The organism is Streptomyces spinosus, from assembly GCF_020400655.1.
Taxonomy (GTDB): Bacteria; Actinomycetota; Actinomycetes; order Streptomycetales; family Streptomycetaceae; genus Streptomyces; species Streptomyces argyrophylli.
Genome location: NZ_JAINRC010000017.1, coordinates 1 through 115,343 on the forward strand (window position 1 = coordinate 1; position 115,343 = coordinate 115,343).

Consider the following 115,343-nt stretch of genomic DNA (forward strand, 5'->3'; position numbering starts at 1 on the left):
CGCCCCCCCCCCCCCGCCCCCCACGGCCCGGGCCGGCCGGGGAGACGGGTGGCTCCGTCTCCCCGGCCGTTTGGCGTGGTCGGAGCCGGGCTCGCCGGTGAATTCCGGCGGTGAAGTCCTTTCTCTGCGACTTCGGTTGCCAGGGCGCTACACTCGGTCCCGCGTTCGACGGAAACAAGCCGACCGACTGTTTCCGGCGCACGCTGACGGGGGAAGCGGGGCGATCACGGGGAGTGGCCCTTATGCACGGTGACGACGGCCTGCCGTCGACTCGGTGGCAGTATCAGCTCACCCAGGTGGAGTCGCTCTCGGAGCGCGAGAGGCAGGTCTTCTCGTTGCTCGGAGCAGGGTTATCGAATCGCGCGATCGCGGTGAGGCTGCGCGTGACGGAACGTACCGTGAAGGCCCACGTGGCCAGCATCCTGGCGAAACTGAAAGTGGAATCCCGTCTTCAGGTGGGTCTCGTAGCCCAGGCCCACCTTCTCATGTACGAAGGTACAGTGCCAAACCGGCCAGGCGTGACTGATAATTGATCAGTTCTGACTCTCTGATGTTTTCCCTGTGTTCGGGCGCCGCTGATTGCGTCCACCCACGGTTACGTGACCGCCCCGTGGGTCGCGAGGTGGGGGCTTGTGACCGGTTTTTCTGAGTAGGGACGGGAATTTGGTACACATCTCCATATTGGGTCCGCTGCTGATCGGAGATGGTCAAAGAACCATCGGTGTGCGGGCGAAGAAGATTCGCGTGATGCTGACCATGCTCGCGCTGAATCCTGGTCAAGTCGTCGGTTTCGATGAACTGATCGACGAACTCTGGGGCGAGGCCCCGCTGAAGAACACGCGAAACGCACTCCAGGCGAATGTGCGGCGCATGCGGAAGTCGCTGGCCGAACTCGGCCTCCCGGGAGGTGAGGAGGGACTGATCCGCACCGTCGACAACGGTTACATGCTCGACGTGTCCGAGGAGGCCCTCGACGCCTACCGCTTCCTGCGCATGGCCGAGCAGGGCGCCGCCCTGGTCGCCCGGGAGCCGCACGAGTCCATCCGGCTGCTGCGGGAGTCCCTCGCCATGTGGCGCGGGCCCGCCCTGCTCGACGTGAGCGACGGACCGCGCTGCCGGGCCGTGGCCCTGCGGCTGGACGAACAGCGCAAGACCGCACGGGAGGATCTGATCCAGGCGCAACTGCAGGCCGGCGAGGCGGGGGTCGTCGTTGCCGAGCTGAAGCAGCTCCTGGCGCAGTATCCCGAACGCGAGCGGTTCAGCGAGCAGTTGATGATCGCGCTCTACCGGTGCGGACGCCAGTCCGAGGCCGTCGACATCTTCCACCGCACCCGCAAGTGGCTCGACGAGGAACTGGGCCTCAAGCCGAGCCAGCGGCTGCACACCCTGTACCAGGCGATCCTGATGCAGGACCCCTCGCTGCTGTGACCGGCTGAACGGACGGAGCGCCGGCGGCACCCAGGCCGCCGGCGCTCTGCCGTGCCCGCGCTCAGACCTCCCGCAGCGCGCCGTCGGTGAGCGCGCCGATCCGCTCCACCGCCGTACCGCCCAGCATCTCCTCGTGCCCGCACGGGATCTCGTGCACGGTGAGCGGGCCGTCCAGGTGCGGCCGCCAGCGCGCGGCCAGTTCTCCGGTGGGGGCCTGCTGCCCGTGCGCCGCCACGAACAGCGTCAGCGGACCGGCGAACCGTCCCGGGGTGAACTCCCGCGCGATGTCGGTGTGGTGGCGCATCACGGTCGTCAGCCGGTCCAGGTCCCGCTCCGCGATCGTCGTGCCGCGCGCGTGGTGGGCGAGGAACGCCGACCGGATCTCCTCGTCGGTGGGACGGGGATCGCCGGGCGCCGCCGGGAAGGCGTCGAGGACCGCCAGGAACGCCACCCGCTCGCCCGCGGCCTGGAGCAGGACGGCCATCTCGTGCGCGACCAGCCCGCCGAACGACCAGCCCAGCAGGTGGTAGGGCCCGTACGGCCGGATCCGCCGCACCCGTTCCAGATACGTCGCCGCCAGCTCCCGCACGCCCGCCGGCCGGTCCCAGGCGCCCGGCTCCGCCGCGACACCGTCGGACTGGAGCGCGTACACCGGCCGGTCCGGGTCGAGGCGCGCGGCCAGCTCCGCGAACGGCAGGCCGAATCCGACCCCGCCGTGCACGCAGAACAGCGGCGCCGCCGTGCCGTGCGGCCGGATCTCCAGGAGCGGCACGGCGGCCGTCGCCCGGTCCCCGGCCGGGGTCGCCACCGCGGCCAGGGCCGCCACCGTGCGGTGCGCGAAGACATCGGACAGGGCGAGCGTCAGCCCCGCCTTGGCGGCCCGGCCGACCACCTCCACCGACCGCAGACTGTCCCCGCCCAGTGCGAAGAAGTCCCTGTCGGCACCGACCTCGTCCAACCCCAGCACCTCGCAGAACACCTCCGCGAGGGCCCGCTCGGCCGGGGTGCGCGGGGCCCGCCCGGCGACGGCGGGCACCGGGGCGCCGGGCGCGGGCAGGGCCCGGACGTCGAGCTTGCCGTTCGGCGTCAGCGGCAGCGCGGGCAGCGACACCAGCGCGGTGGGCACCATGTGCGCGGGCAGCGACCCGGCGAGGTACGCGGTCAGCACGGGCACGTCGACGGCGGCCACCCCCGGTACGGGCACCACGTACCCGGTCAGCCGGCCGCCGCCGTCCGCCGGGGCCAGCACCACGGCGGCCTGCGCGATCACCGGGTGCCGGGTAAGCGCGGACTCGATCTCGCCCGGCTCGATCCGGAAGCCGCGCAGCTTGATCTGCTGGTCGGCGCGGCCGACGTAGTCCAGCTCGCCGTCCGCCCGCCGGCGCACCAGGTCCCCGGTGCGGTACATGCGGGTGCCGGGCGGCCCGTAGGGGTCGGCGACGAACCGTTCCGCCGTGGTGCCCGCACGGCCCTGATAGCCCTGGGCCAGACCCGCGCCCGCGACGTACAGCTCGCCGGTGATCCCGTCCGGCACCGGGGCGAGGGCCGTGTCCAGGACGTACACCCGGACGTTCGGCAGGGGCCGGCCGATCGGCGGCCGGCCGCCGTCCGGGGCGAGCGGGGCGCTGAGGGTGGCGGCCACCGTGATCTCGGTCGGGCCGTAGGCGTTGCGCAGGGTCACCCGGGCCGCGGTGCGCTCCACGACGGCGGGCGGGCAGGCCTCCCCGCCGACGATCAGACACAGGTCCGCGGGCAGGTCGGCCGGTTCCGGGAAGCGGCCGACGACGGTCGGCGGCAGCAGCGCGTGGGTGATCCGCTGCTCGGTGAGCAGGCCGGCGAGCAGCGGCGCGGACAGCCGGCTCTCGGCGGTGGCCGGCACCAGGGTGCCGCCGGAGAACAGCGAGGCGGCCAGCTCCCACACGGTCGCGTCGAAACTGAACGAGGCGAACTGCAGCACCCGGGTGTCCGGCCCGGTCCCCAGCTCCTCCCGGTGGTGGGCGACCAGGTGGGCCGCGCCCGCGTGCGGCACCGCCACCCCCTTGGGCCGGCCCGTCGACCCGGACGTGTAGATGACGTACGCGGTGTCCCGCGCCGACAGCGGGCGCGTCCGCTCGGCGTCGGTGACGTCGGCGCCGGACAGGCCGGCGACGAGGTCCGTGGTGGCCGGGTCGTCCAGCACCACCCGGGCTGCGCCGTCCGGCAGCCGGCCGGCGGACCCGCCGACGGTGACGACGGCGGCCGGGGCCGCGTCGCCGAGCATGTACGCGATGCGCTCGGCCGGGTAGTCCGGGTCGACGGGCAGATAGGCCGCGCCGGTCTTCAGCACCGCCAGCAGCGCCGTCACGGTCAGCGGGGAGCGGGGCAGGACCAGCGCGACCACGGCACCCGGGCCGGCCCCGTGGCCGAGCAGCAGCCGGGCGAGCCGGTTGGCGTCCGCGTTCAGCCGCCCGTACGACACCTCCGCCCCGCCGGGCACCGCCAGCGCCGCGCGGTCCGGTGCCGCCGCCGCGTGCGCCTCGAACAGCGCCGGGAGCGTCGCCTCCGGGCGGGGCCGGGACGGGCCGTCGCCCGCGGCCAGCGAAGCGCGGCGCTCGTCCGGGGTGAGCAGGGCGAGGGCGCCGATCGGCGCGCCCGGGGTGCGGGCCGCGTCGGCGAGGAGCACCGCCAGGGCACCGGCGAGGCGGTCCGCCGTGGCCTCGGTGAACAGGTCCGTGCTGTACTCCAGGCGGATGTCCAGACCGGCCGGGCCGCCGTCGGCGCTCCGGCGTTCCGTCACCTCGAAGGCCAGGTCGAACTTGGCCGTGCGGGAGGGCACCGGCTCCACGGAGGCCGTCAGCTCCGGCAGCGCGGGCAGCGGGTCGTCGCCCGGGGTGAGGGAGAGCACCACCTGCACCAGCGGGTGCCGGGCCGGCGACCGCTGCGGCTTCAGCTCGTCGACGAGCTGCTCGAACGGCAGCTCGGCGTGCGCGTACGCGGTCAGGTCCGTCTCCCGCACCCGCTCCAGCAGCGCCGCGAACGACGGATCGCCGGAGGTGTCGGTGCGCAGCACCAGCGTGTTGACGAAGCAGCCGACCAGGTCGCGCACCGCCTCGTCGGACCGCCCGGCGACCGGGCTGCCCAGCGGGATGTCGGTGCCCGCGCCGAGCCGGGTCAGGACGGCCGCGAGACCCGCCTGGACGGCCATGAACAGACTGGCGCCGGCGTCCTGGGCGAGCCCCGCCAGCCGGGCGTGGGCGTCGGCGGGCAGCGTACGGGTGACCGCGGCGCCGCGCTGCGAGGACCGGGCCGGCCGGGGGAAGTCGGCCGGCAGCTCCAGCTCCTGCGGCATGCCCGCCAGCACCTCGCTCCAGTGCGCGAGTTCGGCGGACAGCAGGCTGTCCGGGTCGTCCTTGGCGCCGAGCAGCGCGCGCTGCCAGCGGGCGTGGTCGGCGTACCGCACGGGCAGCGGCCGCCAGTCCGGGGCGCGACCGGCCCGGCGGGCCGCGTAGGCGGTGGCGAGGTCACGGGCGAGCGGCCCGAACGACCAGCCGTCGGCGGCTATGTGGTGCAGCGTCAGCGCCAGCACGTGCGTGTCGTCGCCCAGCGCGAACAGGCGTGCTCGCAGCGGGACCCGGGCGGCCAGGTCGAACGGCTCGGCCGCCTCGGCGGCCAGCGCCCCGGCCAGGGCGTCCTCGTCCGGCACCGGTACGACTTCAAGGCGGGCGTCCGCCTCCTCCGGACCGAGCACCAGCGGCGCCGCCCCGGCGTCGGCGGCCACGAACAGCGTGCGCAGCGTCTCGTGCCGGGCGACCACGTCCGCCACCGCCGCGCCCAGCGCCCCGGTGTCGAGCGGGCCGGACAGCCGTACCGCCAGCGGGATGTTGTAGCCGGCCCCCGCGCCCATCCGGTCCAGGAACCACAGGCGCTCCTGCGCGTACGACAGCACGGGCGGGGCTCCCGGGAGTGCCGCCGCGCGCAGCGCGGGGCGCGGCGCCGTGCTCCCCGCGCCCGTCCCGTCCCCGGCCAGGGCGCGCGCCAGCGCCTCGGCCGAACGGGCGTCGAACAGCGTGCGCAGCGGTACCTCCGTGCCCAGCTCGGCGCGCAGCCGGTTGGCGACCCGGATCGCGGACAGCGAGTGGCCGCCGAGCGCGAAGAAGTCGTCGTCGGCCCCCACCCGGTCCAGACCCAGCACCTCCGCGAAGACCGCGCACAGCAGTTCCTCGCGCGCTCCCGACGGCGGCCGGCCCGTGCCCGCCCGCCCCTCGGCCGGGGCGGGCAGCGCCTTGCGGTCGACCTTGCCGTTCGGGGTCAGCGGCAGCTCGTCCAGGAAGACGTACACGGCAGGGACCATGTGCGTGGGCAACACCGCGGACGCGCGCTCCCGCAGCCGGTCGCGGTCGGTCCCTGCCGGTACGACATGGGCGACCAGACGGGTGTCCCCGTTCCGGTCGGTGCGGGCGGTGACGACCGCCCGCTCGACGCCGGGCTGTGCGCCCAGCACGGACTCGATCTCGCCGAGCTCGATGCGGTGCCCGCGGATCTTCACCTGGTGGTCGGTGCGGCCCCCGTACTCCAGCGCCGTGCCGTCCGGCGACCAGCGCACCACGTCACCGGTGCGGTACATGCGGGTGCCGGGCGGCCCGAACGGATCGGCCGTGAACCGCTCGGCGGTCAGGCCGGGACGGCCCAGGTAGCCCCGGGCGAGACCGGCCCCGGCGAGGTACAGCTCGCCGAAGCGGCCGTCGGGCACCGGGCGCAGCGCCGCGTCCAGGACGTAGGCCCGGGTGTTGGCGATGGGGCGGCCGATGGGCGGCGGGCCGGACGGCACCCGCGGCAGGGGCGCCGCCGTCGACCAGATCGTCGTCTCCGTCGGGCCGTACACGTTGGTCACCGACGCGCAGTGCTCGGCCAGCGAGCGGGCCAGGGGGCCGGGCAGCGCCTCACCGCCGACGAGGGCCCGCAGGCCGGCGAGGGCCTGGGCGTGGGAGCCGGCGAGGGCCTGCCACAGGCTCGGCGTGGCCTGGAGCAGGGTGGCACCGCAGTCACCGATCAGCGCGGCCAGGGCGGCCGGGTCGCGGACCGTCTCCCGGTCGGCGACGACCAGTTCGGCGCCCGCCGCGAGCGGCACGAACAGCTCCAGGTTGGCGATGTCGAACCCGAACGTCGTCACCGCGAGGAACCGGTCCGCCGCCGTCACCGCACAGCGCCGCCCCATGTCCGCGACGAGGTTCACCAGCGCGCCGTGCGGAACGACGACACCCTTCGGCCGGCCGGTCGACCCGGAGGTGTGGATGACGTAGGCCGGGTGGTCGGGGTGGGGAGGAGTGGCGGCGGTGGGGCCGGCGGGAGAGGGCGGGGGCGGTGCCGTGGGGCTCGACCGGTCCGGGAAGGCGGGCAGCGGGCCCTCGTCCAGCACCCACAGCGGGCCCGTGAGCGGGGCACCCATCGCCTCCAGCGAGGGACGGATGCGGCGGTGGGTGAGGGTGACCACCGGTGTGGCGTCCGCCAGCATCAGGCGCAGGCGCTCCGCCGGGTGGTCCGGGTCGAGCGGCAGGTAGGCGGCGCCCGCCTTCAGCACGGCCAGCGCCGCCACCACCAGGTCGGCCGACCGGTCCAGGGCGAGCCCCACCAGCCGCTCCGGACCCGCGCCCGCCGCCCGCAGAGCCACCGCCAGCCGGTCCGCCCGCCCGTGCAGCTCCCGGTACGTCAGCCGCTCGGTGCCGCAGCGCAGCGCCGGGGCGTCGGGCGTGCGCGCGGCCCACCGCTCCAGCAGCGGCGCCAGCCACGGCCCCGGCACCGGCTCCTCCGTGCGGTTGCGGTCCGCCAGGACGCGGCCCGCCTCCCCCGCGTCCAGCAGGTCCAGCCGGCCGCACGGCTCGTCCGGCCGGCGCACCGTCTCCTCCAGCAGCCGGACCAGACACCGCCCGACGCCGCGCGCCTCGGCCTCCGGGACGAGCGCCGGCAGATGGTCTACGGCCAGCTCGAACGGCTCGCCGGGGAACACCGTCACGGTCAGCGGGTAGTGGGTGGCGGAGCGGATGTCCACGCCGGTCACCCGGGGGCCCGCCGGGGCCGGTCCCGGCTCGGGACCGCCCATCGGGTAGTTCTGGAACAGCAGCACCGTGTCGAACAGCTCGCCGCGCACCGCCGTCTCCTGCTGGATCTCCGCCAGCGGCAGGTGCTCGTGCGCCAGCAGTTCCGTGCGCGCCCGCTGCACCCGCGCGAACAGCTCCGCCGGGGTCAGCCGGGCGGTCACGTCGGCGCGGACCGGCAGCGTGTTGGCGAACAGGCCCACCATCCGCTCGACGTCCGGCAACTGCGCGGGCCTGCCGGAGGCGACGGTTCCGAACACCACCGTGTCCTGTCCGGTCAGCCGGGACAGCAGCAGCGCCCAGCAGCCCTGCACCACCGCGCCCACGGTCAGCCCCCGGGACCGGGCGAAGCCGGCCAGCGCGGAGGAGAGCCCGGGCGGCACGTCGACGGTGACCCGCCGCGGCAGCCCGGTGCTCCCGCCGGCCCCCGCATCCGTGGCCCCGCCGGTGTCCCCGCCATCCGGCATCAGCCGCGTCGGCTCCGTCACCCCGTCCAGGGCCCGGCGCCACGCCCGCCGGGCCGCCTCCTCGTCCTGCGTGCCCAGCCAGGCGAGGTACGCCTGGTACGGCGGGGCCGCCGGCCGCTCCGCCGGCGTGCCGCCGCCGCGCACCTGCGCGAACGTCTCGGCGAGTTCACGGGTGAGCGTGGCCATCGACCAGCCGTCCACCAGGATGTGGTGCACGGTCCACAGCAGCCGGGCCCGTCCGTCGTCCGCCCGTAGCAGCAGGAAGCGGTGCAGCGGCGGCCGGGCCAGGTCGAAGCGGCGCAGCCGCTCCTCGCCGGTCGCCCGGTCGAACCCGGCGGCGGGCAGCCGCCGCTGCGACCACGGCAGCTCCACCGACCGGGGCAGCACCTGCACGGCCTCGCCGCTCTTGCGGTGCCGGAAGCACGCCGCGAGATTCGGGTACCGGTCGAGCAGCGCACCCGCGGCGCCCCGCAGCGCCTGGGCGTCCGCGTCGGTCACGTCCGCGAGGTCGAGCACCAGTTGCAGCGCGTACACGTCCGTGGCGTCCCGGTCGTACGCGGACAGGAACAGCAGCCCCTGTTGCAGCGGCGACAGCGGGAGGACTTCACTGATGGCGGATTGCCGGTTCAAGCCGTGCTCCTCACGGAAGAGCGGGAGTGGGCGCGGGAACAATTCCGGCCCGCACGATTCCAACCGGACGACGATTTCACGAGCACGCTGACGAACAACTGACCGCGAGCTGACACCTCCCGGCCACGCCGGGCATGGCCGGAAGCCGTCAGCAGACCGTCAGTCCACGGTCAGCGCACGTCGACAGGCTTGCCGGCGAGGCCCATCCGCCGCCGACGGCCAGGAGTGCCAGTGCCGGTCATCACCGCGTCGCACGAATTCGATGTCAGCGACCTCTTCGTGAATCTTCAGCCGCTGTTCGGGCACCGCCTGTTCCTGAAGATCGAGGGATTCAACTTCGCCGGATCCATCAAACTCAAGGCCGCCCGCGAGATGGTCGCCCAGGCGGAGGCCGCGGGCCGGCTCCGCGCGGGGTCCACCCTCGTGGAGTCCTCGTCCGGCAACATGGGCGTCGCACTCGCCCTGCTCGCGGCGAGCCGCGGCTACCGCTTCCTGTGCGTGACCGACACCCGCTGCAACGCGGTGACCCGGCGCACCATGGAGTCCCTCGGCGCCGAGGTTCACGTCGTCACCGAACCGCACGAGACCGAGGGGTTCCTCGGCGCGCGGATCCGCCACGTCAAGGCGCTGCTCGCCGCCGACGACTCCCGGGTGTGGCTGAACCAGTACCTCAGCCCCGGCAACTGGATGGCCCACTACCGCACCACGGCCCCCGCCATCGCCCGCCAGTTCCCCGACCTGAACGTCCTGTTCGTCGGCGCCGGCACCACCGGCACCCTGATGGGCTGCGCCCGCTGGTTCCGGGAACGGCGGCCCTCGGTGCGGGTCGTGGCCGTGGACAGCATCGGCTCCGTCACCTTCGGCGGACCGGCCGGCACCCGGCACATCCCCGGCCTCGGCACCAGCGTGCGGCCGGCACTGCTCGACGACAGCCTGGTCGACGCCGTGGTGCACGTGCCGGAGGCGGCCACCGTGCGGACCTGCCGGACGCTGATGCGGCACGGCTTCCCGGTCGGCGGCTCCACCGGCACCGCCGTGACCGGCGCCCTGCGCTGGCTGGAGGAGCACTACGGCGACGGCGCCGGCGGGGTCCGCGAGCGGATCACCGCGGTCACCATCTCGCCCGACCTGGGCGAGCGCTACATGGAGACCGTCTACCACGACGAGTGGGTGCGCGGCGCCTTCGGCCCCGGCCCGCTGACCGGGCCGGCGGCGGACCGGGCCGGCCGGGCCGGCACGGGCGAGGCGGCACCGGTCGCCGCGACCGCCTCCGCGGACTGAACGGGCCGGGCGGGGCTGACTTCGACAATGACGGAGAGCAAAGCGATGACGACAAACCGAGGCGCCGTCCTCCCGCTCACCGCGGCGCAGGCCGAGATCTGGTTCGACGAGCAGTTCGCCACCGGACCGCTCGGCTACAACATGGCCGACTACATCGACCTGCGCGGCCCGCTCGACACCGGGCTGCTGGAGCGGGCGCTGCACCGCCTGGGGCACGAGGCCGAAGGGCTGCGCGTGCAGTTCGTGGAGGAGGCGGGCGCCCCGGGCCAGATCATCCGGCCGCTCGCCCGGCTCCCGCTCAGGAAGATCGACTTCAGCGACGAGCCCGATCCGCTCGGCGCCGCCGGACGATGGATGCGCGCCGACCACGCCGACCCGCTCCGGATCACCGACTTCCCGCTGTTCCGGGGCGCGCTGCTCACCCTCGGCCCCGAGCACCACCTGCTCTACCTGTGCATGCACCACATCCTGGCCGACGGCTTCAGCCGCGCCCTGCTCTACCCGAAGCTCGCCGCCCTCTACACGCGGCTGGCCGCCGGCGCGGACGACGCGGCCCTGGACGCCGACGCCATCCCCGCCTTCCACCGGCTGCTGGACGGCGAGCGCCGCTACCTGGAGTCCCAGCAGGTCGACCGCGACCGCGCCTACTGGACCGGCCGCCTCACCGGCTCCGGCGACGGCCCGGCGCCCGAACTCGTCTCGCTCTCCGACCGCGACCCCGCCCCCGGCCGCGGCGCCCTGCGCCACACCACCCGGCTCAGCCCCGAGGCCACCGGGGCACTGCGGGACCTGGCCCGGACCGGCAAGGTCACCCTGCCCGTCCTCATGGTCGGTGCCATGGCCGCCTACACCCAGCGGGTCACCGGGGCCGCCGAACCGCTGCTCACCCTCCCGGTCACCGGCCGCATCGGCGCCGTCGCCCGCGAGATCCCCGGCATGCTCGCCAACTACCTGCCGCTCGCCGTGCGCGTCCGCCCCGAACTGACGGCCCCGCAGCTGCTGCGACGGGCCTGGAGCGAGGTCTCCGGCGCCCTGAAGCACCAGCGGTACCGCGGTGACCGCATCCGCCGCGACATCGGCCTGCGCACCGACGACCGGCGTGTCTTCGGCCCCTTCATCAACGTCCTCGACCAGGACCCGGCACTGGCCTTCGGCGACTGCCCGGGGACGGTCGTCAACCTGTCCACCGGCATCGTCAACGACCTCATCGTCACCGTCCTCAACACCGCCGACGGCACGATGGAGATCCACCTCGACGGCAACCCGGAGCTGTACACGGACGACGAACTCGCCGCCCACCTGGCCCGGTTCGAGGCGTTCCTGGCCGACCTCGCCGCGCTCCCGGCCGACCGGCCCCTCGCCCGCGTCGGCCTGCGCGCGCCCGGTGAGCCGGTCGGTCTGCTGGGCACCTGGGACCCGGAGGCCGGGAGCGCCGGGTACGAGGGCCTGGTCGAGCGGGTGCGCGCGGTGGCGGCCCGCACCCCGGACGCGGTCGCCGTCACCGACGGCACGGGCAGCGTCACCTACCGGGAGCTGCTGACCCGGGCCGCCGGTGTCGCCGCCCGGCTGACCACCGCCGGGTTCCGCCCCGGCTCGGTCACGGCGATGCTCGCCGACCCCGGGGTGCCGTTCGTGGCCGGTGTGCTCGGCGTACTCGCCGCCGGCGGGGCGTATCTCCCGCTGGACCCGGCCGCCCCGGCGGCCCGCAACGCGTCCCTGCTCGCCGACAGCGGCGCCCGCCACCTCCTCACCGGCGGCGCGTACGACGCCCCGGACCACCCCGGTCTGACCGCCCTGCCGCTCACCGACCCCTCCGACACCACCCGCACCACCGAACTCCCCGCCCTCGGCGGGGGGCTGGACCTGGCGTACGTGATGTTCACGTCGGGGTCGACGGGTCGTCCGAAGGGGGCGATGGTGCAGCGTTCGGGGATGGTGAACCACCTGTGGGCGAAGGTCGGGGATCTGGAGTTGGTGGCGGGGGAGTCGGTGGTGCAGAACGCGCCGCTGACGTTCGATGTGTCGGTGTGGCAGATGCTGGCTCCGCTGCTGGTGGGCGGGACGGTGCGGGTGGCGGGGGAGCTGGCTGCGGATCCGTCGGGGCTGTTCGGCATGGTCGCTCGGGAGCGGGTGGCGGTGCTGGAGGTGGTGCCGTCGTTGCTGCGGGCGGCGTTGGACGCGTGGGACGTTGAGGGGGCCGCTCCAGGGTTGCCGGAGTTGCGGTGGCTGATGGTGACGGGGGAGGCGTTGCCGGCGGATCTGTGCCGGCGGTGGCACGAGCGGTATCCGCATGTGCCGTTGATGAACGCGTACGGGCCGACCGAGTGCTCGGATGATGTGACGCATGCGGTGATCCGGGCCGGTGATCCGCTGGGGGCCCGGGTGCCGATCGGGTCGGCGGTCCGCAACACGTGTCTGTATGTGCTGTCGGACGAGTTGCAGCCGGTGCCGGTGGGTGTGCCGGGTGAGTTGTACGTCGGCGGGTCCGGCGTCGGCCGGGGATATCTCGATGACCCCGCCCGCACGGCCGGGACCTTCGTGGCCGATCCGTTCGGGCCTGTGGGTGCGCGGATGTACCGCACGGGGGACCGGGTGGTGCAGCGTTCCGACGGTCGGCTGGAGTTCATCGAGCGGCGTGATCATCAGGTCAAGATCCGGGGCCGTCGGGTGGAGACGGGGGAGATCGAGTCGGTCATCCGTTCGCTGGAGGGTGTGACGGACGCGGCGGTGGCCGTGCTGCCCGACGCCTCCGGCAACCCGCGCCTGGTCGGCTACCTCACCGGACCCGGTGTGGACGCGGCCCGGGTCCGTGCCGAGCTGGCCCAGTTGCTTCCCGCCTACATGATCCCGGCCTCGTGGCTGGTGCTGGAGGCGCTGCCGCTGACGGCCAACGGCAAGCTGGACCGCAAGGCGCTGCCCCGGCCGGCTCTGTCCGGGCAGGAGGCCAAGCGCGCCGCGGGCAGCGACCGTGAACGGGTCCTGGCGGAGATCTTCGCCGACGTCCTCGGAGTCGGCGAGGTCGGTGTGGACGAGGACTTCTTCGCGCTCGGCGGCGACAGCATCCGCTCCATCCAGCTCGTCAGCCGGGCCCGCGCCGCCGGCCTCGCCCTGACCACCCGCGACGTCTTCGAGCACAAGTCGGTCACCGCCCTCGCCCGGGCAGCCGGCAGCCTCGAAGCGCGCCCCGGGGCCCGCGAGGACGACGGGGTCGGGCCGTACGAGCTCACCCCGATCATGGCCCAGCTGCACGAGGAGACCGGCACGCTGGCCGGGCCGGTGGTCAAGTACAGCCAGCACGTCGTCGTCGGCGTGCCCGCCGGGCTCGACGCCGGACTGCTCGACGCCGCCCTGCACGCCGTGGTCGACCACCACGACGCCCTGCGCACCCGGGCCACCGAACCGGCCCCCGGACTGTGGCACATGGAGGTCCTCGCCCCCGGAGCCACAGCCGGTGTGCCGCTGGTCGCCGTCGCCGAACCGGACGGCAAGGACGACCCGGCCCGCGCCGAGCGGCAGGCCGCCGCCGCCCGCGCCCGCCTCGAACCGGCCCGCGCGGTCATGATCCAGGCCGTGCTGCTCGCCGCCCCGCCCGGCGCGGACACCGCCCGCCTGGTGCTGTGCGCCCACCACCTCGTCGTGGACGGCGTGTCCTGGCGCGTGCTGCTGCCCGACCTGGAGGCCGCCTACCGCGCCCTCGCCGAGGGCCGCGCCCCGGCGCTCGACCCGGTCGGCACCTCCTACCGCGCCTGGTCCGCGTTCCTCGCCGGGCAGGCCCGCACCCAGGTGCGCGGCACCGAACTCGCCGTCTGGCAGCGGCAGCTGGAGGGACCCGATCCGCTGGTCGGCACCCGCCGCGCGGACCCCGCCCGGGACGTGTACGGCACGATGCGCACCCTGCGGCTGGAGCTGGGCCCCGCGGCGACCGCGCCGCTGCTCACCGAGGTGCCCGCGGCCTTCCACGCCGAGATCAACGACGTCCTGCTCACCGGGCTCGCCCTCGCCGTCGCGGACTGGCGCCGCCGGCACGGCCACGCCCACCACGCGCAGACCCTGATCGAGCTGGAGGGACACGGCCGGGAGCAGCTCCGCGACGACCTGGACCTGTCCCGCACGGTCGGCTGGTTCACCAGCGCCTTCCCGGTCCGCCTGGACGTCGGCACCGTCGACTGGTCCGAGCTGTGGCAGGGCGGCCCCGCGCTGGGCGCCGTCCTGAAGCGGATCAAGGAGCAGCTGCACGCCCTGCCCGACCGGGGCGTCGGCTTCGGCCTGCTGCGCTACCTCAACCCGCACGCCGCCCGCGTCCTCGCCCGCCACCCGCGGCCCCAGATCGGCTTCAACTACATGGGCCGCTTCGACGCCCGCGAGGACCGGCCGTGGCAGCCCGCCGGCGGTGACGGGGTCGTCGGCACCGGCGCCCACCCGGGCATGCCGCTGCCGCACCTGATCGACGTCACCCCGGCGACCGAGGACCGCCCCGACGGACCCCACCTGATCGCCAACTGGGCGTGGGCCGGGAACGCGGTGGCCGAGGACGACGTGCGCGACCTCGCCGGCACCTGGTTCCGGGCGCTGGAACTGCTCGGCCGGCACGCCCCGGCCACCGGCGGCCGCACCCCGTCCGACCTGCCGCTGGTCGACCTGACCCAGCAGGAGATCGAGGCGTACGAGGCCGAACTCGCCGACACCGGCGCCGCCCTGGCCGACGTACTGCCCATCACCCCGCTCCAGCAGGGCATGCTCTTCCACGCCGACTACGACACGGCGACCGCCGACGGCACCGACGTCTACACCCTCCAGATCGTCGCCGAGATCGAGGGCGACCTCGACCCGGCCGCACTGCGCGCCGCCGGCCAGGCCGTCCTGGACCGGCACCCCAATCTGCGCGCGTCCTTCCGGGCCCGTCCCGCCGGCGCCCCCGTGCAGCTGATCCCGGCCCGCGCGGAACTCCCCTGGCAGGAGATCGACCTGCGCGACCTGCCGGAACCCGAGCGCGGCGCCGAACTGGAGCGGATCACCGCCGCCGAACGCGGCCACCGCTTCGACCTGGAGCGCCCGCCGCTGCTGCGGTTCACGCTCGTCACCCACGGCGAGGGCCGGCACCGCTTCCTGTGGACCAGCCACCACATCCTGGTCGACGGCTGGTCGATGCCGCTGCTCGTCCGGGAGCTGTTCACGCTCGGGCGGCCCGGCACCGACGACACCGCGCCGCCCGCCCCCGTCCCCTACCGCTCCTACCTCCAGTGGCTGAACCGGCAGGACCGTGAGGCCGCCCGCGCCGCCTGGCGCGCGGCACTCGCCGGCCTCGACGGGCCGACCCTGCTCGTGGACGCGGGCGCCGACCGGGCCCCGGTGCTCCCCGAGTCGCTGCGCCTCGACCTCCCGCGCGACCTGACCCAGGCCCTCACCGCCTGGGCCCGCGCCCGCGGACTGACCCTCAACACCGTACTCCAGGGCTGCTGGGCGCTGCTGCTCGGCCGGCTCACCGGCCGCCAGGACGTCGTCTTCGGCGCCGTCACCTCCGGGCGGCCCGCCGAGGTCCCCGACGTCGAGTCGATGGTCGGCATGTTCCTCACCACCGTGCCCGTGCGGGCCCGGCTGCACCCCGGCACCCGTCTCGCCGAGCTGCTGCGCACCATCCAGCGGCAGCAGACCGCGCTGCTGCCGCACGAGCACCTGGGCCTCGCCGAGATCCACAAGGCGGCGGGCCTGTCCGGCGAGGTCTTCGACACCGTCGTCCTCTTCGAGAACTTCCCGCTCGACGCGGCCGGACCGGCAACCGGCGGCGACGGCCCCCGCGTGGTGCGCACCGAGGCCCTGGACGCCCGCCACCACCCGCTCAGCATGGCGGTGTTCCCCGGCGACACCCTGACCCTGCGCTTCGACTACGCGCCCGACCTGTTCACCGGCGCCGACGTCGACCGCATCGCCGTCATGGTCCGGCACCTGCTGCACACCGTGGCCGCCGGCGGCGACCTGCCGCTCGCGCGCATCGACATCACCGCCCCGGCCACCCTGGGCGGACCCGGGCAGCCCGGCGAACTCGGCGGACTGCTCGGCTCCTGGGACCCCGGCCTGCCCGAGGAGAGCCTCGGCGTCGTGGAACGCGTCCGGGCCGTCGCGGCCCGGGTGCCCGACGCCGTCGCCGTGGCCGACGGCACGGACGGCGTCGGCTACGGCGACCTCGTGGAGCGCGCCGGCGGCCTGTCGGCGCTGCTGACCGAGGCCGGCGCCGGCGTCGGCTCCGTGGTGGCGATGCTCGCCGACCCCGGAGTGCCGTTCGTGACGGGCGTCCTCGGCGTCCTGGGTGCGGGCGGGGCGTATCTGCCGCTGGACCCGGCCGCCCCGGCGGCCCGCAACGCGTCCCTGCTCGCCGACGGCGGCGCCCGCCACCTGCTCACCGGGCGCGCGTACGCGGCACAGGCCCGCGAACTCGCCGGTGACGTCCCCGTCCTGGTCCTGGAGGACTCCCTGGACGACCGCGCCCTGCCGCCCGCGCTGGGCGGTGGGCTGGACCTGGCGTACGTGATGTTCACGTCGGGGTCGACGGGTCGTCCGAAGGGGGCGATGGTGCAGCGTTCGGGGATGGTGAACCACCTGTGGGCGAAGGTCGGGGATCTGGAGTTGGTGGCGGGGGAGTCGGTGGTGCAGAACGCGCCGCTGACGTTCGATGTGTCGGTGTGGCAGATGCTGGCTCCGCTGCTGGTGGGCGGGACGGTGCGGGTGGCGGGGGAGTTGGCTGCGGATCCGTCGGGGCTGTTCGGCTTGGTTGCTCGGGAGCGGGTGGCGGTGCTGGAGGTGGTGCCGTCGTTGCTGCGGGCGGCGTTGGACGCGTGGGACGTCGAGGGGGCCGCTCCAGGGTTGCCGGAGTTGCGGTGGCTGATGGTGACGGGGGAGGCGTTGCCGGCGGATCTGTGCCGGCGGTGGCACGAGCGGTATCCGCATGTGCCGTTGATGAACGCGTACGGGCCGACCGAGTGCTCGGATGATGTGACGCATGCGGTGATCCGGGCCGGTGATCCGCTGGGGGCCCGGGTGCCGATCGGGTCGGCGGTCCGCAACACGTGTCTGTATGTGCTGTCGGACGAGTTGCAGCCGGTGCCGGTGGGTGTGCCGGGTGAGTTGTACGTCGGCGGGTCCGGCGTCGGCCGGGGGTACCTGGACGACCCGGCGCGTACGGCGGGGACGTTCGTGGCGGACCCGTTCGGCGCGGCCGGGACACGGATGTACCGCACGGGGGACCGGGTGGTGCAGCGGGCGGACGGTCAGCTGGAGTTCATCGAGCGGCGTGATCATCAGGTCAAGATCCGGGGCCGTCGGGTGGAGACGGGGGAGATCGAGTCGGTCATCCGTTCGCTGGAGGGTGTGACGGACGCGGCGGTGGCCGTGCTGCCCGACGCCTCCGGCAACCCGCGCCTGGTCGGCTACCTCACCGGACCCGGCGTCGACCCCGGTGAAGTGCGCTCGGAACTCGTCCGGCTGCTCCCCTCGTACATGATCCCGGCCTCATGGCTGGTGCTGGAGGCGCTGCCGCTGACGGCCAACGGCAAGCTGGACCGCAAGGCGCTGCCCCGGCCGGCCCTGCCCGGGCAGGAGGCCAAGCGGGCCGCGGGCAGCGACCGTGAACGGGTCCTGGCGGAGATCTTCGCCGACGTCCTCGGGGTCGGTGAGGTCGGTGTGGACGAGGACTTCTTCGCGCTCGGCGGCGACAGCATCCGCTCCATCCAGCTCGTCAGCCGGGCCCGCGCCGCCGGACTCGCCCTGACCACCCGCGACGTCTTCGAACGGCGCACGGTCGCCGACCTCGCCCGGGCCGCCACCGAGACGCCCGCCGAAGACAGCCCCGCGCCGGAGCCCGCCGACGCGCTCATCACCCTGTCCGCCGAAGAACTCGCCGATCTCGAACTCGAGTTGAGTGAGGACCTGACGTGACCGAATCCAGCACCCGGTCGAAGATCAGCGCAGTGCTTCCGCTCTCGCCGCTGCAACAGGGGCTGCTCTTCCTGTCCTCGTACGACAGCGCGGCGACCGACCACTACGTCCTCCAGTTCACCGCGGACATCGAGGGCGACGGCACCGACCTGGAACGCCGGCTGCGGGCCGCCTCGGCCGCGCTGCTGCGCCGGCACCCGAACCTGCGGGCCTGCTTCCGGAACCGCAGGAACGGCGAGCCGGTGCAGATCGTGCTCCGCGAGGACGACGTGACGCCCGAGTGGGCCGTGCACGACCTCACCCGGCTGCCCGCCGGGGAGCGGTCCGCCGCGGCGGACCGGCTGGCGCGGGAGGACCGCGGACGCCGGATCGACCCGGCCCGCCCGCCGCTCATGCGGTTCGGCCTCATCCGGCTCGGCGAGCACAGCCACCGGCTGGTGTGGACGGTGCACCACATCCTGGTCGACGGCTGGTCACTGCCCCTGGCGGTACGCGAACTGGCCCTGCTGGCCGGCCGCTCCGGGGAACCGCCGGCGCCCGCGCCGTTCAGCTCCTACCTCGCCTGGCTCGGCACCCGCGACCGGGACGCGGCGCGCGGCGCCTGGGCCGACCTGCTGCGCGGGCTCGACGGCCCCGTCCGGGTCGCCCCCGACGCCACCGACGCAGGGGAACCGCCCGTCGAGGCCGAGGCGGTGCTGCCGCGCGAGCACACCGGCGCGCTGCTGGCATGGAGCCGGGCGCAGGGGATCACCCTCAACTCCGTGGTGCAGGGCTGCTGGGCGCTGCTGCTCGGCCGGCTCACCGGACGGGACGACGTCGTCTTCGGCGCCGTCACCTCCGGGCGGCCCGCCGAGGTCCCGGACGTCGAGTCGATGATCGGACTGTTCGCCAACACCCTGCCCGTGCGGGCCGACGTACGGCCCGGGCGGCCGGCCGGCGAACTCTTCCGGGACCTGGCCCGGCAGCAGGTCGCGATGATGCCGCACGAGCACCTGCCGCTGGCCGAGGTGCAGGCCGCCTGCGGCGTCCAGGGGGAACTCTTCGACACCGTCCTCGCCTTCCAGAACTATCCGCTGGACGAGGAGGAACTGCACCGCGGCACCGGCGGCACGGTCTCCGCCGCGCGGGTGCACGCGGCCACGCACTACCCCCTCCACCTGACCGTGCTGCCCGGCGAGAGCCTCGGGCTGCGGCTGTCGTACCGGGCGTCGGCGCTGGGGGAGGGCACCGAGGCCGCGCGGCGGCTGCTGGACCGGCTGGTCCGCACCCTCGCCGAGGCGGCCGCCACCCCCGACGCCCCCCTCGCCCGCCTCGGCGCCCTGGACCCGGCGGAACACCACCGCATCCTCACGCAGTGGAGCACCACGCGGACCCCCGCCGGACCGGCGGCCACCACCACACCGGCGCCCGGTTCGCCTGCCGCCGCCGGGCCCGTCGGGACCGTCGCGAGCGGCGTCCCCGGGACGACCCTTCCCGCCCGGTTCGCCGTCCAGGCCGCCCGCACACCCGACGCCGTGGCCGTCACCGATCACACCGGTGAGCGGCTCACCTACCGTGAGCTGGACGAGCGGTCGAGCCGGCTGGCCCACCTGATCGCGGCGCGCGGGGCCGGCCCGGAGGACTTCGTCGCCGTCGCCCTGCCGCGCGGTGCGGAGCTGATCGTGGCCGTGCTCGCCGTGCTCAAGGCGGGCGCCGCCTATCTGCCGCTCGAACCCGCGCACCCGGCCGAGCGCATCGCCCACACCCTGCGGGACGCCCGCCCCGCACTGCTGCTGACCACCACCGGGACCGCGCTGCCCGCCCCGGCGGACACGCCCGGCCCGGTCCGTGTCGACCTCGACACGGACGCCACCGCCGCCGAGACCGCCGCCCACCCGGCCACCGCACCCGAGCCCGCCGCCCTCACCCCGGACCACCCCGCCTACGTCATCTACACCTCCGGCTCCACCGGCCGCCCCAAGGGCGTGGTCGTACCCCACCGGAACGTGCTCCGGCTGCTGGACACCACCGACGGGTGGTTCGGCTTCGGCCCGGACGACGTGTGGACCCTCTTCCACTCCATCGCCTTCGACTTCACCGTCTGGGAACTGTGGGGCGCGCTGCTGTACGGCGGGCGCCTGGTCGTCGTCCCCCACGACGTGGCCCGTTCGCCCGACGCCTTCCTGGACCTCCTCGCGGCCGAGCGGGTCACCGTCCTCAACCAGACGCCGTCCGCCTTCTACCAGCTGATGCGTGCCGACGCCGACCGGCCGCGCCAACTCGCGCTGCGGCACGTGGTGTTCGGCGGCGAGGCACTCGACCTCGGCCGGCTCACCGACTGGTACGCCCGGCACCCGGACACCCCGCGCCTGGTCAACATGTACGGCATCACCGAGACCACCGTGCACGTGTCGTACCAGGAGCTGGACCGGGACCTCGCGGCGGCCGGCCGGGGCAGCGTCATCGGGCGGGGCATCCCCGACCTGCGGGTGTACGTCCTGGACAGCGCGCTGCGGCCGGTGCCGGCCGGTGTGCCCGGCGAGCTGTACGTGGCCGGGCCCGGGCTGGCCCGCGGTTACCTCGGCCGGCCCGCGCTGACCGCCGGACGGTTCGTGGCCTGCCCGTACGGCGAGCCCGGCGCCCGCATGTACCGCACCGGCGACCTCGGCCGCTGGCGGTCCGACGGCACCCTCGAGTACCTGGGCCGCACCGACGACCAGGTCCAGCTGCGCGGCTTCCGCATCGAACTCGGCGAGATCGCCACCGTCCTGGGCCGGCACCCCCGGCTGGCCGAGGTGGCCGTCGTGGCCCGCGAGGACCGGCCCGGCGACCCGCGCCTGGTCGCCTACGCCGTCCCGCACGACCCGGACGGCGGCCCCTCGGACCGCGAACTGACGGCGGAACTCCGGGCGTTCGCCGCCGAGCGGCTGCCCGACCACATGGTGCCCGCGGCCGTCGTACGGCTGCCCGCGCTGCCGCTGACCGCCAACGGCAAGCTCGACCGGCGGGCCCTGCCCGCGCCCGTCTACACCACCTCCGACCGCGCCCCGCGCACCCGCGAGGAGGCCGTCCTGTGCTCGGTCTTCGCCGCGGTCCTCGGGCTCGGACGCGTCGGCGTGGACGACGACTTCTTCGCCCTCGGCGGCCACTCGCTGCTCGCCACCCGCGTCGTCAACCGGGTCCGCGCCGAACTCGACGCGCGACTGGAGCTGCGGGACCTGTTCGAGGCCCCGAGCCCCGCCGCGCTCGCCGCCCGGCTGAACGGCGCGGCGCCCGGCCGGCCCGCCCTGACCCCCCGGCCGCGGCCGGCGGTCGTCCCCCTGTCCCACGCCCAGCAGCGGCTGTGGTTCATCGAGCGGCTCGGCGCGCCCGGCGGGCTCTACGCCATCCCGCTCGCCGTCCGGCTCACCGGCCCGCTCGACGTCCCCGCGCTCCACGCGGCGCTGCGCGACCTCGTCGCCCGCCACGAGGCGCTGCGGACCGTGTTCCCCGCGCGCACCGCCCCCGGTGCCGCCACCGACCCCGGTGCCGGGCTCCCCCCCGTTCCCGGCACCGGTCCGGCGGACGACGTCGGCCCGGCCGAGCAGCGGGTGCTCGCGCCGGCCGACGCCTCCGTGCCACTGCCCACCAGCACCGTCGACGAGGCCGGGCTGCCCGCCGCGCTGGCCGCCGAGGCCGCCCGCGGCTTCGACCTGGAGACCGAGATCCCGCTGCGCGCCCGGCTGTTCACGCTCGGCCCCGACGAGCACGTCCTGCTGCTCGTCCTGCACCACATCGCCGGCGACCGCTGGTCCCTCACCCCGCTGCTGCGGGACCTGACCGCCGCCTACGCGGCACGCGGCGCCGGGCACGCGCCCGAACTGCCGCCGCTGCCGGTGACGTACACCGACTTCACGCTGTGGCAGCGCGATCTGCTCGGCGACGCGGACCGGCCGGACAGCGAACTCGCCCGCCAGCTCGGCCACTGGACGACGGCCCTCGCCGGGCTGCCCGCGGAGCTGCCGCTGCCCCGCGACTTCCCGCGCGGCGCCCGCGCCGGCCACCGGGGCGGCACCGAGCGCGCCACCCTGCCCGCGGAACCGGCCGCACGGCTGCGGGAGCGGGCGGCCGAGTGGAACGCCAGCCCGTTCATGGTGCTCCAGGCGGCCCTCGCCGGCCTGCTCACCCGGCTCGGCGCGGGCACCGACATCCCGCTCGGCACCCCCGTGGCGGGCCGCGCCGACGAACGGCTCGACGACCTGGTCGGCATGTTCGTCAACACGCTGGTGCTGCGCACCGACACCGCCGGCGACCCCGGGCTGCGGGCGCTCGTCGAACGGGTGCGCGCGTGGGACCTGGCGGCCTTCCAGCACCAGGACGTGCCGTTCGAGAAGCTGGTGGAGGTCATCGGCCCCGACCGGTCGCCGGCCCGGCACCCGCTGTTCCAGGTGATGTTCGCCTTCCAGCAGGAGCCCTTCGGACAGCGGCACGTCCAGCCGCCGGAGAGGGCCACGGGCCCGGCCGGGCTCGCGGTGCGGGCCGAGGAGGTGCCGGCCGCCACCGCCAAGTGGGACCTGTTCTTCCAGTTCACCGAGGCGGGGCCCGCCATCGAGCTGGCCTTGGAGTACAGCGCCGACCTGTTCGCACCCGGCACCGCCCGGAGCATCGCCGACGCCTGCGTCCGGCTGCTCGGTGCCGCGCTGGCCGACCCGGACCGCCCGCTGTCCCGGCTCGACCTCCTGGGCGCCGGGGAACGCGCCGCGCTGCTGGCCCACGGCACGCGCCGCACCGGCACGCCCGCGACCACCCTCACCGAACTGGTCGCCCGCCGGGCCGCCGCCACCCCGGACGCGGTCGCCCTCGTCCACCGGGACCAGGCCGGCCGGATCGTCCACACCGGCTACGGCGAGCTGTGGGACGCCGCCGGCCGCCTGGCCCGGCTGCTGACCGCCCGGGGCGTCGGCCGCGGCGACCTGGTGGCGCTCTGCCTGGAACGCGGCCCGGCCGCGGTCACCGCGCTCCTCGGCATCGCCCGCTCCGGCGCCGCCTACCTGCCGCTCGACCCCGCCTACCCGGCCGACCGGATACGCGGCATGCTCACCGACGCCGGTGCCCGCCTGCTGCTGACCGAGCAGTCCCTCGCCGACCACTGCCGGGGGGCGGCCGCCCCCGTCACCGAGCAGCCCACGGCCGGCCGGGGGGCGCGGGCCGCCGCACCCGGCGTCGGGGAGTCCGGGGCCGAGGTCGTCGTCCTGGACGCCGCCGCCACCCAGGAGGACCTGGCCGGGCTGAGCGGTGACGGGCCCGACGTGCCCGCGCCGCACCCCGACGACCTGCTGTACGTCATCTACACCTCGGGCTCCACCGGCCGTCCCAAGGGTGTGGCCGTCTCCCACCGGTCCGCCGCACGCCTCGTACACGGGCTGCCCGAGCTGCGGTTCACCGCCGACGACACGTTTCTGTACTTCGCGCCGGTCGCCTTCGACGCCTCCACGTTCGAGATCTGGGCCCCGCTCGTGCACGGCGCCCGGCTCGCGGTCTGCCCGCCGGGACCCGCGGACCCCGAGGCGCTCGGCACGTTCCTGCGGCAGGCCGGGGTGACCGTCGCCTTCCTCACCACCCAGTTCGTCAACGCCGTCGCCGACACCCGGCCGCGCGCCCTCGCCCCGCTGCGCGCCCTGCTCACCGGTGGCGAGGCCCACTCCCGGGACCACCTGGACCGGCTGCGGGCCGCGCTCCCGGACACCGCGGTGTACAACGTGTACGGCCCGACCGAGACCACCACGTTCGCCACCCTCCAGGACACCGCGGACGCGGTGGACGCCCCGGCCGGCGTGCCCATCGGCCTGCCGATCGGGGACACCGGCGCCTACGTCCTGGACGAGGCGCTGCGCCCGGTGCCGCGCGGAGTGGTCGGCGAGCTCTACCTGGCCGGGCCCGGACTGGCCCGCGGTTACCTCGGCCGGTCCGCGCTGACCGCCGGACGGTTCGTGGCCTGCCCGTACGGCGAGCCCGGCGCCCGCATGTACCGCACCGGCGACCTGGTGCGCTGGGACGCCCGCGGCCGGATCGACTACGTGGGCCGCGCCGACCACCAGGTCAAGATCCGCGGCTACCGCATCGAACCCGGCGAGATCGAACGCCGGCTGACGGCGCATCCGGCCGTCGCCCGCGCCGCCGTCCTCGCCCCCGCCGACCCCCTGGGACGCCGGCAGCTGGTCGCCTACGTCGTGCCCGTCCCCGGCGGACCCGCGCCCGAGCCGGACGACCTGCGCCGGCACCTGGCCCGCACGCTGCCCGACTACATGGTGCCGGGCGCCTGTGTGCCGCTGCCGGAGCTGCCGATGACCGTCAACGGCAAGCTCGACGTCGCTGCCCTGCCGCCCGCCCCGGCCCGCCCCGCCGGCTCCGGCGCCGTGCGCCCGCCGCGCACCGACGCCGAGCGGCGGCTGTGCGCGGCCGTCACGGAGGTGCTGGGGGTGCCGGCCGGCCCCGAGGACTCCTTCTTCACACTCGGCGGCGACAGCCTGAAGGCGATCCGGCTGGTCAACACCGCCACCGCGGCCGGGCTGCGCGTCACGCTGGCGTCCGTCTTCGAACACCGCACCCTGGAGGCGCTGGCGGCGAGCGCCGTGCCCGCCGGCCGGTACGGCACCCCGGAGACCGCCGCCACCGTCATCGACCCGGGCACCGTCGACCTGCTCGGGCCCGTGCTGCCCATCCGCTCCGCCGGCACCCTGCCACCGCTGTTCTGCGTGCACGGCGGACTCGGCTTCGGCATCCCGTTCGCCGCGCTCGCCGAACACCTCCACCCCGAACGGCCCGTGTACGCCCTCCAGGCCCGCGGTCTCGCGGACGACGGCCCGCTGCCCGGCAGCGTCGGCGAGGTCGCGGCCGACTACCTGGCGCGGATCAGGGCCGTACAGCCGCACGGCCCGTACCACCTGCTCGGCTGGTCCTACGGCGGCATCGTCGCCCACGAGATCGCCGCCCTGCTGCACGCGTCCGGCGAGGAGGTCGCCCACCTCGCCAACCTGGACGCCTACCCCGACGACGGGCGCGGCGTCCACCCCACCGACGCGGAGTTCCTCGCCGACTTCCTCGCCGAGGCCGGCGTCGACACCACAGGCCTCGACCGGCTCGACCCGGCCGCCGTCGCCGCCCACCTGTCCCGCACCGGCGGCCCGCTCGCCGGGCTCGGCCGGGCCACCCTGGAACGGCTGCTCGCGGTCATGCGCAACCATCTCGAACTGGTCCAGCGGCACACCCCGACCCGCTTCGACGGCTGCCCCGTGACGCTGTTCCGGGCCGCCGACGGGCTCACCGAGCAGGAACGCGCGCTGAAGACCAAGAGCTGGGAGCCGTACCTGGGCCGGTCCCCCGAGGCGCACGACGTGCCCTGCGGCCACCAGCAGATGCTGCGGCCCGCACCGGCGGCGCTCATCGGCGCCGCCGTGGAGCGCCGGCTGGGCGCCGTCGCCGCCGCCCGCTGACCCGGACTCACACCACCCACCGACCGTCCACCACCGTCCGAGAACTGGAGACCCGCCATGGCCAATCCCTTCGACAACGAAGACGGCACCTTCCTCGTCCTCGTCAACGACGAGGGACAGCACTCCCTGTGGCCGTCCTTCGCCGCCGTGCCCGACGGGTGGCGCGTGGCCCTCGACGCCACCGACCGCGCCTCCGCCGTCGCCTACGTGGAGAGCAACTGGACCGACCTGCGCCCGCTGAGCCTCCAGCGGCAGGCGGGCTGACCGTGGCCGCGTCCGACACGGCGATCCTCGCCGAGGGGCTGGGCAAGAGCTACCGCTCCCACACCGCGCTGCACGGCATCGACCTGGCGGTGCCGGCCGGCACCGTCCTCGGGGTCCTCGGCCCCAACGGCGCCGGCAAGACCACCACCGTGCGCATCCTCGCCACCCTGGTGCGGCCGACCGGCGGCCGGGCCACCGTCGCCGGGTACGACGTGGTCCGCGAGGGCCGGGAGGTGCGCCGGCGGATCGGCCTGGCCGGGCAGTACGCCGCCGTGGACGAACTCCTCACCGGGCGCGAGAACCTGGTCCTGCTGGCCCGGCTGCTCCGGTTCGGCAGGCGCGGCGCCGCCCGCCGGGCCGCCGAGCTGCTGGACCGGTTCGAGCTGACCGAGGCCGCCGACCGGCCCGCCGGCACCTACTCCGGCGGGATGCGCCGTCGGCTCGACCTCGCCACGTGCGTCATCGGCGACCCCGAGGTGCTGTTCCTGGACGAGCCCACCACCGGTCTGGACCCGGCCAGCCGCAACGTGCTGTGGGACGTGGTGCGGGACCTGGCCGCCGGTGGCGTGACCATCCTGCTCACCACCCAGTACCTGGAGGAGGCCGACCGGCTCGCCGACCGCGTCGCCGTCATCGACGCCGGCCGGGTCATCGCCGAGGGCACCCCGGACTCCCTCAAGCGGCAGGTCGGCAGCGACCGGCTGGAGGTGACGGTGGCCGGCCCCGAGGACCTCGCCGACGCGGTCGCCGCGCTGGCCGTGCTCGGCGGTCCGGCCCCCGTCACCGACGAGGCCGCCCGCCGGGTGTCCGTCCAGCTCGGCCCGGACGGCCTGGACGACCTGGCCCGCGCCGCACAGGCCCTGCGCGACAAGGGCGTCCCCACCGTCGACATCGAGCTGCGCAAGCCCACCCTCGACGATGTCTTCTTCGACCTCACGGGCACGAGCGGACGAGCGTCACCGCCCGAGGAGCCGAACCCGGCACCGACGTCCCGCAAGCGCCCGGCGCCGGCCGCCGAAGAGGAGGCCGAGGCCGGGGCCGGGGCTCGGGAGACCCCCCTTGCGGCCCCGGACGACACCTCCCGGACGACCACGGAGGCCGTCACGACCACGGAGAACCACCCCGCGCCGGCCACCGGGCAACCCCCCGCGACGGCCGCCCGGAAGCCCCCCGTGCCCGCGGCCGAAGAGGCCCCCGTGACGGCCGCTCAGAACCCCCCGGTACCTGCCGCCGAAGAGGCCCCCGTGACGGCCTCGCAGAAACGCCCGGCGTCGACCGCTGAAGAAGCCCCCGCGACGGCCCCGCGGAAGGACCCCGCGCCGGCCGCCGGGCAACCCCCCGCGACGGCCGCCCGGAAGCCCTCGGTGTCTGCCGCCGGGGAAGCCCCCCCGACGGCCCCGCAGAACGAGCCCCCCGCGGGCGTGGGGCAGCAGTCCCTGACGGTGATCAGAGAGGAGTCCCGGTGACGGCCACGGCCACCCCTGCCACCCCTCCGGCCGCCCCGCCCCGGCCGGCGGCCGGATCCGTGCGGGGGCACCTCGGTGACACGCTCGCCCTGGCCGGCCGTCACCTGACGCATCTGCGGCGCTCACCGGGCCGGCTGGTGCTGGTCACCATGAACCCGCTGGTGATGCTGATCGCCGTCGGCTACCTGTTCCGCGGCTCCATGCACATCCCGGGCGGCGTGGCCTACGAGGACTTCATCATGGCCGGCATCGCCATCCAGGTCGGTCTGACCGGCGTCGGCCCCACCGCCATAGGCGTCGCCCTGGACCTGCGGCACGGACTGGTCGACCGGTTCCGCTCGCTGCCGGTCTCCCCGTCCTCCGTGCTGCTCGGCCGCACCCTGTCCGACCTGGCCGTCGGCGCGGTCAGCCTGGCCGCGGTCAGCCTCGTCGGCCTGGGCGTCGGCTGGCGCCCGCACGAGGGCCCGCTGCGCACCGCCGCCGGCTTCGGGGTGCTGCTCGCCTTCGTCTACGTGATGACCTGGGTCGGCATCCTGCTCGGCACCACCCAGCGCAACGTCGAGGCCATCGACGGCACCGGCGCTCTGGTGCTGGTCATCCTCAGCTTCCTGTCCAACGCCTACGTCCCCGTCAGCGGCCTGCCCGGCTGGCTGCGCCCGGTCGCCGAGTGGAACCCCGTCACGTCGGTCGTCACGACCTGCCGGCGGCTGTGGGGCAACGACCCGGGCGTGGCGGCCTCCGGCGGCTTCCCCGCCCACCACCCGGGTCTGGTGACCGCCGTGACGCTCACGGCACTGCTGCTCGCCGCCGTGTGGGGCGGCGTCCGCGGGTTCCGGCGCGCGGGCGGCCACTGAACGCCGTCAGCGGTCCGTCAGTTGCCGGTCACTGGACAGTCATCGCCGCTGACTAGGTTTTTGCCGAGCCTCATCGCTGCCGATTTCCCGCAGCTTTCCCGCTCTTTTCGCATTCTCCTCGCAGGCCTTCCGCGACACCACCCACCGGCCATCCGAAAACGGAGGAACGAGCCATGACGACGGCCGCTCCCGAGCGCCTCACCCGTATCCGGGAAATCATCGCCGAGAACATCGACGTGGACCTGGAGCGCCTTTCCGACACGGCGCTCTTCATCGACGAACTGGGCGCGGACTCACTGAAGCTGATCGATGTCCTCAGCGCGCTGGAAATGGAGTACTCCATCGTCATCGACATGAACGAGCTGCCGAAGATGGTCAACGTGGAGGCCACCTACCGGGTGGCCGCCACGGCCGCCGGCTGGTGACGCCCATGACCACCACGGCATCCACCGACCGGGCCGGGCAGCGACGGGTCGTCGTCACCGGCTTCGGGGTGATCTCCAGCATCGGCACCGGCGTCGAGGAGTACACCGAGGGCCTGAAGGCGGGCCGCTCCGGCGCCCGGCCGATCACCCGCTTCGACACCGAGGGCTTCGGGCAGAACACCGCCTGCGAGGTTCCCGACTTCGAACCGGAGCGCTGGATCCGCAACCTGCCGTCCGGGCACGTGGGCCGTGCCGGCCAGTTCGCCGTCGCCGCGGCCCGCATGGCCGTCGAGGACGCCGGACTGAGCGAGGACGACCTCGCCGACCGGCCCGCCGTCATCACCGTCGGCACCACCGACGGCGAGTCGCACGACATCGCCGTCCTGCTGGAGCAGGAGCTGGCCGCCGGGGACCCGGAGGGGATGGACCCGGTGCTCGCCCGCCGGATCTACGCCGGCCGGCTCTCCACCGCCATCGCCCGCGAACTGCGCATGCCGAACGTGGAGGCGACCACCGTCACCACGGCCTGCGCGGCCGGGAACTACTCGATCGGCTACGGCCTGGACGCCATCCGCTCCGGCGAGGTCGACCTGGCCCTGTGCGGCGGCGCCGACGCCGTCTGCCGCAAGGCGTTCGCCCTGTTCAAGCGGTTCGGCGCGCTCAGCCCGGACGTGGTGCGCCCCTTCGACAAGGACCGGGGCGGCATCCTGACCGGCGAGGGCGCCGGCATCCTCGTCCTGGAGAGCCTGGAGTCGGCCCTGGCCCGCGGCGCGCGCATCCACGCCGAGGTCCTCGGCTACGGCCTCAGTTGCGACGCCGCCCACCCCACCGCCCCCAACCGGGACGGCATCGCCCGCGGCATCCGGCTTGCCCTCGACGACGCCGGTGTCAAGCGGCAGGAGGTCGACTTCATCTCCGCGCACGGCACCGGCACCAAGGCCAACGACAGCACGGAGACGGCCGCCATCCTCGACGTGTACGGGGACGCGCCGCCGCGCACGGTCGCCGTGAAGTCGATGCTGGGCCACTCGATGGGCGCGGCCAGCGCGCTCGGCGCCATCGCCTGCGGTCTCGCCATCGAGCACGGGTTCATCCCGCCCACCATCAACCACCGCGAGACCGACCCGGACTGCCCGCTCGACGTCGTACCCAACGAGGCCGTCACGGCGGACGTCCGGATCGTGCAGAACAACTCCAGCGCCTTCGCCGGCAACAACGCCGTGCTGATCCTGGGCACCTACGGGGAGAAGGTCCGAGCATGAGCAACGCAACTGCCGTCCCGCGGGCCGCGCTGCCCCCGGACACGCCCGTCATCACCGGCTGGTCGGCGGTGTCGCCGTACGGCATCGGACGCGAGGCGTTCGCCGCGGGTGTGCGCGCCGGCGCGAAGACGGCCGTGATGGCGGACGCCGCTCACGGCACCCTGCCGTCGCCGGAGGTGTGCACCGTGCCCGGCTTCGACGTCCAGGAGCTGCTCGGCAAGCGGGGCACCGCGAAGATGGACCGGCTCACCGCGCTCACCCTGGTCGCCTCCGACGGGCTGCTGCGCGACGCCGACGGCGAGCCGGCGGTCACCACCGACGACCTGACCGGTGTCGTCCTCGGCATCACCATGGGCAGCCTGGAGAACGTCACCGACTTCCTGCGCCAGTCCTACACCAACGAGCGCCCCTTCTACGTCGACGCCGGCCGCATCCCGTTCGGCAGCCTCAACCACGCGGCCGGTGCGACCGCCATCCGGCACGGCCTGAAAGGCCCCAACACCACGGTCGCCGGCGGCCGGGCCGCCGGGCTGCTCGCCCTGAACTACGCGCGCCGGCTGCTGGGACAGGGCCGGGCGACCAGGTACGTGGCCGGTTCGGCCGAGGAGTTCTCCGCCGCGCACGCCTGGTACGAGGCCACCGCCGCCCGGCCGGGCGAGCCCGCGCCGCTGCTCGGCGAGGGCTGCGGACTGTTCCTGCTGGAGCCCGCGGGGACGGCCGAACGCCCGCCGCTGGCCGCCGTGCTCGGCATCGAGACCCGCGTCGACATCGACGACGACCCGTTCGCGACGGCCGGTGCCTGCGCCCGCCGCGCCCTGGAGCGCGCCGGGGTCGGTGCCGACGAGGTCTGGGCGGCCGTGCCCTGCGCGGCCCCGAGCGACGCGGGCCGCGCCGAGTACGAGGCGCTCGCCGCGCTGGTGCCGGCCGAGGCGCTGCGCCGGGTGCCGTCGATGGAGCTGCTCGGTGACACCAGTGCCGCCGCCGCGTCCTTCCAGATCGCCGCGGTGCTCTCCGTCGCCGCGGCCGATCCGGACTCCCGGGGCCGGGCCGCGCTGGTGACCGCCGTCGACCGCGACGGCGCCGTCGCCGCGGCCGTGCTGCGACTGCTCGGGGAGGACGCGTGATCGCGCTGGTCAGCGGCGGTTCCCGGGGCATCGGCCGGGCCGTCGTGCAGCGGCTCGCACGGGACGGCTTCGACGTGTCGTTCTGTTACCGCTCGAACCAGGACGCCGCCGAGGAACTCGCCAAGGAGGCCGCCGGGCACGGCACCCGGGTGCTCGCCGTCCGCTGCGACGTCGCCGACCCGGAGGACGTGCGGGACTGGTACGCGCGCACCGAACGCGAACTCGGCCCCGTGGACGCGGTGGTCACCTCGGCGGGCATCACCCGCGACCGGCCGCTGGTGCTGATGGGCCAGGACGACTGGGACGGGGTGCTGCGCACCAACCTGGACGGCGTCTACCACGTGTGCCGGGCCGCCGCGTTCACCATGAGCAAGCGCCGCAGCGGCGTCATCGTCAACCTGTCCTCCGTGGCGGGCCTCTACGGAAACACCGGCCAGGCCAACTACGCCGCCGCCAAGGCCGGGATCATCGGCTTCACCAAGTCCCTCGCCAGGGAGCTGGGCCCGCGGGGCGTGCGCGCCAACGTCGTCGCACCCGGGCTGATCGAGACCGACATGGTCGGCGGCATGCCGGCCGCGGCCCTGGAACGCCAGCTCAAGGGCGTGCCGATGGGCCGGCTGGGCCGCGCCGGGGAAGTGGCCGCCCTGGTGGCGTTCCTGGTGTCCGACCAGGCCGCGTACATCACCGGAGCGGTCGTGGAGATCCACGGGGGCGGCGTCTTCTGATGGGGGGCCAGATGCAGGGTGCGGGGGAGCGGTACGACGCGATCGTGGTCGGCAGCGGTGTCGGCGGCCTGGTGACGGCCGGCTATCTCGCCGCGGACGGCCGCCGGGTCCTCGTCCTGGAACAGCACGACGTCGCCGGCGGCAACGCCCATGTCTTCCGGCGCCGGCGCAAGTACGAGTTCGACGTCGGCACCCACTACCTCGGCGACTGCGGCCCGGACGGACTGCTGCCCGCCGTCCTGTCCGGGCTGGGTGTCGCCGACCGGGTGCGGTTCCGGCCGATGGACAACGACGGCGGCTTCGACCGGATCATCACGCCCACCGCGCAGGTCGACGTACCGGCCGGCTGGGATCGCTACCGCGACCGCCTGAAGGCGGCCCTGCCCGCCGAGGCCGGCGCCGTGGACCGCTTCCTCGACCTGGCCACGGCCGTCGCCGGGGCCGGCCGGGCCAGTCTGCTCGGCACCCCGATGGTGGAGCTGTTCCGCCGGTCGCCCGAGACCATGCGCTGGAACCGGCGCACCCTCGGCCAGGCCCTGGACCACTGCGGGCTGTCCGCCAAGGGCCGCACCCTGCTCGCCGCGCAGGCCGGCAACTACGGCGCCCTGCCCGCCGACGTCGGCTTCGCCGAGCACGTGACGATGATGGACCACTACCTGCGCGGCGCCTACTACCCGGAGGGTGGTGGCCAGGCCCTGGTCGCCGCCTTCGTGGAGGCCCTGGAGGCGTACGGCGGCGAGCTGCGCACCCGGTGCGAGGTGCGCCGCATCCTGGTCGAGCGGGGCCGCGCCACCGGCGTCGAACTCGCCGACGGCGCCCGGATCTCCGCCCCGCTGGTCGTCTCCAACGCCGACTACCGCCGTACCGTCCTGGACCTGTGCGGCGGCGAGGAGACCTTCCCCGCCGACCTGGTCGCCCGCACCCGTGCGGCCAGGATGCGGGACGCGGTGGTCGCGGTGTACGTCGCCCTCGACACCGAACTGCCCGGCCTGCCCAACGCCAACATCTGGTGGCACGACAGCGACGACATGGAGGGCGCGCAGACGGGGATGCTGGAGCGCTGGGCCCGCACCGGCACCCTGGACCGGATACCGCAGCTCGCCTTCTCCTTCGCCTCCGTGAAGGACGCCGGGTCCCCGGCCGTGTGCCCGCCGGGCCACAGCAACTTCCAGCTGCTGACGATCCTGCCGCCCGGCCACGCGTTCTGGGGCGCGGACGGCGGCCCGCTCACGGGCGTGCCGTACCGCCGCAGGCCCGCGTACCTGGCCCGCAAGCGGGAGGTCACCGAGCTGGCCCTGGACACCGCCGAGCGGGTCCTCGGACCGTTCCGGGACCGGATCACCCATGTGGAGGCAGCCACCCCGCTCACCCACGAGCGCTACATCCGCGCCAGCGGCGGCACCCCCTACGGCATGGCCGGCTGGGGTCCGCGCGGGCAGCGGCCCGACGTGCGCACCGACGTCGAGGGGCTGTACGTGGTCGGGCAGAACACCCGGCACGGCAGCGGCATGGCCGGGGTCGCCGCCGGCGGCATGGCCGCGGTCTCCCGCATCCTGGGGCGCCCCCTGCTGCCCGAGGTCATGTCCGGCACGGTGCTCGGCGACCCCGCCCGGCTGCCCCGGCGCGCGGCCGGCTGGGACCCGTTGCAGGTGTCGCGCGGACGCGCCCGGCGGCACGCCAAGGGCCTGGCCCGCATCGGCTGACCGGCGCACCGGCCCGCCCCCTACGCCAAACGAACTCCCTGGAGCAGTGTTCCCATGACCTCACAGGTGTCCCAGGTCCCGTCCTTCTCCGTGATCTCCGGTGCCCAGGTGCACCAGGTGCTCGCCGGTGCCGAGGACGAGGTCGTCTCGACCGTCGAGGCCGCCTACCGGCTGCACGGCGAGGCGCGGACGGTCAACCCCGACTCGTACTTCCTGCGCTTCCCGGACCGCCCGTCCTCCCGGATCATCGCGCTGCCCGCCTCGGTGGGCGGTGACGTCGACGTGCACGGCATCAAGTGGATCTCCAGCTTCCCGGAGAACGTGGCCGCCGGCCTGCCGCGCGCCTCGGCCGTCCTCGTCCTCAACGACGCGCGGACGGGTTACCCGTTCGCCTGCCTGGAGTCCTCCATCATCAGCGCCGCCCGCACCGCCGCCTCGGCGGCTCTCGCGGCCGGCCGGATCAGCCGGGCGCGGGGCACCCGGCCCACCCGGGTCGGCTTCGTCGGCACCGGTCTGATCGCCCGCTACCTGCACACCTACCTGGCGGCCTGCGGCTTCGCCTTCGACGCCCTCGGCGTGCACGACCTGTCCGCCGAGCACGCCGAGGGCTTCACGGGCTACCTGCGGCGCACGGCCCCGCAGGGCGCGGAGATCACGGTGTACGACAAGCCGGAGGACCTGATCCGCGCCAGCGACCTCGTGGTCTTCGCGACCGTGGCGGGCGAGCCGCACGTGACCGACCCGGAGTGGTTCACGCACAACCCGCTGGTGCTGCACGTGTCGCTGCGCGACCTGTCCCCGCAGATCATCCTCTCCGCCTGGAACGCGGTCGACGACGTCGACCACTGCCTCAAGGCCGGCACCTCGCCCCATCTGGCCGAACAGCTCACCGGCAACCGGGACTTCGTCGCCGGCACCCTCTACGACGTGCTGACCGGCGCGATCACCCCGCCCGCCGACCGGCCGGTGGTCTTCTCGCCGTTCGGCCTGGGCGTGCTCGACCTGGCGGTCGCGAAGTACGTGTACGACCGCGTCCGCGACGCCGACCAGCTGCACACCGTGCCCGGCTTCTTCCACGAGCTGAAGCGGTACGGCTGACCCCGGGCGCGCCGCGGCCGGCCCGGCCCGGCGCGCCCGCTGACGAACGGATGACGGCTCGCTGACCGAACGGCCGTGTGGCGGGCGACCGCCTTGTCCGGCCGTTCGGCAGCCGCACAGAATCGACGACATGAGATCTTTCGCCAGTCTGGACGAGTTCTCCGCCGCCGTCGGCGAACACCTGGGCCACAGCGAGTGGGTGCGGGTGACGCAGGAGCAGGTGGACCAGTTCGCGGGGGCGACCGGCGACCTGCAGTGGATCCACACCGATCCGGAGCGGGCCGCGACCGGCCCCTTCGGCGGCACCATCCTGCACGGCTACATGACCCTGGCCCTGCTGCCCGCCATGATGCGGGCCATCTTCGACATCGAGAAGGTGGAGCTGGGCGTCAACTTCGGCCTGGACAAGGTGCGTTTTCCGCGCCCGGTACCGGTCGGCTCCCGGGTGCGCGGCGGGGCGAAGCTCACCGGTGTGCGCGAGACGCCCGCCGGCCACCTGGCCGCGGTCCGCATGACGGTGGAGGTCGAGGGAGAGCCCCGGGCCGCCTGCGTGGCCGACACGCTCTCGCTGTTCGTCGCCCCCTGACGGGAGTTGGCCGAGAAGGGCCGCAAGAGGGGGGTTTTTACCACCGATTTCCCGGCCCCTCCGCCACCACAATGAGTGCGGGCCCCCTCGGACCACGACAGACGTACGGCACCGGCGCCGCGCACGGCGGAGCAAGGCCAGGAAGGAGCGTGTCGCATGGACGACCGCACGATGCAGCTCGGCGGGATCCGCCCGCCGGCGTCGATCAGGGGATTCTCGGTGTCGGCCGGACTGACGGGGCTGCGCCGGGTGGTGACCCTGTGCTGGATGTCGATGGCGGCTTTCGGCCGTTCGCTCGCCGTCTCCGGCGCGATCAGCCTGGTCGGCCCCGGCCTCGGCATGGTGCCGCGCGCCATGGAGGGCGTGCGCGGCCTGGCCGCGCAGCAGCGCGAACTCGCCCGGCGCTGGGCGGGCGTGGAGATCCCCGGCCCGCCCGGACCGCTGCCGCCCGCGCCCGCCGGGGCCTCCGGTGCCGTCGCACGCTACCGCTGGATCATGAGCGACCCGCAGACCCGGCGCGAGTACGTCTGGGTGCTCACCGACCCGATCGCCGGCGGCTTCCTCGCCTTCTTCCCGCTGGCCCTGATCCTCAGCGGTCTCTGGGGCGTCTTCCTCGCCTTCTTCGGGGTGCCGCTGTCCACCGAGTGGGACGGGCTGTGGTACCAGTTCATCCCGATCGAGGGGCAGGCCACCGCGGTGCTCGCCGGCGTCCTCGGACTGCTGCAGCTGCCGCTGGCCCTGTGGGCGGCCCCGCGCGCGGTGCGCCGGCACGCCCTCTACACCAGGGCGATGCTGGCGCCGAGCGAGAGCGAGATGATGGCCAGCCGGATCCAGCACCTGGCCGCCACCCGCTCCGACGCCGTCGACACGCAGATGGCCGAGATCCGCCGGATCGAACGCGATCTGCACGACGGCGCCCAGGCCCGTCTGGTCGCCATGGGCATGACCCTGGACGCGGCCGAGCACCTGCTGGAGACCAACCCGGAGGCCGTCCGCGCCCTGCTCATCGAGGCGCGGCAGTCGTCCTCGGCGGCGCTGGAGGAACTGCGCAACCTGGTCCGCGGCATCCACCCGCCGGTCCTCGCCGACCGCGGACTCGCCGACGCCGTACGGGCGCTGGCGATGACCTGCCCGGTGCGCACCGAGGTCCAGGTCGACCTGCCCGGCCGCCCCGAGATGCCCGTCGAGTCCGCCGCGTACTTCGCCATCTCGGAGATCCTCACCAACGTCGCGAAGCACGCGGGTGCCGCCCGCGCCTGGATCGACCTTCGTTACGATCGCGGGATGCTGCACATCACCGTGACCGACGACGGCCACGGCGGCGCCGACGCCTCCCGCGGCACCGGCCTGCGCGGCATCGAGCGCCGGCTCGCCACCTTCGACGGCGTGGTGGCCGTGAGCAGTCCCGTGGGCGGGCCGACGATGGTGACGATGGAGATCCCGTGCGTATTGTCCTCGCCGAAGACCACTTCCTCCTGAGGGACGGGCTGATCCGCCTGCTCGCGGCCTACGGCCACGACGTGGTGGCCGCCGTGGACAACGGCACCGACCTGCTCGAAGCGCTGGAGCGGGAACAGCCGGACGTCGCGGTCGTCGACGTCCGGCTGCCGCCGAACTTCACCGACGAGGGCCTGCGCGCCGTCCTCGCCGCCCGCCGGCGGAACCCGGACCTGCCGGTGCTCCTGCTCTCCCAGTACGTCGAACCGCTCTACGCCCGCGAACTGCTCACCAGCGGCGGCCGGGGCGTCGGCTACATGCTCAAGGACCGCGTCACCAACGGCGGCCAGTTCCTGGACTCCATCCAGCGGGTGGCCGCGGGCGGCACCGCCATGGACCCCGAGGTCATCTCCCAGCTGCTGGTGCGCAAGGAGCGCGACGAATCCGTCGGCAGCCTCTCCGAACGCGAACGCGAGGTCCTCGAACTCGTCGCCCAGGGCCGCTCCAACGCGGGCATCGCCCAGGCCCTGTTCGTCACGGAGAAGGCCGTCGCCAAGCACATCAGCAACATCTTCACCAAGCTCGGCCTGCTCCCGACCGACGGCGACAACCGCCGCGTCCTGGCCGTCCTCGCCTACCTGGACCAGTGAGCGGCCGCGCCGGTGCGCCCGGCGCGCCGCCGGGAACGACACCGGGCCGCACCCCGTCCGGACGGACGGAACGCGGCCCTGGTGTGTCGGACGCGGCGCGGCTCAGTACTGCGGACGGTTGAACCAGGAGCCGCCGGCCTTGTTGGCGCAGAACACGATGATGAGGATGCTCAGCACCAGGCTGATCAGGGCGAGGAAGTTGCCGCCCAGCAGGGTCACCAGGCTGATCAGGGTGACGACCGAGCCGTAGACGATCGCCGAGACGCGGACGCCGCCGCGTCCGCCCGCGAACTTGACGGCGGTGAAGATCGCCCAGAAGGCGAAGGCCAGGACGATGACGCCGAAGACGATCATCACGCCCACACCGATGCTGGCGGCCTTGTCGGCGTCCGTCGACGAGACGCTGCTGTCCGACGAGATGGCGTCACGGATCCGGTCGGCGAACATGGCGCTGCCCAGGACCAGCAGCAGACCGGCGAGCGCCTGGCAGACGCCCAGGATCCAGAGGAACACGCGCGCGGCCTTCACCCCGCCCGGCATCTGGGCGGGCCCGGCCGGGTAGCCGTAGCCGGGCTGCTGGTACCCGGGGGCCGCCGGGTAGCCGTAACCGGGCTGCTGCTGCGGGTAGCCGTAGCCGGGCTGCTGGCCCTGCTGGCCCTGCGGCGGGCCGTAGGGGTTGTTGGGGTCGCCAAAGCTCATGGCGGTCTTCCTCCGTTTGCTCAAGTGCGGGGACGACGCGCGGCACGGTTCGGAGGAAGTTCTACAGATGCGGTCCGTCCCCCCGGTACTGCCCGCGGCACTGTCCGGTCATCGTTCTTTAACAGGCTCTTACTTGTCCAGCCGGAGGCGTCAGGTGTTGTGCAAGTGCAACATCACTGATCATGCCGTGACACCCTGATTGGAACCGGGGCCGGGTCATCCGCGAGGATGGGACCATGACCGCCCAGATTCTCGATGGCAAGGCCACCGCAGCCGAGATCAAGTCCGATCTGACCGCCCGCGTGGCGGCGCTGAAGGAGAAGGGCGTCACGCCCGGCCTCGGCACGATCCTGGTCGGGGACGACCCCGGCAGCCAGAAGTACGTCGCGGGCAAGCACCGCGACTGCGCCCAGGTGGGCATCGCCTCCATCCAGCGCGAACTGCCCGCCACCGCCACCCAGGAGGAGATCGAGGCGGTCGTCCGCGAACTGAACGAGGACCCGGCCTGCACCGGCTACATCGTCCAGCTGCCGCTGCCCAAGGGCATCGACGAGAACCGCGTCCTGGAGCTGATGGACCCGGCCAAGGACGCCGACGGCCTGCACCCGATGAACCTCGGCCGCCTCGTCCTGAACGAGCCGGCCCCGCTGCCCTGCACCCCCAACGGCATCCTCACCCTGCTCCGCCGCCACGGCGTGGAGATCAAGGGCGCCGAGGTCGTGGTCGTCGGCCGCGGTGTCACCATCGGCCGCCCGATGCCGCTGCTGCTCACCCGGCGCAGCGAGAACGCCACCGTCACCCAGTGCCACACCGGCACCCGTGACCTCTCCGCGCACCTGAAGCGGGCCGACATCATCATCGCCGCGGCCGGCTCCCCGCACCTGATCCGCGCCGAGGACGTCAAGCCGGGCGCGGCCGTCCTGGACGTCGGCGTCTCCCGCAACGCCGAGGGCAGGATCGTCGGCGACGTCCACCCGGACGTGACCGAGGTGGCCGGCTGGATCTCCCCGAACCCCGGCGGCGTCGGCCCGATGACCCGGGCCCTGCTGCTGGTCAACGTGGTCGAGGCGGCGGAGCGCAGTGCCGGCTGAGGACACCCGCGGGCCCGCGGAGCCGACCGTGCGCGACGCGATCAGCGCCCCCGACGCCGAGGGGCGCCCGCGCCGCGTCACCCGCCGCTTCCCGCTGTTCACCAGGGACACCGCCCGCCCCGAGGGCGGCGGCCGGGCCGCGCCCGGCGACGCCCCGGCGCCCGCCCGGCAGTGGCCCCTGCTCGTCGTGCTGTCGGCGGTGGCGCTCGGCCTGCTGCTGACCGCGCTCGACGTGTTCCGCTACGGCACCCTGCTGATCGGCGCCGGCCTGCTGGCCGGGGCCGTCATGCGCTGGATGCTGCCCGGCGTCGGCATGCTCGCCGTCCGCTCCCGCTTCACGGACATCGCCACCTACGGCGTGCTCGGCCTGGCCATCGTGCTGCTCGCGTTGATGGCCCAGCCCCACCCGTTGCTGCAGATCCCGTTCCTGAAGGACATCCTGCACTTCACGCTCGACAAGTAGCGCGCACGGTACGGCGGTGGCCCGCGTCTCCCCCGGGGACGCGGGCCACCGCCGTCTTCCCCCGGCCCGACGCTACGGCCGTCCGCCGCACACCGCCTCCGCCTCCGGGCCGAACCGCCGTACCGCCCATGGGGGTACGACGGCCGGGAGCTGCAACTTCCGCGGTACCGCGCGTGGTTGACTCCCGGGTCCGGCCGTGCGGGTTACCCTGCGGCGATGCGCCCGAGGACCCCCCGCCCGCTCGTCGTGGACACGTTGATCGCGGTGGCCATGGCCGTGGTGGCCGTCCTGGTCGGGCAGGAGTCCCGGTCGCAGGGATGGCTGGAACTCGACGCCCGCGCCTACGCCCTCGTCGCCCTCGCCCACCTCCCGGTCGCCCTGCGCGGCCGTCACCCCCTCGCCGTCTTCGCGGTCGTCGAGACCGCCGCGACCTGCTACATCAGCCTCGGCTACTGGCCGGTGGTGTGCACCTTCGGCGCCATGCTCGCCCTGTACACCGTGGCCTCCGTCCGCCCGCCGTGCACCGCCCTGGCCTGCGCCGCCTGCGCCTCCGCGATCTGGGTGTACGCCGGCCTGGTCAGCCACAGCCCCTCCATGCCGTCCGTGGTCGGCCAGGCCCTGCTCTACAGCTCGGTGCTCGTCTGGTTCGGGTACCTGGCCCGCCGCAGCGCCGAACTCACCCTGCGGCTGCGCGCCGAACAGGCCGAGCGGGCCCGCCGCGCGGTCGCCGAGGAACGCGGCCGGATAGCCCGCGAACTGCACGACGTCGTCGCCCACCACATGTCCGTCATCTCCGTGCAGGCCGGCCTCGCCCGGTTCGTCTTCGACTCCGACCCCGCCAAGGCGCGCGGCGCGCTCGGCACCATAGCCGACACCAGCCGCGAGGCCCTGGACGAGCTGCGCCGCATGCTCCAGGTGCTACGCGAGGAGGACCCCGAGGCTCCGCAGCGGGCCCCCATGCCCACCCTGGCCCGGCTCGGCGAGCTCGTGGACCGGGTCCGGGCCGGCGGCCTGCCCGTGGACCTCCGGGTCGAGGGCACCGCCCGCCCGCTGCCGCCCGGTGTCGAACTGTGCGCCTACCGCGTCGTCCAGGAAGCCCTCACCAACGCCCTCAAACACGCCGGTCCCGCACACGCGCGCGTGGAACTCCGGTACGGAGCCCACGAGCTGACCGTCCGCGTCACCGACGACGGCGAGGGGGCAGAACCGGACAGAATGCCCACAGGTGGTGGTCACGGCTTGATTGGCATGCGGGAGCGGGCCACGCTCTACGGCGGGACGATCAGTGTCGGCCCACGCACCGAGGGCGGCTACGAGGTCCGGCTGACCCTGCCGACCTCGGCCGCCGAACGCGACCGCGGGGGCGCGCGGGAAGCGGAGCGTTAAGGGACGGGACACGGCCGGGGGGACGACGGTACGGAATGATCAGAGTGCTCGTCGTGGACGACCAGTTCCTCATCCGGGCCGGACTCGTCGGCCTGCTCGACGCCGCGCCCGGCTTCGAGGTCGTGGGCGAGGCGGGGGACGGCGAGCAGGCCGTACGGCTCGCCGCCGAGACCCGGCCCGACGTCGTCCTCATGGACATCCGGATGCCCGGCGTCAACGGGATCGAGGCCACCGAACGGATCCTCGCCGAGGCCGCCGAACGGCCGCCCCGGGTCCTGGTGCTGACCACCTTCGACCTGGACGAGTACGTGTACGGCGCGCTGCGCGCCGGTGCCTCCGGTTTCCTGCTGAAGGACTCCGGTCCCGAGCGGCTGCTGGCGGCGGTCACGGCGGTCGACGGCGGCGACGCCCTGTTCGCCCCCAGCGTCACCCGGCGCCTGGTGGAGGCCTTCGCCCGCCAGCAGGCCCCCGCCGACACCGCGCCGCCTCCCGACCTGGACGTGCTCACCTCCCGCGAGGTGGAGGTCCTCAGACTCACCGCCCGGGGCCTGTCCAACCTGGAGATCGCCGACCGCCTCTTCATCAGCGAGGCCACCGTCAAGACCCACCTCAACCGCACCATGACCAAGCTCGATCTCGGCAGCCGGGCGCAGGCGGTGGTGCTGGCGTACGAGACGGGACTGGTCACCCCTGGCGGTTGACCGCCGCCCTGGCATCCTTTTGGTCAGCGCGTACCGTGCGACCTGCAAGGATGACCGGGGGAAGAGGGGAAGAGGGGGTAGGCGATGCCTCGGTGGAAAGCCCTGCCGGAGGATCTGGACCCGCAGATGAGGGAGTTCACCGTCCGGTTGCGGCAACTGGCCGACCGCGGTGGCCTGAACACGGCGGCCCTGGCCGACCGCACGGGCTACGGCAAGACGTCCTGGGAGCGCTATCTGGACGGCCGGCTCCTCGCCCCGAAGGGCGCGGTCATCGCCCTCGCCGAGGCCACGGGCACCGACCCCGGCCCGCTGACCACCCTGTGGGAACGGGCCGAACGGTCCTGGACCCGGGCGGAGTCGAACGACGACCACACGTTCCAGGCCATCGACATCACCGACTCCCGAGCGGCCCTCGGCGACCTGGCCGGGACGGGGAAGACGGCACGCGTCCCCGGAACGAAGCCGGCGGGCCCGACCGGCGGCACCGGGGGGCGTGACGGAGCGACCGTCCGTCGGGCCGGGGGGCCGGCTGACGGCACGGCCGGGGCCGTGTCCGCGGGATCGGCCGGCGTCGCTGGGGGGAAGTCCGCGGGTGCGACCGTGAAGCGGGCCGCGGGGGCCGCCGGTGCCGCCGCCACGGGTACGTCCCCGCGCGCGTCCGGGGGGCCGGACGGCCGGAAGGACGCCGGCACGGGTGAGGGCGGTGGTCTCGCGGCCGCACGGGCAATCGCCGGTCCCGCCGGTGTCCCGCCGAGGATCCCGGCCCAGCCGGCCGCCTCACAGGCCGACGGCATCCGCGACGGCGTGCCGGACGGTACGGCGACCGGCGGCGACGGGGGCGGCGGTGACGGCTCGGCCACGGCGGGGGAGAGCGGCCGGGGTACGGCGCCGGGCGCCGGCCCGGACGCCGCGGACAGCGCCGGTACCGCGTCCTCCGCTGACGCCCGTACCGCGTCCGGCGATGCCGAGCCGCCCGTCCGTAACTCGTGGGGGGTGGCCGGTTACCGGGGTCCGTCGAAGGCGAGCGTCCGCCCGGGCACCCGGCCCGGCCCGGCGCGGACCCCGTCCTCCTCGCCCCTGAGCCCGGACACGCCCGCCCGGTCCCCGGGCCTCCCGGCCGGGACCCCGGGGGTGCCGGCTCGGTTCCCGGACGCCGCGGGCGGAGGCCCGAACACCTCCGCCTGGCCCCCGGGCCTCACCGTCGGAACCCCGGCCGTGCCTCCCCGCACCCCGGGCCTCACCGCCGGAACCCCGACCACCGCCCTGCGTACCCCGGCCGTCCCCGCCGCAGCCCCGGCCGGCCCCGCCCGTACCCCGGGCGGCGCCGGCGGAGCCGCCGGAGGCCGGCGGTGGTCCGTGCACCGGCAGCAGGTGGCGATGTTCTTCGCGGGACTCGTCGGGGTGGGCGTGCTCATCGCCGGTTTCCTCTTCGTCACCCGGCAAGGCGGGGACGGGCGGGACGCGGGTGCCCGTACGCCGGCCTCCCCGTCCGCCCCCGCACGGCCGAGCCCGCCCCCCGGCGTGAAGTGCGTCGGCGCCTCCTGCACCGGCAAGGACGCCGAGGCCATGGGGTGCAGCGGTGACCTGGTGAGCACCGCGAAGACCGCCACCGTCGGCACCACCACCCTGGAGGTCCGCTACAGCAAGACGTGCGGAACCGCCTGGGGCCGGATCACCGGCGGCGCACCGGGCGACACCGTACGGGTGACCGTGGGCAAGGTCCGCCAGACGGGCGACATCACCGCCGTGGGGGACACCATCGGCTACACCCCGATGGTCGCCGTGCACGGCCCGGCACAGGCCAGGGCCTGCGCCACGCTCGCCTCGGGCGAGACCGGCTGCACCGACTAACCGACCAGGTGCGCTGTCCGGGGGCGGCGGGGCGGAAGAAACGGAAGGGGAATTTCCGGAGGCGACGCATACCCGGCCGGATCCTGGGCACGGGACGGGTGTTCCCCCCACGGGAGTCCGGCACGCCGGCACCCCCACCGGCGGCCGTCTCCGTCCCCCCCTCTCCCGGACGGACGGCCGCCGCTTCGTACCCCCGCGCACCGCTCCCGGCAGGTGATACGTCCCCCTGATCCCCTTGTGGGGTGAGCCACACAGCCCCGGACATCTCACCTGCCGGATGCGCGATAGCCTGACCGCTGGATCTCTCTTGACGCCAAGAGATCGATCATCCGCCCGGGGCAGGGACGCCCCACCGCCAGCTGTCATACGGAGAACGCCATGACCCGCACTCCCGTGAACGTCACCGTCACCGGCGCGGCCGGCCAGATCGGTTACGCCCTGCTCTTCCGCATCGCCTCGGGCCAGCTGCTCGGCGCGGACGTGCCGGTCCGCCTGCGCCTCCTGGAGATCACCCCGGCCCTGAAGGCGGCCGAGGGCACGGCGATGGAGCTGGACGACTGCGCCTTCCCGCTGCTCCAGGGCATCGACATCACCGACGACCCGAACGTCGCGTTCGACGGCGCCAACGTGGCCCTGCTGGTGGGCGCCCGTCCGCGCACCAAGGGCATGGAGCGCGGTGACCTGCTGGAGGCCAACGGCGGCATCTTCAAGCCGCAGGGCAAGGCCATCAACGACCACGCGGCGGACGACATCAAGGTCCTCGTCGTCGGCAACCCGGCCAACACCAACGCGCTCATCGCGCAGGCCGCCGCGCCGGACGTCCCGGCCGAGCGCTTCACCGCGATGACCCGTCTGGACCACAACCGCGCCCTGACCCAGCTGGCGAAGAAGACGGGCAGCAGCGTCTCCGACATCAAGCGGCTCACCATCTGGGGCAACCACTCCGCCACCCAGTACCCGGACATCTTCCACGCCACGGTCGCCGGCAAGAACGCCGCCGAGGTCGTGGGCGACGAGAAGTGGCTGGCGGAGGAGTTCATCCCGACCGTCGCCAAGCGCGGTGCGGCGATCATCGAGGCCCGTGGCGCGTCCTCCGCCGCCTCCGCCGCCAACGCCGCGATCGACCACGTCCACACCTGGGTGAACGGCACCGCCGAGGGCGACTGGACCTCCATGGGCATCCCGTCGGACGGTTCCTACGGCGTTCCGGAGGGCCTGATCTCCTCCTTCCCGGTCACCTGCAAGGACGGCAAGTACGAGATCGTCCAGGGCCTGGACGTCAACGAGTTCTCCCGTGCCCGCATCGACGCCTCCGTCAAGGAGCTCGAGGAGGAGCGCGAGGCGGTCCGCGGCCTCGGCCTCATCTGATCCGACGTGGTGCGGCCCGGCGCCGGTGCGCTATAGTTGATCACGCACCGGCCGCCGGAAAACCCGGCACCAGGTGATGCGTTGGTGGTCCAAGGAAAGACGCCCCGCTTCCTGCGGGGAGATGCAGGTGCAAGGCCTGCCCGGCGCTCCACGTACGAGGTCCCCTTCCGCGATGGCGGAGGGGGACCTCGTTCGTTGTGCGCCTGCGCGTTCTCCCGCGCGACCGCGCACGGGAACTGACGCCCCGTCGGTCAGGTGTGCTCCAGTTCGCGCTGGAGTGCGGAGATGTCCACGGACTGCGCCGGGGCCGGGGTGGCGGACGGGACCGGCTCGTCGTAGCCCGTGAAGGTCAGGTCCTGGTCGGTGCCGGCGCCCCGGTGCGTGGCCCGGACCAGGCGGTGCGGGCCGGCCGAGGTGACGTAGAGGGTGATCCTCCTCCCGCGCTCGGTGCCGGTCAGCGGGATCACCTTCGTGCCGTCGATCCTCGTCTCCCCGCCCTTGGTCAGCGCGGTGTGCGGGGAGGACTCGGCGGCGGCCTCCTTCTGGAAGACGGTCAGGTCGCAGGTGCCGGACATGCCCCGCAGCGCGCCCTGGTTCGTCGAACCGTGCAGATAGCGGTTCCTCAGGCGCGCGGCCACGGCATCGCCCCGGTGGTCCGGCAGCTGAGCCTTCCAGAACGCGGTGTCCGGCTTCATCCACACCTGGTCACCCCGCTTGACCAGGGCGACGCTGCCGCCGTCGTCGCCCATGACCAGCTTGCCCACGCAGTTGCCGCCGCGGTCGAGCGTCAGCTCCAGCGAGGCCGGGGCGCTGCGGTCGTCGCGGGCACGGTGATCCGTGAACACGACGTGCACCGAGTGCGCCGCCAGCAGGCGGCCGCGCGCCTCGTCCGCCAGGGCGCGCGCACTCGGGCCGTTGGTGGCGGGGGAGTCCGGGAGGCCGGAACCGGAACGTGCCGTGGCCGGCGGAGCGGCCGCCGCGGCGGCCGGAGCGTGAGCCGTGGCGGGCGCGGCGGGGGCCGTACCCGGCGGCACGAGCGGGGCCAGCAGGGCCGCGGTGATGCTTGCCCCCGCACAGAGTCGCGCTCCATGAGCCATGGCGCCCCCTTCCGACGCCCCTCCTCACCCTACGTTTGTCGCTTTTCAGCCGCATTTTCAGTGACGCAGCACACTTTCGGCCACCGATTGCGCATGCGACGCACCGGCCCCGGGCAGGCGGCGACGGTCCCCAGCCGAGACGGCCCCGTCACGCAGGGGAACGGATCGAGAACGGAAGGCAGCACCGATCATGGCGGACAGAACGGAACGAGACACCCGCGCCACCATCCACGCCGGCGGCGAGTGGCTGGCGGCGATCTCCGGCGCGACCCGGGAGATCCTCGACCCCGCGGACGCCCGGCCGTTCGCCGTGGTCGCCGAGGGCGACGAGAAGGACACCGAACGCGCGGTGGCCGCCGCCCGGCACGCCTTCGACCGGGGGCCCTGGCCGCGCACCCCGGTCGCCGAGCGCGCCGCCCTGCTGCGCCGCGTCGCCGACCTGCTGGTGCGCGACCGCGAGGAACTCGGCCTGCTGGAGAGCCGGGACGCGGGCAAGACCGTCGAGGAGGGCCGCGTCGACATCGACTGCGTCGCCGACGCCTTCCGCTACTTCGCCGACCTGGTCGCCGCCGAGGCCCCGGGCCGGGTCGTCGACGCGGGCTCGCCCGACATCCACAGCGTGGTCGTCCACGAACCGGTCGGCGTCTGCGCGCTGATCACCCCCTGGAACTACCCGCTCCTCCAGGCCAGCTGGAAGGTCGCCCCGGCGCTCGCGGCCGGCAACACCTTCGTGATCAAGCCCAGCGAGATCACCCCGATGACCACCATCGCGCTGATCGAGCTGCTGGCCGAGGCCGGCCTGCCCGCGGGCGTGGCCAACCTCGTCACCGGCCCCGGCCACACGGTCGGCGCCCGGCTCGCCGAGCACCCCGACGTCGACCTGGTCTCCTTCACCGGCGGTCTGGCCAGCGGCACCAAGGTCGCCCAGGCCGCCGCGCCCACCGTCAAGAAGGTCGCCCTGGAACTCGGCGGCAAGAACCCCAACGTGGTCTTCGCCGACGCCTGCGCCACCGAGGAGGGCTTCGACACCGCCGTCGACCAGGCCCTCAACGCGGCCTTCATCCACAGCGGCCAGGTCTGCTCGGCCGGCGCCCGCCTCATCGTCGAGGAGCCGGTCCGCGAGCGCTTCGTCGCCGAACTCGCCCGCCGCGCCGCGAAGATCCGCCTGGGCCGGGGCACCGAGGAGGGCGTCGAGTGCGGACCGCTCGTCTCCGAGCAGCAGCGCGCCAAGGTCGAGGCGTACGTCGCCTCCGCGCTCGAAGAGGGCGCCGTACTGCGCTGCGGCGGCAAGCGGCCGGAGCCGTCGCCGCAGCGCCCCGAGGCCGGTTACTTCTACGAGCCGACCGTCCTCGACGCCTGCCACCGCGAGATGCGGGTCGTCCGGGAGGAGGTCTTCGGCCCGGTCCTCACCGTCGAGACCTTCCGCACCGAGGAAGAGGCCGTCCGCCTCGCCAACGACACCGAGTACGGCCTCGCGGGCGCCGTCTGGACCTCCGACGCCGGCCGGGCCCGCAGGGTCGCCGCCCGGCTGCGCCACGGCACCGTCTGGATCAACGACTTCCACCCCTACCTGCCGCAGGCGGAGTGGGGCGGCTTCGGCAGGAGCGGCACCGGCCGCGAGCTGGGGCCCGCCGGCCTCGCCGAGTACCGCGAGACCAAGCACGTCTACCAGAACCTCGCGCCCAAGCCGGTGCGCTGGTTCGCCGGCTGAGCCCCGTCCCGCCAGCAGTACGTCCCCCTCTGGAGCAGCACCCCCATGTCCCACACCACCCACGTCTACGACTACGTCGTCATCGGCGGCGGCACGGCGGGCTCCGTCATCGCCTCCCGCCTCACCGAGGACCCCGACGTCACCGTCGCCGTCATCGAGGGCGGCCCGAGCGACGTCGGCCGCGACGACGTCCTCACCCTGCGCCGCTGGATGGGCCTGCTCGGCGGCGAACTCGACTACGACTACCCGACGGTGGAACAGCCCCGCGGCAACTCCCACATCCGGCACAGCCGCGCCCGCGTCCTCGGCGGCTGCTCCTCGCACAACACCCTCATCTCGTTCAAGCCCCTGCCCTCCGACTGGGACGAGTGGGAGGAGGCCGGCGCCAAGGGCTGGGGCGCCGTCCCCATGGAGGCCTACTTCGCCCGCCTCAAGAACAACATCGTCTCCGTCGACGAGAAGGACCGGAACGCCATCGCCCGCGACTTCGTCGACGCGGCCCGGTCGGCGCTCGGGGTACCCCGTGTCGAGGGCTTCAACCGCGAGCCGTTCACCGACGGGGTCGGCTTCTTCGACCTCGCCTACCACCCCGAGACCAACAAGCGCTCCTCGGCGTCGGTGGCGTACCTGCACCCGGTGATGGACGAGCGCCCCAACCTCCGCATCTTCCTGGAGACCTGGGCGTACCGGCTGGAGCTGGACGGCACCCGCGCCGAGGGCGTCCACGTGCGCACCAAGGACGGCGAGGAACTGCTGGTCCGCGCCCGCGAGGAGGTCGTCCTGTGCGCGGGCGCCGTCGACTCCCCGCGCCTGCTGCTCCACTCGGGCATCGGCCCCGCCGAGGACCTCCGGGCGCTGGGCATCCCCGTCGTCCACGACCTGCCGGGCGTCGGCGAGAACCTGCTCGACCACCCCGAGTCGGTCATCGTCTGGGAGACCCACGGCCCGATCCCGGAGAACTCCGCGATGGACTCCGACGCGGGCCTGTTCGTCCGCCGCGACCCCGCGCACCCGGGCCCGGACCTGATGTTCCACTTCTACCAGATCCCGTTCACCGACAACCCGGAGCGCCTCGGCTACGAACGCCCGCGCCACGGCGTGTCGATGACCCCGAACATCCCCAAGCCGAAGAGCCGCGGACGCCTCTACCTGACCAGCGCCGACCCCGCCGTCAAGCCGGCGCTCGACTTCCGCTACTTCACCGACGAGGACGACTACGACGCGCGGACCCTCGTCGACGGCATCCGCATCGCCCGTGAGATCGCCAGGACCGAGCCGCTGGCCGGCTGGCTCAAGCGCGAGGTCTGCCCCGGCCCCGAGATCCTCGGCGACGCCGAGCTGAGCGAGTACGCCCGCAAGGTCGCGCACACCGTCTACCACCCGGCCGGCACCTGCAGGATGGGCGCCGCCGACGACGAACTCGCCGTCGTGGACCCCGGGCTGAGGATCCGGGGCCTCGAAGGCATTCGCATCGCCGACGCGTCCGTCTTCCCGACCATGACCGCCGTGAACCCGATGATCGGGGTGCTCATGGTCGGGGAGAAGGCCGTCGACCTGATCGGAGGTGACCGATGAGTCTCACCGTCCCCACCCGCAAGCCGCCCACCACCACCGAGTCCGTCTTCTCGGTGTCCGGACTGTGGAAGGTGTTCGGCCCCAGGCCCGAGCGCGTCCCCGAGGACCCCGCTCTCGCCACGCTGACCCCCGCCGAACTCCGCTCCCGCACCGGCTGCACGGCCGCCGTGAGGGACGTCTCCTTCGACGTCCGCAAGGGCGAGGTCTTCGTCGTGATGGGCCTGTCCGGCTCCGGCAAGTCCACCCTCGTCCGCTGTCTGACCCGCCTGATCGAGCCGACGGCGGGCACGATCGCCATCGACGGCGAGGACGTCCGCGCGATGGACAAGGCCCGGCTGCGCGAGCTGCGCCGGCACCGGGCCGCGATGGTCTTCCAGCACTTCGGCCTCCTCCCGCACCGCACGGTCCTCGACAACGTCGCCTACGGCCTGGAGATCCAGGGCGTCGGCAAGTCCGAACGCCGCGAGCGCGCCGCCGAGTTCGTCGCCAAGGTCGGCCTCGAAGGCATGGAGAAGCGCCGCCCCGGCCAGCTCTCCGGCGGCCAGCGCCAGCGGGTGGGCCTCGCCAGGGCGCTGGCGGTGGACCCCGAGGTGCTGCTCTTCGACGAGCCGTTCAGCGCCCTGGACCCCCTCATCCGGCGTGACATGCAGGACGAGGTGACCCGCCTGCACCGCGAGGAGGGCCGCACGATGGTCTTCATCACCCACGACCTCACCGAGGCCCTCAAACTCGGCGACCGCATCGCCCTCATGCGCGACGGCCAGGTGGTCCAGCTGGGCACCCCCGAGGAGATCGTCGGCGACCCGGCCGACGACTACGTCCGCGAGTTCGTCCGGGACGTGCCGCGCGAACAGGTGATGACGGCCCGCCGGGCCATGCGGCCGCTCTCCTCGGACGACACGGAGACCGGCCCGGCGATCCGCCCGGAGGCCACGGTCGCGGAGGCCATCGAGGCGGTGGCCCGGGCCGGCGAACCGGCCCGTGTGATGGACAAGGGCCGCTGCCTCGGCGTAGTGGACCCCGAGCAGCTGCTCGGCGTGGTGGCGGGCGTGGACGCGCCCGCGGCAGGCGAGGCGGCCGCCGGCACCCGTGCCGCCAGGACGGCGCCCGTACCGCGGAAGGCGGCATCCCGCCGGCGCGGACGAGCGCCCCAGCCCCCGGCCGGCACCGCCCCGGAGGCCGTCTGATGGCAACACTCACCGTCCCGACCCCCGGCACCGGCAAACCCCGCGTCCTCAGAAGCCGGGCCGCGGGCAAGCTCCTCCTGCTCGCCCTCCTCACCGCGGTCCTCCTGCCGCTCCTCGACCGCTGGGGCAACGGCTCCTGGCCGCACGCGCTGACCGTCCACCTGGACAGACCCCTCACCACCGCCAGCGACTGGGTCATCGACAACCGGGACAGCCACCCCCTGTTCCTGTACTTCTTCGGCTACGTCAGCAACGCCGTCATCTGGGCCGTACGAGCCGTCTACCTCACCCTCCTCGCGGCCGGCTGGGCAGGCGTGACGGCCTTCGCCGCGCTGCTGGCCTGGCGCGTGGCCGGTGTCCGCCTGGCCGCCGGAACGGCCGTGGCCTTCCTCGCCTGCGGCGTCCTCGGCATGTGGGTCCCGACCATGCAGACCCTCGCGCTGATGGCCGTGGCGGTCCTCGCCTCCGTCGTCGTCGGCGCGCTCCTCGGTCTCGCCGCCGGCCTCTCCGACCGCCTGGACCGCGCCCTGCGCCCGGTCCTGGACACCATGCAGGTGCTCCCGGCCTTCGCCTACCTCCTCCCCGTCGTCCTGGTCTTCGGCATCGGCGTCCCCGCGGCCGTCCTCGCCACCGTCGTCTACGCCGCCCCGCCGATGGCCCGCCTCACCGCGCTCGGCCTGCGCGGTGCCGACCCCGAGGTCCTGGAGGCCGTGGAGTCGCTCGGCGCGACCCGGCGCCAGCGGCTGCTGACCGCCCGCATCCCGCTGGCCCGCAAGGAACTCCTCCTCGGCCTCAACCAGACGATCATGATGGCGCTGTCCATGGCCGTGATCGCCGCCGTCATCGGCGCCGGCGGCCTCGGCGACCGCGTCTACCAGGCCCTCGCCTCGGTCGACGTCGGCGCCGCCCTCGCGGCCGGCATCCCGATCGTGCTGCTCGCGGTGGTCCTGGACCGCGTGACCGCCGCCGCCGGCGACGGCACGACCCGCCCCCGCACGATCGGCTGGCCGTACGCCCTCGCCGTCACCGTGGCCGTCGCCCTCGCCACCCGCCTCCTCGGCGCGTCGGACTGGCCCGGCGGCTGGACCCTCGGTATCGCCGAGCCGGTCAACCGGGCCGTCGACTGGATGACCGCCCACCTGTACTCCGGTGTCCCGGTCGTCGGCGGCACCGCCGACTGGGCGGGCCACTTCACCACCTGGGTCCTGGACCCCGTACGGGACGGCCTGCAGTGGCTGCCCTGGTGGTCGGTGCTGCTCGTCGTCGCCGCCCTGGCCTGGCTGATCGGCACCTGGCGCACCGCGCTGACCGCCGTCCTCGCCATGGCCGCGATCGGTGTGCTCGGCGTGTGGGAACCGTCGCTCGACACCCTCTCCCAGGTGCTGGCCGCCGTCGCCGTCACCCTCGTCCTGGGCTTCGCGACCGGCATCGCCGCCGCCCGCAGCGACCGCGTCGAACGCGCCCTGCGCCCGGTCCTGGACGTCTTCCAGACCATGCCGCAGTTCGTGTACCTGATCCCGGTCGTCGCGCTGTTCGGCGTGGGCCGCGCCCCCGCCGTCGCCGCGGCCGTCGTCTACGCCCTGCCCGCCGTCGTGCGGATCACCGCGCAGGGCCTGCGCCAGGTCGACCAGGCCGCGCTGGAGTCGGCGCGCTCGCTGGGCGCGACCGGCCGCCAGCAGCTGTGGCAGGTCCAGCTCCCGCTGGCCCGGCGCGCGCTGTTGCTCGCCGTCAACCAGGGCGTGGTGCTGGTCCTCGCCGTCGTGATCATCGGCGGCCTGGTCGGCGGCGGCGCCCTCGGCTACGACGTCGCCTTCGGCCTCGCCCAGGGCGACCTGGCGACCGGTCTGGTCGCCGGTGCCGCCATCGTCTGCCTGGGCCTGATGCTGGACCGGGTGACCCAGCCGACCGAGCGGCGCGCGAAGAAGGGAGCCTGACATGCGACGTCGTACGACCGCCCTGGTGGGCTCGCTGGTGCTGCTGACCGCGACCGGCTGCGGCGCCGCCGACATGACCAAGCAGGCCTCGCCCTTCGCGAACGCCGGGGGCGCGAAGTCGGTCACCCTGTCCGTGCAGTCCTGGGTGGGCGCGCAGTCCAACGTGGCCGTCGCCCAGTACATCCTCCAGCACGAGCTCGGCTACCGCGTGGACACCGTCCAGGTCGACGAGGTGCCCGCCTGGGACGCGCTCAGCCAGGGCCGGGTCGACGCACTCCTGGAGGACTGGGGCCACCCGGACCAGGAGAAGCGGTACGTCCGGGACAAGAAGACGATCGCGCGCGGCGGCGACCTCGGGGTGACCGGGCACATCGGCTGGTTCGTGCCGACGTACCTCGCCAAGGAGCACCCGGACATCACGGACTGGCGGAACCTGAACAAGTACGCCTCGCTCTTCCGCACCGCGGAGAGCGGCGGCAAGGGCCAGCTGATGGACGGCTCCCCGTCCTACGTCACCAACGACAAGGCGCTGGTGAGGAACCTGAAGCTGGACTACCAGGTGGTCTTCGCCGGTTCCGAGGCGGCCCAGATCACCCAGATGAAGCAGTTCGCCAAGGAGAAGAAGCCCTTCCTGACCTACTGGTACTCGCCCCAGTGGCTGTTCGAGAAGGTGCCGATGACGGAGGTGAAGCTGCCGCCGTACAAGGAGGGCTGCGACGCGGACGCGGCCAAGGTGGCCTGCTCCTACCCGCACACCCCGCTCCAGAAGTACCTCAACGCCGACTTCGCGAAGTCCGGCGGGAAGGCCGCGGCCTTCCTGAAGAGGTTCCGGTGGACCACGCGGGACCAGAACGAGGTCTCCCTGATGATCGCCGAACAGAAGCTGGACCCGCAGGAGGCGGCGAAGAAGTGGGTGGACAGCCACCCCGCCGTGTGGAAGAAGTGGCTGTCCTGACCGGCGTCAGGCCGGCAGGCCGCCGGCGATCTCCCGCAGCGCGTCGCCGGCCCGCCGCTGGAGGGCCGGCCCGAAGGTGATCCGGGTGGCCCCGAGTCCGCCGAGCACGGCGGGCGCGGGGCCGTCCCCGTCCGGCCCGGCCAGCACGTTCAGCGGGCCCGGGATCCCTGCCCGCAGCAGGGGCAGCACGGCCACGGGGGCGAGGATCGGGTACACGCAGTCCGCGCCCGCCGCGACGTACGACGCGGCCCGCTCGACGGCCCGTCCCACATCGCCGTCACCGTGGACGAAGGTGTCCACGCGGGCGTTCACGAACAGCCGGCCGGCGGCCGCTTCCCGGACCTCGGCGAGATACCCGGCGTGCTCGTGCGGGTCCTTGAGGACGCCCCCCTCGGAGTCCTCCAGGTTGCAGCCGACGGCCCCCGCCTCCAGCAGCCGCTCCACCAGCTCCCGCGCGCCGAGCCCGTACCCTGCCTCGACGTCCGCCGACACCGGCACGTCCACGGCCCGCGTGATCCGCGCGACCGCCGCGAACATCTCGTCGGCCGGGGTGGCGCCGTCCGCGTACCCGAGGGACGCGGCGATCGCGGCGCTCGGTGTGGCCAGCGCCGGGAACCCGGCGGCCTCCAGCACCCGCGCGCTCGCCGCGTCCCACGGCCCGGGCAGCACCAGCGGGTCCCCGGGGGCGCGCTCCCGGTGGAGCGCGCGGAACCGCTCGGCCTTGTCCCGCGCCGGGCCGGGGCTCACCCGTGCTGGCCGGGCTGGTAGTGGCCCGGGGTCATCCGGAAGGTCACGCCGAACCGGTTCCAGGCGTTGATCACCGTGATCGCGGCGACCAGCTGGGCCAGTTCGGCCCCCTCGAAGTGCTCGGCGGCCCGCTCGTACACCTCCTCCGGCACGAAGCCGTCCGTGAGCACGGTGACGGCCTCGGTCAACTCGATCGCGGCCAGCTCCTTCTCGGTGTAGAAGTGCCGGGACTCCTGCCAGGCACTGAGCTGCACGACCCGCTCGACGCTCTCACCGGCGGCGAGGGCGTCCTTGGTGTGCATGTCCAGGCAGAACGCGCAGTGGTTGAGCTGCGAGGCGCGGATCTTCACCAGCTCGTACAGCTTGGGGTCCAGGCCGCGCTTCGCGACGCTGTCCAGGCGCACCATGGCCTTGTAGACGTCGGGGGCGTGCTCGGTCCAGGGCAGGCGCGGGGCTTCTTCGGCGGCGTACGTGACGGTTTCCTGTGCAGTGGTCATGCCTCGACCCTAGGAGTGAGGCAGCCCAGGAGTATGGTCCATTTCCATGGCGGAATCGTGGGCCACTCTGGGCGTCGACCTGCACCTCGAACCGAGCGGTTCGGGCGGCCTGCGCCGGGGGCTGACCGACGCCCTGCGGGACGCGGTCCGCTCCGGCCGGCTCGCCCCCGGCACCCGGCTGCCGTCCTCCCGCTCCCTCGCCGCCGACCTCGGCATCGCCCGCAACACCGTCGCCGAGGCCTACGCCGACCTGGTCGCCGAGGGCTGGCTCACGGCCCGCCAGGGCTCCGGCACCCGAGTGGCACCCGGCACGGCCCCCGGCACCCGCACCCCCACCGCCGCCCCCGCGCGGCCCCCCGGCACCGCCCCGGCGACCTCCCACCGCGCCCCCACCCGGCCGCTCCACGACCTCGTCCCCGGCACCCCCGACCTCGCCGCCTTCCCGCGCACCGAGTGGCTGAAGGCCACCCGCCGGGCCCTGGCCACGGCCCCCTTCCACGCCTTCGGCTACGGCGACCCGCGCGGCCGCCCCGAACTGCGCACCGCCCTGGCCGGCTACCTCGCCCGGGCCCGCGGGGTGCGCACCGACCCCGACGCGATCCTGGTCACCGCGGGCTTCTCGCACGCCCTGACCCTCCTCGGCACGGTGCTGCGGGCCCGCGGGGTGCGCACGGTGGCCGTGGAGTCGTACGGCCTGGACGTCCACTGGGCGCTGCTGCACGGCGCGGGCATGGCCACGCCCGCGCTGCCGTACGACGCCCTGGGCACCGATCCCGTCGTGCCCAGGAGCGCCGGCGCGGTGCTGCTGACCCCGGCGCACCAGTTCCCGATGGGCACCGCGCTGCATCCCGACCGGCGGGCCGCCGTCGTCGCCTGGGCCCGGCGCACCGGCGGGCTGGTCCTGGAGGACGACTACGACGGCGAGTTCCGCTACGACCGCCAGCCCGTCGGCGCCCTCCAGGGGCTCGCCCCCGACCGGGTCGTCTACCTCGGCACGGCCAGCAAGTCCCTCGCGCCCGGGCTGCGGCTGGGCTGGATGGTGCTCCCGCCGGCCCTCGCGGCGGAGGCGGCCCGGGCCAAGGGCCAGGCCGACAGCGTCGGGGTCCTGGAACAGCTCACCCTCGCGGAGTTCCTCACCTCCGGCGCGTACGACCGCCACGTCCGCTCCTGCCGCCTGCGCTACCGGCGCCGCCGCGACGCCCTCGCCACCGCCGTCACCGAGCGGGCACCGGGGGTGGAGGTCACGGGGATCGCGGCCGGCCTGCACGCGGTCCTGCGGCTCCCGGCCGGCACCGAGGAGTCGGTGGTCCAGGCGGCGGCATGGCAGGGCCTGGCCCTGCACGGCCTCTCCTACCACCGCCACCCCGAGGCCGTCACCGAGCCCCTGGACGCCCTGGTCGTGGGCTACGGCACCCCGCCGGACAGCGCGTGGGCGGGAGCGCTGGAGGCGCTGTGCCGGGTGCTGCCTTGAGAAGGACCGGCGGAACAGGGGCGCGGGGAACCGCGCGCTCGGCCCCATGCGCGCCGCACCCGCCGGACGGACCGAACCCCCGCCCCCGTGAGGCGCGCGGCACCTGGTCCGCCGGCGCCGGCGCCCCCGCCCCGTGAAGCGGACAGCACACCCGGGGCCTCTCGTTCGGATCATGCCGGGCTGATCCGAACGACAGACCTAGTCCGCCGGCGCCTCCCCGAACCGGGCCAGCGCCAGCGCTCCCGCCACCGCCACCGCGAAGCCCAGCGCCGCGAGCCACCCCAGCCCCTCCCGCGTGCGGTCCCCGAGCCAGACCACTCCCACCGCGGCCGGCCCGATCGTCTCACCGAGCACCATCCCGGCCGTCGCGGTCGTCACCGAGCCCCGCTGGAGGGCCGAGGTGAGCAGCAGGAACGCGGCGCCGCCGCCGAGCAGCAGCGCGTAGGCGGCGGGATTGCCCAGCAGGGGCCCCGGCCGCAGCGAGTCGATCAGCCGTACCGCGACCTCCACCACCCCGAACCCGAACCCGGCACCGAGCCCCAGCAGCAGCGCCCGGGTCCGGCCGGACAGGCTCCCGCCGACCCCGCCGAGCAGCAGCACGCCCGCCGCCGCCGCGACCATGGCGTACCGCAGCCAGTCCGGCCCGCCCCGGTCGCCCTCGGTGCCCGAGGCCAGCCCCAGCATCGCGAGCCCCGCGCACACCACGCCCACGGCGGCCCACTCCACCCCGCTCAGCCGGACCCGCAGCAGCCGCGCCGCCACCACCGCCGTCACCGCGAGGCTGGCCGCGAGCGCCGCGCCCACCGCGTAGATCGGCACCGAGCGCAGGGCCGCGATCTGGAGCAGGAACCCCATCCCGTCCAGCGCGAGACCGGCGAGGTACCGCCACTGCCGCAGTGCCCGCAGCAGCAGCGCCGCGTCCCCGCCGCCACCCCCCTCGGCACCCGCCGCCCGCGCGGCCACCGCCTGCAACACGGTCGCCGTACCGAAGCAGACCGCCGCACCAAGGGCGCACACCATTCCAAACAGCACGAAGTGACTCTAGGGGAGGGGCAGATGAAAGGCCCGCCGGGGGGAACACTCACACCGATCTCTAGGCTGGCCGCCGAACACGGCATCCGCATCCGACGGGGGAGACACACGATGGACCGCACCCGACGACCACTGCGCTCCGGCACGGTCGTCCTCGGCGGCATGGGCCTGCTGGCCGCCGCGCTCACCGCCTGCTCGTCCGAACCGGACAAGCGCTGCGTCGACCGGGACAGCTACAACCTCGCCAAGGGGTACAAGGTCGTCTCGGACAAGGAGTGCAAGACCACCGGCTCGTCCGGGAAGACGGCGGGCAGGAAGACACCGGGCAGGAAGACGACCGTCAAGAAGAAGACCGACGCCGCCTGGTACTACGAGGGCGACGAGAAGAACGGCTGGGTCGACGGCGGCTCCTTCACCAAGCCCGGCAAGGGCTCGGGCGGCGGCTCGTCCGACGATGACGACGACCACCACGGCTCAGGCGGCGGAGTCCACCGCGGTGGCTTCGGCGGCGGCAAGGGCAGCTCCGGCGGCTGACCGGAACACGCGCATGGAACGCCGAACCACCACCCCCCGCCCCGGCTGGCAGCAGACCGTGGAGGCGCAGGGCCTGGTCTACCCGCTCACCCGGCACCCCGACGGCTCGCTGCGCCCCTACTGGGACGAGAGCGCCTACTACGTCTTCACCCTGGAGGAGGTGGAGGCGCTGGAGGAGACCGTCGAGGAGCTGCACCGCATGTGCCTGGCCGCCGCCGGGCACATCGTGTCCGAGAACCGCCTCGCGGACCTCGGCATCACGGACCCGAGGGTGGCCGCCGCGGTCACCGAGGCCTGGCACCGCCGTGCCGAACTCCCCTCCGTCTACGGCCGTTTCGACCTGCGCTACGACGGCACGGGACCGGCCAAGCTGCTGGAGTACAACGCCGACACCCCGACCTCACTGGTGGAGGCCGCCTCCCCGCAGTGGTTCTGGATGGAGGACCGTTTCCCCGGCGCCGACCAGTGGAACTCCCTGCACGAACGCCTGGTCGACGCCTGGCGCGCCCAGTCCGCGCTGCTGCCTCCGGGCAGCCCGCTGCACTTCGCGCACTCCTCGGCCGACGAACTCGGCGAGGACCTGATGACGGTCGCCTACCTCAAGGAGACCGCCGAGCAGGCCGGCCTCGCCACCGACTGGCTGGCCATGGAGGAGATCGGCTGGGACAGCCTCTCCGGCCGTTTCGTCGACAACCGGCTCCGCTTCATCCGCGGCATCTTCAAGCTCTACCCCTGGGAGTGGCTCACCACCGACGCCTTCGGCGGACACGTCCTGGACACCCTGGACAACGGCGGCGGCACCGGCAGCACCCTGTGGATCGAACCGGCCTGGAAGATGCTCCTGAGCAACAAGGCGCTCCTGGCGATCCTCTGGGAGCTGTACCCCGGCCACCCGAACCTGCTCCCCGCCTACCTGGACGGCCCGCGCGAGCTGACCCGCACGTCCGGCTACGTGGCCAAGCCCCTCCTCGGCCGGGAGGGCGAGGGCGTCACGGTGCACGAGCCGGGGTCGGCGGGCCTCCCGCGTGACGAGGCCTGCTGCTACCAGCAGTTGGCCCCCCTGCCCGCCTTCGACGGCAACCACGTGGTCCTGGGCGCCTGGGTGGTCCGGGACGAACCCGCGGGCCTCGGCATCCGCGAGTCCGCCGGTCTGATCACCGACGAGTACGCCCGCTTCCTGCCCCATGTGATCCTCTAGGGGCCGTCCGGCGCTGCGCGTCCGCCGCGCGTCGCCCTGCGGGCTCGGCTCCCCACTGCCTCCGCGGCGTGGGGGGCCCGCTCGCCGCACCCGACGCCGCGCGGCCCGCCCTCCGGACGGGCGACGCCAAGGCCGGACAGACCCGGGGGCCTCTTACACGGATCATGCCGGGCTCGCGGGGGCGCACCCGAGCAGCGTCTCCACCGCCGCCCGCGCGTGCCGCGCCGGCGCCGGGTCGCCGGTGACGGCCGCGGTGACGATGGCTCCCTCGGCGAGCAGGAAGACCGGTTCGGCCACCGGCGCGCCGGTGGCGCCGACCCAGGCCGCCAGCTGGTCGTGGAAGGCCCGCTTGTGGGCGCGGACCTCCGCCAGGACGGGCTCGGACGACGAGCCGAGTTCGCCGTGGACGTTGATCCAGGCGCAGCCGCGGAAGCCGGGTTCGGCGAACCACGCGGCGAGCCAGTCGAAGACCGCGAGCACCCGTGCGCGGGGGTCCCGGACGCTCTCCACGTGGGCGGTGAGGTCCGCGCGCCAGCGCCGGTCGCGGTGCCTGAGCATGGCGACGACCAGGTCCTCCTTGGTCGCGAAGAGCCGGTAGATCCGCTTCAGGGGCAGTCCTGAGGCCTCGCGGACCCGGTCCATGCCGACCGCCTGGATGCCGTGCGCGTAGAAGAGCGTCTCCGCCGCGTCCAGGAGCGCCGCGCGGTCCAGGCGGTTTCGTTCCTCGGTGACGGCGGCGGGCATCGTGGCTCCTTGACGTTGAGAACGGACGTTCTCTATCGTAGCCGCATCGATGGAGAACGGTCGTTCTCGATATGCGCCGGCATCGCCCCGCGCCGCCCCCGGCGTCGTTCTCCCCGCACACCGGCCCCAGGAGGTCACCGTGTCCGAAGACCGCCCGCCCTACCCGCCGTTCACCCTGGAGACCGCACGCCGGAAGGTGCAGGCGGCCGAGGACGCATGGAACACCCGCGACCCCCACCGGGTGGCCCTGGCCTACACCCCCGACTCCGTCTGGCGGAACCGGGACCGGTTCGTCACCGGCCGCGACGAGATCGTCGCCTTCCTCACCGAGAAGTGGGAGCGCGAGCGGGACTACGCGCTGCGCAAGGGCCTGTGGAGCTTCCACGAGAACCGCATCGCCGTCCGCTTCCAGTACGAGTGCCGCGACGCCGGCGGCCAGTGGTGGCGCTCCTACGGCAACGAGCTGTGGGAGTTCGACGAGCACGGCCTGATGCTCCGCCGCGAGGCCAGCATCAACGACGTGGCCATCGAGGAGTCCGACCGGCGGATCTTCGGCCCCCGGCCCGCCGGTGAGCACGGCGCCGACTTCCCGCTCCACTGACCGGACCCCGTCCCCGATCAGCCCCCGGCCAGCACCGCCCGGAGCTGCTCCACCCCCCAGTCCAGGTCCTCCTCGCCGATCACCAGCGGCGGCGCGATCCGGACGGTCGGCCCGTGGGTGTCCTTGACCAGGACCCCGCGGGCCAGCAGCCGCTCGCAGACCTCCCGCCCCGTGCCCACCGCCGGGGACACGTCCACCCCGGCCCACAGCCCCCGTCCCCGCACCGCCGTCACCCCGCCCGCGGCGAGCAGCTCTCCCAGCCGGCCGTGCAGCCGCTCGCCCAGCCGCGCCGCCCGCTCCTGGTACTCCCCGGTCCGCAGCATCGCGATCACCTCCAGCGCCACCGCGCAGGCCAGCGCGTTCCCGCCGAACGTCGACCCGTGCTCGCCCGGCCGGTACACCCCGAGCACCGTCGCGCTCGACACCACGGCCGACACCGGCACGATCCCGCCGCCCAGCGCCTTGCCGAGCAGGTACACGTCCGGCACCACCCCCTCGTGCTCGCACGCGAAGGTCCGCCCGGTGCGCCCGAGACCCGACTGGATCTCGTCGGCGACGAAGAGGACGTTCCGCTCACGGGTCAGCTCCCGCACCCCGGCCAGATAACCGGCCGGCGGCACGATCACCCCCGACTCGCCCTGGACCGGCTCCAGCAGCACCGCCACCGTGTTCTCCGTCAGCGCCGACCGCATCGCGGTCAGGTCCCCGTACGGCACGATCTCGAAGCCCGGGGTGTACGGCCCGAAGTCCGCACGGGCCTGCGGATCGGTGGAGAAGCTGATGACCGTCGTCGTACGCCCGTGGAAGTTGCCGCCCGCCACGACGATCTTCGCCATCTCCGCGGGCACCCCCTTCACCCGGTACCCCCACTTCCGGGCCGTCTTCACCGCGCTCTCCACCGCCTCCGCCCCCGTGTTCATGGGCAGCACCATCTCCATCCCGCACAGCTCGGCGAGCTGTGCGCAGAAGGCGGCGAACCGGTCGTGGTGGAAGGCGCGGGAGGTCAGCGTCACCCGGTCCAGCTGCCGCCGGGCCGCCTCGGCCAGCCGCCGGTTGCCGTGCCCGAAGTTCAGCGCCGAGTAGCCGGCCAGCAGATCCAGATAACGCCGTCCCGCCACGTCCGTCAGCCACGCCCCCTCGCCCGTGGCGATCACCACCGGCAGCGGGTCGTAGGTGGGCGCGCAGTGCGCGCCGGCGGCGGCGATGAGGTCCTTCGCAGCGGTCACGGCCTCTCCCTTCAGAGGACTCGGACACGACGGTGACCTCCTTCTTATCCTCGCTCGCATGGTGGACGCGGGACCTGCCCCGCGCGGCGCGCCCGGTAGGCTGACGAGCGGGCCGTGACTGGCGCGCTGGGATGGGACGGACCATCAGGGAGCGGCCCGAGCGGGAAGAGTGCCGTGCGCCTGGGCCGAACGTGAACGCTGTACGCACACCGTCCGGAGGTCCCCGATGCCCGAGAATTCCGTCTCTCCCTCCACCGAGTCGACCGCCTTCCGTGCCGCCCTCGACGTGATCCGCGCCGTCGAGCCGCGCGTCGCCGACGCCATCGGCCAGGAGGTCGCCGACCAGCGCGAGATGCTCAAGCTGATCGCCTCGGAGAACTACGCCTCCCCGGCGACCCTGCTCGCGATGGGTAACTGGTTCAGCGACAAGTACGCCGAGGGCACCGTCGGCCGCCGCTTCTACGCCGGCTGCCGCAACGTCGACACCGTCGAGTCCCTCGCCGCCGAACACGCACGCGAACTCTTCGGCGCCCGCCACGCCTACGTCCAGCCGCACTCCGGCATCGACGCCAACCTGGTCGCCTTCTGGGCCGTCCTCGCCGACCGCGTCGAGGCGCCGTTCCTGGAGAAGGCCGGCGCCCGCCAGGTCAACGACCTGACCGAGGCCGACTGGGCCGAGCTCCGCCAGGCCTTCGGCAACCAGCGCATGCTCGGCATGTCCCTGGACGCCGGCGGTCACTTGACCCACGGCTTCCGCCCGAACATCTCCGGCAAGATGTTCGACCAGCGCTCCTACGGCACCGACCCGGCCACCGGCCTCATCGACTACGAGGCGCTGCGCGCCCAGGCCCGCGAGTTCAAGCCGCTGATCATCGTCGCCGGCTACTCCGCGTACCCCCGCCTGGTGAACTTCCGGATCATGCGCGAGATCGCCGACGAGGTCGGCGCCACCCTCATGGTCGACATGGCGCACTTCGCCGGCCTGGTGGCGGGCAAGGTCCTCACCGGCGACTTCGACCCGGTCCCGCACGCCCAGATCGTCACCACGACCACCCACAAGTCGCTGCGCGGCCCGCGCGGCGGCATGGTCCTGTGCGACGACTCCCTCAAGGACCAGGTGGACCGCGGCTGCCCGATGGTCCTCGGCGGCCCGCTCCCGCACGTCATGGCCGCCAAGGCCGTCGCCCTGGCCGAGGCCCGGCAGCCCGCCTTCCAGGACTACGCCCAGCGCATCGTGGACAACTCCCGCGCCCTCGCCGAAGGCCTGATGCGCCGCGGCGCCACCCTCGTCACCGGCGGCACCGACAACCACCTGTGCCTGATCGACGTCGCCGGCTCCTACGGCCTCACCGGCCGCCAGGCCGAGGCCGCCCTGCTCGACTCCGGCATCGTCACCAACCGCAACGCCATCCCGGCCGACCCCAACGGCGCCTGGTACACCTCCGGCATCCGCATCGGCACCCCGGCGCTCACCACCCGCGGCCTCGGCACGGCGGAGATGGACGAGGTGGCGGGCCTGATCGACCGCGTCCTCACCACCACCGAGGCGGGCACCACCAAGTCCGGCGCCCCCTCCAAGGCGGCCCACGTCCTGGACGAGAAGGTCGCCCAGGAGATCTCGCAGAGGGCGACGGACCTGGTGGCGGGCTTCCCCCTCTACCCGGAGGTCGACCTCGGCTGAGGCGCCCGGAAGGGGCGCTGGGGACCGCGCGACCGGCCAGGACCGGTCCGCGGTCCCCACGCACCGCGCCACCCCCCACCTCTCGGGCCGACGACACCCCGGCCGATGAGAGAATGGGTCACATGGCTTCCGCTGACCGTCCCCGCGTGCTGTCCGGCATCCAGCCCACCGCCGGCTCGTTCCACCTCGGCAACTACCTCGGCGCCGTCCGCCAGTGGGTGGCACTCCAGGAGTCCCACGACGCGTTCTACATGGTCGTCGACCTGCACGCGATCACGGTCCCGCAGGACCCGCGGGAGCTGCGCGCCAACACCCGGCTCGCCGCCGCCCAGCTGCTGGCCGCCGGGCTGGACCCGGACCGCTGCACGCTCTTCGTGCAGAGCCACGTCCCCGAGCACGCCCAGCTCGCCTGGATCATGAACTGCCTCACCGGCTTCGGCGAGGCCAGCCGCATGACCCAGTTCAAGGACAAGTCCGCCAAGCAGGGCGCGGACCGCGCCTCCGTCGGCCTCTTCACGTACCCGATCCTCCAGGTCGCGGACATCCTGCTGTACCAGGCGAACGAGGTGCCCGTCGGCGAGGACCAGCGCCAGCACATCGAACTGACCCGCGACCTCGCCGAGCGCTTCAACGGCCGCTTCGGCGACACCTTCACGATCCCGAAGCCGTACATCCTCAAGGAGACGGCGAAGATCTACGACCTCCAGGACCCGACGGTCAAGATGAGCAAGTCGGCGTCCACGCCGAAGGGCCTCATCAACCTCCTCGACGAGCCGAAGGCCACGGCCAAGAAGGTCAAGAGCGCCGTCACGGACACCGACACGGTGATCCGCTACGACGCCGAGAACAAGCCCGGCGTCTCCAACCTCCTCACCATCTACTCCACGCTCACCGGCAGGACGGTCGCGGAGCTGGAGCGGGAGTACGAGGGCAAGATGTACGGCGCGCTCAAGACCGACCTCGCCGAGGTCATGGTCGAGTTCGTCACGCCGTTCCGCGAGCGCACCCAGCAGTACCTGGACGACTCCGAGACGCTCGACGCGGTCCTCGCCAAGGGCGCGGAGAAGGCGCGTGCCGTCGCCGCCGAGACCCTCGCGCAGGCGTACGACCGCGTGGGCTTCCTCCCCGCCAAGCACTGAGGCGTACGACCGCACGGGTCCGCCGCGGGCAGAGCGCTGCACATCACTTCCGCCGCGCCTGCCCGAAGGACATCCGTGGCCGTACAGTCGATAGCCGACGGCCGGGACGAGACGGCCGAGAAGACGACAGACGCGACGACAGGAGACGACGTGGGGACCGTAACGATCGGCGTGTCGATCGCGGTCCCGGAGCCTCACGGCAGCCTGCTCCAGGAGCGGCGCGCGGGCTTCGGCGACGCCGCGGCTCACGGCATCCCCACGCACGTCACGCTGCTGCCGCCGACCGAGGTGGACGAGGCCGACCTGCCGGCGGTCGACGCGCACCTCGCCGAGGTCGCCACCTCGGGCCGCCCGTTCCCGATGCGGCTGTCCGGCACCGGCACCTTCCGGCCGCTGTCGCCGGTGGTCTACGTCCGCGTCGTCCGGGGCGCCGACGCGTGCGCCCGGCTCCAGCAGCGCATCCGGGACGCCTCCGGGCCGGTGGCGCGCGAGCTGCAGTTCCCGTACCACCCGCACGTCACCGTCGCGCACGGCATCGACGAGGCGGCCATGGACCGCGCCTTCGAGGACCTGGCGGAGTTCGAGGCCGAGTGGCCGTGCACCGGCTTCGCGCTGTACGAGCAGGGCGCCGACGGCGTCTGGCGCAAGCTGCGCGAGTACGCCTTCGGGGGCCCGGTGGTCCCGCCCCAGCCGGGCCACACGGAAGTGGAACGGGGCACGATCGCCAGCCGCTAGAGATCGGCCTCAAGGCGTCAGGCGATCAGCCGGCGGTACACGACGCGGGGCGCGTGCCGCAGGGCCGCCATCAGCGGGCGGAGCGCGCCCGGCACCCACACCGTCTCCGAGCGGCGGCGCAGGCCCAGTTCGATGGCCGTGGCGACCGCCTCCGGGGTACTGGAGAACGGTGTCGGCATCCCGCCGGCCGGCCTTCCCGTCCGGACCGAGCCGGGGCGTACGACCATGACGTGGACGCCGGTGCCGTGCAGGGCGTCGCCGAGGCCTTGGGCGAAGACGTCGAGGCCGGCCTTGCTCGAGCCGTAGATGAAGTCGGCGCGGCGGGCGCGTTCGGCCGCGGCGGCGGACAGCACGACCAGACAGCCGTGGCCCTGGTTCTGCAGGGCACGCCCGACGACCAGGCCGGCCGAGACGGCCCCGGTGTAGTTGGTCTGGGCGACCCGCACCGCCCGTACCGGATCGCGCTCGTCGTGCGCCTGGTCGCCGAGGATGCCGAAGGCGAGCAGCACCATGTCGACGGGCCCGCCGGCGAACACCTTGCCGAGGACGTCCTCGTGGGACTCGGGATCGAGCGCGTCGAAGGCGACGGTGTGCACGTCCGCGCCGAGCGCGCGCAGGCTCCCGGCGGCGTTCTCCAGGGCCGGGGAGGGGCGGCCCGCCAGCCACACCGTGCGGGTGCGGCGGGCGATCAGCCGGCGCGCGGTGGCCAGCGCGATCTCGGACGTGCCGCCGAGGACGAGCAGGGACTGGGGCAGAGCGGTGGCGTCCTTCATGACAGCTGACCGTATCGCCCGGATATGACCGTTCTGCTGAAGAAACGCGGTGTTCACGCCCCTGGACAACGGGCACAGTCGCACCATGGACTGGCTGAAGAGGCTCCCCGGCATCGGGCCGATCGTCGCCCGGCTGATGCTCACGCACGCCTGGCGCTGCTACGAGCGGCTGGACCGGGTGAAATGGGCCCGGCTCGCCGCCGCCATGACGTTCGTCAGCTTCGTGGCGCTGTTCCCGCTGCTGACCGTGGCCGCCGCCGTCACCGCCGCCACGCTCAGCCCGGCCCGCCAGAGGACCGTGGAGCACCGGATCGCCGACCAGTTCCCGGGCCTCTCCGACCAGTTGGACCTCACCTCCCTGGTGCAGAACGCGGGCACGGTCGGCGTCATCGCGGGCGCGGTCCTGCTGTTCACCGGCATCGGCTGGGTCGGCCAGGTCCGGGACTGCCTGCGCGCGGTGTGGGAGCTGCCGGACCGCGAGGAGAACCCGGTCGTCACCAAGGCCAAGGACGCCGTCATCCTGCTCGGCTTCGGCGGCGCCCTCCTGGTCACCCTCGCCGCGTCCACCCTCGCCTCGGCCGCCGTCGGCCTGGTCTCCCGGCAGATCGGCCTGGACGAGCACAGCTGGGGCAGCGTCCTGTTGCAGATCGCCGCGTTCGCCGTCGCCGTGCTCGCCGACTTCCTCGTCCTGCTCTACGTCCTGACCCTGCTGCCCGGGGTCGAGCCGCCGCGCCGCCGCCTGCTGGTCGCGGCGCTGCTCGGCGCGGTCGGCTTCGAACTGCTGAAGCTGCTCCTCAGCGGCTACGTCCAGGGGGTCGCCGCGAAGAGCATGTACGGCGCGTTCGGCGTCCCCGTGGCACTGCTGCTGTGGATCAACTTCACGGCCAAACTGGTCCTGTTCTGCGCGTCCTGGACGGCGACGCCGAGCAAGGAGGCGGCGGGGCTCAGGGACGCGCCCGACGGCGCATCAGGTCCGGCAGCGGCCATCGGCGGTTGACCAGGAACGCCCCGCCCCCGAGCAGCGCCAGCAGCCCGCCCGCGACGGCCAGGGCGATCCCGACCCCGCCGGAGCCGGATCCGGCGGTCGCGCTCGCCACGGGCTTCGACCCCGCACCGCCGGTTCCGGCCGCCTGTCCCGACCCCTGCGCCGGGTCCTGTGCGGCGGGCGTGCCGGTGCCGGGCCGCGGGGCCGCCGAGGAGGCGCTCCTCGGCGGCACCAGCTCGCCCACCGCGTTGACCTTGCCGACGGCCTGGAAGCCCCAGTCGAACAGCTTCGCCGTCTCCTTGTAGACCTCGTTGTGCTCGCGCTTGGCCGGGTTCATCACCGTGACCAGCAGCACCTTGCCGTTCCGCTCGGCGACCCCGGTGAAGGTGGCGCCCGCGTGCGTGGTGTTGCCGTTCTTCACGCCCGCGATGCCCTGGTAGACGGGGACGTCGGTGTCGCCGCTCAGCAGCCGGTTGGTGTTCCGGATCTCGGTGGAGCCGAACGTCGCGCTCACCGTCGAGCAGTAGTCGCGGAAGTCCTTCTTCTGCAGCCCGGAACGGGCGAACAGCGACAGGTCGTACGCCGACGACACCTGCCCCGGCGCGTCGTAGCCGTCCGGCGAGACCACGGTCGTGTCCAGGGCCTGGAGTTCCCCGGCGTGGTCCTGCATGTCCTGGACGGTCTGCCTGATGCCGCCGTTCATCTGGGACAGCACGTGCACGGCGTCGTTGCCCGAGCGCAGGAAGACCCCGAGCCACAGGTCGCGGACGGAGTAGGTGGCACCCTCCTTTATCCCGACCACGCTGGAGCCGACGCCCACGCCCTTGAGGTCCGACGCCGCCACCTTGTGCTCGGTGCTCCGCGGGAACCGGGGCAGCACCGTGTCCGCGAACAGCATCTTCAGCGTGCTCGCCGGGGGCAGCCGCCAGTGCGCGTTGTGCGCGGCGAGGACCTCCCCGGACTCGGCGTCGGAGACGATCCAGGAACGGGCGGTGAGGTCCTTGGGCAGGACCGGCACGCCGGGCGCGAGGTTGACCTGCGTGCCCGGCATGCCGAGCCGGGCGCCGCCCACGGTGGACATCCGGGCCGGGGGCGTGGCCGTGGGGCTCGTCGAGGGGGTCGGCGCGGCGAGGGCGGCGGGCGCGGTGACGGACAGGGACAGCAGGGTGGCGGAGGTGACCAGCAGGGATCGCCTGACGGTCGTGTTCGGTGCGGGCACGACCGAGAACGTACCCGTACCCGGCGGCGAAGTCCCGCGTCGCCTCCCACCCCCGGCGCGGGACCGGACGCGGGACGGCGATACTGGACCCATGAAGCTCAGCCGCCCGGTGTCCTGGTTCCTGCTCGCCTTCGGGGTGTGGTCCTGGGTCATCTGGGTCACTTTCATCAAGAACCTGGTCAAGGACAGCAGCGGGCTCGCCTTCGACGACGGCCAGCCGACCGCGTACTTCTGGGTGCATCTGCTGCTGGCGGTCGTCTCCTTCGTATTGGGGACGGTCATCGGGGTCCTCGGGTTGCGCGGTCTGCGCGCACTGCGCCGGAATTCATAGCGGGGACCGGTCGGGGTGGTCATCGTCCTCGCGCTCGTCGCCCTGGCCGCCCTGGCCGTCGTGGCGGGCCTGCACTGGTACGTGTGGCGGCGCCTGGTCCGCGACACCACGCGGGGCCCGGGCCCGGCCCGCCGCGCCGGCACCGCGCTGTTCGTCACCGGCCCGGTCCTGACGGTCGGAGCCCTGGTCGCCGAACGCTCGGGCGCCCCCTTCTGGCTCCAGCGCACCCTGGCCTGGCCGGGCTTCCTGTGGATGGCCCTGGCGCTGTACCTGCTCCTGGCGGTCCTGGCGACCGAGGCCCTGCGCCCGCTCGTGAACCGCCTTGGCCGGCGCATCGCGCCCTCATCCCTCGACCACCCGAGCCCGGACCCCGCGGCTTCACCTCTCGGCCGACCGAGTCGGGTGGCGGGTGGGCAGGGTCCGGGGGTTCAGGGGGCGGAGCCCCCTGGGGCGGTCACCGCGGCACCGGCACCGGCACAGACACCCGCACAGGCACCGCGCGCCGAGGAACCCGCGCGGCGCCTCGTCGTCGCCCGCCTCCTCGCCGGCGCGGCCACCACCGCCGCCGTGGCGACAGTCGGCCACGGCACCTACGGCGTCCTGAAGGGCCCCCGGGTCATACACGTCACCGTACCGCTCACCAAACTCCCGCGAGCGGCCCACGGCTTCCGCATAGCCGTCGTCAGCGACATCCACCTCGGCCCCGTCCTCGGCCGGGGCTTCGCGCAGCGGGTCGTCGACACGGTCAACGCCACCCGGCCGGACCTGATCGCGGTCGTCGGCGACCTGGTCGACGGCAGCGTCAAGGACCTGGGCCCGGCCGCCGCCCCCCTCGCCGGGCTCAGCGCCCGCCACGGCGCGTACTTCGTCACGGGCAACCACGAGTACTTCTCCGGGGCCGAGCAGTGGATCGAGGAGGTCCGCGACCTCGGCCTGCACCCGCTGCAGAACGCCCGCACCGAGCTGCCGTACTTCGACCTGGCCGGCGTCAACGACCTCCAGGGCGAGAGCGAGGGCCAGGGCCCGGACTTCGCCAGGGCGCTCGACGACCGGGACCCAGCACGCGCGTGCGTACTGCTCGCCCACCAGCCCGTGCAGATCCACGAGGCCGTACGCCACGGCGTCGACCTCCAGCTCTCCGGCCACACCCACGGCGGCCAGCTCTGGCCCGGCAGCCTCCTCGCCGCCGCGGCCAACCCGACGGTCGCCGGTCTGGACCGCTACGGCGACACGCAGTTGTACGTCAGCAGGGGCGCGGGCGCCTGGGGGCCGCCCACACGCGTGGGGGCGCCGTCGGACGTGACCGTGATCGAACTGGCCGCCACCCGCGCGTAGCCGGCACCCGTGTGACGGGAACCGCTCCCACACCTGTGGAGGAGCTGTGAAACCCGGCGGAAACCACGCCTCGGTAAGTTCTTTCACAACTGGTCAGAAAGCCCTTCCGCGCGGTGAAACCGGTGTGATTAGGTGAGCCGCGCCACTTAGGGGAGTGGCCGATTCAACCTGGCCAGGGGTAGGGCCCTGACGGGCCTGGGGAGGGCACCACCATGCGATCTGTTCGCATGCGGATTCTCGTGACGCTGCTCGTGTTGGCCGTCGTGGGGATCGGCGGCTGGCAGCTGCTGCCGTCGCAGGAGGACAAGGACAAGACCATCACCGTCGGTACGACGGACGCGGTCACCGCACTCGACCCGGCCGGCGCCTACGACGCCGGCTCCTGGGCGCTGTTCAGCAACGTGTTCCAGTCGTTGCTGACGTTCGAGCCCGGCGGGGTCGAGCCGGTCCCGGACGCGGCGCGGAGCTGCGCGTTCGAAGGCAGCGGCCTCAGGACGTACCGGTGCACCCTGCGCTCCGGGATCACCTTCCCGAGCGGGCGCGCCATGACGGCCCAGGACGTGAAGTACTCCTTCGACCGGGTCAAGAAGATCGACTCCGACGTCGGCCCGGCGTCCCTGTTCGACACGCTCGCCTCGGTGACCGCCGACGACGAGCACACCGTCACCTTCCACCTGTCGTCCGCGGACGCCACCTTCCCGCTGAAGGTCGCCACCGGCGCCGGTTCGATCGTGGACAAGGACAAGTACCCGGCCGACGCCCTGCGCGCGGGCACCGCCGTCGACGGCACCGGCCCGTACACGCTGACGGGGTACACCAAGGACCAGAAGGCCGACCTCAAGCCGAACGGGCACTACAAGGGCTACCTGAGCGGCGTCGGCCGACCGGTCCAGCTGCGCTACTACGCCGACTCCACCAAGCTGGACCGGGCCTGGAAGCGCCGGGAGGTCGAGGTGGCCACCCGCACCCTGCCGCCGGGCGTGCTCTCCGGGCTGAACCCGAGCGACCCCAAGCAGCGGGTCACCGAGTCCGACAGCGCCGAGACCCGCAACCTGTACCTCAACACCCGCTCGGGCTCCCCGCTGCACGACGTACGGGTGCGCCGGGCGATGGCCTGGCTGGTCAACCGCGAGCAGCTCGCCACGACGGTGTACGAGGGCACGGTCGACCCGCTGTACTCGCTGATCCCGACGGGCATCACCGGGCACACCACCTCGTTCTTCGACACCTACCCGCGCCAGAGCACCGACAAGGCGCGCCGGCTGCTCACCGAGGCCGGGGTGAGCCTGCCGGTCCGCTTCACCCTCGGCTACGGCATCGGCCGGGGTTCGGGCGCGGAGGAGTCCGCGGAGCTGAAGAAGCAGCTGGAGGCGGGCGGCCTGTTCAAGGTGGACGTCAAGGGCTACGAGTGGACCGACTTCCAGAAGCGCTGGGCCGCCGGGAAGATGGACGCCTGGGGGGTCGGCTGGGTCGCCGACTACCCCGATCCGGACACCTTCGGCGGCCCGCTCGTCGGCACCGGCTCCACCATGAGTACCGGCTACAGCAACAAGCTGGTCGACCACCTCATCCTGGACAGCAGGCAGTACGCCGACCGGACCCGGGCCGCGAAGGACTTCAAGGACATCCAGACGGACGTGGCCGAGGACGTCCCGCTGATCCCGCTCTGGCAGCGCAAGGAGTACGTGGTCAGCACCGAGGACGTGGGCGGCGGACAGTACCTGTCGGACGGCACGGGCGTGTTCCGCCTGTGGCGCCTGACCTGGATCTGATCAGTCGGCCTTCTTCTGCCCGGCCTTGATGATCTGCTCCACGTCGAGCGCCACCTCGGCACCGATCGAGTCGGGCAGCGTCACCGTCTCGCCGGGGGCGTGGACACGGTGGTTCGCGTACTCGCTCCCGGCGGGCTCCGTGAGGACGTGGAGGCGCTGGTGCTTGCGGTCGACCACGAGGTAGACGGGCACCTTGGCCTCGGCGTAGGCGCCGACCTTGGTCTTCAGGTCGTCCCGCCAGTTGCCGGAGGTGACCTCCAGGACGAGGCGGAAGCAGACCGGGTCGTAGGCGTTGTTCTCGATGAAGTGGTCGTCGATGTCGGCGTCCACGACGACCAGGTCGGGGATGCAGTAGTCCTCGGCCCCGGTCGGGAGTTTGATCGCGACGCTCTGGAGCACCTCGGTCTCCGCGCCGTGCAGTCCGGCGGCGAGGAACGGGATCATGAGATCGGTCAGAACGCGGGCGTGGGGGGCATCCGGTGAAGGGGTCACGAGGAGATGGCCTCCGATGATCTCGACGCGGTAGCCCGGATGGCGCTCCATGATCTCGTCGGCGATGGCCGTGAGGGAGAACGGCTCGTCGGCGTCGAAGGGCTGCTCGACGGATGCAGCGGACATCGCGTGCCTCCTAGGGGCTGGTGTCGAGAGCATCATCGTAGGCAGCCGGAACCCCGGGCGTCCTGTTCCCGCGCTTTCACCCGAAAGTGATCACTCGCCCTCCCGGCCGCCCCGACCCGGGTCCGGCAGGACCTTCGTCATCCCCGGCAGGAAGTCCGTGAACAGCTCGTGGATCTCCAGGACCAGGGGCCGCAGCACCCGGAACCGGGCCAGCGAGACACCGCGGGCGGTCAGGCGGGCCCCCCGCCGCGCCAGCCGGTAACTGCGCTCCCGCCCCTGCGTGCGGTCGAAGATCCAGTACAGGACCAGGCCCATCTGGGCCAGCCACATCAGCTCCGGGAGCACGTCCCGCAGCTCGGGGGCGACCTTGGACCTCGAACCGGCCAGCACCTCCCGGTGCACGCTGACGGCCTGCTCGCGCGCGTGCTCGCTCTCCGGTGAGAAGGGGCTGAGCGGGCTGTCGGGGTCGGCGGCGTTCTTGAAGAACTGCACCGCGAACTCGTGGTACGGCCGGGCGATGTCCAGCCACGCGGTCAGCACGCCCGCGAGCCGCGCCTCCAGGTCGGTCTCCCGGTCCAGGACCTCCCGGACCACCGCCTGGTGCTCGGCGGCGATCCGGTCGTAGAAGCCCTGGATCAGGTGTTCCTTGCCCTCGAAGTAGTAGTAGGCGTTGCCGACGGAGACCCCGGCCTCCTTGGCGATGGCCCGCATCGTCGTCTTGTCGTACCCGCGCTCCTGGAACAGCCGCATCGCGGTCTCCAGGATCAGCGCACGGGTCTGCTCGGACTTGCTGCTCTGGGGGCCGGCCGCCTCGGGGCCGTCGTTCTTCGCGGGCACGGGAGGAGCCTAACGAGTGACGGGGGCGCCCCTGAGCAGGACGGCGGCCACGCCGGGCACGAGCAGGACCGCCTCAGGGTCTGCGGCCCAGCGCCGGGCGCTTGGTGTAGTCGGTGAAGCCGAGGATGTTGCCCCAGGGGTCCGCGATCTCCACCGTCCAGCCGGTGGCCACCGGGAAGACCTCGTCCAGGGTCTCGATCCCTGCGGCGGCCAGCTCCCGCGCCGCCGCACGCGCGTCCGGCACCTCCAGCCAGACGCGAGGCGAGGGCCAGGGCGGGGTCCGCCGCCGCAGCTCCTCCTCCGTGCGCAGCAGGATGCCGGGCGTCTCCCCGCCGACCTTCAGCTGTGCGATCCCGCCCTCGTCGAACCGGAAGCCCACGGCGAACCCGGCCCGCTCGTAGAAGGCGACGGCCTCGCCGAGGTCGCCGACGGGGAGCAGCACGTTGTCGAAACCGAGCAGTTCGTACGACTCTTCGTCTGACATGTCGTCACATTAGGAGTCTTACCGCCGGGAAGCGAGGAGCCCCACCGGAGCGGACTCCGCGTCGCCGTTCCGGTGCCCGACCGCAGGCGCCGGAAGAGGTACGGCATCGGCAACGCCCGCTCGCAGGACGCCTCCACCGCGTACGATCCGCTCGGCCGGGTGCGCCGCGTCCGGGAGGGCTCGGCCCCCCACCCCCCGCCCGCGAGTACGGAAAGGTTGCGCAGCGTCATGAACGTCTCCCTCTTCCCTCTTCCAGAGGGAGAGGCCGCCGCCGGATTCGACACGGTCGTCGCACGGTTCCACGACCTCGAGGAGCGGTCCGAGGACGATCCGTCGGCGCCCCTGTGCGACCTGGGGGAGGACGGAGACGTCCTGCGGCAGGTGCTGGAGCGGGCCGACTTCAAAGACCTGGCGGGACTGATGATCTCGGGTGGACGTCCGGTGGGTGACGACGGCGTCGGGACGGTGTGCCTGTCCCTGGCACCGGACGAGGTGACCCGGGTGGACGGCACTCTCTCCGGCATCGACCTGGACGACGTCATGCGCGCGGCGCCGGCGGTGCTGTCGCCGATGTTCCGGGCAGGCGGCATCCCCGAGGGTTACGAGGACGGCCTGCGCGACTGTCTGGAAGAACTGCGCGCCGTCTACCGGCTCGCCGCCGGCCGGGGCCTGGCCGTGGCCCAGGTGTTCCAGGGCTGAGGCGGGAGAGAACGGCGGCGGACCGGCCCGGGCGGCATCCGCGCCCGCGACGACGAGGGCCCCGCTTCCGGTGCGGACCGGAAGCGGGGCCCGAGTGCCTCAGGCGTGTCCGCGGCTCAGTAGCGGCGCGTGATCAGCGCGCGCTTCACTTCCTGGATGGCCTTCGTGACCTCGATGCCGCGCGGGCAGGCGTCCGTGCAGTTGAAGGTCGTGCGGCAGCGCCACACGCCGTCACGGTCGTTGAGGATCTCCAGCCGCTGCTCGCCGGCCTCGTCACGCGAGTCGAAGATGAAGCGGTGGGCGTTCACGATCGCGGCCGGACCGAAGTACTGGCCGTCGTTCCAGAACACCGGGCAGGAGGAGGTGCAGGCCGCGCACAGGATGCACTTCGTGGTGTCGTCGAAGCGCTCGCGGTCCTCCGGGGACTGGTAGCGCTCCCGGGTGGGCTCGTTCGTCTCCTTGACGACCAGGAACGGCATGACGTCCCGGTACGCCTGGAAGAACGGCTCCATGTCCACGACGAGGTCCTTCAGGACCGTCAGGCCCTTGATGGGCTCGATCGTGATCGGCTTCTCGGGGTTGATGTCCTTGATCAGCGTCTTGCAGGCAAGGCGGTTCTTGCCGTTGATCCGCATCGCGTCCGAGCCGCAGATGCCGTGCGCGCACGAGCGGCGGAAGGTGAGGGTGCCGTCGACGTCCCACTTGATCTTGTGGAGGCCGTCGAGGACCCGCTCCTTGGGGTCGATCTCCAGCTGGAAGTCTTCCCAGGTGGCCTCCGCCGCGACCTCCGGGTTGAACCGGCGGACACGGAAGGTGACCGTGATGTAGGGGGAGTCGGCGAAGCCGGGCTCGGGCTGGCCGGCCGCGTCCGCCTTGTCCAGAACAGGGGTAGCCATCAGTACTTACGCTCCATCGGCTGGTAGCGGGTCTGGACGACCGGCTTGTAGTCGAGACGGACGGTTTCCGAGCCGTCGGCGCCGACCTCGCGGTACGCCATGGTGTGGCGCATGAAGTTGACGTCGTCGCGGTTCGGGTAGTCCTCGCGGTAGTGACCACCGCGGGACTCCTTGCGGGCGAGGGCCGACACCGCCATGACCTCGGCCAGGTCGAGCAGGTTGCCCAGCTCGATCGCCTCCAGCAGGTCCGTGTTGAAACGCTTGCCCTTGTCCTGGATCGCCACGTTCCGGTAGCGCTCCTTGAGCTCGGCGATCTTCTCGACCGCCGTCTTGATCGTCTGCTCGGTGCGGAACACCATGACGTTGGCGTCCATGGTCTCCTGCAGCTCGCGGCGGATCGTCGCCACCCGCTCGTTGCCGGTGGAGGTGCGCAGCCGCTCGATCTGCTCGACGACGAAGGACTCCGGGGCGTCCGGCAGCTCGACGTAGTCGGCCTTCGCCGAGTACTCGGCGGCGGCGATGCCCGCGCGGCGGCCGAAGACGTTGATGTCCAGCAGCGAGTTGGTGCCGAGCCGGTTGGCGCCGTGCACGGACACGCAGGCGACCTCGCCGGCCGCGTACAGACCCGGGACGACCGTGGTGTTGTCCGCCAGGACCTCGCCCATCACGTTCGTCGGGATGCCGCCCATCGCGTAGTGCGCGGTCGGCTGGATCGGGATCGGGTCCGTGTACGGCTCGATGCCGAGGTAGGTCCGCGCGAACTCGGTGATGTCCGGCAGCTTGGCGTCCAGCTGCTCCGGCGGCAGGTGGGTCAGGTCCAGGTAGACGTGGTCGCCCTCGGGACCACAGCCGCGGCCCTCGCGGATCTCCGTGTAGATGGAGCGGGAGACGACGTCGCGGGACGCCAGGTCCTTCATGACGGGAGCGTACTTCTCCATGAAGCGCTCGCCGTCCTTGTTGCGCAGGATGCCGCCCTCACCGCGGGCGCCCTCGGTGAGCAGGATGCCCATGCGCCAGATGCCGGTCGGGTGGAACTGGAAGAACTCCATGTCCTCCAGCGGGAGGCCGCGCCGGTAGACCGCCGCCTGACCGTCACCGGTCAGCGTGTGGGCGTTCGACGTCACCTTGAAGAACTTGCCGGTGCCGCCGGAGGCGTAGATGACGGCCTTCGCCTGGAAGACGTGGATCTCACCGGTGGCGAGCTCGTAGGCCACCACACCGGCCGACCGCTTGACGCCGTCGACCTCGGTGATCAGCTGGTCCAGGACGTAGAACTCGTTGAAGAACTCCACGCCCTCCTTGACGCAGTTCTGGTACAGCGTCTGGAGGATCATGTGGCCGGTGCGGTCCGCGGCGTAGCAGGACCGGCGGACCGGGGCCTCGCCGTGGTTGCGGCTGTGACCGCCGAAGCGGCGCTGGTCGATGGTGCCGTTCGGCGTGCGGTTGAACGGCAGGCCCATCTTCTCCAGGTCGAGGACGGCGTCGATGGCCTCCTTCGCCAGGATCTCGGCGGCGTCCTGGTCGACCAGGTAGTCACCGCCCTTGACCGTGTCGAAGGTGTGCCACTCCCAGTTGTCCTCCTCCACGTTGGCCAGCGCGGCGGCCATGCCGCCCTGCGCGGCGCCCGTGTGGGAGCGGGTGGGGTAGAGCTTGGTCAGGACCGCGGTGCGGCTGCGCTTCGTCGCCTCGATGGCGGCACGCATGCCCGCGCCGCCGGCGCCGACGATGACGGTGTCGTACTTGTGGATCTTCATGTTTCTCGCAGCCCCGTGCCTAGCGGATGTTCGGGTCGAAGGTGAAGATCACCAGCGTGCCCAGCAGGATGGTGAACACCGTGGCGGTGTAGAGCAGGCCCTTCAGCCACAGCCGGCTGTTCGGGCGCTCCGCGTAGTCGTTGATGATCGTGCGCAGGCCGTTGGCGCCGTGCAGCATCGCCAGCCACAGCATCAGCAGGTCCCAGACCTGCCAGAACGGGGACGCCCAGCGGCCGGCCACGAAGGCGAAACCGATCTTGGAGACGCCGCCGTCCAGCACGAGCTGGATCAGCAGGTGGCCGAGGACCAGGACGACCAGGACGATGCCGGACAGCCGCATGAACAGCCAGGCCGCCAGCTCGAAGTTGCCCCGGGTCGACTTCGGGGACTTCTTGGTCCGCTTGCGCGGCGCCTCGATCAGCGGGGCCGGGTTGTCGACGGTGTAGACGGGGGCGCCCTCGACGGGGCCGACTCCGGACGCGGTGGTTTCAGTGGTGGACATCGGCGTCAGCTCCCAAAGAGAACACGGGCGGCGTGGCCGAGGACCGGGTAGATCGCCCCGGCCATCAGGACGATCCAGACACCCATCACGGTCCAGAACATCTGCTTCTGGTAGCGCGGGCCCTTCGACCAGAAGTCGACGGCGATGACGCGCAGGCCGTTGAGCGCGTGGAAGAGGATGGCGGCGACGAGGCCGTACTCCAGCAGCGCGACGATCGGCGTCTTGTACGTGGCTACGACCTTGTCGTAGTCCTCGGGGGAGACACGCACGAGAGCGGTGTCCAGCACGTGAACGAACAGGAAGAAGAAGATGAGGACGCCGGTGACTCGGTGAGCCACCCAGGACCACATTCCTTCCCGGCCGCGGTACAGCGTTCCAGCCGGCACGGAAGAACCCTCCGGGAGCGGGGACTAGGGCCGCGCCGGCTTCACTGTCGGTCGGGCCCGGCCGGGTACGGTCCACCGGCCCTCTGCATCGTATCCACGTGCCGCCGTGGTGCTTACGGGGGGCCTACCGGTGTGATCAAAGTGGCACGCTGTTGGGCTAGCGGGGGCCGTCGGAGGGGCCGTTTCGACCCTCATTTGCCGGGTGCGGGGGTGTTTGGGCTGGTCACGGCCACGTGGCGGCGGCCACAAATCGAACACAGCCCCGCGCCGCTGAGCAGCCCCAGCAGCCGTCCCCGTGCGAGGCGGCGGAGCTCGTCCGCCGCCACCACCCGTTCCTCCTCGGGATCGTTCGCCAATCGTGACCGGATCGCTTCGAGGATGTGGTCGATGACCTCGTCCGGCGCGGCGTCGCCCAGGTAGAGGACGAACGCGTGTCCGAATCGGGCCTCGTAGGCGGCGTGCGCGGCACTCAGGGCCATGTGGGCCGCCGAGTAGGTGTCCTCGGGGAGCTCGGGGAGACACTCGCCGGCCAGGGCCTCGGCCAGATCGCGGGGAGAGAGGTCGTACGCCGCCTCGTCCGCTGCGGCCAGCAGGGCGTCCAGGTCGGGGTAGGGGCGGTGGTCGGCGATCCGGCGCGACCAGCGCGGGCTGTGCAGGCAGTGCAGCAGAAGGGCGCGGGCCTCGTCCGCGGGCGCGGTGTTGAAGGCGTCGAGGGGTGTGGGGAGATACGGCTGGCGGTGGGCGGGCAGCGTGGGTCCTCGCGTCACAGGTGGTGTGGCAGGGGATGCTGTGAAAAGTGTGGCCTCAGGTTATCGAGAGTGGTCACGCTGTGTCCGAGGGATGCCTGAAATTCACCCGGACGGGAGAGTTTCGGAACGCTTGGATGACAGCTGGGCGGACGATCGGTCGTACGTTGGCAAGGTGATCCAGCACAGGCACAGGCGCCGGGGCCCGGCGCGGCAGGTGATGCGGAAGCGTGCGGTGGTGGCCGCCGCGTTCGTCGGGACCATCGCCCTCGGCACGGGCGTCGGCGTGTGGGCCGCCTCGGACGGGGGCGGCGGACGGCCGGACGCGGGCGCGCGGCAGTCGTCGTCCGGGCGGGTGCCCGGCGCCGGCTCCGGCGACCCGGGCACACCGTCGGCCACTCCCAGCCCGAGCCGCTCCTATCCGCTGTCGCGGGCGCCGCGCACGATACCCGCGGTGCGCTCCCACACCCCGGCGCGCGGACCCGGCTGGACTCCGCGGCCGGGCGCGCGGGTGGTGGTGAGCGACCCCGAGCTCGCCGACGAGGGGCGGCTCATCGCCGGGGAGCTGGGACTGCGCTACGCGGGGGAGCGGGACGACGTACGGGCGGGCGACGTACGGCTGGCCCTCGGCGGCGGGGGCGGGAACGAGGAGTCGTACACCATGACCGTCCGCGGCGGACGGGTCGACATCAGCGGGCCCGGCGAGGCCGGCGTGTTCTACGGCACCCGCACCCTGAAGCAGGAGGTCCACGGCGGCGGTACGGCGGCCGAGGGCGTCATACGGGACGAGCCCGCCAAGCCGGTGCGCGGGTTCATGCTGGACATCGCGCGCAAGCCGTACAGCGAGACCTGGATCGAGGACCGGATACGCGAGCTGGGCGACCTGAAGTTCAACGAGCTGGGCCTGCACTTCTCCGACGACCAGGCCTTCCGGATCGAGTCCGACAGCCACCCCGAGATCGTCTCCGCGGACCACCTGACCAAGGACCAGGTCAGGAAGATCGTCGCACTGGCGGACAGCCGGCACATCACCGTCGTCCCCGAGATCGACTCGCCGGGGCACCTGGGCGCCGTCATCGCCGCCCACCCCGACCTCCAGCTGCGCAACGCGAGCGGCGTGCCGACGCGGGGCGCCGTCGACATCTCGAAGGACGCCGCCGCGCGGATCGTCGACGACCTGCTCGACGAGTACGCCGGGCTCTTCACCGGCGGCCAGTGGCACCTGGGCGGGGACGAGTACCAGGCACTGACCGTCCGGGACCCGCAGGCCTCCTACCCGCAGCTGGCCGCCGCCGCCCGGCGGTCCCTCGGCACCGGCGCGACCGTAGCCGACCTCGCCACCGGCTGGCTGGGCGACCGCGCCGCCACCGTCCGCGCCCACGACCGCACCGTCCGCGCCTGGAACGACGGCTTCTACCGGAACACCTCCGTACGGCCCGACCCGGACATCGAGGTCGCCTACTGGACCGGCAAGGAGATCGGCGCCCGTCAGCCCGTGGACTACCTGAGCGCGGGACGGAAGGTGCTCAACTACAACGACGAGTTCCTCTACTACGTGCTCGGACAGCCGCAGACCTTCGTCTACCCGACCGGGCAGCGGATCTACGAGCAGTGGAACCCGCGCGTGCTGCGCGGCACGAACGCCGTGCCGGAGCGCTACGACGGGCAGATCCTCGGCGGCTCGTTCGCGGTCTGGTCCGACTTCCCGCACGCGCAGACGCAGGCGCAGGTCGCCGCCGGCATCCGGATGCCGCTGCGGGCCACCGCGCAGAAGCTGTGGGACCCGGGCACGCCCGCGCTGTCCTGGGCGGACTTCAGGAATCTGGCGGACCGGCTGGGCTGAGAACCGGGTGGACGCACGGCGGCGTCCGACCGTATGTTCCGGTGTCCGCTCGCGCGTTCGCCCGCGCTGCGGCAACCGCACTCACGCGCCGGCTCGGGGAGAGCCGGCGCGTCTCGGATCACGTCCTTTCGGGGGAACTCCTTCATGGCCTCACCCATGCCCGCGCCCATGCCCGCGCCGCCGTACGCCGCCCCGCCCGGCGGCGCCTGGCTGCGCTCACCGGCCGCGCTCGCCCGCGCCACCGCCGTACTGCTCGGGCTGGTCATCGCGACCGACCTGTTCGCCTGCTTCGCGGACCTGCTGGAACTCGACGTCACCGGCGACATCGCCGACGGCGCCGCCGGAACGGACGTCGTCGGCCGGGCCGACCGCGCCGACAACCTCTACGCGGCGGCCGGCGTCTCCCAGATCGTCGCGCTGGTCGCCACGGCGGTCGTCTACCTGTGCTGGCTGTGGCGGGTCCGGGTGAACGCCGAGGTGTTCGACGCCTCCCGGCACCGGATGAGGCGCGGCTGGACGATCGGCGGCTGGTTCTGCCCGGTCGTGAACCTCTGGTTCCCGCGCCGGATCGTCGCCGACAGCTGGGACGCCAGCGCCCCCTGGGGCACGCGGTCCGGGCACACGCCGGTCAACGCCTGGTGGACGCTGTGGATCATCAGCCTCCTCGCGGGCCGCTACGCGTACACCACCTCCCGGAACGCCGAGACGGCGACCGAACTGAGCGACGCCGCCCGGGTGACGCTGTTCTCCGACGCGATCGACATCGCGGCGGCCGTCCTCGCCATCGTGGTGGTCGTCCGGCTGACCCGTATGCAGGAGCGCAAGGTCTTCTCGGGCGAACTGCCGGCCCCCGTCTCCGGCTGACGGCCCGCCGCTGCCCCCTTTGGCTGAAAGTCTCTGCTGTGACACTCCCGCGCAGTCGCACGCAGTAAGGGGCAGTGCGGGCTCCGTGCCGGTCGGCGCCCTGGCGAGAGAGGCATTCATGAGCCTGGTGGAACTCATCGCGCGGGCCGACGAACGCGGACTGGCCGCCAGCGGATTGGCTTGTTTGGATCGATGCCTGCCGTTGCTCGGAGGCGACGACGAGCTGCTGCGACCGCTGTGGGCCCGCCTCGCCGACGACTGCGACTGGTCCGCCGGCCTGGCCCGGGCCCGCGCCACGCTCGGCCCCGCGGACCCCGCCGACGACGAGGCCGCGCGGCTCACCCGGCACATGCTGGAGACGGCCCCCGCCGACGGCACCCCCGGCGCGCTACGGCCCTGGGCCGACGCCTGCTCGGTCGCCGCGCTGCGCGCCCACCTGCTGCTCGACCCGGCAGCCGACGGCGACTGGGCCCCGGACGCCCTCGACGCCGGGCGCGCGGGCGATCCGGCGGGCCTGCCGCCGCTCGTCGTCGCCGAACTGCGCCGCCAGGCCGCCGTGCTCGAACTCCTCGCGGGACACGGCCCGCAGGGGCTGCGCCGGGCGCTGGAGATATCGGTGGAGGGGCGCCGGGTGCTGCGCGCGGTGGTCTCGCGCCGGGCGCGCGGCGCCGCGGGGCCGGGGAGTGAGGGGAGCCTGTGATCCTCGTGCGGCGGACGTGGGGTGGTCCTGCGGTGGTTGGCCGAACGTCGGGAGAAACGTTTCCAACGATGGTGACGGAACCCCGCCCCCGCTCGCTCTTCCCTATGTGACAGCCCAAGTGACGACTCAGGTGACAGCTCATGCGACAACCCCGTCCCAGGCGGCACAGCACGGGACCAGGCCGAGCGCCGCGGCCAGGCCCGCGCGGTGGGCGGCGGACGCGGTGGCGACCATGCGGGAGGGCGCGCGCGTACGGCTCGACTACTCGGCACAGAGCCTGTGGCGGGTGGACCGGATGATCGAGGAGATACGGAGGGAGGAGCCGCCGTACGCGGCCGTCGAGAGCGTGCTGCGCGGCTTCGGCGCCTACGCCGGCGAGGTGATCGTCCGTCAGACCGGCGCCGAGTGGTGGACGACCGGCGGCGAGCACTGGGTGCGCACCCCGGACGGCCGGCTGTGGGACCCCATCGACGAGGCCCGCCGCTGCTACGGCGGCCACGGCTCGCTGCGGCTGCTGTGCCGGGACGCGACCGCCCCCGGCTGACCGGCCAGGCCCGGCTGTGACACTTCCGTCGGGGCCGACGCTGATGATCGTGTAGGGCGGACACGGCCGGAGCGTGTCGCACCGTGAGGCAAGCGCCACGCAGTGGCCAGGAACTCGGCACGAACGAGGACGGTCTTGGGCCAGGGAGGGGAACCCCGCCGCCCGCAGCCGCGGGACGGGGAGCTGGGCGCGGCCGTCGCGCGGGCCCAGGACGGCGACGAGACCGCGTTCGCCGTGGCCTACCGGATCGTGCAGCCCGGCCTGCTGGGCTATCTGCGGGGCCTGGTCGGCGAGGACGCCGAGGACGTCGCCTCCGAGGCCTGGCTGGAGATCGCGCGCGACCTCGGCCGGTTCCGGGGCGACGGCGCCGGCTTCCGCGGCTGGACGGCGACCATCGCCCGGCACCGCGCGCTGGACCACCTGCGCCGGCAACGGGTACGGCCCCGGGCCGCGTGGCTGGAGCAGGACGCCCTGGAGCTGCCCGGCCGGCACAGCACCCACGACCAGGCCCTGGAGTCGCTCTCCACGGAACGCGCGCTGGAACTGGTCCGCGCGCTGCCCCGGGACCAGGCCGAGGCGGTGCTGCTGCGGGTGGTCGTCGGCCTCGACGGGCCGGCCGCGGCCCGGGTCCTCGGCAAGCGCCCCGGCGCCGTCCGCACGGCCGCGTACCGGGGCCTGCGCCGCCTGGCCCGCCAACTGGGCGCGGACGGCGCACCGGACACGGACCCGCCGCCGCGGGGCGAGCCGGGGTGAACGCACCGGCGGGTGCGGCACGTATGCAGGGCCGGGACGAACGGCTTCGGGAGCCGGTCGTCGCGGGTGCGGGGCGCTGACGGCCGGCGGGCACGGCCGGGGGGCCGCGGTGGTCGGCGGGTGCGGGTGCCCCGGGGCCCGGCGCGTGGGCGCGGGGCGGGTGTGCGGAGGAGTTCCGGGTGGACCGGGTGAGGGCGGGAACGGGCATGGGTGAACAGCACAGCGGCGGCGGGCCGACCGGTCGTCGGCGCGCGCACCCCGGCGGGGCCCTCGCCACGCCGGACCCGGCCGGTGCCTGCGGACTGGAGACACGGTTCGCCACCGTGCTGCGCGCCGGCCGTGTCGACGGCGAGGCCGAGCGCGGCGCCGTCGCCGCGTTCCGCGCCGCGCGCGACGCGGGAGCGCACGACGCCCGGACCCGTGCCCGTGACGACTGGCGGCCCGGGCGCCCGGCACCCGCCCGCCGCTCGCTGCGGCTCACCCTCTCGCTCGCCCTGACGAGCCTCACGCTGGGCGGGGTCGCCGTCGCGGCCATCGGCTCCGCCGGTTCCGGCGCGCACCACGACGACCGGAGCCGATCGCCACGGTCCACGCCCCCCGTGGCGAGCACCCCGCCCGCCTCACCCGGCGCCCCGGCGGCCGGGCCCTCGGACACCGCGTCCCCGGACCACACCGGCCGGCCGGCCACCGCCCGGGACACCCTCGCCCACTGCCGTGCCTACACGCGGGCCGGGGAACGCGGCGGCGCCCTGGAGGCGACGGCCTGGCAGCGGCTCGTCACGGCGGCGGGGGGACCGGAGAAGGTCGCCGCCTACTGCGCCGCCCGCCTGGAGCGCGGGCAGGGCGAGCACACCGGCCACGCGGGGACTTCCGGCAACAAAGGCAACACCGGGACGTCCGGCAACAACAGCAACGCAGGGACGTCCGGCAACAAACGCAACGGCGGTGACACCGGCAACGGCGGTGACACGGGCCAAGGCAAGAACAAGGGCGGAGACCGGGGGAACGCGACCGTGGGGAACTCGACGGCGGGGAACCCGGCCGGCGGCAGAGCGGCCGGCGGCAACTCCTCCGGCGGAAGGCCGTGAGGCGCCCGTGACCAAGGCGACGGCCGGGGCCGCCACCCCCCACAGGAGAGGCCCCGGCCGTCGCGTGGACGGGCCGCGTGCGGCCCGTACTCCCTTCAGCGCCGTGGGTGCGGTTTCTGTCACACCCCACCACAGCACGGCCACATCGTGACCCCGTCGCGGCCTCACGCTGCGCACATCCGAAACCGGTCACGAGTTAGTTGCATCTTCTACAGACATGGACGGGCAGCGGTTTCACGCCGTAACGTGCCTTTCGCGCCGACCGAAGACAGGCGTAAAGGGAGTGCGGTGCTGGGGGACGACGCGGAGCTGACCACCGCGGTACGTGCGGCACAGGACGGGGACGAGACCGCGTTCCGTACGGTGTACCGCGCGGTGCATCCGCGCCTGCTCGGGTACGTCCGCACCCTGGTCGGCGACCTGGACGCCGAGGACGTCGCGTCCGAGGCGTGGCTCCAGATCGCCCGTGACCTGGACCGCTTCAGCGGTGACGCCGACCGGTTCCGCGGCTGGGCCGCCCGGATCGCCCGCAACCGCGCCCTGGACCACATACGCATGCGGGGCCGGCGTCCCGCCATAGGCGGCGACGAGACCGAGCTGACCGGCCGCGCCGCCGAGTCCGACACGGCCGGCGAGGCCATCGAGGCCCTGGCCACCGACAGCACCCTCTCCCTGATCGCCCGGCTCCCGCAGGACCAGGCCGAGGCGGTCGTCCTGCGCGTGGTCGTGGGCCTGGACGCCAAGACCGCCGCCGAGACCCTCGGCAAACGCGCGGGCGCCGTCCGTACCGCCGCGCACCGCGGTCTGAAACGTCTCGCGGAGCTGATCGGCGACGATCCGGAATCGGCGGGCGCACTGGACGCCCTCCCGCCGCAAAGAGAACCGCGCCGGGGCGCGGTGACGTCCGCGACTGTGACGCATACGCGTGCGCGGACGCAGAAGGACATGTGATGGCCGACGAGCAGTACAAGTGGCTGAACCGGCAGACGGCGGAACGCCTGTTGCGCGGCGAGTCACTGGAAGCCGTCGACCCTTCCGCCCGTGACCAGGCCGAACGTCTCTCCCAGGCGCTCGGCGCGCTGTCCGCGCAGGCGACCGAAGCCCCCGGTGAACTCCCCGGCGAGCAGGCCGCCCTGGCCGCCTTCCGCAAGGCGCGCGAGGCCGCCGAAGCCGAGCGCACCGCGACCGCGCACGCCCCCACCGCTCCCCGCACCCCGGCACGAGGCGCCGACACCGGCCTGGTCCGCATCGGCGCCCCGGCCCGTACCGGAATCCGCGTCCGGCGCCCCCGCTGGGCCCGCCCGGTGCGCCTGGCGCTGGCCGCGGCGGTGGCAGCGGGAACGCTCGGCGGGGTCGCCGTGGCCGCCGGCAGCGGGGTGCTGCCCACGCCGTTCGGCGACGATCACCCCGGCCCGGCCACCTCCGTCTCTCCCGACACGACCACGGAACAGCCGCTCACCTCGCCGTCCCCACCGGGCGGCGGGACGGGCACGGGCGCACCGGGCGGCGGGACGCGGAGCCACCGGGGCGGCACCGATGACGAGGCCACGGGGGCCGGCGACGGCACCGGGGCGCCCTCCGCCACGTCCGGCACCGGGTGGCCCGGCGCCACCGCGGCCTGTCGTGCGCTGCGGGACGGCAAGGAGCTGAACGCCGGCCGCCGGCGCGCGCTGGAGCAGGTGGCGGGCGGCCCCGGCCGCGTGACCGCGTACTGCAAGGTGCTGCTGGGCGCCGGGGACTCCGCGTCCGGCGGCACGGGCGGTGCGAACAGCGGCGGCGGCGAGAACACCACCGGCCAGGGCTCGGACAACGGCAAGGGCGAGGGCAAGGGCGGCGGCAAGGGAAACGGCAAGGGGAACGGCACGGGCAAGGGCGACGACGCCCCTGCCGACCCGGGCGGCGGCATGGGCAACGGGAACGGAAACGGCAAGGGGAACGGGAACGGAAACGGAAACGGCAAAGACGCCGATAAGGGCAGCGGTAGCGGCAACGGCAACGGCAAGAGCAACGGCGGGAACAAGAACAGCGGCAACGGCGGCGGCAAAGGCGGCCTGCACCAGGACGGCGCCGCCCCCGCTCCCTCGGCCTTCGCCCCCGCGCACCGCGGCACACCCGGCAACGGCTCCACGACGCCCCCACCGGCTCCGACGTACACCGCCCTCTGATCGACGCCACCCACTGTGACCTGCGGTTTCGCGGGCACCGAAATTTTTTCGGCGCGAGGTGTGACGTTTCTTGAGCCCGGGACGCAGTAATGAGTGAGCCGACTGGTCATCGGCCGTCGCACGGAGCCGGGGTTCCCCCCGTACCCGCGGCTCGTGCACCTGGCGCGGGCGGGACACGTTCCCCCGGTCCCGCCCGCGCCCCGCAACGCACAGCTCTCGGCTCCGCACTGCCCCCGCAGGGCGTCTCACCAGGACACGACGACCTTGTCGCCGATCCTCACCTGTGCGAAGAGCCGGGCGATCGCCGTCTCGTCGCGGACGTTGACGCATCCGTGGGAACCGCCCGCGTAGCCGCGCGCCGCGAAGTCGTACGAGTAGTGGACCGCCTGGCCACCGCTGAAGAACATCGCGTACGGCATCGGCGAGTGGTAGAGGGTCGACACATGGTGCCGTGACTTCCAGTAGACGGTGAACACCCCTTCGCGGGTCGGGGTGTACTGCGCGCCGAACCGCACCGCCATCGTGGACAGGGTCCGTCCGCCGACCATCCAGCGCAACGTCCGGCTGGTCTTGCTGATGCACAGCACCCGCCCGGTCATACAGCGCGGATCAGCCGCGGCGGCCGGCCGACCAGCCCTCGGGTACAGCTCCCCCCTGCCCGGCGGCCGGGTCATCGCCACCAGCCGCTGCCAGGTGACGGCGTCCGTCGCACCCGTCCGGGGCAGTCCGCGCTTGCCCTGGAAGCCCTTGACGGCCTGCTCGGTGGGGCCGTCGTACGACCCGGTCGGCCCCACGGCCAGCCAGGCCACCTGGCGCAGCCGCGCCTGCAGTTCCCGCACGGCCGGCCCGCTGTCCCCGCGCGCCCACAGCACCCGCGGCGCGGGCACGGAGGGGGTGACGCCCGGTGTGTCCGTCGGCGGGTCGGCCGGCGCCGTCCGGGCGGCGCCGGGCACCGGACTGCTCCAGGTGCTGCCGGGCCCCCGACCGCTCCGGGCGGCGCCGGAAGCCGGACCGCCGGGCGGTTCCACGTGGACCGGCAGACCTTGTTTCCCATCGGCGCCCGCCGGCTGCACGGTGCACCCGCAGAGCGCGGCGAGTGCGGCGGCCGAGGCGAGCAGAGCGGCAGAGCTCCCCGGGATCCTCATGCCCGGGATGCTTCCCCGCGTGACCGCCGCCGAACTACGGGGCATGGTGAGGAGTACCCGTACACCGCGCGGAGGCAGCGATGGCACAGCAGTCGGCACGTCAGTCGGAGTCGGGCCTGCCCATCGAGCCGGTCTACGGGCCGGCCGACCTGACCGGCTGGGACCCGGCCCGGAAACTGGGCGAACCGGGCGCGTACCCGTTCACGCGGGGCGTGTACCCGACGATGTACACCGGCCGGCCGTGGACGATGCGCCAGTACGCGGGCTTCGGCACGGCCGCGGAGTCCAACGCCCGCTACCGGCAGCTGATCGCCCACGGCACCACGGGCCTGTCGGTCGCCTTCGACCTGCCCACCCAGATGGGCCACGACTCCGACGCGCCCCTCGCGCACGGCGAGGTCGGCAAGGTGGGCGTGGCCGTCGACTCGATCGAGGACATGCGGGCGCTGTTCGACGGCATCCCGCTGGACCAGGTCTCGACGTCCATGACGATCAACGCGCCGGCCGCGCTGCTCCTGCTGCTGTACCAGCTGGTGGCGGAGGAGCAGGGGGTGGCGGCGGACCGGCTGACGGGCACGATCCAGAACGACGTGCTCAAGGAGTACATCGCCCGGGGCACGTACATCTTCCCGCCCAAGCCCTCCCTGCGGCTGACGGCGGACATCTTCCGGTACTGCACCGCCGAGATCCCGAAGTGGAACACGATCTCGATCTCCGGCTACCACATGGCCGAGGCGGGCGCGTCCCCGGTGCAGGAGATCGCGTTCACCCTCGCCGACGGCATCGAGTACGTCCGCACGGCGGTGGCGGCCGGCATGGACGTGGACGACTTCGCCCCGCGCCTGTCGTTCTTCTTCGTGGCCCGTACGACGCTGCTGGAGGAGGTCGCCAAGTTCCGCGCGGCGCGCAGGATCTGGGCGCGGGTGATGAGGGAGGAGTTCGGCGCGCGCAACCCCAAGTCGCTGATGCTGCGCTTCCACACGCAGACGGCGGGGGTCCAGCTGACGGCCCAGCAGCCGGAGGTGAACCTGGTCCGGGTCGCCGTCCAGGCCCTGGCGGCGGTCCTCGGCGGCACGCAGTCCCTGCACACCAACTCCTTCGACGAGGCCATCGCGCTGCCCACGGACAAGAGCGCGCGCCTGGCCCTGCGGACGCAGCAGGTGCTGGCACACGAGACGGACGTCCCGGCGACGGTGGACCCGTTCGCCGGTTCCTACGCCGTCGAGCGGATGACGGACGACGTGGAGGAGGCGGCCGTCGACCTGATGCGCAGGGTGGAGGACCTGGGCGGGGCGGTCGCCGCGATCGAGCGGGGCTTCCAGAAGGCCGAGATCGAGCGGAACGCGTACCGCATCGCGCAGGAGACCGACTCCGGTGACCGGGTGGTGGTCGGGGTCAACCGCTTCCGGCTGGACGAAGAGGAACCGTACGAGCCGCTGCGGGTGGACCCGGCGATCGAGGCGCGCCAGGCCGAGCGCCTGGCCCGGCTGCGGGCCGAACGCGACGGTGCCGCGGTGACCGCGGCACTCGGCGCGCTGCGGAAGGCGGCGGAGGGCGAGGACAACGTGCTGTACCCGATGAAGGAGGCGCTGCGGGCGCGTGCGACGGTGGGGGAGGTCTGCGGCGCGCTCCGCGAGGTGTGGGGGAGCCACGTACCGAGCGACACCTTCTGAGCCGCCGGTCCTCCTCCCGGACGGGGAGGGCCGGCTGTCGTACCCGCGTGCGACACTCCCTCCATGTTCGGCGTCATCGACCTCCCCACCTATCTCGCGGGCCTGATCCTGATCGTGCTGCTGCCCGGCCCCAACTCCCTCTACGTCCTGTCCGTGGCCGCTCGCCGCGGTGTGCGGGCCGGTTACACGGCCGCCGCCGGCGTGTGGTGCGGGGACACCGTGCTGATGACGCTGTCCGCCGCCGGGGTCGCCTCGCTGCTCCAGGGCAACGCGCTGCTGTTCGGGATCGTGAAGTACGCCGGCGCCGGATATCTGAGCTGGCTTGCGATCGGCATGCTGCGGGCCGCCCGGCGGATGTGGCGGACCCGGCGGGAGCGGGCCGTCGAGGAGGCCGCGCCCGACCGGGGCACCGACGAGCGGCCCTTCCGCCGCGCCCTCGTCGTCAGCCTCTTCAACCCCAAGGCGATCCTCTTCTTCGTCGCCTTCTTCGTGCAGTTCGTCGACCCGGGCTACGCCTACCCGGCCCTGTCCTTCGTCGTCCTCGGCGCTTTCGCCCAGCTGGCCAGCTTTCTGTACCTCAGCGCCCTGATATTCAGCGGCACGCGGCTCTCCGCGGCTTTCCGCCGCCGCAGGCGGCTGTCCGCGACGGCCACGTCGGCGGCCGGGGTGCTGTTCCTGGGCTTCGCCGTGAAGCTGACGCTGGCCAGCGCGTAGGGCCGGTCGGAAACGTCCGCGTTGTGGGCCCGAATGATCCCGAAGTCGTTTCCGTCGGCCACGGCGTGCCCGGTGGTGTATCCGACGGAACCCGGGTCCGACTTCTTGCGCACGGTGAATCCGTACGCACAGGAAACCGTTCTCGATGGTGTCGCCGCCGTTGACGGCCGACGGCGTTCTCTCGGTCTTCCCGCCTGTGCGGAGCACTCGCTCGACGGTCCACATCGTGCCCGGGGTGCCGAGGGTGTCCGTGGAACCGCGCCCGCCCGCTCGGCCTCGGCCGCCGTCTCTCCGCCGGGGCGGCGGGCGCGGTCGCCGGGAGGCCACCGAAAAGGGAGAGGCCGGCAGAGCCTTCAGGGCGACGGAATATCTCCAGGATACGGGTTTCAAACCTCGATTCCGCTCACCGCTTTCGGTGCGCGGGGCCCGGTCTGAACAGCCGTATGCGGCGCCGGGATGGCGGAAGGATGAACTCCGAGAATTCGCTTCAGTTTGGCTGGGCGCATCATTTCGGCCAGCGTTTCCGGGGCGTCTCCACAGTGTCCGTGGAATCTCTGTCGCGGTTTTGCCCCGGCATGATGATATTACGCCCCCGCGTTCCGGTGCGCCGGACTCCTGAGAGACCGGCCGGGTTCGGCTCGCGTTCACCTTTCCCGAGTCCGGAAACGTGATCGCGAATCAGTTGTCCGAAGGAGAAGATCGTTGCGGCGGGGCAGTGGTTGCCTCCCGGACGAAAGGATTCTTCAGATGCGCAAGAAGTCCTTCGCTGCAGTGGCGACCGGTGTGATGGCGGTCGCCGCCCTGTCGCTGAGCACTGGTTCGGCCTCCGCCGGTGCGAACGACACGTTCTACCCCTGGCAGAACGGAAAGAGCGGGCGCTGCCTCTCCCTGTCGGGCGGAGGCAGCACGTCCAACGGTGTGAACGCCGTCATCTACGACTGCAACGGCGGAGACGAGCAGTACTGGGGCTACTACACCAGCGGTGAGCTGGTCAACCTCAAGAGCGGCAAGTGTCTGTCCACGGCGAGCGGCGGCGGCACCGCCAACGGCACCGAGGTCATCCAGTGGACCTGCAACGGCGGCGCCGAGCAGCAGTGGTACCGCTCCAGCGCCGGCGAGTGGGTGAACGGCAAGAGCGGCAAGTGCATGTCGACGGCGAGCGGCGGCGGCACGGCCAACAACACCAAGGTCATCATCTGGTCGTGCAACGGCGGTGCCGAGCAGTACTGGTACTGATCCTGGCCGCGTCCGGGCGGGCGGTGGATCCCACCGCCCGCCCGGACGCGGCCGCAGGGCCATCTCGTCACCCCGAGTTCACCTGCCCGTCGGACCGACGTTGGAATGCGGCGCCGAGATTTTCCTACCGTCACAGGAACCTGTCCCGGAGAAAGCCCAGGTGTCCGCGTGCCAAGCCTTCCACCCAAACTGTCCGTGATCGTCCCCTGCTTCAACATCGAGGGCTATGTCCCCGACACCGTGACGAGTCTGGTGAACAACGCGAAGGACGAATTCGAGTTCATTTTCGTCGAGGACCGGTCCACCAAGGACCGGACATACGAGGCGTTGCTGCACCTGACGAAACGGCTGAAGAACAGCAGGGTGATCCGGCACGAGCAGAACGGCGGACTGGCCACCGCCCGGAACACGGGCATCGACGCGGCCGAGGGCCGGTACCTCACCTTCCTCGACGGCGACGACTGGCTCGCCCCCGGCTACCTGGCCCGACTGGTCGACACCGTCGAACGCCTCGACGTCGACTTCGTACGCACCGACCACGTCCAGGTCACCGGTGTCGGACGCAGCGTCCACCGGGCCCCGGAGGGCCGCCGGCACACCCCGCTCGACCCGCGCACCTCGATCCTCCCCGTCGACGACACGACGATGGTCGACTACCCCTACGCCTGGGCCGGCATCTACCACCGCCGCCTCCTGGACCGCGGGCTGCTGCGCTTCCACGACGGACTGCGCACCGCCGAGGACCGCCCGTGGATCTGGGCACTGCACCGCCGGGCCGACTCCTATGCCGTGGCGAGCCTGCGCGGCGTCTTCTACCGGCGCGGCGTGGCCAGTTCGCTGACCCAGATCGGCGACGTACGGCAACTGGACTTCTTCCGTTCCTTCGACCTCGTGCTCGGCGAACTCGCCGACGACCCCGAGGCCGGCAGGCTGCGCAAGAAGGCGCTGCGCAACTACTGCGTCGTCATCGCCCACCAGCTCCTGGCCCGGGACCGGTTCGAGCGGAGCGTCGCGGCACGGCTGCGACAGCTGGCCGCCGAGGCGCTGGGCCGGATGACCGAGGAGGAACTGGCCGACGCCCTCGTCGGCATGGGTGAGGAACGCGTACACGTCCTGCGGCGCATACGCGGCGGCATGAAGGGGGTCGCGGCATGAGCGGCACGCACCACACGACCAGGGGTACGACGCAGATCTTCTTCTCGGCCACCCAGTACGCGGCCGCCACCGTCACCGCCGCCCTGCGCGCCGGGCTCTTCGGCCCGCGCGAGGAACACCGCCGCATCCTCGTGGTCAGCAACACCGCCGCCGTGCCCGAGGTCGGCACCCCCCTGGACCGGATGCCGGGCTTCGAGCGGCTGCGCCCCGAGTTCGACGAGGTGCGCTCCTGGAACGAGTTCATCTCCCCGCACCACCCGGCCGGCTGGTCGCCGCGCGGCCAGGACCTGCTGCTGTGGGAGAAGGCCGTACGCCTCGCCTGGAACCTCGGGGACGAGCCGGTCGAGATCGCCTGCGAGTCCATCCAGGCCAACCCCTCCCGTGCCGTCGCCGACATCTTCGCCGACAGCCCGATCCACGTGTACGCGGACGGCCTGATGAGCTACGGCCCCACCCGCAACCGCATCCCGCACGGCATGAGCAGCCGCATCGCGCGCGTGCTCCACCTCGAACTGGTACCCGGGCTGCGGCCGATGCTCCTGTCCGAGTACGGGGTCCGGCCGGAAGCCGTGCCGAACGACGCCATCGTCGACGTCCTCGCCCAGATCGGCGAGGAGGGCGCGGGACTGCTCGCCGAACGCCTGCCCGCCGGGGACCGGCCCACCGCGGTGCTGCTCGGCCAGTACCTCTCGGCCATCGGTCTGATCACCCAGGACGAGGAGGAGGAACTCCACGTCCGCATGCTGCGCGCCGCCGCCCGTGCCGGACACCGTGACGTCCTCTTCAAGCCCCACCCGAGCGCACCCGCCGTCTACGGCGCCTCCCTGGAGGCGGCCGCCGCGGAACTCGGCGTACGGCTGACCGTCCTGAGCGAACCGGTGCTCGCCGAGACGGTCTTCGCCCACCTCAAGCCGGACCTGGTCATCGGCTGCTTCTCCACCGCGCTGATGACCGCCGCCGCCTTCTACGGCATCCCGGTCGCCCGCGTCGGCACGGAACTGCTCCTGGACCGCATCACGCCGTACGAGAACAGCAACCGCGTCCCGCTCACCATCATCGACGCGGCCCTGCCCGACGCGGAGCGCGACGAGATCGGCACCCCGCTCCCCCTCGACTCGCTGAGCGGGGAACTGGGCCCCCTGGTGCGCACCGTCGGCTACTGCATGCAGTCCCGCAAACACCCCGGCCTGCGCGAGGAGACCGTCGCCTGGCTCACCGCGCACCTCGCGGAGCATCCGCAGTACTTCAAGAAGCGTCGTCTGACCGTGCTCCGCCTGCCGGGCGGCAGCGCGGTACGGGCCGAGGCGCTGCGCCGGCACCCCGCCGTCCGCAAGGCCGTGCGGCAGATCCGCGCCCGCCAGCGGTAGGCCCGTCCGTTCACAGCGCGCGATGGCGGGCGGGCGCCCGGAGGGTGCCCGCCCGCAGCCGTCCGGGTGCGGCCGGGGCCCGCTGACCTGGGCGGACCACGAAGAACGCGTCGCTCCCCGGCCTGCGGGGAGCGACGCGCGGGAAGGCGACGGGCTCAAGTCCGGGTCAGCGCCCGCGCCCGGCGGGCGAGGCGGCGCACGGTCGCGTTGCGCGGGATGAACGCCAGTTGCGCGGGCACCGCACCGGGCAGCGCCAGCGACGTCAGCCGGCGGCGCTTGAAGTAGCGCCAGGTGTGCGCGTCGAGGTGCCGGGCCAGATAGCTCTCGGCGGCTTCCCGCAGCTCCGGGTAGATCCTCGGCTGCATCGCGAAGCCCACCGCCTTCAGCAGCCCCTCCAGCTGTGCCACCCGCTCCCGCGAGGGCAACGACCAGCCGGACACGGCCCGCTGGTCGCCGAGGTCGGGCAGCAGCGCGTCGGCGAGGGTCACCGGGACCCGGTTGCTGTTCTGGTAGGGCGCGAGCCGGGCCAGGACGGTGTCGGTGCCGGCCCGGGCGACGGGCAGGCCGTACAGCGCGGCGGCGGTGAACAGGGCGGTGGAGAAGCAGCCGACGACCAGCGCGGGACGCAGCCGCTGGAAGGCCACCTCCGCGAGCACCGGAACGTCCAGCACCTCCAGTTCGGCGCCGAGCCGGGCCGCCTCCTCCTCCAGCAGCCGGGACCAGCGGGCGGGCGCCACCGGGTGCGGCTTGAAGACCAGCCTGCGGTGGCCGAGCGCGACCGCGCCGCGCACCATCCGCAGGTGCAGTTCCTCCTCCTCGGCGGCACCCAGGATGTCCAGTGCGGACAGGTACTGGCCGAGCAGCAGCGCGGGCCCCTCGCCGCCGGTGTCCGGGAACCCGGGCGCCGCCGCGGCCATCTCGTCCAGTACCTTCAGGAACGCCTCGGTGCGGATCAGTTCGGGGCGCACGCCGAACTCGGTGAGCAGCAGCGGAGTCAGCCCGGGGACCAGGTCGAGGTGGAGCAGGCGCTCGACGCGCGTGCCGACCAGCGGATCGACCTTGTCGCGGGTGGGGCCGTAGCTTATGAGGCCGTCCGCGTAGACGTCGACGGGGGCGCCGGTGAACACCTGGCACAGCGCCAGTGCCGGGTTGACGTGCACGGACTCCACGGTGAGCCGGACCCGGTCGTCACCGAGGCCCCACAGCAGCCGCAGGTACCGCTCCCACATGGGGATGTCGTTGGCGCGCGGGCCCCAGCCGCTGGGGTGCAGGGGCGCGATGGTCTCGTTCCAGGACAGCACCCCGTCGAAGCGCTCGCCGATGCCCGCGAACCCGGCCATCCGGTCCAGGGCCGCGGTGGTCTCGGGGTTGGCCGCGTTGTTGGTGACGACCAGCAGCCGGCGGCCGGCCGGTTCGAACAACCCGGCGTCGAGGGCGGCGGCCAGCGTGGCCGCACCGTACAGCGTCGAGGCGCAGAAGATGTGGGTCGTGCCGGTCATCAGGCGGCCACCGTCCGGGCGGTCGTCGGCCGGCGCCTGAGCCGGCGCAGCCGGCCCGCGCGCTGCGGGTCCATCGCGTCGATGGCCTGCTCCAGCAGATCCTGCGGCAGCCTCTTCAGCGCGGCCGCGCCCCGTGCTCGCAGTTGTCTGGCCACGGCGGGTTCGAACCTCTCGATCGATCCGAGGTGGTGGGCCATGATGGCGCAGTACGTGCGCACGGCTTTCGGCAGCAGCGCGCCGGCATCGCGGTCCCGTGCCGTTTCCTCGATCACCTGGTCGAACGCGCGAATGAAGTCCAGTTGGCGCACATCCCCGATCTGGGTGAGCGACGAGGCGACCCCGCGCCGGTAGTACACGCCGAGCAGCCCGACCGCGGCGAAGGAATCCGCCTCCCGGTGCAGTTTCCAGATCCACGGGCGGTCCTCGGCCGTGCGCAGGCCGTGGGTGAAGTGCAGCAGTCCGCGGTCGACCAGCCGGCGGTGGTACACCCCCGCCCACGCGTACGCGTAGTCGACCGAGGTGGACCGTTCGGCCGGCAGGATCGCCCCGCGGGGGTCCAGCACCACCTGGCGCCGCCCCACCGGGACACGGTGGACGGAGCGGGCCCGGCCGGTGCACTGCACATGGTCGGTGCGGACGAAGTCGCAGCCCAGCTCGTCCATGGCGGCGACCAGGAGCGGCAAGTAGCCGGGGGCGAGCCAGTCGTCGCCGTCCAGGAACGTCAGGTACTCGCCGCGCGCCCGGTCGATGCCGGTGTTGCGCGCGGTCGCCAGCCCTTCGTTCCGCTCGTGCCGGACCACGACGGCGCCGGGCAGTTCGCGTTCCGCGCGCGCGAGGATCCGCGGTGTCTCGTCGCTCGAACAATCGTCGACGAGAATGAATTCGAAGTCCTCACGCGCGTTCGCACGCAGGCTCTTCAGCGTGTCTGGCGCGTATTGCTGGACGTTGTAGAAGGGCACGATGACCGAGAGCTTCACCACGCGGACGACCTTAGAGGGGACCCCGGCTCACACCCCGACGGTCTGCTTGAATCCAGGTGAACTGTGCGCGACGAAGTAATGAACCACGTATTTTCCCGCCGCCCCCGCGTCCCGATTCCCCATTCGGCGATGTGCTGTTAACCGTTTGTTGCATTCGGGTTGGGCGGAACCTCTCAATCGCTTCCTAGCGTCTTCGACGTGCCAGCAAGTGCGAAGAAGTCCCTGCGGGTCGCCGTCCTCGCGGACTCCGACACCCGGTGGAAGTGGGGCGCGCTCACCGCGCAGCGCCTCACTCCCGCGGCTGCCGAGGTCCGGCTCGACGGCTACCTCCTGCGGGGACGCGCCACCCCCACCGCCCGCCAGCTCCAGGAAGTCGGCGTCCATGCCGACTCCCTGCGCGAGGTCACCGCGGTCGAGTTCCTGCGCGCGATGAGCGAGGACCCCGACGACCGGTACGACGTCCTCGTGCTCGCGCTGGTCGGCGGCGGAGTGCAGGCGATGCTGCACGGGCTGCGGGCCGCCTGGGGCTCCGGCAGGCGCCCCGTGGTCGTCACCGGCTACGTCGGCGTCGTCTACGAGAAGCTCACCGACGGGCTGCTGCTGCGGCACGGCGCGGACCTCGTCCTCGCCAACTCCCGCCACGACGCGGACCGGTTCCGGGCCGTGTACGAGGGCGTGGGCGCCGACGCCTCCTCGGTCACCGAGGTCGCGCTGCCCTTCCTCGGCGGCGAGCCGTACACCGGCGCGGACGAGCCGTCCCCGGAGCAGGGACGCGGGCCCTACACCGTGGTGTTCGCCGCCCAGCCGTCCGTGCCGGACAACCGCCGGGACCGTACCTACCTGCTGAACCGCCTCGTCGAGCACGCCCGCAGGCACCCCGAGCGGGAGGTGCTGCTCAAACTGCGCTCCAAGCCCGGCGAGCACACCACCCACATCGAGGAGCTGCCGTACCAGAAGCTGGCCCAGGGCCAGGACCTGCCGGCCAACTTCCGCCTGGTGTACGGCCACATGGGCGAGGTGCTGGACCGCACCGACCTGCTGGTCACGGTCAGCTCCACGGCCGCCCTGGAGGCCCTGCACCGCCGCATCCCCACCGCGGTCCTCACCGACCTCGGGGTCCGCGAGGTGCTCGGCAACCACCACTTCACCGGCTCCGGCTGCCTCGCCTCCTGGGACCAGCTCGACGCCGGGCACCGTCCGGTGCCGGACGAGGAGTGGGTGGCCCGGCAGGGCGTCGCCGCCGACGGCACCTACGGCACGGCGTTCGACAGCGCCCGCGAGCGCATCGCCCGCTTGCTCGACCGGCCGGGCGGGCTGCCGCCCCTCGCGCCCTACTACACCCCCGAGACCGCGCCCGGCTACCTGCCCGGCATCCTCGCCCGCCACCACCTCGGCCCCGACGGCGTACCGCTGCCCGGTGCCCCCGCCGCCGACAAGGCGCCCGGCCCCGTACGGCAGATCGTGCGCCGGGCCGCGCGCGGCGCCTACCGGCACGGCGTCCAGCGGGTCGCCCCCGTGATCCGGCGGATGGGCGAGCTGTGACCTCACCCCAAGGAGTAGACCCCATGTCCAACCCGGCAGCGGGCCACGGCGCTTCGATCCGCCGGGTGCTCGCGGTGATCCCCGCGCGCGGCGGCTCCAAGGGCGTGCCCGCGAAGAACCTCGCCCCGGTGGGCGGTGTCCCGCTGGTGGCCCGCGCGGTGCGCGAGTGCCGGGCGAGCCGGCTGGTGACCGACGTCGTCGTCTCCACCGACGACCAGGCCATCGCCACCGCCGCCCGCGAGGCCGGCGCCGAGGTCGTCCTGCGGCCCGCCGCCATCGCCGGGGACACCGCCACCTCCGAGGCAGCCGTCCTGCACGCCATGGACACCCACGAGACGCTGCACGGCTCCCCCGTCGACGTGGTCCTGCTCGTGCAGTGCACCAGCCCGTTCCTCGTCCGCGAGGACATCGACGGCGTCGCCGCCGCGGTCGCCGAGAACGGCGCCGACACCGCCGTCACCGTGGCCCCCTTCCACGGCTTCGTCTGGCGCGAGGCCGACGAGCCCACCGAGGGCGGGCGCGGCGTCAACCACGACAAGTCCTACCGCCCGCGCCGCCAGGACCGGCCCCAGGACTTCCTGGAGACCGGCGCCGCCTACGCGATGGACGCCGCCGGCTTCCGCGAGCACCGCCACCGCTTCTTCGGCCACACCGAGCTGGTCCGCACCGACCCGGCCCGGGTGCTGGAGATCGACGACCCGCACGACCTGGCCCGCGCCCGCGCCCTCGCGCCCCTCTTCGACGCGGACCGCCCCGGTTCGCTGCCGACCGCCGACGACGTCGACGCGGTCGTACTCGACTTCGACGGCACCCAGACCGACGACCGGGTGCTGATCGACTCCGACGGACGGGAGTTCGTCGCCGTGCACCGCGGCGACGGCCTCGGCATCGCGGCCCTCCGCAGGAGCGGCCTGAAGCTGCTGATCCTGTCCACGGAACAGAACCCGGTCGTCGCCGCCCGCGCACGGAAGCTGCAACTGCCCGTGCTGCACGGCATCGACCGGAAAGACCTCGCGCTGAAGCAGTGGTGCGAGGAGCAGGGCATCGCGCCGGAGCGCGTGCTCTACGTCGGCAACGACGTCAACGACCTGCCGTGCTTCGCCCTCGTGGGCTGGCCCGTGGCGGTCGCGAGCGCCCACGACGTCGTTCGCGGCGCCGCACGCGCGGTCACCACCGTCCCCGGCGGTGACGGCGCGATCCGAGAGATCGCCAGCTGGATCCTCGGCCCCTCTCTCGATTCCCTCCCCAAGTAAGGACATCCCCTGATGAGCACCAACTCCCGTCTGCGCACCTTCGGTTCGCGCGAGGTCGGCCCCGGCAAGCCCGTCTACATCTGCGGCGAGATCGGCATCAACCACAACGGTGAGCTGGAGAACGCCTTCAAGCTGATCGACGTCGCCGCCGAGGCCGGCTGCGACGCCGTCAAGTTCCAGAAGCGCACCCCCGAGATCTGCACCCCGCGCGACCAGTGGGACATCGAGCGCGACACCCCCTGGGGCCGGATGACCTACATCGACTACCGCCACCGGGTGGAGTTCGGCGAGGACGAGTACCGCCAGATCGACGAGTACTGCAAGGAGAAGGGGATCGACTGGTTCGCCTCCCCGTGGGACACCGAGGCCGTCGCCTTCCTGGAGAAGTTCGACGTCCCCGCCCACAAGGTGGCCTCCGCCTCCCTGACGGACGACGAGCTGCTGCGCGCGCTGCGCGCCACGGGCCGCTCCGTCATCCTCTCGACGGGCATGTCCACCCCGCGCCAGATCCGCCACGCGGTGGAGGTCCTGGGCTCGGACAACATCCTCCTCTGCCACGCCACCTCCACCTACCCGGCCAAGGCCGAGGAGCTGAACCTCCGCGTGATCAACACGCTGGAGAAGGAGTACCCGAACGTCCCGATCGGCTACTCCGGCCACGAGACGGGCCTGCAGACCACGCTGGCGGCGGTCGCTCTGGGCGCCACCTTCGTCGAGCGCCACATCACCCTGGACCGCGCGATGTGGGGCTCCGACCAGGCCGCCTCGGTCGAGCCGCAGGGCCTCACCCGCCTCGTCCGTGACATCCGCACCATCGAGGCCTCCCTCGGCGACGGCGTCAAGAAGGTCTACGACTCCGAGCTGGGCCCGATGAAGAAGCTGCGCCGCGTCACGGGCGTCGTCGCCGAGGCGGAGATCGCCGCGGCGGCGGGCGAGCCGGTCTCGGTGTGAATCCAGGTCACTGACGACGGGACGGTCGTACGCCGATGAGCCCCCGCGCCGGTCAGGCCGGCCACCCCGCCCGCACGCTCGCCTTCGTGGAGAGCCCGGTACAGCTGCTGAACGTACTGGAGTGGGCCCACCTGCACGGCCTGCACGACACCGGCCCTTCCGGCCCGGCCGTGCCGTCCGGCTCCGGCCGGGCGGGCTCCGGTGTGCCGCTCGGTCCCGGCGGCGGGGATCCGGGTGTGCCGGGCGGCCCCGGCGGCCCGGGGCCGGCGGAGGCTGCCGTGCCGACGCCGGCCCTGCCCGCGCAGCCCGGCCCGGCGCACGCCGGTGCCGCGCACGGCGGCCACGACGGCGTCGGTCCCGGTCCCGGGCACGCCGGCCCGGTACCCGCCGTGCCCGCCCAGGGGCGGCGGCTGCCGGCCGGGGCGGTGGCGGGTGGCGCCGGGGCGGTGGCGGGTGGTGCGGAGCTGACCGTCGTCGTGCTGTCCCCGACCGACCCCATGACCCGGGGCCAGCTGCGCCGCATGGCGGACCTGGCCCGGGACGAGGGGTACCGGGTGCGCTGGGAGGAGGCGCGGGGCGGTACGACCGCGCCCTTCCACACCATCGGCGGCCTGGCCGGCTCCCTGCGCCGGGCCGACCGGATCGTCATGGGAGACCCCTTCTCCCGCTACGTGCAACTGCTGCTGACCATCACCCGCGCCCGCGACCTCGTCGTCGTGGACGACGGCACGGCGACGATGGAGTTCGTCGCCCAGCTCGCCCGCGGTGAGCGCCTGGTCCGCTGGCACCGCAAGGGCGGCCGGCCCGGCGCCCGCGACCTGCTCTTCGCGCCGGTCTCCTCCTCCGCCCGGCGCCGCCTCACCCCGAGCGACCGCCGGCGCGTCGAGGTCTTCTCCTCCATGCCGGTGACCGACGTCCCGGACGGCGTGACCGTCACCGCCAACGACTTCGCCTTCACCCGCGCCCGCTTCGGCCCGCCGCGCATCACCCAGAGCGCCGACCTGGTCGGCACCTCCCTGGTGGAGACGGGTGTCGTGGACGGCGACCGCTATGTGGAGGCCGTCCGGAACCTGGCCAAGGCCCACGGCGCCACCCGCTACTTCGCCCACCGCCGCGAGAGCGCCGAGAAACTGCACCGCCTGGCCGCCGAGACGGGCCTGGAGATAGTCCGCCCGGACCTCCCGCTGGAGCTCATCGCCCGCCGGGGCCCGATCGGCGGGACGATCCTCAGCTTCCCCTCCACCGTCGTGCACACCCTGCCGCTGGCCCTGGCCGGCACCGGCGTACGCGTGGCGGTCTGCGACATCGACCCGACCTGGCTCACCGACGGCGCGTCCCCTCGCGCCCAGGGCTTCCTCTCCGGCGTGACCGGCACGGCCCGCGACGTCCACCGCCTGGCGGCGGTGAGCCCGGCGTAGCCGCCGGCACCGCAGGCCTGAGTACGCGTACTCAGGCGCCCGGTCATCACATCTCGGTAGGCTCCTTCACCTCGTGCACGCGACCCGCACGAGGCGGCGGAGGACCGCTGGAACAGGGGAATCGGGGAATCGGGGAGAACATCACGCATGGCGTGGGACGAGTGGGAGCGACTGAAGGCGGATGCCGCGGCCCGCGGCTCCACGGGGATGCGGCTGAACCACGTTCCGACGGATCCGGGCGGTAGCGGCACCGGTGATCTGAAGTCGGACAGGAAGGCCTGGACCCAGGCCGGCGCGGACACCAAGGGCCTGCAGGACGACATCGCCAAGGCGCTGGGAAAGCTGGACGACGGGCAGTCGGGGCTGGGGGACGCGTCGGGCGTGCAGTCGGCGGCGGCGCAGAAGGAGCTGTACGCGTCCTGGAAGAAGTACGTCGGTGACGTGAAGGGCCGCTGCGGTGAGCTGGGCGGCCTGCTGGAGCGCTCCGGGCACGACCTCGCGATGTCGGACGCCGAGGTGAAGGCCGAGCTGGACAGGATCAGCGCCGAGTACCACGACACCGAGGCCGTCGGCGGCGACCCGAAGGGCCGGTGACGGGCTTCGTGGACATCGCGACGTTGAAGGCCCTGAAGCCCTCCGAGTACGAGGAGGCGGCCGACGGGTACCGGGCCACGAGCGAGATGGCCAGCACCGCAAAGGACACGGTGGAGAACCGCATCTCGGCCGGTATCCGCAACCGGCTGAAGGGCGAGACGGCCGACGCGGCCCTGCGTGAGCTGAAGGAGCTGGGCAAGGACTTCCACTACGTCCAGACCGAGTGCGCGCTGGTGAGCACCGCGCTGAACGGGTTCGCGCACGACATGGCGGCGGCCAAGCGCAAGCTGGAGGCGGCCCTGGCGGACGCCGAGGCGGCGGGCTGCACGGTGGGCGCGGACGGTTCGGTCACCTTCCCGGCCGGCGGCACGGAGGTCGACGGCAAGGTGCCCGAGGGCGGCACCGTGTCGGCCTCGGCCAGCTTGACGGATCCGACGGCCGACGCGATCGAGCAGCAGGCCATCCACCAGCACCCGAACCCGAACTTCGGCAAGGCCATCGGCTTCGCCAACCGCATCGGGGACGCGCTGCAGGAGGCCGCGGCGGCGGACGCCAAGTGGGCGCCGAAGCTGCGCGCACTGAAGGCGGACGACGACCTGGTGGTGTCCGACCGGGACTGGTCCGACGCCAGGTCCGACCAGGACGGGGTGAGCGAGGCCGGCAAGACGTACCTCGACTCCCTGCCCCAGCCGCCCCAGGACGGCAGCCCGCAGGACAACGCGGCCTGGTGGAAGAACCTCAGCGACGAGGAGCGCGCGGCCTGGCTCTCCCTCCGCCCGGACGCCGTGGGCAGCCTCGACGGGCTTCCCTCTACGGTCCGCGACGAGGCCAACCGTGTCGTGTTCGACGAGACCCGGGCACGGCAGCAGATGGAACTCGACTCGATCCCGAAGCCGCCGGCCAACGAATGGACCTGGATCACGGCAGGCGGGTATCCGTCCAAGGTGCACACCGACGAGTGGATGGAGTGGAGCAGGAAGTACGGGGACCGGTACGACTTCCTCACCAAGTCGCTGCACGGCATGCAGGACATCCAGAAGCGCTTCGACGCCACGGGTACGAACGGGCTGCCCGAGGCCTACCTCCTGGGGTTCAGCACCGAAGGGGACGGCCGTGCGATCATCGCCAACGGCAATCCCGACACGGCTGATCACCAGGCTGTGTACGTTCCGGGCACGAAGTCCGACCTGAACAGCATCGGCGGCAACATCGACCGCATGGTCAATCTGTGGGGCGAGGCGCGCAACGAGGCCGACGGAAAGACCGTCTCCACGATCACCTGGCTCGGCTACGACGCACCGGACGACGTGGTCAAGGACGCGCCGTTCGAGCACTACGCGTACGACGGCGCCCCGGCGTTCACCAGATTCCTCGACGGTCTGGAGACGTCCCACACGGGTGACACACCGCCGCACCGCACCGTGATCGGCCATTCGTACGGTACGACCCTGATCGGAGCCGCGGCCCAGAAGGGCACGCTCAACGCGGACGACGTCGTTCTGGCGGGCAGCCCGGGCGTCAAGGTGTCCCATGCCGCCGAGCTGGACGTGCCGCAGGGCCACGTCTGGAACGAGGAGGCCGACGGAGACCCCGTTCCCGACATCGGCCGCTGGGGGCACGGCGGGGACTGGTTCGTTATCCCCAGTGACCCTGAGTTCGGCGCCCATCAGATGACCACGGACACGCAGGGGCACAGCGGGTACTGGAATCCGGGGTCCGACAGCCTGAAGAACCAGGCCTACGTCGTGACCGGGCACGGAGACGACGTGCAGCTGAAGCCGCCGCCCGACTACTGGGCCCACGTGAAGTAGGAGAAGTCCCCCCACATGAAGATGACCGAGCGGGCACTCTTGCTCGCCGTACCCCTGGTACTCACCACCCTGACGGGATGCGGTATGACCGACAACAGCGCTGTCAGCGGCTCCGAGAGCAGTCCCGCCACCGGACCTGGCGACACTTCCGGCGGTATCCGCTCCGCCGGCACCAGCACCTCGCGGGACGCGTCGGACGCGATGGAGGCGGTGTCCAGCGGCATCTACGACCTGATCAAGGTCAAGGGGAAGGCGTCCGACGGTCGCCCGGGGGTGCAGCAGTGCCCAGGCAAGGACAGGGACAAGTACTTCCAGATCTTCCATCCGTGGAGCTTCTACCCCACGTCCCCGGCCGAGCTGGACGCCGCGATGGAGAACCTCAAGGAGGGGCTGCCGCGGCACGGCTGGAAGATCGTCCAGTACGGCCCGGACACCAGCGTGAACAAGAACGTCGTCCTGATCGCCGACAACGACGAGCAGAAGGCCGGCGTCCACATCACCCGGATGAAGAAGAGGAACCCGCCCAAGCTGAGCCTGATGGTGGTCTCCGGCTGCTACCAGGTCCCCGACGGCCAGGAGGTCGAGCACTTCTAGGCCCCGCCGCCCCCGCCCCGCCTCACCCCCGGCGGGCCAGTACGAAGCCCCGTGGCCGTGTCTCCTCGGCGGCCGGCTCCCGCAGCACCGTCGCCACCAGGTCCAGGCCGGCGCCCGTCAGCGCCCCGGCGACCTGCTCCGGGGTGCGCCAGTAGTAGTGGAGGTCGATGTCGTGGCCGAACCGCTCGGTCAGGTGCAGCCGGCCGGGCTCGGGGCCGGACTGGAAGCCGAGCAGGGCGTGCCCGCCGGGGGCCAGGGTGCGGCGGATCTCGGCGCAGGCCGTCGGCAGCTCCTCGTCCGGCAGGTGGATGGTCGAGTACAGGGCGAGGACGCCGCCCAGGGTGGCGTCGGGCAGGTCCAGTGCGGTCATCGAACCGACGTGGAAGCGCAGGCCCGGGTACGCCTGACGGGCCAGCGTCACCATCGCGGGGGAGAGGTCCACCCCGAACACCGGCACCCCCTGCTCGTGCAGCAGCGCGGTGACGTGCCCGGGCCCGCTGCCCAGGTCGGCGACGGGGGCGGAGCCGTTCGCCGTGACCAGCTCGGCGAAGGTCCTGATCAGGGTGCGGTCCAGCGGGTGGAGGTCCCCGGGAGGGAAGCGGGCGCCGTAGTCTCCGGCGATCGTGTCGTAGGAGGTACGGGTCGTCCGGAGGAAGTCCGCGGTCGAGTCGCTCACGTCGGCGGACCCTACCGGGAGGGCACCCGCGGCGGGGTCCGGTTCGTGGACATGGCGCGCGTGACACCCGTGAAGCGTGGTATCCGTGGAGGAGGAAACAGAGGTTTTACCCACCAGAGTTCGCCGCCATGCGTCCGCCGGTCAGATTTTATTCCCCTAACGGGCTGAACTTTTGTTGATCTAGGGGTAGTTGACCAGCAGGGCGTCCTACCCTTCAGAGGGTGAAGCAATTGATGTCCGTAGAGTCCGAGGCCGGCCTCCCGGGGGATGTGCTCCCCGGCGTGCTGAGCGAGTCCCTGCACGCCGAACTCGTCGCCTTCCGGCGCGACTTGCACATGCACCCCGAGCTGGGCAACCAGGAGTTCCGTACGACCGCCGCGATCAAGGAGCGGCTGGAGCAGGCCGGGCTCAAGCCCCGCGTCCTGAGCACGGGCACGGGACTCGTCTGTGACATCGGTCTCGCGGAGGGCGAGCAGCCCTCCGTCCCCCTGCTGGCCCTGCGCGCCGACATCGACGCGCTGCCCATCCCGGACACCAAGAGTGACTGTGCGTACCGGTCGACCGTCCCGGACCGGGCGCACGCGTGCGGTCACGACGTGCACACCACCGTCGTCCTCGGCACCGGGCTGGTCCTCGCCGACCTGCACGCCAAGGGCCTGCTGCCCCGTCCGGTGCGGCTGATCTTCCAGCCCGCCGAGGAGGTGCTGCCCGGCGGCGCGCTGGGCGCCATCGAGGACGGCGCGCTGGCCGGCGTCGGCCGCCTCCTCGCCGTGCACTGCGACCCCAAGGTGGAGGCCGGGAAGGTCGGGCTGCGGCACGGGCCGATCACCAGCGCCTGCGACCGTCTGGAGATCGCCCTCGACGGCCCCGGCGGGCACACCGCCCGCCCCCATCTGACCACCGACCTGGTCACCGCCGCGGCCCGGGTCGCCGTCGACGTCCCCGCGCTGATCGGCCGCCGGGTCGACACCCGCGTCGGTCTCGCCCTCACCTGGGGCCGCATCGAGTCCGGCCACGCCCCGAACGTGATCCCGCAGCACGCCGAGCTGTCCGGGACCGTGCGCTGCCTGGACCTGGAGGCCTGGCGGCAGGCCCCCGACATCGTGCACGCGGCGATCGACGAGGTCGCCACCCTGCACCGGGCCAAGTCGGAGATCACCTACGTGCGCGGGGTGCCGCCGGTCGTCAACGACCGGGAGTCGACCGAACTGCTGCGCCGGGCCATGGTCGCCCGGCGCGGCATGAAGTCCGTGGAGAGCACCGAGCAGAGCCTGGGCGGCGAGGACTTCTCCTGGTACCTGGAGCACGTCCCGGGCGCCATGGCCCGGCTCGGGGTGCGCCGGCCCGGCGAGCGCACGGTACGCGATCTGCACCAGGGCGATTTCGACGCCGACGAGCACGCGATCACGGTGGGTGTGGAGATGTTCACCGCCGCCGCGTTCCTGGACGTCAACGGGGCGCGGAGCTGAGCGGACGGCCCCCGGCCGGTCCCGTCCACGGGCCGGCCGGAGGCCGGTCTCCTGCCCGGCGCAACACGGATGCAAGCCAATCGTGCACTGTGCGCAACAACGGTGTGAGAGGACCAAGACGCCGAGTTCAGGCAGTGTTTGCCTCGAATCGATAACGGCTTCCCTAGAGGGTTTTTTGCGACATCTACGCGCGTTACGATGCCGCGAAGCCGACGCCGCCGGGGCGTCTCGGCCGGAGCACCCCCCTGGTGCTCACATCAAGCGCCGCCAAGGCGCTCAGGTCAGGTGAAGGAGCCTTCCCGTGCGCCGGGTAGCCAAGCTTTCCGCTGCGTGTCTCGCCTCCGCAGCTCTCGCACTGACTGCCACTGCCTGTGGCAGCACCTCCTCCGACAACGACTCCGGTTCGCCCGCCTCGGGCGACGGCAAGGGTGTCAAGGTCGGTCTCGCCTTCGACGTCGGCGGCCGTGGTGACCGCTCGTTCAACGACTCCGCCGCGCGCGGTGCCGACAAGGCGAAGAAGGAGTTCGGCGGCGACATCAAGGAGCTGACCGCGAAGACCTCGGACACCGAGGCCGACCGCGAGCAGCGCCTGTCGGACCTGGCCGACGCGGGCTACAACCCCGTCATCGGTGTCGGCTACGCGTACGCCGCCTCCATGACCAAGGTCGCCGCGAAGTACCCGAAGACCACCTTCGGCATCGTCGACTCGGTGGTGAACGGCAAGAACGTCGACAGCATCACCTTCACCGAGGAGCAGGGCTCCTACCTGGCCGGTGTCGCCGCCGCGCTGAAGACCAAGACGAAGCACGTCGGCTTCATCGGCGGTGTCGACGTCCCGCTGATCAAGAAGTTCGAGGCGGGTTACGTCCAGGGCGTCAAGGACACCAACCCGAAGATCAAGGTCGACACCCAGTACCTGTCCCACGGCTCGGACACCTCCGGCTTCGCCAGCCCCGACAAGGGCAAGGAGGCCGCGCAGGGCATGCTCGACAACGGCGCGGACGTCGTCTACTCGGCGGCCGGCTCCTCCGGCAACGGCGCCATCGAGGCCGTGGCCGGCAAGAAGGGCGCCTGGGCCATCGGCGTGGACTCGGACCAGTACAGCATCCCGGGTCTGGCCAAGTACAAGAACTCGATCCTGACCTCGGTCGTCAAGAACGTCGACGTCGGTGTCTACGACCTGGTCAAGTCCGTCCACGACGGCAAGCCGCTGACCGGCACCAACACCTACTCGCTCGCCAAGGACGGCGTCTCGCTGTCCACCAGCGGTGGCTTCATCGACGACATCAAGGCCAAGCTGGACGCGGCGCAGAAGAAGATCGTCGACGGCTCGATCAAGGTCAAGACCACCCCGTGACCTGACGGGTCCCGTCGGACCCCGGCTCGGCGGAGGCGCCCTCCACAGCCCCCGCCGAGCCATAACAATGTGTCAACTCTACGCGTGTAGCACGGAGTTGCCGCGCTAGCGTCGCCGACGCCTGCCCCCTCCCCGCAGCCCCTTTCCCCGAGGAGAGTGCGCCATCAACGCGTCCAGCCCTCCCGCTGCCGTCGAACTGCGCGGCATCACCAAGCGTTTCCCCGGCGTCGTCGCCAACCGCGACATCGACATCACGGTCCGCACGGGCACCGTCCACGCCCTGTGCGGCGAGAACGGCGCCGGCAAGTCCACCCTCATGAAGATCCTCTACGGCATGCAGCAGCCGGACGAGGGCACCATCACCGTGGGCGGCGAGCAGGTCGTCTTCCACGACCCCGGCGACGCCATCGCCCGCGGCATCGGCATGGTGCACCAGCACTTCATGCTCGCCGACAACCTCACCGTCCTGGAGAACGTCGTCCTCGGCGCGGAGAAGCTGCACGGCATCGGGGGCAAGGCACGCGCCCGGATCAAGGAGATCTCCGACGCCTACGGCCTGGGCGTGCGGCCCGACGCCCTGGTCGAGGAACTCGGCGTCGCCGACCGCCAGCGCGTGGAGATCCTCAAGGTCCTCTACCGCGGCGCCAAGACCCTCATCCTGGACGAGCCCACTGCCGTCCTCGTGCCGCAGGAGGTCGACGCCCTCTTCGACAACCTGCGCGAACTGAAGGCCGAGGGCCTCACCGTCATCTTCATCTCGCACAAGCTGGGCGAGGTGCTCTCCGTCGCCGACGAGATCACCGTCATCCGGCGCGGCACCACCGTCGGCACCGTCGACCCGCGCGGCACCACCCCCAAGCAGCTCGCCGAGCTGATGGTCGGCAGCGAGCTGCCCACCCCGGAGACCCAGGAGTCCACGGTCACCGACGTCCCGATGCTCACGGTGGACGGCCTGCACCTGGCGCAGACCGACCTCGACGGCATCGAGCGGATCATCCTCGACGAGATCTCCTTCACCATCCACAAGGGCGAGGTCCTCGGCATAGCCGGTGTGGAGGGCAACGGCCAGTCCGAGCTGGTCGAGGCCATCATGGGCATGCGCCGCCCGGACGCCGGCGTCGTCACCCTCGACGGCACCGACATCTCCCACGCCCCGACCCGCGACCGCCGCGAGTCCGGCATCGGCTACATCCCCGAGGACCGCCACCGCCACGGCCTGCTGCTGGAAGCGCCGCTGTGGGAGAACCGCATCCTCGGCCACGTCACCGAGAAGCCCAACTCGCGCGGCGGACTGCTCGACCTCAAGGCCGCCCGCGCCGACACCCAGCGCATCGTCGAGGCTTACGACGTCCGCACCCCCGGCATCGACGTCACCGCCGCCTCCCTGTCCGGCGGCAACCAGCAGAAGCTGATCGTCGGCCGGGAGATGAGCCACCAGCCCAAGCTGCTCATCGCCGCCCACCCCACCCGCGGTGTGGACGTCGGCGCGCAGGCGGCCATCTGGGACTACATCCGCGAGGCCCGCCGCGAGGGCCTGGCCGTGCTGCTGATCTCCGCGGACCTGGACGAGCTGATCGGGCTCTCCGACACTCTGCGGGTGATGTACCGCGGCCGTCTGGTCGCCGACGCCGACCCCGCCACGATCACCCCCGAGGAGCTGGGCTCCGCCATGACGGGTGCGGCCACCGGCCACCTGGAGCACACAGAGGACGACGCGCGATGAACAAGCTGACCTCACGGATCGACAAGGAGCGGCTGCTCCTCGGCATCGCCGCGCCCCTGCTCGCGGTCGTCGCCGCGCTCGTCGTCACCACCCTGGTGATCCTCGCGACCGGCAAGAACCCCGGCGACGCCTTCAGCGACATGGTGACCTACGGCTTCGCCAGCGACAGCCAGGTCTACATCCTGAACAAGGCGACGACGTACTACCTCGCGGGTGTCGCGGTGGCCATCGGCTTCCGCATGAACCTCTTCAACATCGGTGTCGACGGCCAGTACCGGCTCGCCGCGTTCATCGCCGCCGTCCTCGGCGGGGCGCTCACCGTGCCCGGCTGGCTCGCCATCCCGCTGATCATCCTCTGCGCCATGGCGACCGGCGCCCTGTGGGCGGCCATCGCGGGCATCCTCAAGGTGACCCGGGGCGTCAGCGAGGTCATCGCGACCATCATGCTGAACTCCATCGCCACCGCGGTCATCGCCTACCTGCTCCAGCCCGGCAAGCTCGGCCAGCTGGACCAGGCCGGCACCCTCGTCTCCACCAAGCCGCTGCCGTCGTCCTCGTACTTCTTCAGCTTCGACACCGGCCCGGCCGGTGAGCTGTGGGGCTTCATCGTCATCGCCGTGCTCGTCGGCGTGGCGTACTGGTTCGTGCTCGGCCGCACCCGGTTCGGTTTCGACCTGCGCACCGTCGGCCAGTCCGAGACCGCCGCCGCCGCGAGCGGTGTCGGCGTGAAGAAGATGATCGCCACCAGCATGATCATCTCGGGTGCGGTGGCCGGTCTGATCGGCATGCCGACCCTGCTGAACGACAGCCACCAGTTCAGCAACGACTTCCCGGCCGGCATCGGCTTCACCGGCATCGCCATCGCCCTGCTCGGCCGCAACCACCCGATCGGCATCGCGCTCGGCGCGCTGCTGTGGGGCTTCCTGGAGCGCACCACCAACCACCTGGAGTTCCAGGGCTACGACAAGGAAATCCTCGGCGTCATCCAGGGCGTCATCGTGCTGTGCGTCGTCATCGCCTACGAGGTCGTACGCCGCTACGGCCTGAAGCGCCAGCAGCAGCGCGTCGGCGCCGAACTCGCCGCCCAGGCCGCCGCCCCGACGAAGAAGCAGGAGGTGGCGTGATGACTGCCACGATGACCGACGCGCCGCCGCCCGCGGCGCCCAAGGCGGCGGACGCGCCGCAGCGCTCCGGCCGCTCCCTCGGCCTCATACTCATGATCGTCGCGGGCGCGCTGCTGCTCGTCGCCGCCGTCCGCGTGATCACCGGCGCCAACCAGCTCGACTCCGCGGGCCAGGTCGCCGCCGCTCTCGGGCTCGCCGTGCCGATCGGCCTCGCCGGACTCGCCGGCCTGTGGTCGGAGCGGGCCGGCGTGGTCAACATCGGCCTCGAAGGCATGATGATCCTCGGCACCTTCGGCGCCGGCTGGATCGGCTGGCAGTCCAGCCCCTGGCTCGGCCTGCTGTGCGGCATCGCCTTCGGCGTCCTCGGCGGCCTGGTGCACGCCGTCGCCACCGTCACCTTCGGCGTCGACCACATCGTCTCCGGTGTCGCCGTCAACCTGCTCGCGCTCGGCGCCACCCAGTACCTGGCCAAGCTGTTCTTCGCCGACGGCAAGGCCGCCGGGGCGGGCGGCAACCCCAAGCAGTCCCCGCCCGCGGACACGCTGCCCGACGTCACCGTCCCCGGCCTGTCGGACGGCCTCGCGTCGATCGAGAAGCACCACTGGTTCCTGGTCTCCGACCTCGCCGGCATCATCGGCGGTCTGATCACCAACCTGTCCGTGGTGACGATCATCGCCGTGCTGCTGTTCGTCGGCAGCTGGTGGCTGCTGTGGCGCACCCCGTTCGGGCTGCGGCTGCGCTCCTGCGGCGAGAACCCGGTCGCCGCCGAGTCCCTCGGCGTCAACGTCTACCAGTACAAGTACGCGGCCGTGGCCGTCTCCGGCGGCCTCGCCGGCCTCGGCGGCGCCTTCCTCGCGCTGGTCACCTCGCACACCTACCTGGAGGGCCAGACCGGCGGCCGCGGCTACATCGGTCTCGCCGCCATGATCTTCGGCAACTGGCGCCCCGGCGGCCTCGCCATGGGCGCGGGCCTGTTCGGCTACTCCGACGCGCTCCAGCTGCGCAACGGCGGCGTGACCGTCCACGCCCTGCTCCTGCTGCTGGTCGTGCTGCTCGCGCTGCTGGCCGGCTGGAAGCTGTACAAGAAGGCCCTGGTGCAGGGCGTGGTCAGCGCCGTCATGGCCGCGCTGGTCCTCGTCTGGTACCTGCTCACCGACGAGGTCCCCAGCGACTTCGTCGGCGCCACCCCGTACGTCGTCACGCTGCTGGTGCTGTCGCTGTCCGCGCAGCGCCTGCGGATGCCGAAGGCGGACGGCATGCGCTACCGGAAGGGACAGGGCAAGTGACCGGACGAGCCGCCGACTTCGACTGGGAGGCCCTGCGCGCCGAGGCGCGCGAGGCCATGACCCACGCCTACGCCCCCTACTCCGGTTACCCGGTCGGCGTGGCGGCCCTGGTCGACGACGGCCGCACGGTCACCGGCTGCAACGTCGAGAACGCCTCCTACGGGCTCGGCCTGTGCGCCGAGTGCGGCCTGGTCTCCCAGCTCCAGCGCACGGGCGGTGGCCGGCTGACGCACTTCACGTGTGTCGACGGCACCGGCGCCCTGCTGGTCCCGTGCGGCCGCTGCCGCCAGCTGCTCTACGAGTTCGGCGGCCCCGGCCTGCTGCTGGACACCCCGGCGGGCGTCCTGCCGCTCTCCGAGATGCTGCCCCAGGCCTTCGGCCCGGACCATCTCAACCAGTAAGGCCGTACGGCCCCCCTGCCCCGTTCGCAGGGGGGCCGCGCACTTCGCACCTCCCGGAAGGAACCACACCCGCCATGGCCATGGACGCCATCTCCGTCATCCGCACCAAGCGGGACCGCGGTGAGCTGACCGACGAGCAGATCGACTGGGTCATCGACGCGTACACCCACGGCGAGGTCGCCGACGAGCAGATGTCCGCGCTCGCCATGGCGATCCTGCTCAACGGCATGAACCGCCGCGAGATCGCCCGCTGGACCGCGGCGATGATCGCCTCCGGCGAGCGCATGGACTTCTCCTCGCTGTCCCGCCCGACGGCCGACAAGCACTCCACGGGCGGCGTCGGCGACAAGATCACCCTGCCGCTGGCCCCGCTCGTCGCCGCCTGCGGCGCGGCCGTCCCCCAGCTCTCCGGCCGGGGCCTCGGCCACACCGGCGGCACCCTGGACAAGCTGGAGTCGGTCCCCGGCTGGCGCGCGCTGCTCTCCAACGAGGAGATGCTGAACGTCCTGGACACCACGGGCGCGGTGATCTGCGCGGCGGGCGACGGCCTGGCCCCTGCCGACAAGAAGCTGTACGCCCTGCGCGACGTCACCGGCACGGTCGAGGCGATCCCCCTGATCGCCTCCTCGATCATGTCGAAGAAGATCGCCGAGGGCACCGGCTCGCTGGTGCTCGACGTGAAGGTGGGCACGGGCGCCTTCATGAAGACCATCGAGGACGCCCGCGAGCTGGCCTCCACGATGGTCGGCCTCGGCACCGACCACGGCGTGAAGACGGTCGCCCTCCTGACCGACATGTCCACCCCGCTCGGCCTGACCGCGGGCAACGCCCTTGAGGTCCGCGAGTCGGTGGAGGTCCTGGCCGGCGGCGGCCCGGCGGACGTCGTGGAACTGACCATCGCCCTGGCTCGCGAGATGCTCGACGCGGCGGGCATCAGGGACGCCGACCCCGCGAAGGCCCTCGCGGACGGCTCGGCGATGGACGTCTGGCGCCGCATGATCGCGGCCCAGGGCGGCGACCCGGACGCGCCGCTGCCCACCGCGAAGGAGCAGCACGTCGTCAAGGCCCCGGCCACCGGCGTCCTGACCCGCCTCGACGCGTACGACATCGGCGTCGGCGCCTGGCGCCTGGGCGCCGGCCGGGCCCGCAAGGAGGACCCGGTGCAGGCGGGCGCGGGCATCGAGCTGCACGCCAAGCCGGGCGACACGGTGACCGAGGGCCAGCCCCTGCTGACCCTGCACACCGACACCCCGGAGCGCTTCGAGTACGCGCTCCAGGCGGTGGCGGGCTCCTACGACATCGCGGCCCCGGGCACGGCCTTCCAGGCCACGCCGGTGGTGCGGGAACGTATCGCCTGACCTGGGCTTTCCTCATTCGGGTGAACGGGACCGGTGGACCGCCGCCGGTCCCGTTCGGCATGCTGGGATCGGTGACGCACCGATAGGAGACCGCCATGAGCGCACTCACCGTCAGCCAGGACTCCGACCAGAACTGGGACGACCTCGTCCGGTACTGGGAGGAGATGGAATGGCCCGAGGGCAGCAAGGTGGAGATCATCGAGGGGATCATCACCGTGTCACCTGCTCCCGCGTTTCGCCACAACGTGATCGCGGCCCGCATCCAGCGTCGCCTCTACTCCGTGATCCCCGAGGACTGGGAAATCTTCCAGACACTGGCCATCGCCGTGCCGTCACGGCTGGGCATGCTCATCCCTGACCTGGTGGTCGCGCCGGTGCCGGAGCATCCCGAGTCGGACTCCCACATCCCCGCCGCCCTCGCCGAACTCGTCGTCGAGGTCACCTCGAAGTCCAACGCCGGCCACGATCGCGTCAGCAAGCCCGCCGCCTACGCCACCGCCGGTATCCCGCTGTACCTCCTGATCGACCGCTGGGCCCCCGGAGGCCCCACCGCGACGCTCTACGGCGAGCCGAAGGGCGACGTCTACCGGGTCCTCAAGGCGGTCAAGTTCGGTGACCTGATCGAGCTGCCGGAGCCGTTCGGCCTCACCCTGGACACCGGCGAGTTCCCGGTCGACTGACCGGCGTCACCCCGACACCGCCGCCCCGACCGGCACCGCGGCCCCGCCACCGCCCCCGATGAGTTCCGCGCGGCCCGGCGGTCTACCGCACGTGGATGCCGAGACCCCCGCCGTGCTGGTGCTGCCCGGACCCGTCCGTCGGGACGACGTGCCGGGGCTGTGCGCCGATGTGCGGGCACTGCTGGAGGCCCGCGGGACCGGGGTGGTCGTGTGCGACGTGGGCGGGCTCGGGCCGCCGGGACTGGCGGCCGTCGACCTGCTGGCCCGGCTGGAGCTGACCGCCCGCCGGGCCGGCGGGCGGATACGGCTGCGGGACCCCGACCCCGCGCTACACGCCCTTCTCGGTCTCGTCGGACTCCGCTTCCAGGTGGAGGGGGAGACCGAAGAGCGGGAACCAGCGCTGGGTGTCGAGGAAGCAGTGGAATCCGGTGATCCGGCCGTCTGAGATCTCCAGCACCTGCACCGCCCACGGACTGAACCCGCCGTTGTCCGGGTCCGGCTTGTAGTGCGCGAAGCCCGGCAGGCCGTTGGCCCGGACCGGCAGCAGCCGGGAACCGGCGCAGGAGGCGCCCAGGGTCGTCATGAAACCGGTGATGTCCGCGGTGCCGCGCAGCCACAGGTCGAACGGCGGCATCGTCATGACGGCGTCCTCGTGCAGCAGCGCCGTCAGCGCCGTCATGTCGTAGCCCTCGAACGCCTTGACGTAACGCTCCAGCAGCTTCCGCTGCTCCTCGTCCAGCGGATCGGACACCGCCCCCTCGGCACCCGCGTCCCCGCGCTCCGCGAGCGTGGCCCGCGCCCGCTGCAAGGCGCTGTTCACCGAGGCGACCGTGGTGTCCAGCAGCTCGGCCACCTCACTCGCCCTCCAGGCCAGCACCTCACGCAGGATCAGCACCGCCCGCTGCTTGGGCGGCAGCTGCTGGAGGGCCGCCATGAAGGCGAGCCGGATCGACTCCTTGGCGACCGCGGCCTCCGCCGGGTCCTCCACGACCGGCAGCACGCGCGCGTCCGGCATCGGCTCCAGCCAGGTGTTGTCCGGGCGCGGGGAGAGCGCCGCCCGCGCGAGCGGAGTGGCCTCCGACAGGTCCATCGGCCGGGCCCGCTTGCTGCCCGCCGCCAGCATGTCCAGGCACACGTTCGTCGCGATGCGGTACAGCCACGAGCGCAGGCTGGAACGGCCCTCGAACTTGTCGTAGCTCCGCCAGGCCCGCACCAGGGTGTCCTGCACCGCGTCCTCGGCCTCGAAGGAGGAACCGAGCATCCGGTAGCAGTATCCGGTCAGCTCGGTCCGGTGCTTCTCCAGTGCGACGTCCAGATCCGCCGTCGCCGTGCTGTTGCCCATCGTCCACCCACCCCTGTGGCCGTCCCTGTAGCGCGCCTTCGCGCCCCAGCACTTGGGAAGCTACCGCAGGGGACTGACAATGGCCCCCGGAGTGGACAAAGGCCCAGCTCAGATTGGTTGCTCGGGGAAGCCGGGCGGCGTGCGCCGGGTCAGTGCGCGCCCACCGGCTCCCGCCGCGCCGCCACGTGGGCCGCCCGCGAGCCCAGGACGGTGATCGTGACGACGCC

92 protein-coding genes, 1 pseudogene and 1 riboswitch (1 of these 94 running past the window's edge) are annotated in these 115,343 nt (G+C 73.1%); of the genes and pseudogenes, 69 read left to right on the forward strand and 24 right to left on the reverse strand.

Going from position 1 to position 115,343, the window contains the following annotated elements:
- Positions 1 to 242 precede the first annotated feature (242 nt).
- The gene (locus LG395_RS29645; protein ID WP_171153530.1) at positions 243 to 533 is read left to right on the forward strand and encodes a helix-turn-helix domain-containing protein; all 291 of its coding nucleotides are present in this window, start codon (positions 243 to 245) and stop codon (positions 531 to 533) included.
- 214 nt (positions 534 to 747) lie between these two features.
- Positions 748 to 1,428, forward strand: a complete 681-nt coding sequence (locus LG395_RS29650; protein WP_225811809.1) for an AfsR/SARP family transcriptional regulator — start codon at positions 748 to 750, stop codon at positions 1,426 to 1,428.
- A 61-nt stretch (positions 1,429 to 1,489) separates the two neighbouring features.
- Here the strand turns inward: LG395_RS29650 and LG395_RS29655 are convergent, their stop codons facing one another.
- A complete protein-coding gene (locus LG395_RS29655) occupies positions 1,490 to 8,596 on the reverse strand; it encodes a non-ribosomal peptide synthetase (RefSeq protein ID WP_225811810.1) in 7,107 nt (2,368 codons plus the stop codon).
- A 231-nt stretch (positions 8,597 to 8,827) separates the two neighbouring features.
- On the opposite strand from LG395_RS29655, the gene sbnA reads away from it, so the two are divergent.
- From sbnA to LG395_RS29730, 15 genes and pseudogenes are all read left to right on the forward strand, one after another.
- A complete protein-coding gene (gene sbnA, locus LG395_RS29660; RefSeq protein ID WP_171153525.1) occupies positions 8,828 to 9,877 on the forward strand; it encodes a 2,3-diaminopropionate biosynthesis protein SbnA in 1,050 nt (349 codons plus the stop codon).
- A 45-nt stretch (positions 9,878 to 9,922) separates the two neighbouring features.
- Positions 9,923 to 17,806 carry a non-ribosomal peptide synthetase gene (locus LG395_RS29665; RefSeq protein WP_225811811.1) on the forward strand — a complete coding sequence of 2,628 codons (7,884 nt, stop codon included), beginning with the start codon at positions 9,923 to 9,925 and terminating at the stop codon, positions 17,804 to 17,806.
- Positions 17,803 to 25,257 carry a non-ribosomal peptide synthetase gene (locus tag LG395_RS29670; protein WP_225811812.1) on the forward strand — a complete coding sequence of 2,485 codons (7,455 nt, stop codon included), beginning with the start codon at positions 17,803 to 17,805 and terminating at the stop codon, positions 25,255 to 25,257. Before LG395_RS29665 ends, LG395_RS29670 begins: the two co-directional genes overlap by 4 nt.
- Positions 25,258 to 25,314: 57 nt before the next feature.
- Positions 25,315 to 25,521: an MbtH family protein gene (locus tag LG395_RS29675; RefSeq protein ID WP_014674493.1), complete on the forward strand. Its 207-nt coding sequence runs from the start codon at positions 25,315 to 25,317 to the stop codon at positions 25,519 to 25,521.
- A 2-nt stretch (positions 25,522 to 25,523) separates the two neighbouring features.
- A pseudogene (locus LG395_RS29680) lies at positions 25,524 to 26,525 on the forward strand (ATP-binding cassette domain-containing protein); the annotation flags it as partial.
- A 458-nt stretch (positions 26,526 to 26,983) separates the two neighbouring features.
- The gene (locus LG395_RS29685; RefSeq protein ID WP_225811813.1) at positions 26,984 to 27,841 is read left to right on the forward strand and encodes an ABC transporter permease; all 858 of its coding nucleotides are present in this window, start codon (positions 26,984 to 26,986) and stop codon (positions 27,839 to 27,841) included.
- Between the two features lie 173 nt (positions 27,842 to 28,014).
- Entirely contained in the window at positions 28,015 to 28,266 is a 252-nt protein-coding gene (locus LG395_RS29690; protein ID WP_171153516.1) for an acyl carrier protein, read from the forward strand.
- 5 nt (positions 28,267 to 28,271) lie between these two features.
- Positions 28,272 to 29,528, forward strand: a complete 1,257-nt coding sequence (locus LG395_RS29695) for a beta-ketoacyl-[acyl-carrier-protein] synthase family protein (protein WP_171153514.1) — start codon at positions 28,272 to 28,274, stop codon at positions 29,526 to 29,528.
- Positions 29,525 to 30,652: a beta-ketoacyl synthase N-terminal-like domain-containing protein gene (locus tag LG395_RS29700; RefSeq protein WP_171153512.1), complete on the forward strand. Its 1,128-nt coding sequence runs from the start codon at positions 29,525 to 29,527 to the stop codon at positions 30,650 to 30,652. Before LG395_RS29695 ends, LG395_RS29700 begins: the two co-directional genes overlap by 4 nt.
- The gene (gene fabG / locus LG395_RS29705; protein WP_171153510.1) at positions 30,649 to 31,377 is read left to right on the forward strand and encodes a 3-oxoacyl-ACP reductase FabG; all 729 of its coding nucleotides are present in this window, start codon (positions 30,649 to 30,651) and stop codon (positions 31,375 to 31,377) included. The genes LG395_RS29700 and fabG overlap by 4 nt, the downstream gene beginning before the upstream one ends.
- 11 nt (positions 31,378 to 31,388) lie before the next feature.
- Positions 31,389 to 33,080 carry a phytoene desaturase family protein gene (locus LG395_RS29710; RefSeq protein WP_225811814.1) on the forward strand — a complete coding sequence of 564 codons (1,692 nt, stop codon included), beginning with the start codon at positions 31,389 to 31,391 and terminating at the stop codon, positions 33,078 to 33,080.
- 54 nt (positions 33,081 to 33,134) lie between these two features.
- Positions 33,135 to 34,178, forward strand: coding sequence for a 2,3-diaminopropionate biosynthesis protein SbnB (sbnB, locus tag LG395_RS29715; protein ID WP_171153506.1), 1,044 nt, complete (start codon positions 33,135 to 33,137; stop codon positions 34,176 to 34,178).
- A gap of 130 nt (positions 34,179 to 34,308) precedes the next feature.
- Complete coding sequence (locus LG395_RS29720; protein WP_103816247.1) at positions 34,309 to 34,764, forward strand: MaoC family dehydratase; 456 nt, start codon at positions 34,309 to 34,311, stop codon at positions 34,762 to 34,764.
- Positions 34,765 to 34,920: 156 nt separating this feature from the next.
- Positions 34,921 to 36,243 carry a sensor histidine kinase gene (locus tag LG395_RS29725; RefSeq protein ID WP_171153504.1) on the forward strand — a complete coding sequence of 441 codons (1,323 nt, stop codon included), beginning with the start codon at positions 34,921 to 34,923 and terminating at the stop codon, positions 36,241 to 36,243.
- On the forward strand, positions 36,207 to 36,851 hold the full coding sequence (locus tag LG395_RS29730) for a LuxR C-terminal-related transcriptional regulator (RefSeq protein ID WP_171153503.1): 645 nt from the start codon (positions 36,207 to 36,209) through the stop codon (positions 36,849 to 36,851). Before LG395_RS29725 ends, LG395_RS29730 begins: the two co-directional genes overlap by 37 nt.
- A 102-nt stretch (positions 36,852 to 36,953) precedes the next feature.
- Here the strand turns inward: LG395_RS29730 and LG395_RS29735 are convergent, their stop codons facing one another.
- The gene (locus LG395_RS29735) at positions 36,954 to 37,550 is read right to left on the reverse strand and encodes a hypothetical protein (protein WP_225811815.1); all 597 of its coding nucleotides are present in this window, start codon (positions 37,548 to 37,550) and stop codon (positions 36,954 to 36,956) included.
- Positions 37,551 to 37,786: 236 nt separating this feature from the next.
- On the opposite strand from LG395_RS29735, the gene LG395_RS29740 reads away from it, so the two are divergent.
- The 6 genes from LG395_RS29740 (at position 37,787) to LG395_RS29765 (ending at position 44,410) form a co-directional block, all read left to right on the forward strand.
- Positions 37,787 to 38,641 carry a bifunctional methylenetetrahydrofolate dehydrogenase/methenyltetrahydrofolate cyclohydrolase gene (locus LG395_RS29740; RefSeq protein WP_171153499.1) on the forward strand — a complete coding sequence of 285 codons (855 nt, stop codon included), beginning with the start codon at positions 37,787 to 37,789 and terminating at the stop codon, positions 38,639 to 38,641.
- Positions 38,631 to 39,104: a DUF3017 domain-containing protein gene (locus LG395_RS29745; RefSeq protein ID WP_225811816.1), complete on the forward strand. Its 474-nt coding sequence runs from the start codon at positions 38,631 to 38,633 to the stop codon at positions 39,102 to 39,104. The genes LG395_RS29740 and LG395_RS29745 overlap by 11 nt, the downstream gene beginning before the upstream one ends.
- A 216-nt stretch (positions 39,105 to 39,320) precedes the next feature.
- Positions 39,321 to 40,490 (forward strand): sensor histidine kinase, encoded by a 1,170-nt coding sequence (locus tag LG395_RS29750; RefSeq protein ID WP_171153495.1) that lies wholly within the window; start codon positions 39,321 to 39,323, stop codon positions 40,488 to 40,490.
- 35 nt (positions 40,491 to 40,525) lie between these two features.
- Positions 40,526 to 41,191, forward strand: coding sequence for a response regulator (locus LG395_RS29755; RefSeq protein WP_171153493.1), 666 nt, complete (start codon positions 40,526 to 40,528; stop codon positions 41,189 to 41,191).
- 84 nt (positions 41,192 to 41,275) lie between these two features.
- Complete coding sequence (locus LG395_RS29760; RefSeq protein ID WP_225811817.1) at positions 41,276 to 43,042, forward strand: helix-turn-helix domain-containing protein; 1,767 nt, start codon at positions 41,276 to 41,278, stop codon at positions 43,040 to 43,042.
- Positions 43,043 to 43,420: 378 nt separating this feature from the next.
- The gene (locus LG395_RS29765; protein ID WP_171153489.1) at positions 43,421 to 44,410 is read left to right on the forward strand and encodes a malate dehydrogenase; all 990 of its coding nucleotides are present in this window, start codon (positions 43,421 to 43,423) and stop codon (positions 44,408 to 44,410) included.
- Positions 44,411 to 44,661: 251 nt separating this feature from the next.
- On the opposite strand, the gene LG395_RS29770 is transcribed toward LG395_RS29765, so the two are convergent.
- Positions 44,662 to 45,507, reverse strand: a complete 846-nt coding sequence (locus LG395_RS29770; RefSeq protein ID WP_225811818.1) for a hypothetical protein — start codon at positions 45,505 to 45,507, stop codon at positions 44,662 to 44,664.
- A gap of 190 nt (positions 45,508 to 45,697) precedes the next feature.
- On the opposite strand from LG395_RS29770, the gene LG395_RS29775 reads away from it, so the two are divergent.
- From LG395_RS29775 to LG395_RS29795, 5 genes are read left to right on the forward strand one after another with little or no spacing between them, the layout of a single operon-like run.
- Entirely contained in the window at positions 45,698 to 47,218 is a 1,521-nt protein-coding gene (locus LG395_RS29775; protein WP_225811819.1) for an aldehyde dehydrogenase family protein, read from the forward strand.
- Positions 47,219 to 47,263: 45 nt separating this feature from the next.
- The gene (locus LG395_RS29780; RefSeq protein WP_225811820.1) at positions 47,264 to 48,793 is read left to right on the forward strand and encodes a GMC family oxidoreductase; all 1,530 of its coding nucleotides are present in this window, start codon (positions 47,264 to 47,266) and stop codon (positions 48,791 to 48,793) included.
- Positions 48,790 to 49,980 (forward strand): quaternary amine ABC transporter ATP-binding protein, encoded by a 1,191-nt coding sequence (locus tag LG395_RS29785; protein ID WP_225811821.1) that lies wholly within the window; start codon positions 48,790 to 48,792, stop codon positions 49,978 to 49,980. The genes LG395_RS29780 and LG395_RS29785 overlap by 4 nt, the downstream gene beginning before the upstream one ends.
- Positions 49,980 to 51,914 carry an ABC transporter permease gene (locus LG395_RS29790; protein ID WP_225811822.1) on the forward strand — a complete coding sequence of 645 codons (1,935 nt, stop codon included), beginning with the start codon at positions 49,980 to 49,982 and terminating at the stop codon, positions 51,912 to 51,914. The genes LG395_RS29785 and LG395_RS29790 overlap by 1 nt, the downstream gene beginning before the upstream one ends.
- A 1-nt stretch (position 51,915) precedes the next feature.
- Positions 51,916 to 52,869 (forward strand): ABC transporter substrate-binding protein, encoded by a 954-nt coding sequence (locus LG395_RS29795; RefSeq protein ID WP_225811823.1) that lies wholly within the window; start codon positions 51,916 to 51,918, stop codon positions 52,867 to 52,869.
- 6 nt (positions 52,870 to 52,875) lie between these two features.
- On the opposite strand, the gene LG395_RS29800 is transcribed toward LG395_RS29795, so the two are convergent.
- Both LG395_RS29800 and LG395_RS29805 read right to left on the reverse strand, forming a co-directional pair.
- A complete protein-coding gene (locus tag LG395_RS29800; RefSeq protein ID WP_225811824.1) occupies positions 52,876 to 53,616 on the reverse strand; it encodes an isocitrate lyase/PEP mutase family protein in 741 nt (246 codons plus the stop codon).
- The gene (locus LG395_RS29805; protein ID WP_171153475.1) at positions 53,613 to 54,113 is read right to left on the reverse strand and encodes a carboxymuconolactone decarboxylase family protein; all 501 of its coding nucleotides are present in this window, start codon (positions 54,111 to 54,113) and stop codon (positions 53,613 to 53,615) included. Before LG395_RS29805 ends, LG395_RS29800 begins: the two co-directional genes overlap by 4 nt.
- Before the next feature lie 46 nt (positions 54,114 to 54,159).
- Between LG395_RS29805 and pdxR the strand changes: the two genes are divergently transcribed.
- The gene (gene pdxR / locus LG395_RS29810; RefSeq protein ID WP_225811825.1) at positions 54,160 to 55,584 is read left to right on the forward strand and encodes a MocR-like pyridoxine biosynthesis transcription factor PdxR; all 1,425 of its coding nucleotides are present in this window, start codon (positions 54,160 to 54,162) and stop codon (positions 55,582 to 55,584) included.
- A gap of 198 nt (positions 55,585 to 55,782) precedes the next feature.
- Here the strand turns inward: pdxR and LG395_RS29815 are convergent, their stop codons facing one another.
- A complete protein-coding gene (locus LG395_RS29815; protein WP_171159784.1) occupies positions 55,783 to 56,604 on the reverse strand; it encodes a hypothetical protein in 822 nt (273 codons plus the stop codon).
- A gap of 123 nt (positions 56,605 to 56,727) precedes the next feature.
- Between LG395_RS29815 and LG395_RS29820 the strand changes: the two genes are divergently transcribed.
- Both LG395_RS29820 and LG395_RS29825 read left to right on the forward strand, forming a co-directional pair.
- Complete coding sequence (locus LG395_RS29820) at positions 56,728 to 57,150, forward strand: hypothetical protein (protein ID WP_171153471.1); 423 nt, start codon at positions 56,728 to 56,730, stop codon at positions 57,148 to 57,150.
- A 13-nt stretch (positions 57,151 to 57,163) separates the two neighbouring features.
- A complete protein-coding gene (locus LG395_RS29825) occupies positions 57,164 to 58,348 on the forward strand; it encodes a glutathionylspermidine synthase family protein (protein ID WP_225811826.1) in 1,185 nt (394 codons plus the stop codon).
- Between the two features lie 162 nt (positions 58,349 to 58,510).
- Here the strand turns inward: LG395_RS29825 and LG395_RS29830 are convergent, their stop codons facing one another.
- Positions 58,511 to 59,092: a TetR/AcrR family transcriptional regulator gene (locus LG395_RS29830; RefSeq protein ID WP_171153467.1), complete on the reverse strand. Its 582-nt coding sequence runs from the start codon at positions 59,090 to 59,092 to the stop codon at positions 58,511 to 58,513.
- A 139-nt stretch (positions 59,093 to 59,231) separates the two neighbouring features.
- Between LG395_RS29830 and LG395_RS29835 the strand changes: the two genes are divergently transcribed.
- A complete protein-coding gene (locus tag LG395_RS29835) occupies positions 59,232 to 59,693 on the forward strand; it encodes a nuclear transport factor 2 family protein (protein WP_171153466.1) in 462 nt (153 codons plus the stop codon).
- Positions 59,694 to 59,710: 17 nt separating this feature from the next.
- On the opposite strand, the gene rocD is transcribed toward LG395_RS29835, so the two are convergent.
- On the reverse strand, positions 59,711 to 60,919 hold the full coding sequence (gene rocD / locus LG395_RS29840; RefSeq protein WP_225811827.1) for an ornithine--oxo-acid transaminase: 1,209 nt from the start codon (positions 60,917 to 60,919) through the stop codon (positions 59,711 to 59,713).
- Positions 60,920 to 61,023: 104 nt separating this feature from the next.
- Positions 61,024 to 61,112: riboswitch (ZMP/ZTP riboswitch) on the forward strand.
- Positions 61,113 to 61,145: 33 nt separating this feature from the next.
- On the opposite strand from rocD, the gene LG395_RS29845 reads away from it, so the two are divergent.
- The 3 genes from LG395_RS29845 (at position 61,146) to LG395_RS29855 (ending at position 64,474) form a co-directional block, all read left to right on the forward strand.
- Positions 61,146 to 62,600: a glycine hydroxymethyltransferase gene (locus LG395_RS29845; RefSeq protein WP_225811828.1), complete on the forward strand. Its 1,455-nt coding sequence runs from the start codon at positions 61,146 to 61,148 to the stop codon at positions 62,598 to 62,600.
- Positions 62,601 to 62,713: 113 nt separating this feature from the next.
- Positions 62,714 to 63,739, forward strand: coding sequence for a tryptophan--tRNA ligase (trpS, locus tag LG395_RS29850; protein ID WP_372463479.1), 1,026 nt, complete (start codon positions 62,714 to 62,716; stop codon positions 63,737 to 63,739).
- A gap of 150 nt (positions 63,740 to 63,889) precedes the next feature.
- Entirely contained in the window at positions 63,890 to 64,474 is a 585-nt protein-coding gene (locus tag LG395_RS29855; protein ID WP_171159782.1) for a 2'-5' RNA ligase family protein, read from the forward strand.
- Between the two features lie 17 nt (positions 64,475 to 64,491).
- Here LG395_RS29855 and dprE2 read toward each other — a convergent pair whose 3' ends face one another.
- Positions 64,492 to 65,247 (reverse strand): decaprenylphospho-beta-D-erythro-pentofuranosid-2-ulose 2-reductase, encoded by a 756-nt coding sequence (gene dprE2 / locus LG395_RS29860; RefSeq protein WP_171153457.1) that lies wholly within the window; start codon positions 65,245 to 65,247, stop codon positions 64,492 to 64,494.
- An 85-nt stretch (positions 65,248 to 65,332) separates the two neighbouring features.
- Here dprE2 and LG395_RS29865 point away from each other — a divergent pair, with 85 nt between their 5' ends.
- Entirely contained in the window at positions 65,333 to 66,244 is a 912-nt protein-coding gene (locus tag LG395_RS29865) for a YihY/virulence factor BrkB family protein (protein WP_171153455.1), read from the forward strand.
- Here LG395_RS29865 and LG395_RS29870 read toward each other — a convergent pair.
- Positions 66,192 to 67,451 carry a D-alanyl-D-alanine carboxypeptidase family protein gene (locus LG395_RS29870; RefSeq protein ID WP_225811830.1) on the reverse strand — a complete coding sequence of 420 codons (1,260 nt, stop codon included), beginning with the start codon at positions 67,449 to 67,451 and terminating at the stop codon, positions 66,192 to 66,194. The two genes, LG395_RS29865 and LG395_RS29870, sit on opposite strands and share 53 nt — an antisense overlap.
- 91 nt (positions 67,452 to 67,542) lie before the next feature.
- Between LG395_RS29870 and LG395_RS29875 the strand changes: the two genes are divergently transcribed.
- The 3 genes from LG395_RS29875 to LG395_RS29885 all read left to right on the forward strand — a co-directional run bounded on the left by LG395_RS29875 (position 67,543) and on the right by LG395_RS29885 (position 70,889).
- Complete coding sequence (locus LG395_RS29875; protein ID WP_225811831.1) at positions 67,543 to 67,782, forward strand: SCO4848 family membrane protein; 240 nt, start codon at positions 67,543 to 67,545, stop codon at positions 67,780 to 67,782.
- A 15-nt stretch (positions 67,783 to 67,797) separates the two neighbouring features.
- A complete protein-coding gene (locus LG395_RS29880; RefSeq protein WP_225811832.1) occupies positions 67,798 to 69,117 on the forward strand; it encodes a metallophosphoesterase in 1,320 nt (439 codons plus the stop codon).
- Between the two features lie 227 nt (positions 69,118 to 69,344).
- Positions 69,345 to 70,889, forward strand: a complete 1,545-nt coding sequence (locus tag LG395_RS29885; protein ID WP_225811833.1) for an ABC transporter substrate-binding protein — start codon at positions 69,345 to 69,347, stop codon at positions 70,887 to 70,889.
- Here the strand turns inward: LG395_RS29885 and LG395_RS29890 are convergent, their stop codons facing one another.
- From LG395_RS29890 to LG395_RS29900, 3 genes are all read right to left on the reverse strand, one after another.
- Positions 70,890 to 71,507 (reverse strand): Uma2 family endonuclease, encoded by a 618-nt coding sequence (locus tag LG395_RS29890; RefSeq protein ID WP_103816277.1) that lies wholly within the window; start codon positions 71,505 to 71,507, stop codon positions 70,890 to 70,892.
- Between the two features lie 90 nt (positions 71,508 to 71,597).
- Entirely contained in the window at positions 71,598 to 72,344 is a 747-nt protein-coding gene (locus LG395_RS29895; protein WP_171153447.1) for a TetR family transcriptional regulator, read from the reverse strand.
- A gap of 73 nt (positions 72,345 to 72,417) precedes the next feature.
- Positions 72,418 to 72,828: a VOC family protein gene (locus LG395_RS29900; protein WP_171153444.1), complete on the reverse strand. Its 411-nt coding sequence runs from the start codon at positions 72,826 to 72,828 to the stop codon at positions 72,418 to 72,420.
- Positions 72,829 to 73,056: 228 nt separating this feature from the next.
- Here LG395_RS29900 and LG395_RS29905 point away from each other — a divergent pair, with 228 nt between their 5' ends.
- Positions 73,057 to 73,527 carry a hypothetical protein gene (locus LG395_RS29905; protein ID WP_225811834.1) on the forward strand — a complete coding sequence of 157 codons (471 nt, stop codon included), beginning with the start codon at positions 73,057 to 73,059 and terminating at the stop codon, positions 73,525 to 73,527.
- A gap of 116 nt (positions 73,528 to 73,643) precedes the next feature.
- Here LG395_RS29905 and LG395_RS29910 read toward each other — a convergent pair whose 3' ends face one another.
- From LG395_RS29910 to LG395_RS29930, 5 genes are all read right to left on the reverse strand, one after another.
- Positions 73,644 to 74,423, reverse strand: a complete 780-nt coding sequence (locus tag LG395_RS29910) for a succinate dehydrogenase iron-sulfur subunit (protein ID WP_171153441.1) — start codon at positions 74,421 to 74,423, stop codon at positions 73,644 to 73,646.
- Complete coding sequence (sdhA, locus tag LG395_RS29915) at positions 74,423 to 76,177, reverse strand: succinate dehydrogenase flavoprotein subunit (protein ID WP_171153439.1); 1,755 nt, start codon at positions 76,175 to 76,177, stop codon at positions 74,423 to 74,425. The genes LG395_RS29910 and sdhA overlap by 1 nt, the downstream gene beginning before the upstream one ends.
- 19 nt (positions 76,178 to 76,196) lie before the next feature.
- Entirely contained in the window at positions 76,197 to 76,679 is a 483-nt protein-coding gene (locus LG395_RS29920; protein ID WP_171153437.1) for a succinate dehydrogenase hydrophobic membrane anchor subunit, read from the reverse strand.
- Between the two features lie 5 nt (positions 76,680 to 76,684).
- Positions 76,685 to 77,065, reverse strand: a complete 381-nt coding sequence (gene sdhC, locus LG395_RS29925) for a succinate dehydrogenase, cytochrome b556 subunit (RefSeq protein WP_037856824.1) — start codon at positions 77,063 to 77,065, stop codon at positions 76,685 to 76,687.
- A 191-nt stretch (positions 77,066 to 77,256) separates the two neighbouring features.
- Positions 77,257 to 77,832 (reverse strand): 2-oxo-4-hydroxy-4-carboxy-5-ureidoimidazoline decarboxylase, encoded by a 576-nt coding sequence (locus LG395_RS29930; RefSeq protein ID WP_225811835.1) that lies wholly within the window; start codon positions 77,830 to 77,832, stop codon positions 77,257 to 77,259.
- Between the two features lie 199 nt (positions 77,833 to 78,031).
- On the opposite strand from LG395_RS29930, the gene LG395_RS29935 reads away from it, so the two are divergent.
- The 8 genes from LG395_RS29935 (at position 78,032) to LG395_RS29970 (ending at position 85,768) form a co-directional block, all read left to right on the forward strand.
- Positions 78,032 to 79,654: a beta-N-acetylhexosaminidase gene (locus tag LG395_RS29935; RefSeq protein ID WP_225811905.1), complete on the forward strand. Its 1,623-nt coding sequence runs from the start codon at positions 78,032 to 78,034 to the stop codon at positions 79,652 to 79,654.
- 144 nt (positions 79,655 to 79,798) lie between these two features.
- Complete coding sequence (locus LG395_RS29940) at positions 79,799 to 80,518, forward strand: DUF4328 domain-containing protein (protein WP_225811836.1); 720 nt, start codon at positions 79,799 to 79,801, stop codon at positions 80,516 to 80,518.
- 118 nt (positions 80,519 to 80,636) lie between these two features.
- Positions 80,637 to 81,218: a hypothetical protein gene (locus tag LG395_RS29945; RefSeq protein ID WP_225811837.1), complete on the forward strand. Its 582-nt coding sequence runs from the start codon at positions 80,637 to 80,639 to the stop codon at positions 81,216 to 81,218.
- Between the two features lie 130 nt (positions 81,219 to 81,348).
- On the forward strand, positions 81,349 to 81,762 hold the full coding sequence (locus LG395_RS29950) for a hypothetical protein (protein ID WP_171153431.1): 414 nt from the start codon (positions 81,349 to 81,351) through the stop codon (positions 81,760 to 81,762).
- Positions 81,763 to 81,897: 135 nt separating this feature from the next.
- Complete coding sequence (locus tag LG395_RS29955; protein ID WP_171153429.1) at positions 81,898 to 82,515, forward strand: RNA polymerase sigma factor; 618 nt, start codon at positions 81,898 to 81,900, stop codon at positions 82,513 to 82,515.
- 206 nt (positions 82,516 to 82,721) lie between these two features.
- Complete coding sequence (locus LG395_RS29960) at positions 82,722 to 83,603, forward strand: hypothetical protein (RefSeq protein WP_225811838.1); 882 nt, start codon at positions 82,722 to 82,724, stop codon at positions 83,601 to 83,603.
- A gap of 288 nt (positions 83,604 to 83,891) precedes the next feature.
- On the forward strand, positions 83,892 to 84,554 hold the full coding sequence (locus LG395_RS29965) for an RNA polymerase sigma factor (protein WP_171153425.1): 663 nt from the start codon (positions 83,892 to 83,894) through the stop codon (positions 84,552 to 84,554).
- Positions 84,554 to 85,768 (forward strand): hypothetical protein, encoded by a 1,215-nt coding sequence (locus LG395_RS29970; RefSeq protein WP_225811839.1) that lies wholly within the window; start codon positions 84,554 to 84,556, stop codon positions 85,766 to 85,768. Before LG395_RS29965 ends, LG395_RS29970 begins: the two co-directional genes overlap by 1 nt.
- 245 nt (positions 85,769 to 86,013) lie before the next feature.
- Here LG395_RS29970 and LG395_RS29975 read toward each other — a convergent pair whose 3' ends face one another.
- Entirely contained in the window at positions 86,014 to 86,913 is a 900-nt protein-coding gene (locus LG395_RS29975) for a L,D-transpeptidase family protein (protein WP_225811840.1), read from the reverse strand.
- Between the two features lie 80 nt (positions 86,914 to 86,993).
- Here LG395_RS29975 and LG395_RS29980 point away from each other — a divergent pair, with 80 nt between their 5' ends.
- The 5 genes from LG395_RS29980 (at position 86,994) to LG395_RS30000 (ending at position 93,058) form a co-directional block, all read left to right on the forward strand.
- Positions 86,994 to 88,586 (forward strand): acyl-CoA mutase large subunit family protein, encoded by a 1,593-nt coding sequence (locus LG395_RS29980; RefSeq protein WP_225811841.1) that lies wholly within the window; start codon positions 86,994 to 86,996, stop codon positions 88,584 to 88,586.
- A 63-nt stretch (positions 88,587 to 88,649) separates the two neighbouring features.
- The gene (gene leuE, locus LG395_RS29985) at positions 88,650 to 89,300 is read left to right on the forward strand and encodes a leucine efflux protein LeuE (protein WP_171153417.1); all 651 of its coding nucleotides are present in this window, start codon (positions 88,650 to 88,652) and stop codon (positions 89,298 to 89,300) included.
- Positions 89,301 to 90,047: 747 nt separating this feature from the next.
- A complete protein-coding gene (locus LG395_RS29990) occupies positions 90,048 to 90,536 on the forward strand; it encodes an RICIN domain-containing protein (RefSeq protein ID WP_171153416.1) in 489 nt (162 codons plus the stop codon).
- Between the two features lie 168 nt (positions 90,537 to 90,704).
- Positions 90,705 to 91,691: a glycosyltransferase family 2 protein gene (locus LG395_RS29995; RefSeq protein WP_225811842.1), complete on the forward strand. Its 987-nt coding sequence runs from the start codon at positions 90,705 to 90,707 to the stop codon at positions 91,689 to 91,691.
- Complete coding sequence (locus tag LG395_RS30000) at positions 91,688 to 93,058, forward strand: polysialyltransferase family glycosyltransferase (RefSeq protein ID WP_225811843.1); 1,371 nt, start codon at positions 91,688 to 91,690, stop codon at positions 93,056 to 93,058. Before LG395_RS29995 ends, LG395_RS30000 begins: the two co-directional genes overlap by 4 nt.
- Positions 93,059 to 93,213: 155 nt before the next feature.
- Here LG395_RS30000 and LG395_RS30005 read toward each other — a convergent pair whose 3' ends face one another.
- Positions 93,214 to 94,557 carry a polysialyltransferase family glycosyltransferase gene (locus tag LG395_RS30005; RefSeq protein WP_225811844.1) on the reverse strand — a complete coding sequence of 448 codons (1,344 nt, stop codon included), beginning with the start codon at positions 94,555 to 94,557 and terminating at the stop codon, positions 93,214 to 93,216.
- Complete coding sequence (locus LG395_RS30010) at positions 94,557 to 95,537, reverse strand: glycosyltransferase family 2 protein (protein ID WP_171153409.1); 981 nt, start codon at positions 95,535 to 95,537, stop codon at positions 94,557 to 94,559. The genes LG395_RS30005 and LG395_RS30010 overlap by 1 nt, the downstream gene beginning before the upstream one ends.
- Positions 95,538 to 95,735: 198 nt before the next feature.
- Between LG395_RS30010 and LG395_RS30015 the strand changes: the two genes are divergently transcribed.
- The 7 genes from LG395_RS30015 to LG395_RS30045 all read left to right on the forward strand — a co-directional run bounded on the left by LG395_RS30015 (position 95,736) and on the right by LG395_RS30045 (position 103,700).
- Positions 95,736 to 97,079, forward strand: coding sequence for a DUF6716 putative glycosyltransferase (locus tag LG395_RS30015; protein ID WP_225811845.1), 1,344 nt, complete (start codon positions 95,736 to 95,738; stop codon positions 97,077 to 97,079).
- A gap of 23 nt (positions 97,080 to 97,102) precedes the next feature.
- On the forward strand, positions 97,103 to 98,332 hold the full coding sequence (locus LG395_RS30020) for an N-acylneuraminate cytidylyltransferase (RefSeq protein ID WP_171153406.1): 1,230 nt from the start codon (positions 97,103 to 97,105) through the stop codon (positions 98,330 to 98,332).
- A 12-nt stretch (positions 98,333 to 98,344) separates the two neighbouring features.
- Entirely contained in the window at positions 98,345 to 99,283 is a 939-nt protein-coding gene (locus tag LG395_RS30025; protein WP_171153404.1) for an N-acetylneuraminate synthase family protein, read from the forward strand.
- A 410-nt stretch (positions 99,284 to 99,693) separates the two neighbouring features.
- The gene (locus LG395_RS30030; RefSeq protein WP_443743014.1) at positions 99,694 to 100,701 is read left to right on the forward strand and encodes a hypothetical protein; all 1,008 of its coding nucleotides are present in this window, start codon (positions 99,694 to 99,696) and stop codon (positions 100,699 to 100,701) included.
- Positions 100,702 to 100,848: 147 nt separating this feature from the next.
- The gene (locus tag LG395_RS30035) at positions 100,849 to 101,295 is read left to right on the forward strand and encodes a hypothetical protein (protein WP_225811846.1); all 447 of its coding nucleotides are present in this window, start codon (positions 100,849 to 100,851) and stop codon (positions 101,293 to 101,295) included.
- An 8-nt stretch (positions 101,296 to 101,303) separates the two neighbouring features.
- Positions 101,304 to 103,106: an alpha/beta hydrolase gene (locus LG395_RS30040; RefSeq protein ID WP_225811907.1), complete on the forward strand. Its 1,803-nt coding sequence runs from the start codon at positions 101,304 to 101,306 to the stop codon at positions 103,104 to 103,106.
- 15 nt (positions 103,107 to 103,121) lie between these two features.
- Positions 103,122 to 103,700 (forward strand): hypothetical protein, encoded by a 579-nt coding sequence (locus LG395_RS30045; protein ID WP_225811847.1) that lies wholly within the window; start codon positions 103,122 to 103,124, stop codon positions 103,698 to 103,700.
- 22 nt (positions 103,701 to 103,722) lie between these two features.
- On the opposite strand, the gene LG395_RS30050 is transcribed toward LG395_RS30045, so the two are convergent.
- Positions 103,723 to 104,376 (reverse strand): class I SAM-dependent methyltransferase, encoded by a 654-nt coding sequence (locus LG395_RS30050; RefSeq protein WP_225811848.1) that lies wholly within the window; start codon positions 104,374 to 104,376, stop codon positions 103,723 to 103,725.
- A 233-nt stretch (positions 104,377 to 104,609) separates the two neighbouring features.
- Here LG395_RS30050 and LG395_RS30055 point away from each other — a divergent pair, with 233 nt between their 5' ends.
- The 9 genes from LG395_RS30055 (at position 104,610) to LG395_RS30095 (ending at position 114,219) form a co-directional block, all read left to right on the forward strand.
- Positions 104,610 to 105,845 carry an amidohydrolase gene (locus LG395_RS30055; protein WP_225811849.1) on the forward strand — a complete coding sequence of 412 codons (1,236 nt, stop codon included), beginning with the start codon at positions 104,610 to 104,612 and terminating at the stop codon, positions 105,843 to 105,845.
- 301 nt (positions 105,846 to 106,146) lie between these two features.
- Positions 106,147 to 107,202: a BMP family lipoprotein gene (locus LG395_RS30060; protein ID WP_171153393.1), complete on the forward strand. Its 1,056-nt coding sequence runs from the start codon at positions 106,147 to 106,149 to the stop codon at positions 107,200 to 107,202.
- Between the two features lie 196 nt (positions 107,203 to 107,398).
- Positions 107,399 to 108,925: an ABC transporter ATP-binding protein gene (locus LG395_RS30065; RefSeq protein WP_263983233.1), complete on the forward strand. Its 1,527-nt coding sequence runs from the start codon at positions 107,399 to 107,401 to the stop codon at positions 108,923 to 108,925.
- Positions 108,922 to 110,049 (forward strand): ABC transporter permease, encoded by a 1,128-nt coding sequence (locus LG395_RS30070; RefSeq protein ID WP_171153391.1) that lies wholly within the window; start codon positions 108,922 to 108,924, stop codon positions 110,047 to 110,049. Before LG395_RS30065 ends, LG395_RS30070 begins: the two co-directional genes overlap by 4 nt.
- Positions 110,049 to 111,335 carry an ABC transporter permease gene (locus LG395_RS30075; protein WP_225811850.1) on the forward strand — a complete coding sequence of 429 codons (1,287 nt, stop codon included), beginning with the start codon at positions 110,049 to 110,051 and terminating at the stop codon, positions 111,333 to 111,335. Before LG395_RS30070 ends, LG395_RS30075 begins: the two co-directional genes overlap by 1 nt.
- A complete protein-coding gene (locus LG395_RS30080; protein ID WP_171153388.1) occupies positions 111,332 to 111,736 on the forward strand; it encodes a cytidine deaminase in 405 nt (134 codons plus the stop codon). The genes LG395_RS30075 and LG395_RS30080 overlap by 4 nt, the downstream gene beginning before the upstream one ends.
- 80 nt (positions 111,737 to 111,816) lie before the next feature.
- Positions 111,817 to 113,094 carry a thymidine phosphorylase gene (locus tag LG395_RS30085; protein WP_225811909.1) on the forward strand — a complete coding sequence of 426 codons (1,278 nt, stop codon included), beginning with the start codon at positions 111,817 to 111,819 and terminating at the stop codon, positions 113,092 to 113,094.
- A 95-nt stretch (positions 113,095 to 113,189) separates the two neighbouring features.
- On the forward strand, positions 113,190 to 113,774 hold the full coding sequence (locus LG395_RS30090) for a Uma2 family endonuclease (protein WP_225811851.1): 585 nt from the start codon (positions 113,190 to 113,192) through the stop codon (positions 113,772 to 113,774).
- A gap of 58 nt (positions 113,775 to 113,832) precedes the next feature.
- Positions 113,833 to 114,219: an STAS domain-containing protein gene (locus LG395_RS30095; protein ID WP_225811852.1), complete on the forward strand. Its 387-nt coding sequence runs from the start codon at positions 113,833 to 113,835 to the stop codon at positions 114,217 to 114,219.
- On the opposite strand, the gene LG395_RS30100 is transcribed toward LG395_RS30095, so the two are convergent.
- Both LG395_RS30100 and LG395_RS30105 read right to left on the reverse strand, forming a co-directional pair.
- A complete protein-coding gene (locus tag LG395_RS30100; protein WP_225811853.1) occupies positions 114,103 to 115,116 on the reverse strand; it encodes a sigma-70 family RNA polymerase sigma factor in 1,014 nt (337 codons plus the stop codon). The two genes, LG395_RS30095 and LG395_RS30100, sit on opposite strands and share 117 nt — an antisense overlap.
- A gap of 149 nt (positions 115,117 to 115,265) precedes the next feature.
- Positions 115,266 to 115,343: the 3' portion of an MFS transporter gene (locus tag LG395_RS30105; protein WP_225811854.1), read on the reverse strand. The gene runs 1,212 nt beyond the window's last position; 78 of the gene's 1,290 nt are visible here — the last part of the coding sequence; the start codon falls outside the window, past its right edge — the gene reads right to left on this strand; its stop codon occupies positions 115,266 to 115,268.

Coding starts and splice junctions, on each gene's coding strand:
- LG395_RS29645 (WP_171153530.1), top strand. CDS start 243: ATGCACGGTGACGACGGCCTGCCGTCGACTCGGTGGCAGTATCAGCTC.
- LG395_RS29650 (WP_225811809.1), top strand. CDS start 748: ATGCTGACCATGCTCGCGCTGAATCCTGGTCAAGTCGTCGGTTTCGAT.
- LG395_RS29665 (WP_225811811.1), top strand. CDS start 9,923: ATGACGACAAACCGAGGCGCCGTCCTCCCGCTCACCGCGGCGCAGGCC.
- LG395_RS29675 (WP_014674493.1), top strand. CDS start 25,315: ATGGCCAATCCCTTCGACAACGAAGACGGCACCTTCCTCGTCCTCGTC.
- LG395_RS29690 (WP_171153516.1), top strand. CDS start 28,015: ATGACGACGGCCGCTCCCGAGCGCCTCACCCGTATCCGGGAAATCATC.
- LG395_RS29695 (WP_171153514.1), top strand. CDS start 28,272: ATGACCACCACGGCATCCACCGACCGGGCCGGGCAGCGACGGGTCGTC.
- LG395_RS29700 (WP_171153512.1), top strand. CDS start 29,525: ATGAGCAACGCAACTGCCGTCCCGCGGGCCGCGCTGCCCCCGGACACG.
- LG395_RS29710 (WP_225811814.1), top strand. CDS start 31,389: ATGCAGGGTGCGGGGGAGCGGTACGACGCGATCGTGGTCGGCAGCGGT.
- sbnB (WP_171153506.1), top strand. CDS start 33,135: ATGACCTCACAGGTGTCCCAGGTCCCGTCCTTCTCCGTGATCTCCGGT.
- LG395_RS29720 (WP_103816247.1), top strand. CDS start 34,309: ATGAGATCTTTCGCCAGTCTGGACGAGTTCTCCGCCGCCGTCGGCGAA.
- LG395_RS29725 (WP_171153504.1), top strand. CDS start 34,921: ATGGACGACCGCACGATGCAGCTCGGCGGGATCCGCCCGCCGGCGTCG.
- LG395_RS29735 (WP_225811815.1), bottom strand. CDS start 37,550: ATGAGCTTTGGCGACCCCAACAACCCCTACGGCCCGCCGCAGGGCCAG.
- LG395_RS29740 (WP_171153499.1), top strand. CDS start 37,787: ATGACCGCCCAGATTCTCGATGGCAAGGCCACCGCAGCCGAGATCAAG.
- LG395_RS29750 (WP_171153495.1), top strand. CDS start 39,321: ATGCGCCCGAGGACCCCCCGCCCGCTCGTCGTGGACACGTTGATCGCG.
- LG395_RS29755 (WP_171153493.1), top strand. CDS start 40,526: ATGATCAGAGTGCTCGTCGTGGACGACCAGTTCCTCATCCGGGCCGGA.
- LG395_RS29760 (WP_225811817.1), top strand. CDS start 41,276: ATGCCTCGGTGGAAAGCCCTGCCGGAGGATCTGGACCCGCAGATGAGG.
- LG395_RS29765 (WP_171153489.1), top strand. CDS start 43,421: ATGACCCGCACTCCCGTGAACGTCACCGTCACCGGCGCGGCCGGCCAG.
- LG395_RS29770 (WP_225811818.1), bottom strand. CDS start 45,507: ATGGCTCATGGAGCGCGACTCTGTGCGGGGGCAAGCATCACCGCGGCC.
- LG395_RS29775 (WP_225811819.1), top strand. CDS start 45,698: ATGGCGGACAGAACGGAACGAGACACCCGCGCCACCATCCACGCCGGC.
- LG395_RS29780 (WP_225811820.1), top strand. CDS start 47,264: ATGTCCCACACCACCCACGTCTACGACTACGTCGTCATCGGCGGCGGC.
- LG395_RS29785 (WP_225811821.1), top strand. CDS start 48,790: ATGAGTCTCACCGTCCCCACCCGCAAGCCGCCCACCACCACCGAGTCC.
- LG395_RS29790 (WP_225811822.1), top strand. CDS start 49,980: ATGGCAACACTCACCGTCCCGACCCCCGGCACCGGCAAACCCCGCGTC.
- LG395_RS29795 (WP_225811823.1), top strand. CDS start 51,916: ATGCGACGTCGTACGACCGCCCTGGTGGGCTCGCTGGTGCTGCTGACC.
- LG395_RS29805 (WP_171153475.1), bottom strand. CDS start 54,113: ATGACCACTGCACAGGAAACCGTCACGTACGCCGCCGAAGAAGCCCCG.
- pdxR (WP_225811825.1), top strand. CDS start 54,160: ATGGCGGAATCGTGGGCCACTCTGGGCGTCGACCTGCACCTCGAACCG.
- LG395_RS29815 (WP_171159784.1), bottom strand. CDS start 56,604: ATGGTGTGCGCCCTTGGTGCGGCGGTCTGCTTCGGTACGGCGACCGTG.
- LG395_RS29820 (WP_171153471.1), top strand. CDS start 56,728: ATGGACCGCACCCGACGACCACTGCGCTCCGGCACGGTCGTCCTCGGC.
- LG395_RS29825 (WP_225811826.1), top strand. CDS start 57,164: ATGGAACGCCGAACCACCACCCCCCGCCCCGGCTGGCAGCAGACCGTG.
- LG395_RS29830 (WP_171153467.1), bottom strand. CDS start 59,092: ATGCCCGCCGCCGTCACCGAGGAACGAAACCGCCTGGACCGCGCGGCG.
- LG395_RS29845 (WP_225811828.1), top strand. CDS start 61,146: ATGCCCGAGAATTCCGTCTCTCCCTCCACCGAGTCGACCGCCTTCCGT.
- trpS (WP_372463479.1), top strand. CDS start 62,714: ATGGGTCACATGGCTTCCGCTGACCGTCCCCGCGTGCTGTCCGGCATC.
- dprE2 (WP_171153457.1), bottom strand. CDS start 65,247: ATGAAGGACGCCACCGCTCTGCCCCAGTCCCTGCTCGTCCTCGGCGGC.
- LG395_RS29865 (WP_171153455.1), top strand. CDS start 65,333: ATGGACTGGCTGAAGAGGCTCCCCGGCATCGGGCCGATCGTCGCCCGG.
- LG395_RS29875 (WP_225811831.1), top strand. CDS start 67,543: ATGAAGCTCAGCCGCCCGGTGTCCTGGTTCCTGCTCGCCTTCGGGGTG.
- LG395_RS29885 (WP_225811833.1), top strand. CDS start 69,345: ATGCGGATTCTCGTGACGCTGCTCGTGTTGGCCGTCGTGGGGATCGGC.
- LG395_RS29890 (WP_103816277.1), bottom strand. CDS start 71,507: ATGTCCGCTGCATCCGTCGAGCAGCCCTTCGACGCCGACGAGCCGTTC.
- LG395_RS29900 (WP_171153444.1), bottom strand. CDS start 72,828: ATGTCAGACGAAGAGTCGTACGAACTGCTCGGTTTCGACAACGTGCTG.
- LG395_RS29905 (WP_225811834.1), top strand. CDS start 73,057: ATGAACGTCTCCCTCTTCCCTCTTCCAGAGGGAGAGGCCGCCGCCGGA.
- LG395_RS29910 (WP_171153441.1), bottom strand. CDS start 74,423: ATGGCTACCCCTGTTCTGGACAAGGCGGACGCGGCCGGCCAGCCCGAG.
- sdhA (WP_171153439.1), bottom strand. CDS start 76,177: ATGAAGATCCACAAGTACGACACCGTCATCGTCGGCGCCGGCGGCGCG.
- LG395_RS29920 (WP_171153437.1), bottom strand. CDS start 76,679: ATGTCCACCACTGAAACCACCGCGTCCGGAGTCGGCCCCGTCGAGGGC.
- LG395_RS29935 (WP_225811905.1), top strand. CDS start 78,032: ATGCGGAAGCGTGCGGTGGTGGCCGCCGCGTTCGTCGGGACCATCGCC.
- LG395_RS29940 (WP_225811836.1), top strand. CDS start 79,799: ATGGCCTCACCCATGCCCGCGCCCATGCCCGCGCCGCCGTACGCCGCC.
- LG395_RS29945 (WP_225811837.1), top strand. CDS start 80,637: ATGAGCCTGGTGGAACTCATCGCGCGGGCCGACGAACGCGGACTGGCC.
- LG395_RS29960 (WP_225811838.1), top strand. CDS start 82,722: ATGGGTGAACAGCACAGCGGCGGCGGGCCGACCGGTCGTCGGCGCGCG.
- LG395_RS29970 (WP_225811839.1), top strand. CDS start 84,554: ATGGCCGACGAGCAGTACAAGTGGCTGAACCGGCAGACGGCGGAACGC.
- LG395_RS29975 (WP_225811840.1), bottom strand. CDS start 86,913: ATGAGGATCCCGGGGAGCTCTGCCGCTCTGCTCGCCTCGGCCGCCGCA.
- LG395_RS29980 (WP_225811841.1), top strand. CDS start 86,994: ATGGCACAGCAGTCGGCACGTCAGTCGGAGTCGGGCCTGCCCATCGAG.
- leuE (WP_171153417.1), top strand. CDS start 88,650: ATGTTCGGCGTCATCGACCTCCCCACCTATCTCGCGGGCCTGATCCTG.
- LG395_RS29990 (WP_171153416.1), top strand. CDS start 90,048: ATGCGCAAGAAGTCCTTCGCTGCAGTGGCGACCGGTGTGATGGCGGTC.
- LG395_RS30000 (WP_225811843.1), top strand. CDS start 91,688: ATGAGCGGCACGCACCACACGACCAGGGGTACGACGCAGATCTTCTTC.
- LG395_RS30005 (WP_225811844.1), bottom strand. CDS start 94,557: ATGACCGGCACGACCCACATCTTCTGCGCCTCGACGCTGTACGGTGCG.
- LG395_RS30020 (WP_171153406.1), top strand. CDS start 97,103: ATGTCCAACCCGGCAGCGGGCCACGGCGCTTCGATCCGCCGGGTGCTC.
- LG395_RS30025 (WP_171153404.1), top strand. CDS start 98,345: ATGAGCACCAACTCCCGTCTGCGCACCTTCGGTTCGCGCGAGGTCGGC.
- LG395_RS30035 (WP_225811846.1), top strand. CDS start 100,849: ATGGCGTGGGACGAGTGGGAGCGACTGAAGGCGGATGCCGCGGCCCGC.
- LG395_RS30045 (WP_225811847.1), top strand. CDS start 103,122: ATGAAGATGACCGAGCGGGCACTCTTGCTCGCCGTACCCCTGGTACTC.
- LG395_RS30055 (WP_225811849.1), top strand. CDS start 104,610: ATGTCCGTAGAGTCCGAGGCCGGCCTCCCGGGGGATGTGCTCCCCGGC.
- LG395_RS30070 (WP_171153391.1), top strand. CDS start 108,922: ATGAACAAGCTGACCTCACGGATCGACAAGGAGCGGCTGCTCCTCGGC.
- LG395_RS30075 (WP_225811850.1), top strand. CDS start 110,049: ATGACTGCCACGATGACCGACGCGCCGCCGCCCGCGGCGCCCAAGGCG.
- LG395_RS30085 (WP_225811909.1), top strand. CDS start 111,817: ATGGACGCCATCTCCGTCATCCGCACCAAGCGGGACCGCGGTGAGCTG.
- LG395_RS30090 (WP_225811851.1), top strand. CDS start 113,190: ATGAGCGCACTCACCGTCAGCCAGGACTCCGACCAGAACTGGGACGAC.
- LG395_RS30095 (WP_225811852.1), top strand. CDS start 113,833: ATGAGTTCCGCGCGGCCCGGCGGTCTACCGCACGTGGATGCCGAGACC.
- LG395_RS30100 (WP_225811853.1), bottom strand. CDS start 115,116: ATGGGCAACAGCACGGCGACGGCGGATCTGGACGTCGCACTGGAGAAG.